At 62.6% G+C, this 98,960-nt stretch carries 98 protein-coding genes, 1 tRNA gene and 2 pseudogenes; 52 read left to right on the forward strand and 49 right to left on the reverse strand.

Going from position 1 to position 98,960, the window contains the following annotated elements; genetic code table 11:
• Positions 1-103 precede the first annotated feature (103 nt).
• Entirely contained in the window at positions 104-775 is a 672-nt protein-coding gene (locus NKH89_RS28745; RefSeq protein ID WP_352910778.1) for a TetR/AcrR family transcriptional regulator, read from the forward strand.
• Positions 776-796: 21 nt separating this feature from the next.
• Here the strand turns inward: NKH89_RS28745 and yihA are convergent, their stop codons facing one another.
• From yihA to rpmH, 5 genes are all read right to left on the reverse strand, one after another.
• Entirely contained in the window at positions 797-1,435 is a 639-nt protein-coding gene (gene yihA, locus NKH89_RS28750; protein WP_352495110.1) for a ribosome biogenesis GTP-binding protein YihA/YsxC, read from the reverse strand.
• Positions 1,436-1,452: 17 nt separating this feature from the next.
• A complete protein-coding gene (locus tag NKH89_RS28755) occupies positions 1,453-2,091 on the reverse strand; it encodes a CatB-related O-acetyltransferase (RefSeq protein WP_352452996.1) in 639 nt (212 codons plus the stop codon).
• 144 nt (positions 2,092-2,235) lie between these two features.
• Positions 2,236-4,059 (reverse strand): membrane protein insertase YidC, encoded by a 1,824-nt coding sequence (gene yidC, locus NKH89_RS28760; RefSeq protein ID WP_352910780.1) that lies wholly within the window; start codon positions 4,057-4,059, stop codon positions 2,236-2,238.
• 13 nt (positions 4,060-4,072) lie between these two features.
• Positions 4,073-4,426 carry a ribonuclease P protein component gene (rnpA, locus tag NKH89_RS28765; RefSeq protein ID WP_352495027.1) on the reverse strand — a complete coding sequence of 118 codons (354 nt, stop codon included), beginning with the start codon at positions 4,424-4,426 and terminating at the stop codon, positions 4,073-4,075.
• 23 nt (positions 4,427-4,449) lie between these two features.
• Positions 4,450-4,584, reverse strand: coding sequence for a 50S ribosomal protein L34 (gene rpmH / locus NKH89_RS28770; RefSeq protein ID WP_008833937.1), 135 nt, complete (start codon positions 4,582-4,584; stop codon positions 4,450-4,452).
• 335 nt (positions 4,585-4,919) lie between these two features.
• Here rpmH and NKH89_RS28775 point away from each other — a divergent pair, with 335 nt between their 5' ends.
• The 4 genes from NKH89_RS28775 to NKH89_RS28790 all read left to right on the forward strand — a co-directional run bounded on the left by NKH89_RS28775 (position 4,920) and on the right by NKH89_RS28790 (position 9,274).
• Complete coding sequence (locus NKH89_RS28775; RefSeq protein ID WP_352495026.1) at positions 4,920-6,407, forward strand: ATP-binding protein; 1,488 nt, start codon at positions 4,920-4,922, stop codon at positions 6,405-6,407.
• A gap of 325 nt (positions 6,408-6,732) precedes the next feature.
• Positions 6,733-6,809: transfer RNA gene (locus NKH89_RS28780), tRNA-Arg, on the forward strand.
• 529 nt (positions 6,810-7,338) lie between these two features.
• Entirely contained in the window at positions 7,339-8,028 is a 690-nt protein-coding gene (locus NKH89_RS28785) for an ankyrin repeat domain-containing protein (RefSeq protein ID WP_352910784.1), read from the forward strand.
• A gap of 931 nt (positions 8,029-8,959) precedes the next feature.
• The gene (locus tag NKH89_RS28790) at positions 8,960-9,274 is read left to right on the forward strand and encodes an antibiotic biosynthesis monooxygenase family protein (RefSeq protein ID WP_352484312.1); all 315 of its coding nucleotides are present in this window, start codon (positions 8,960-8,962) and stop codon (positions 9,272-9,274) included.
• A 46-nt stretch (positions 9,275-9,320) separates the two neighbouring features.
• On the opposite strand, the gene NKH89_RS28795 is transcribed toward NKH89_RS28790, so the two are convergent.
• Together NKH89_RS28795 and NKH89_RS28800 are read right to left on the reverse strand one after the other, a co-directional pair.
• A complete protein-coding gene (locus NKH89_RS28795) occupies positions 9,321-10,463 on the reverse strand; it encodes an alpha-hydroxy acid oxidase (protein WP_352495024.1) in 1,143 nt (380 codons plus the stop codon).
• 78 nt (positions 10,464-10,541) lie between these two features.
• Positions 10,542-11,648 carry a LacI family DNA-binding transcriptional regulator gene (locus NKH89_RS28800; RefSeq protein ID WP_031193752.1) on the reverse strand — a complete coding sequence of 369 codons (1,107 nt, stop codon included), beginning with the start codon at positions 11,646-11,648 and terminating at the stop codon, positions 10,542-10,544.
• A gap of 453 nt (positions 11,649-12,101) precedes the next feature.
• Between NKH89_RS28800 and NKH89_RS28805 the strand changes: the two genes are divergently transcribed.
• The 4 genes from NKH89_RS28805 to NKH89_RS28820 all read left to right on the forward strand — a co-directional run bounded on the left by NKH89_RS28805 (position 12,102) and on the right by NKH89_RS28820 (position 16,423).
• Positions 12,102-13,064 carry a sugar-binding protein gene (locus tag NKH89_RS28805; protein WP_352484310.1) on the forward strand — a complete coding sequence of 321 codons (963 nt, stop codon included), beginning with the start codon at positions 12,102-12,104 and terminating at the stop codon, positions 13,062-13,064.
• Positions 13,065-13,177: 113 nt separating this feature from the next.
• Positions 13,178-14,722: a sugar ABC transporter ATP-binding protein gene (locus NKH89_RS28810; RefSeq protein ID WP_023718225.1), complete on the forward strand. Its 1,545-nt coding sequence runs from the start codon at positions 13,178-13,180 to the stop codon at positions 14,720-14,722.
• Positions 14,723-14,745: 23 nt separating this feature from the next.
• Complete coding sequence (locus NKH89_RS28815) at positions 14,746-15,741, forward strand: ABC transporter permease (RefSeq protein WP_023677502.1); 996 nt, start codon at positions 14,746-14,748, stop codon at positions 15,739-15,741.
• 151 nt (positions 15,742-15,892) lie between these two features.
• On the forward strand, positions 15,893-16,423 hold the full coding sequence (locus NKH89_RS28820; RefSeq protein WP_023718227.1) for a DUF2231 domain-containing protein: 531 nt from the start codon (positions 15,893-15,895) through the stop codon (positions 16,421-16,423).
• A gap of 90 nt (positions 16,424-16,513) precedes the next feature.
• Here NKH89_RS28820 and phnN read toward each other — a convergent pair whose 3' ends face one another.
• The 9 genes and pseudogenes from phnN to NKH89_RS28865 form a co-directional block, all read right to left on the reverse strand.
• On the reverse strand, positions 16,514-17,143 hold the full coding sequence (gene phnN / locus NKH89_RS28825; RefSeq protein ID WP_023718228.1) for a phosphonate metabolism protein/1,5-bisphosphokinase (PRPP-forming) PhnN: 630 nt from the start codon (positions 17,141-17,143) through the stop codon (positions 16,514-16,516).
• Entirely contained in the window at positions 17,140-18,279 is a 1,140-nt protein-coding gene (locus NKH89_RS28830) for an alpha-D-ribose 1-methylphosphonate 5-triphosphate diphosphatase (RefSeq protein WP_352495023.1), read from the reverse strand. The genes phnN and NKH89_RS28830 overlap by 4 nt, the downstream gene beginning before the upstream one ends.
• Positions 18,280-18,359: 80 nt before the next feature.
• Positions 18,360-19,064 carry a DUF1045 domain-containing protein gene (locus NKH89_RS28835; protein ID WP_352495022.1) on the reverse strand — a complete coding sequence of 235 codons (705 nt, stop codon included), beginning with the start codon at positions 19,062-19,064 and terminating at the stop codon, positions 18,360-18,362.
• A gap of 151 nt (positions 19,065-19,215) precedes the next feature.
• Complete coding sequence (gene iolB / locus NKH89_RS28840) at positions 19,216-20,025, reverse strand: 5-deoxy-glucuronate isomerase (RefSeq protein ID WP_352495021.1); 810 nt, start codon at positions 20,023-20,025, stop codon at positions 19,216-19,218.
• 2 nt (positions 20,026-20,027) lie between these two features.
• A complete protein-coding gene (locus tag NKH89_RS28845) occupies positions 20,028-20,246 on the reverse strand; it encodes a DUF3329 domain-containing protein (protein ID WP_023718232.1) in 219 nt (72 codons plus the stop codon).
• 42 nt (positions 20,247-20,288) lie between these two features.
• A complete protein-coding gene (iolE, locus tag NKH89_RS28850) occupies positions 20,289-21,206 on the reverse strand; it encodes a myo-inosose-2 dehydratase (RefSeq protein WP_023718233.1) in 918 nt (305 codons plus the stop codon).
• 46 nt (positions 21,207-21,252) lie between these two features.
• Positions 21,253-23,097, reverse strand: a complete 1,845-nt coding sequence (iolD, locus tag NKH89_RS28855; RefSeq protein WP_352884838.1) for a 3D-(3,5/4)-trihydroxycyclohexane-1,2-dione acylhydrolase (decyclizing) — start codon at positions 23,095-23,097, stop codon at positions 21,253-21,255.
• A 35-nt stretch (positions 23,098-23,132) separates the two neighbouring features.
• Positions 23,133-25,067, reverse strand: a complete 1,935-nt coding sequence (locus tag NKH89_RS28860) for a bifunctional 5-dehydro-2-deoxygluconokinase/5-dehydro-2-deoxyphosphogluconate aldolase (protein WP_352716528.1) — start codon at positions 25,065-25,067, stop codon at positions 23,133-23,135.
• Positions 25,068-25,268: 201 nt separating this feature from the next.
• Positions 25,269-25,996: pseudogene (locus NKH89_RS28865) on the reverse strand (SDR family NAD(P)-dependent oxidoreductase).
• 137 nt (positions 25,997-26,133) lie between these two features.
• On the opposite strand from NKH89_RS28865, the gene NKH89_RS28870 reads away from it, so the two are divergent.
• The gene (locus NKH89_RS28870) at positions 26,134-27,027 is read left to right on the forward strand and encodes an AraC family transcriptional regulator (protein ID WP_352858114.1); all 894 of its coding nucleotides are present in this window, start codon (positions 26,134-26,136) and stop codon (positions 27,025-27,027) included.
• Here the strand turns inward: NKH89_RS28870 and NKH89_RS28875 are convergent.
• A complete protein-coding gene (locus NKH89_RS28875) occupies positions 27,024-27,869 on the reverse strand; it encodes a MurR/RpiR family transcriptional regulator (RefSeq protein WP_352484502.1) in 846 nt (281 codons plus the stop codon). The two genes, NKH89_RS28870 and NKH89_RS28875, sit on opposite strands and share 4 nt — an antisense overlap.
• Positions 27,870-28,022: 153 nt before the next feature.
• Between NKH89_RS28875 and NKH89_RS28880 the strand changes: the two genes are divergently transcribed.
• Positions 28,023-29,132 carry a Gfo/Idh/MocA family protein gene (locus tag NKH89_RS28880; protein ID WP_023718239.1) on the forward strand — a complete coding sequence of 370 codons (1,110 nt, stop codon included), beginning with the start codon at positions 28,023-28,025 and terminating at the stop codon, positions 29,130-29,132.
• A gap of 209 nt (positions 29,133-29,341) precedes the next feature.
• Here the strand turns inward: NKH89_RS28880 and NKH89_RS28885 are convergent, their stop codons facing one another.
• From NKH89_RS28885 to NKH89_RS28925, 9 genes are all read right to left on the reverse strand, one after another.
• Positions 29,342-30,433 carry a 3-deoxy-7-phosphoheptulonate synthase gene (locus NKH89_RS28885; protein WP_352591241.1) on the reverse strand — a complete coding sequence of 364 codons (1,092 nt, stop codon included), beginning with the start codon at positions 30,431-30,433 and terminating at the stop codon, positions 29,342-29,344.
• A 247-nt stretch (positions 30,434-30,680) separates the two neighbouring features.
• A complete protein-coding gene (locus tag NKH89_RS28890) occupies positions 30,681-31,103 on the reverse strand; it encodes a type II toxin-antitoxin system VapC family toxin (RefSeq protein ID WP_352591239.1) in 423 nt (140 codons plus the stop codon).
• Positions 31,100-31,366 (reverse strand): type II toxin-antitoxin system Phd/YefM family antitoxin, encoded by a 267-nt coding sequence (locus tag NKH89_RS28895; protein ID WP_023718242.1) that lies wholly within the window; start codon positions 31,364-31,366, stop codon positions 31,100-31,102. Before NKH89_RS28895 ends, NKH89_RS28890 begins: the two co-directional genes overlap by 4 nt.
• 203 nt (positions 31,367-31,569) lie before the next feature.
• Positions 31,570-32,364 (reverse strand): SDR family oxidoreductase, encoded by a 795-nt coding sequence (locus NKH89_RS28900; protein ID WP_023718243.1) that lies wholly within the window; start codon positions 32,362-32,364, stop codon positions 31,570-31,572.
• A gap of 23 nt (positions 32,365-32,387) precedes the next feature.
• Positions 32,388-33,386, reverse strand: coding sequence for an inositol 2-dehydrogenase (gene iolG, locus NKH89_RS28905; protein WP_023718244.1), 999 nt, complete (start codon positions 33,384-33,386; stop codon positions 32,388-32,390).
• A 66-nt stretch (positions 33,387-33,452) separates the two neighbouring features.
• Positions 33,453-34,220, reverse strand: coding sequence for an ATP-binding cassette domain-containing protein (locus NKH89_RS28910; protein ID WP_254815918.1), 768 nt, complete (start codon positions 34,218-34,220; stop codon positions 33,453-33,455).
• A 2-nt stretch (positions 34,221-34,222) separates the two neighbouring features.
• Complete coding sequence (locus NKH89_RS28915; RefSeq protein ID WP_352495260.1) at positions 34,223-35,299, reverse strand: ABC transporter permease; 1,077 nt, start codon at positions 35,297-35,299, stop codon at positions 34,223-34,225.
• 114 nt (positions 35,300-35,413) lie between these two features.
• Positions 35,414-36,355 (reverse strand): sugar ABC transporter substrate-binding protein, encoded by a 942-nt coding sequence (locus tag NKH89_RS28920; RefSeq protein WP_023718247.1) that lies wholly within the window; start codon positions 36,353-36,355, stop codon positions 35,414-35,416.
• 309 nt (positions 36,356-36,664) lie between these two features.
• Positions 36,665-37,696: a LacI family DNA-binding transcriptional regulator gene (locus NKH89_RS28925; RefSeq protein WP_023718248.1), complete on the reverse strand. Its 1,032-nt coding sequence runs from the start codon at positions 37,694-37,696 to the stop codon at positions 36,665-36,667.
• Between the two features lie 135 nt (positions 37,697-37,831).
• Between NKH89_RS28925 and NKH89_RS28930 the strand changes: the two genes are divergently transcribed.
• The 4 genes from NKH89_RS28930 (at position 37,832) to NKH89_RS28945 (ending at position 41,147) form a co-directional block, all read left to right on the forward strand.
• Positions 37,832-38,962 carry a fatty acid desaturase family protein gene (locus tag NKH89_RS28930; protein ID WP_051409640.1) on the forward strand — a complete coding sequence of 377 codons (1,131 nt, stop codon included), beginning with the start codon at positions 37,832-37,834 and terminating at the stop codon, positions 38,960-38,962.
• Positions 38,963-39,002: 40 nt separating this feature from the next.
• Positions 39,003-39,317 (forward strand): MocE family 2Fe-2S type ferredoxin, encoded by a 315-nt coding sequence (locus tag NKH89_RS28935; RefSeq protein WP_023718250.1) that lies wholly within the window; start codon positions 39,003-39,005, stop codon positions 39,315-39,317.
• 2 nt (positions 39,318-39,319) lie between these two features.
• Entirely contained in the window at positions 39,320-40,549 is a 1,230-nt protein-coding gene (locus tag NKH89_RS28940) for an NAD(P)/FAD-dependent oxidoreductase (protein WP_023718251.1), read from the forward strand.
• Positions 40,550-40,970: 421 nt separating this feature from the next.
• Positions 40,971-41,147, forward strand: a complete 177-nt coding sequence (locus NKH89_RS28945; RefSeq protein WP_352536444.1) for a YjiS-like domain-containing protein — start codon at positions 40,971-40,973, stop codon at positions 41,145-41,147.
• Positions 41,148-41,460: 313 nt separating this feature from the next.
• Here the strand turns inward: NKH89_RS28945 and NKH89_RS28950 are convergent, their stop codons facing one another.
• The 3 genes and pseudogenes from NKH89_RS28950 to NKH89_RS28960 form a co-directional block, all read right to left on the reverse strand.
• Complete coding sequence (locus tag NKH89_RS28950; RefSeq protein ID WP_352495258.1) at positions 41,461-42,108, reverse strand: DUF1579 family protein; 648 nt, start codon at positions 42,106-42,108, stop codon at positions 41,461-41,463.
• 112 nt (positions 42,109-42,220) lie between these two features.
• A complete protein-coding gene (locus tag NKH89_RS28955; protein ID WP_352495257.1) occupies positions 42,221-42,964 on the reverse strand; it encodes an SDR family oxidoreductase in 744 nt (247 codons plus the stop codon).
• Positions 42,961-43,215, reverse strand: a pseudogene (locus tag NKH89_RS28960) (putative quinol monooxygenase); the annotation flags it as partial. The gene NKH89_RS28955 and the pseudogene NKH89_RS28960, both read right to left, overlap by 4 nt.
• A 35-nt stretch (positions 43,216-43,250) precedes the next feature.
• On the opposite strand from NKH89_RS28960, the gene NKH89_RS28965 reads away from it, so the two are divergent.
• Positions 43,251-43,556 carry a hypothetical protein gene (locus NKH89_RS28965; RefSeq protein WP_352910798.1) on the forward strand — a complete coding sequence of 102 codons (306 nt, stop codon included), beginning with the start codon at positions 43,251-43,253 and terminating at the stop codon, positions 43,554-43,556.
• Here NKH89_RS28965 and NKH89_RS28970 read toward each other — a convergent pair.
• The 7 genes from NKH89_RS28970 to hslV form a co-directional block, all read right to left on the reverse strand.
• On the reverse strand, positions 43,513-43,773 hold the full coding sequence (locus NKH89_RS28970) for a helix-turn-helix domain-containing protein (protein ID WP_352910789.1): 261 nt from the start codon (positions 43,771-43,773) through the stop codon (positions 43,513-43,515). The two genes, NKH89_RS28965 and NKH89_RS28970, sit on opposite strands and share 44 nt — an antisense overlap.
• Positions 43,658-44,524 carry a cupin domain-containing protein gene (locus tag NKH89_RS28975; protein ID WP_352910791.1) on the reverse strand — a complete coding sequence of 289 codons (867 nt, stop codon included), beginning with the start codon at positions 44,522-44,524 and terminating at the stop codon, positions 43,658-43,660. Before NKH89_RS28975 ends, NKH89_RS28970 begins: the two co-directional genes overlap by 116 nt.
• A 321-nt stretch (positions 44,525-44,845) precedes the next feature.
• Positions 44,846-45,805 (reverse strand): DUF1402 family protein, encoded by a 960-nt coding sequence (locus tag NKH89_RS28980; protein WP_023718256.1) that lies wholly within the window; start codon positions 45,803-45,805, stop codon positions 44,846-44,848.
• A 184-nt stretch (positions 45,806-45,989) separates the two neighbouring features.
• The gene (gene hslU / locus NKH89_RS28985) at positions 45,990-47,303 is read right to left on the reverse strand and encodes an ATP-dependent protease ATPase subunit HslU (protein ID WP_023718257.1); all 1,314 of its coding nucleotides are present in this window, start codon (positions 47,301-47,303) and stop codon (positions 45,990-45,992) included.
• A 4-nt stretch (positions 47,304-47,307) separates the two neighbouring features.
• Positions 47,308-47,904, reverse strand: a complete 597-nt coding sequence (locus tag NKH89_RS28990) for a DUF2585 domain-containing protein (protein WP_023718258.1) — start codon at positions 47,902-47,904, stop codon at positions 47,308-47,310.
• 4 nt (positions 47,905-47,908) lie between these two features.
• Complete coding sequence (locus NKH89_RS28995) at positions 47,909-48,451, reverse strand: GNAT family N-acetyltransferase (protein ID WP_352495253.1); 543 nt, start codon at positions 48,449-48,451, stop codon at positions 47,909-47,911.
• Positions 48,441-48,992: an ATP-dependent protease subunit HslV gene (gene hslV, locus NKH89_RS29000; protein ID WP_023718260.1), complete on the reverse strand. Its 552-nt coding sequence runs from the start codon at positions 48,990-48,992 to the stop codon at positions 48,441-48,443. Before hslV ends, NKH89_RS28995 begins: the two co-directional genes overlap by 11 nt.
• A gap of 225 nt (positions 48,993-49,217) precedes the next feature.
• Between hslV and hisB the strand changes: the two genes are divergently transcribed.
• The 15 genes from hisB to NKH89_RS29075 all read left to right on the forward strand — a co-directional run bounded on the left by hisB (position 49,218) and on the right by NKH89_RS29075 (position 61,246).
• Positions 49,218-49,817, forward strand: a complete 600-nt coding sequence (gene hisB, locus NKH89_RS29005; RefSeq protein ID WP_023718261.1) for an imidazoleglycerol-phosphate dehydratase HisB — start codon at positions 49,218-49,220, stop codon at positions 49,815-49,817.
• Positions 49,818-49,821: 4 nt separating this feature from the next.
• Entirely contained in the window at positions 49,822-50,295 is a 474-nt protein-coding gene (locus NKH89_RS29010; RefSeq protein ID WP_352484489.1) for a DUF2628 domain-containing protein, read from the forward strand.
• A gap of 1 nt (position 50,296) precedes the next feature.
• A complete protein-coding gene (gene hisH / locus NKH89_RS29015) occupies positions 50,297-50,947 on the forward strand; it encodes an imidazole glycerol phosphate synthase subunit HisH (protein ID WP_352484488.1) in 651 nt (216 codons plus the stop codon).
• A 3-nt stretch (positions 50,948-50,950) separates the two neighbouring features.
• A complete protein-coding gene (locus NKH89_RS29020; protein ID WP_352484487.1) occupies positions 50,951-51,241 on the forward strand; it encodes a DUF1330 domain-containing protein in 291 nt (96 codons plus the stop codon).
• A 2-nt stretch (positions 51,242-51,243) separates the two neighbouring features.
• Positions 51,244-51,993, forward strand: a complete 750-nt coding sequence (gene hisA, locus NKH89_RS29025; protein ID WP_023718265.1) for a 1-(5-phosphoribosyl)-5-[(5-phosphoribosylamino)methylideneamino]imidazole-4-carboxamide isomerase — start codon at positions 51,244-51,246, stop codon at positions 51,991-51,993.
• A complete protein-coding gene (locus tag NKH89_RS29030) occupies positions 51,990-52,826 on the forward strand; it encodes an arginase family protein (RefSeq protein WP_352495251.1) in 837 nt (278 codons plus the stop codon). Before hisA ends, NKH89_RS29030 begins: the two co-directional genes overlap by 4 nt.
• Positions 52,823-53,617 carry an imidazole glycerol phosphate synthase subunit HisF gene (hisF, locus tag NKH89_RS29035; RefSeq protein WP_023718267.1) on the forward strand — a complete coding sequence of 265 codons (795 nt, stop codon included), beginning with the start codon at positions 52,823-52,825 and terminating at the stop codon, positions 53,615-53,617. Before NKH89_RS29030 ends, hisF begins: the two co-directional genes overlap by 4 nt.
• A 36-nt stretch (positions 53,618-53,653) precedes the next feature.
• Positions 53,654-53,980 (forward strand): phosphoribosyl-ATP diphosphatase, encoded by a 327-nt coding sequence (locus NKH89_RS29040; protein ID WP_254815934.1) that lies wholly within the window; start codon positions 53,654-53,656, stop codon positions 53,978-53,980.
• A gap of 18 nt (positions 53,981-53,998) precedes the next feature.
• Positions 53,999-54,958, forward strand: a complete 960-nt coding sequence (gene coaA, locus NKH89_RS29045; RefSeq protein WP_023718269.1) for a type I pantothenate kinase — start codon at positions 53,999-54,001, stop codon at positions 54,956-54,958.
• Between the two features lie 76 nt (positions 54,959-55,034).
• Positions 55,035-56,042 (forward strand): glycosyltransferase family 2 protein, encoded by a 1,008-nt coding sequence (locus NKH89_RS29050; protein ID WP_031193759.1) that lies wholly within the window; start codon positions 55,035-55,037, stop codon positions 56,040-56,042.
• Complete coding sequence (locus NKH89_RS29055; protein ID WP_023718271.1) at positions 56,042-56,812, forward strand: class I SAM-dependent methyltransferase; 771 nt, start codon at positions 56,042-56,044, stop codon at positions 56,810-56,812. Before NKH89_RS29050 ends, NKH89_RS29055 begins: the two co-directional genes overlap by 1 nt.
• Before the next feature lie 7 nt (positions 56,813-56,819).
• Positions 56,820-57,215 carry a GtrA family protein gene (locus NKH89_RS29060; protein ID WP_023718272.1) on the forward strand — a complete coding sequence of 132 codons (396 nt, stop codon included), beginning with the start codon at positions 56,820-56,822 and terminating at the stop codon, positions 57,213-57,215.
• Positions 57,216-57,288: 73 nt separating this feature from the next.
• Positions 57,289-58,779: a hypothetical protein gene (locus NKH89_RS29065; protein ID WP_023718273.1), complete on the forward strand. Its 1,491-nt coding sequence runs from the start codon at positions 57,289-57,291 to the stop codon at positions 58,777-58,779.
• Between the two features lie 91 nt (positions 58,780-58,870).
• A complete protein-coding gene (locus NKH89_RS29070) occupies positions 58,871-60,469 on the forward strand; it encodes a hypothetical protein (protein WP_023718274.1) in 1,599 nt (532 codons plus the stop codon).
• Between the two features lie 75 nt (positions 60,470-60,544).
• Positions 60,545-61,246, forward strand: coding sequence for a hypothetical protein (locus NKH89_RS29075; protein ID WP_352484484.1), 702 nt, complete (start codon positions 60,545-60,547; stop codon positions 61,244-61,246).
• Here NKH89_RS29075 and NKH89_RS29080 read toward each other — a convergent pair.
• From NKH89_RS29080 to NKH89_RS29090, 3 genes are all read right to left on the reverse strand, one after another.
• On the reverse strand, positions 61,209-61,826 hold the full coding sequence (locus NKH89_RS29080) for an alpha-ketoglutarate-dependent dioxygenase AlkB (RefSeq protein ID WP_352484500.1): 618 nt from the start codon (positions 61,824-61,826) through the stop codon (positions 61,209-61,211). The two genes, NKH89_RS29075 and NKH89_RS29080, sit on opposite strands and share 38 nt — an antisense overlap.
• Before the next feature lie 131 nt (positions 61,827-61,957).
• Positions 61,958-62,395 carry an alternative ribosome rescue aminoacyl-tRNA hydrolase ArfB gene (gene arfB / locus NKH89_RS29085; RefSeq protein WP_023718277.1) on the reverse strand — a complete coding sequence of 146 codons (438 nt, stop codon included), beginning with the start codon at positions 62,393-62,395 and terminating at the stop codon, positions 61,958-61,960.
• 69 nt (positions 62,396-62,464) lie between these two features.
• Positions 62,465-64,075, reverse strand: a complete 1,611-nt coding sequence (locus tag NKH89_RS29090) for a phosphoenolpyruvate carboxykinase (RefSeq protein ID WP_352484483.1) — start codon at positions 64,073-64,075, stop codon at positions 62,465-62,467.
• A 342-nt stretch (positions 64,076-64,417) separates the two neighbouring features.
• Between NKH89_RS29090 and NKH89_RS29095 the strand changes: the two genes are divergently transcribed.
• From NKH89_RS29095 to NKH89_RS29155, 13 genes are all read left to right on the forward strand, one after another.
• On the forward strand, positions 64,418-65,119 hold the full coding sequence (locus NKH89_RS29095) for a response regulator transcription factor (protein WP_023677547.1): 702 nt from the start codon (positions 64,418-64,420) through the stop codon (positions 65,117-65,119).
• Between the two features lie 22 nt (positions 65,120-65,141).
• Positions 65,142-66,926: a sensor histidine kinase gene (locus NKH89_RS29100; protein WP_352484482.1), complete on the forward strand. Its 1,785-nt coding sequence runs from the start codon at positions 65,142-65,144 to the stop codon at positions 66,924-66,926.
• Positions 66,927-66,957: 31 nt separating this feature from the next.
• On the forward strand, positions 66,958-67,404 hold the full coding sequence (locus tag NKH89_RS29105) for an HPr kinase/phosphorylase (RefSeq protein ID WP_352516065.1): 447 nt from the start codon (positions 66,958-66,960) through the stop codon (positions 67,402-67,404).
• A gap of 164 nt (positions 67,405-67,568) precedes the next feature.
• Positions 67,569-67,970 carry a PTS sugar transporter subunit IIA gene (locus NKH89_RS29110; RefSeq protein WP_023718280.1) on the forward strand — a complete coding sequence of 134 codons (402 nt, stop codon included), beginning with the start codon at positions 67,569-67,571 and terminating at the stop codon, positions 67,968-67,970.
• Positions 67,967-68,263, forward strand: a complete 297-nt coding sequence (locus NKH89_RS29115) for an HPr family phosphocarrier protein (protein ID WP_023718281.1) — start codon at positions 67,967-67,969, stop codon at positions 68,261-68,263. The genes NKH89_RS29110 and NKH89_RS29115 overlap by 4 nt, the downstream gene beginning before the upstream one ends.
• 168 nt (positions 68,264-68,431) lie before the next feature.
• Complete coding sequence (gene ahcY / locus NKH89_RS29120; RefSeq protein ID WP_352495247.1) at positions 68,432-69,832, forward strand: adenosylhomocysteinase; 1,401 nt, start codon at positions 68,432-68,434, stop codon at positions 69,830-69,832.
• Between the two features lie 188 nt (positions 69,833-70,020).
• Positions 70,021-72,582, forward strand: coding sequence for a sensor histidine kinase (locus NKH89_RS29125; RefSeq protein ID WP_352484479.1), 2,562 nt, complete (start codon positions 70,021-70,023; stop codon positions 72,580-72,582).
• 8 nt (positions 72,583-72,590) lie between these two features.
• Positions 72,591-74,102, forward strand: a complete 1,512-nt coding sequence (gene tsaE / locus NKH89_RS29130; protein WP_352495246.1) for a tRNA (adenosine(37)-N6)-threonylcarbamoyltransferase complex ATPase subunit type 1 TsaE — start codon at positions 72,591-72,593, stop codon at positions 74,100-74,102.
• 50 nt (positions 74,103-74,152) lie between these two features.
• Positions 74,153-74,896, forward strand: a complete 744-nt coding sequence (locus NKH89_RS29135) for a nucleotidyltransferase family protein (protein ID WP_352516067.1) — start codon at positions 74,153-74,155, stop codon at positions 74,894-74,896.
• Positions 74,893-78,030, forward strand: coding sequence for a double-strand break repair protein AddB (gene addB, locus NKH89_RS29140; protein WP_352495244.1), 3,138 nt, complete (start codon positions 74,893-74,895; stop codon positions 78,028-78,030). Before NKH89_RS29135 ends, addB begins: the two co-directional genes overlap by 4 nt.
• Complete coding sequence (addA, locus tag NKH89_RS29145; protein WP_352495243.1) at positions 78,027-81,539, forward strand: double-strand break repair helicase AddA; 3,513 nt, start codon at positions 78,027-78,029, stop codon at positions 81,537-81,539. The genes addB and addA overlap by 4 nt, the downstream gene beginning before the upstream one ends.
• 73 nt (positions 81,540-81,612) lie before the next feature.
• The gene (gene trxA, locus NKH89_RS29150) at positions 81,613-81,936 is read left to right on the forward strand and encodes a thioredoxin (protein WP_023677558.1); all 324 of its coding nucleotides are present in this window, start codon (positions 81,613-81,615) and stop codon (positions 81,934-81,936) included.
• A 133-nt stretch (positions 81,937-82,069) separates the two neighbouring features.
• Positions 82,070-82,351 carry a cupin domain-containing protein gene (locus NKH89_RS29155; RefSeq protein ID WP_023718287.1) on the forward strand — a complete coding sequence of 94 codons (282 nt, stop codon included), beginning with the start codon at positions 82,070-82,072 and terminating at the stop codon, positions 82,349-82,351.
• A gap of 46 nt (positions 82,352-82,397) precedes the next feature.
• Here NKH89_RS29155 and NKH89_RS29160 read toward each other — a convergent pair whose 3' ends face one another.
• The 6 genes from NKH89_RS29160 to NKH89_RS29185 all read right to left on the reverse strand — a co-directional run bounded on the left by NKH89_RS29160 (position 82,398) and on the right by NKH89_RS29185 (position 88,074).
• On the reverse strand, positions 82,398-82,817 hold the full coding sequence (locus tag NKH89_RS29160; RefSeq protein WP_352495242.1) for a VOC family protein: 420 nt from the start codon (positions 82,815-82,817) through the stop codon (positions 82,398-82,400).
• 61 nt (positions 82,818-82,878) lie between these two features.
• Positions 82,879-84,204: a bifunctional folylpolyglutamate synthase/dihydrofolate synthase gene (locus NKH89_RS29165; RefSeq protein WP_352495241.1), complete on the reverse strand. Its 1,326-nt coding sequence runs from the start codon at positions 84,202-84,204 to the stop codon at positions 82,879-82,881.
• Positions 84,205-84,266: 62 nt separating this feature from the next.
• Positions 84,267-85,193, reverse strand: a complete 927-nt coding sequence (accD, locus tag NKH89_RS29170) for an acetyl-CoA carboxylase, carboxyltransferase subunit beta (protein WP_023718290.1) — start codon at positions 85,191-85,193, stop codon at positions 84,267-84,269.
• Positions 85,194-85,288: 95 nt separating this feature from the next.
• A complete protein-coding gene (trpA, locus tag NKH89_RS29175) occupies positions 85,289-86,128 on the reverse strand; it encodes a tryptophan synthase subunit alpha (RefSeq protein ID WP_352495240.1) in 840 nt (279 codons plus the stop codon).
• Positions 86,129-86,130: 2 nt separating this feature from the next.
• A complete protein-coding gene (gene trpB / locus NKH89_RS29180) occupies positions 86,131-87,381 on the reverse strand; it encodes a tryptophan synthase subunit beta (protein WP_023718292.1) in 1,251 nt (416 codons plus the stop codon).
• Positions 87,382-87,414: 33 nt separating this feature from the next.
• Complete coding sequence (locus tag NKH89_RS29185) at positions 87,415-88,074, reverse strand: phosphoribosylanthranilate isomerase (protein ID WP_352495262.1); 660 nt, start codon at positions 88,072-88,074, stop codon at positions 87,415-87,417.
• A gap of 167 nt (positions 88,075-88,241) precedes the next feature.
• On the opposite strand from NKH89_RS29185, the gene NKH89_RS29190 reads away from it, so the two are divergent.
• The gene (locus NKH89_RS29190) at positions 88,242-88,460 is read left to right on the forward strand and encodes a hypothetical protein (RefSeq protein WP_352495239.1); all 219 of its coding nucleotides are present in this window, start codon (positions 88,242-88,244) and stop codon (positions 88,458-88,460) included.
• A gap of 9 nt (positions 88,461-88,469) precedes the next feature.
• On the opposite strand, the gene NKH89_RS29195 is transcribed toward NKH89_RS29190, so the two are convergent.
• The 4 genes from NKH89_RS29195 to NKH89_RS29210 form a co-directional block, all read right to left on the reverse strand.
• Positions 88,470-89,228: a M48 family metallopeptidase gene (locus NKH89_RS29195; RefSeq protein ID WP_023718295.1), complete on the reverse strand. Its 759-nt coding sequence runs from the start codon at positions 89,226-89,228 to the stop codon at positions 88,470-88,472.
• Positions 89,229-89,326: 98 nt separating this feature from the next.
• Positions 89,327-89,803, reverse strand: coding sequence for a DUF2852 domain-containing protein (locus NKH89_RS29200; RefSeq protein ID WP_352495238.1), 477 nt, complete (start codon positions 89,801-89,803; stop codon positions 89,327-89,329).
• 116 nt (positions 89,804-89,919) lie between these two features.
• The gene (locus NKH89_RS29205) at positions 89,920-91,062 is read right to left on the reverse strand and encodes a benzoate/H(+) symporter BenE family transporter (protein WP_352484470.1); all 1,143 of its coding nucleotides are present in this window, start codon (positions 91,060-91,062) and stop codon (positions 89,920-89,922) included.
• A 4-nt stretch (positions 91,063-91,066) separates the two neighbouring features.
• Complete coding sequence (locus tag NKH89_RS29210; RefSeq protein WP_352484469.1) at positions 91,067-91,837, reverse strand: alpha/beta hydrolase; 771 nt, start codon at positions 91,835-91,837, stop codon at positions 91,067-91,069.
• 214 nt (positions 91,838-92,051) lie between these two features.
• On the opposite strand from NKH89_RS29210, the gene infC reads away from it, so the two are divergent.
• From infC to NKH89_RS29245, 7 genes are all read left to right on the forward strand, one after another.
• Entirely contained in the window at positions 92,052-92,588 is a 537-nt protein-coding gene (gene infC / locus NKH89_RS29215; protein ID WP_023677573.1) for a translation initiation factor IF-3, read from the forward strand.
• Positions 92,589-92,790: 202 nt separating this feature from the next.
• Positions 92,791-93,432, forward strand: coding sequence for a methyltransferase family protein (locus tag NKH89_RS29220; RefSeq protein WP_023718299.1), 642 nt, complete (start codon positions 92,791-92,793; stop codon positions 93,430-93,432).
• 178 nt (positions 93,433-93,610) lie between these two features.
• Complete coding sequence (gene rpmI / locus NKH89_RS29225) at positions 93,611-93,814, forward strand: 50S ribosomal protein L35 (RefSeq protein WP_006201248.1); 204 nt, start codon at positions 93,611-93,613, stop codon at positions 93,812-93,814.
• A 147-nt stretch (positions 93,815-93,961) separates the two neighbouring features.
• The gene (rplT, locus tag NKH89_RS29230) at positions 93,962-94,363 is read left to right on the forward strand and encodes a 50S ribosomal protein L20 (RefSeq protein ID WP_006201247.1); all 402 of its coding nucleotides are present in this window, start codon (positions 93,962-93,964) and stop codon (positions 94,361-94,363) included.
• 96 nt (positions 94,364-94,459) lie between these two features.
• Positions 94,460-95,545, forward strand: coding sequence for a phenylalanine--tRNA ligase subunit alpha (gene pheS / locus NKH89_RS29235; RefSeq protein ID WP_023718300.1), 1,086 nt, complete (start codon positions 94,460-94,462; stop codon positions 95,543-95,545).
• 106 nt (positions 95,546-95,651) lie between these two features.
• Positions 95,652-98,060, forward strand: coding sequence for a phenylalanine--tRNA ligase subunit beta (gene pheT / locus NKH89_RS29240; protein WP_352910796.1), 2,409 nt, complete (start codon positions 95,652-95,654; stop codon positions 98,058-98,060).
• 39 nt (positions 98,061-98,099) lie between these two features.
• Positions 98,100-98,702 (forward strand): nucleotidyltransferase family protein, encoded by a 603-nt coding sequence (locus tag NKH89_RS29245; protein WP_352484467.1) that lies wholly within the window; start codon positions 98,100-98,102, stop codon positions 98,700-98,702.
• Positions 98,703-98,960 lie beyond the last annotated feature (258 nt).

Consider the following 98,960-nt stretch of genomic DNA (forward strand, 5'->3'; position numbering starts at 1 on the left):
TGGCTGGTGTGCGCGTATTTTTTTAAAACCCACCCCCCCAAGGCCCGCTTGTTTCCCTTTTGAACCCCCTTGCCCCCGCACTGGCATGCACCTGGGTTATCGGTTGTCCTGCCGGCCCCGCGGCCGGCCGGCCGGGGGGCAAGACCCGGTCAAGCGCAGCCAGATCATCGACGGTGCGCGCCGTGTCTTCATCGACAAGGGCTTCGAAGCCGCGTCGATGAACGACATCACCCGCGAGGCCGGCGTGTCCAAGGGCACCATCTATGTCTACTTCGCCAACAAGGAAGAGCTGTTCGAAGCGCTGATCGAGGAAGAGCGCGGCACGATCTTCAAGAACATGTACGAGGTGCTCGACCAGATTGGCGACCTTCGCCAGACGCTGGTGAAGTTCGGCATCGTGCTGTCCATGAAGATCACCTCGGCCAGGGTCATCCTGGCGCAGCGGACGGTGATCGGCGCGTCGGAACGGATCCCGGAGCTTGGCGCCCGGTTCTACGAACGCGGCCCGAAGCGCGGCCATGACCGGGTTGTCGTTTTCCTCAACATGGCTATCGAACGCGGCCTGCTGAAGATCGACGATGTCGAGCTTGCCGCCTATCAGTTCACCGAGCTGTGCCTGGCCGGTCTTTTCCGCCAGTGCATATTCGCCTATCGCACCAAAGCGCCAAGTGCGGCCGAGATCGAACATATCGTCAGGTCGGGCGTCGATGTGTTCCTGAAGGCCTACGGCACCGAACAGCTTGCAGAGCAGGAACGGACCTCCAGCCCCGCCTGACCAGCCGTCGGATTCCGTTGCCTATCCGCCGTTGGCGGCGAGCACGATCGCCGCACGCAATTCTTCGAGGCCTTCGCTCTTTTCCGACGACGTGGCGAGCACGAAGGGAAAGGCCGCCGGGCGTTTCTTGATCTTCTGCAGCGTTTCCTCGATCAGCCGTGGTACCCCCGCCGCCTTGATCTTGTCGGTCTTGGTCAGCACGATCTGATACGACACCGCCGCCTTGTCGAGCAGCGACAGCACCTCGTCGTCCTTGGCCTTGATGCCATGGCGGGCGTCGATCAGCACGTAGACGCGCTTCAGCGTCACCCGGCCCTTCAGGTAGTCGAACACGAGCTTCGTCCACTCGTCGACCTTTTCCTTCGGCGCCGTGGCGTAGCCATAGCCCGGCATATCGACCAGTGCCATCGGCGGCAGATCGGCGCCTTCTCCCGAAAATCCGCCCGGCACGAAATAGTTGAGCTCTTGCGTCCGGCCCGGCGTGTTGGAGGTGCGCGCCAGCCCCTTCTGGTTGACCAGCGCATTGATCAGCGACGATTTGCCGACATTGGAGCGACCGGCAAAGGCGATCTCGGGTGGACCCTCCGGCGGCAGGAATTTCATCGCCGGCACGCCGCGGATGAAAATCCAGGCTCGCGTGAACAATTCGATGCCGATCATGGTCTTGTTCAACGTGTTCAAACCGCTGCCTCCAGAAGAAAAATGTTGCTGCCACGAATGGCATCGAGATTGCGGCTGATCTTTTCCACCGGCCAGTGCCACCACGCCAGCGCCAGCAGCCGCCGGATGGTCCTGTCATCGAAGCGCATCTTCACCACCTTGGCCGGATTGCCGGCGACGATCGCATAGGCCGGCACATCGTGCGTCACCACCGACTTTGCCGCCACAATGGCGCCGTCGCCGATCTTGACGCCCGGCAGCATCACCGCTTCCATGCCGATCCAGACGTCGTTGCCGACGATTGTGTCGCCACGCACCTCCTTCGACCATGTCGCCGGGTCGAAGCCTTCCTCCCAGCCGTGGCCAAAGATGTTGAACGGATAGGTCGAAAAGCCGGACATGGCGTGATTGGCGCCGTTCATGATGAAGCGTGCGCCCTCGGCGATGGCGCAGAACTTGCCGATGACCAGCCTGTCGCCGATGAATGGATAATGATGCAGCACGCATTTTTCGGCGAATTTGTCGGGTCCGTCCGGATCGTCATAATAGGTGAAGTCGCCGATCTCGATATTCGGCGCCGTCACCAGCGGTTTCAGAAAGCCGACGCGCGTGTGCAACGGGATCGGATGCTTGATCGATGGATTGGGTCCGGTCATATCGAGCTCCGTCGAGCACCTGCCAGGCAGGTCAAAATAGCGCGATCTGTCCCGCAGTACCAATCGCTTAATCCAGGCCGGCAGCTTGTGCAAAAAGCCCCGGACGAACCGGGGCTTTCTGGTTTCGCATTATCGGAGCGCCGGCTATTCCGCCGGCGACGGTTTCTTGCGGAACAGCGCGACCAGATTGTCCCACAATTCGATCTTGGCGCCCTGCCGCTTCATGATCACGCCCTGCTGCAGGATCGACAACGTGTTGTTCCAGGCCCAGTAGATGACGAGGCCGGCCGGAAAACCCGCCATCATGAAGGTGAAGATCACAGGCATCCAGGTGAAGATTGCCGCCTGCGTCGGGTCCGGCGGCGTCGGGTTCATGCGCATCTGCAGGAACATCGTCACGCCCATGATCAGAGGCCAGACGCCGATCATCAGCATGTGCGGCAAGGTGATCGGGATCAGCCCGAACAGGTTGAAGATCGATGTCGGATCCGGCGCCGCCAGATCCTGGATCCAGCCGAAGAACGGCGCGTGCCGCATCTCGATGGTGATGTAGAGCACCTTGTAGAGCGAGAAGAACACCGGGATCTGCAACGCCACCGGCCAGCAACCGGCGAGCGGATTGATCTTCTCGGTCTTGTACAGCTCCATCATCGCCTGCTGCTGCTTCATCTTGTCGTCCGCGTATTTCTCGCGGATCTCGAGCATCTTGGGCTGCACCTTCTTCATGTTCGCCATCGACGCATAGGACTTGTTGGCGAGCGGGAAGAACAGCGCTTTGACGATGACGGTGGTGGCGAGGATCGCCAGGCCGAAATTGCCGAAGAATTTGTAAAGCGTGTCGATCAGCCAGAACATCGGCTTGGTGATGAAATAGAACCAGCCCCAGTCGATCAGCAGGTCGAACTGGCGAATATGACGGTCCTTTTCATAAGCGTTGATCGTCGAAACTTCCTTGGCGCCGGCGAATATCTCCGACTCCACGGTCGTCGATTGCCCGGGAGCGACCGTGACGGGATCGGACAGGAAATCGGACTGGTAGCTGTGCGGATGGGGCCCGCTTTTGAACTCGAAATAAGAGAATTTGGGCTGAAATTCGCGGCCGCTAGGCGGCACCAGGGTCACCGCCCAATACTTATCGGTGATGCCCAGCCAGCCGTCGGTCGACTTGCCTGGCTTGTATTCCTTTTCCGATTCGACGCTGGAGTATTTGTATTCCTGCAGGCCCTCGCTTCCGGTAACGCCGATCAGGCCCTCGTGCAGCACATAGGTGCTGGCGATGGCCGGCTTGTCGAAACGCGTAACGCGGCCATAGTTCGACAACGTCGCCGGCGCCGAGCCGCCGTTCTGAACCGTGTCGGATACGGTGAACATATATTGGGCGTCGACGGAGAAGGTGCGCTTGAAGGTCAGGCCCTTGTCGTTGGTAAAGGTCAGCGTGACCGGCGTCGCCGGTCTGAGCGTCGCCTTGCCGTCGGTCTGCCAGACCGTGTCGGGGCCGGGCAGCGTGCCCACATCCGGCGCGCCAGAAAAGCCGATCTCGGCGAAATAGCCGTTCGGCAGGGACGCCGGGTTGAGCAACGCGATCTCGGGCGAGGTCTTGTCCACCGTCTCCCTGTAATGCTTGAGCCGGAGGTCATCGAGGCGCGCACCGGTGAGGTTGATCGAACCTTCGAGGCTCGGCGTGTCGATCTTGACGCGGCTGGTCGAGGCAATCGCCTGGTCGCGGCCGGCCGGCGTCACCGCGTCGCCGCCAGGCGCGCTCGGAATGGCGCCCGGCTGCACCGGTGTTTCGCTGGCGCCCGGACTGGTGCCTTGGGCGGCCTTCTTCTGCTCCGCCACGCGCTGTTCTTCGATGCGGGCGGCCTCACGCTGCATCTCGCTGCGCGGCATCACATAGAAATATTGCCAAAGCGCCAGGATCAGCACCGACAGTGCGATGGTGATAAAGAAGTTGCGGTTGTTTTCCATCGAAGCCCTTGGCCTATCGTGTTCCACGCAATCTGCGGGAGAGTTCGGCCTTCAACTGGCCAAACGGAGTGGTAAGCACGTCTTCGCGCCCGACGATGACATAATCATTGCCGGGCGCCATGTCATCCGCGGCATGCGTGCGCACGGCCTCTCTCAGCCGCCGCCGGATGCGGTTGCGAACGACGGCATTGCCGACCTTCTTGGTGACCGTATAACCGACGCGCGGCGCCTCGCCGTCGCCGCGATCCAGAACCTCGACGAGGACAAGCCGCCCGCGGCGCTTTTCGCCACGGCGGACGGCCAGGAATTCCGCGCGCTTCAGAAGCCGCTTGGGATGGGCACCCGTTGGCTTGCCGGTTGCGGGCAACGATCTTGTCTCTCGCTTGGTGCTCAGGCGCTGAGACGCTTGCGGCCGCGGTTGCGGCGGGCTGCGACGACGCCGCGGCCACCTTTGGTTGCCATGCGGGCGCGGAAACCGTGCCTGCGTTTGCGGACGAGTTTGGACGGCTGGTAAGTACGCTTCATTTGTTTAAATACCGCGGGGTGCGGCCCTTCTTGATTCTGTCACTTTGTAACAGGAGCTTTGCCGGGCCGGTTTTGGCGCGATCGAAACCGCGCCGGGACGAATGGCCCGAGCGTGAGCGGGCTTATAGAAAGAAGGGTTTTGGAAGTCAATCCAGCCTGTCGGGCCGGCGTTGTCGGACTGGCAGGGAAGTCCTTGCGGCCCTTTGTCCGGCTTCGATCAAGGATGAATTTGGCAAAAAAGCCGCAATCGCCTAATCTTGCCCGATCAAGCGATCGTGAAGACGAGCAGTCCTTAAGACAAGCAGCCGTGATGACAGGCAGCCGTGACGACGAGCATGAGTGAAGTCCCACCAACCGACGAAAGCATCGCCCGGGCGAAGGCGGCCACCCGCAGGGTGCCGCTGGCGCGCGGCCTGTCGACGAAGCTGCTGCTGCTCACCATCGTCTTCGTGCTCTTGGCCGAAATCCTCATCTTCGTGCCCTGGATCGCCAGCTACAGGCTGAGCTGGCTGAAGGAGAGGCTGAGCACCGCCGCCGCGGTTTCCATCGTCCTGGTGCAGGGCGAACCTGCCTCGCTGTCGCGTGCCGCCCAGAACGACGTACTGATGGCGATCGGCGCCAAGGCGATCGCCGTGCGCGACGGCGGCGTCTCGCGGCTGCTGGTCGTGGCCGAAATGCCGCCGCAGGTGGACGAGCATATCGATATCGCCAATGTCGGCATGATCAAGGGCATGACCGGCGCGCTGGACACGCTGTTTTTCGGCGGCAAGAGGATGCTGCGCGTTTTCGGACCGGTCGGCGACAGCGACAAGGAGTTCGAGCTGATCATGCCCGACCACCGCCTGCGCAATGCCATGCTGATCTATTCGCGCAACGTCGCCTTCGTCTCGCTGCTGATTTCGCTGTTCACCGCCATGCTGGTCTACGCCGCGATAGACCTGATCATGATCGGCCCGATCAGGACGATGACGCGCTCGATGCTGTCCTTTTCCGAGGCGCCCGACGATCCCGGTCGCATCATTCACCCTGCCGCCCGGGCCGACGAGATCGGCGTCGCCGAACGCGAGCTGTCGCAGATGCAGGAGCGGCTGCAAAAGATGCTGACCGAGCAGAAGCACCTGGCCGATCTCGGCCTGGCCGTGTCGAAGATCAACCACGACATGCGCAACATCCTTGCCTCGGCGCAGCTGATGTCGGACCGCCTGCGCCAGGTAAAGGACCCGACTGTTCAGGCCTTCGCGCCAAAACTGCTGCGCGCGCTCGATCGCGCCGTGTCCTATTCGGAAGGCGTGCTGTCCTATGGCCGCACCCAGGAGCCGCCGCCGTCGCGTCGCAGGCTGCGGCTGCGCCAGTTGGTCGAGGACGTCCAGGGCCTGCTCGACATCGAATGCGGCATCGAATTCGTCAACGCCGTCGATCCGGTGCTCGAGGTCGACGCCGATTCCGATCAGCTGTTCCGCGTGCTCACCAATCTTAGCCGCAACGCCGTGCAGGCGATGGCGGCGGACACCGAGAGCGCCGTAGTGCGCCGCCTGACCATATCGGCCGAGCGCATCGGCAGCGTCAGCCGCATCGTCGTCACCGACACCGGCCCCGGCCTGCCGCCGAAGGCGCGCGAAAACCTGTTCGCGGCGTTTCGCGGCTCGGCCCGCAGCGGCGGCACCGGCCTTGGCCTGGCGATCGCCCATGAATTGATCCGCGCCCATGGCGGCACGGTGGAGCTGGTCGAAAGCATCGGCGGCCGCACCACATTCGCCGTCACCATTCCCGACCAGCCGGTCCGGCTCGACCAAGCCCGCAACGGCCTGCGCCGCCCGGCGTAACGAACCGTTTCGTTACGGACCGTTTCAATTCGCAAATGGTTGGTCCGGGACTAAGAGTCATCGGCTCGGCCGCCGTGCAACGGCTTGTTTCGTTACGGACCGTTCCGATTGGCAAATGACCGATCCAAGACGACGACCTATCGGCTCGGCCGCCGCGTGACGCGATCTTACCTTCGCCGGCCGGCGCATGACGGCAAAACGTGACGGCAAAACTTTTGGCCAGGATCGGCTTGCTTTTCGCAAATTCAGTCGCTAGGGAACAGCTCACATTCGCGGCCGGTCGCCAGGATCGGATCGCGGGGCTATGCAAAGCATGGCCTGTTGCGCGCCCGTAGCTCAGCTGGATAGAGCACCAGACTACGAATCTGGGGGTCAGGAGTTCGAATCTCTTCGGGCGCGCCATTTGTAATGTACATCCCAATCCACCGGCATCGATGGACCGCTTAGCCGCTCATCATTGCCATCGTGGTGGCGCTTTAGCGGTTACCGGCAAATCTGCGGGATTCCCGGCGCTGAGAAACGACTTCTCCTGGGGGATGAGCCACGGCTGGTCGGCTGATGTTTAGGACCGCCTTGCATGCAGGCGACTGCATGCGCTGCCGCCGCCCGCCACGGCGGCGGCGAACTCGATCACACGTGCGTTGCCGCTATCGAGCATTCGTACTAACCTCTGCCCTTCTTGAAATCGTGCCGGGTCCTCAGGCTTGCCTTGGGAGATGCTAATGCGCGGGTTCTTGCCTTTCATTCTGTTGGTGCTTCTACACATTCCGATTGTATCGCATGCCGCCTCCATCCACGACGCCGCCATGAAGGGCGATGTCGCCGGGATCACGGCAGCGCTCGACGCTGGTGCCGGCTTCGATGAGAGCGACGGGGGCGCGCGACACCACTCTATCTTGCGGTTAGGGGCGGGCATTTTGCGGCGGCAAAAATGCTCATTGAACGCGGTGCCGACGTCAACGCCGCCCCAACACCGGCTTTGGGTCCTGCCCTCATGCCGGCTTTGGCAAAACGCAGGATCGATTTGATCAATCTGTTGCTGGATGGGGGCGCAAATCCAAATTCGAAGCGCAGCCGCGAAAACGCTATCCACATCGCGGTGAATCTCGGTTGTTTCGACTGCGTGAAGGCACTCGTCGAGGCCGGCGCGGACGTGAATGCGAAGACAAAGGACGGCAAGACGCCGCTCCATCTGGCAAAATTCAAGAGGCAACGCGAAGTCGCTGACTATCTCATGTCGCACGGCGTCGTCTTGCCAACACCAGCTCCGATCTCGATGAAGTTGGCTACTGCCGATGTCGAGAAAGGCCGAACCTACTTCACCAGCGTGTGTGCCGGTTGCCACAATGCCGCGCCACAGGGAGCGATCAAAGCGGGACCCAACTTGTGGAGCGTCGTCGGCCGCGACAAGGCGTCCGTGGCAAAAATGCATTACTCCGACGCTTTGCTCGACTGGGAGGGTGTATGGACGTACGAGGATCTGAACAGATATCTCTTCGGACCCATGTTCACCACGCCGGGCGTTTACATGGAGACGCCTGGTGTTCCGGACGAGACCGAACGGGTCGACCTGATCGCCTACTTGCGCACACTCAGCGACAAGCCGATCCCGCTGCCCTGAACGTTAGCCCCAGGAGGGCCGCGGCCGGATTGCGCCCAACGCCGATGAGCGCTCGAATTCTGCATGGAGGTCACTTCGCTTCCCCTTGACGAATGACCGGTTGGATCCGATTTTGGCTGTTCAGGGGTGGCAAGGGACAGTTTATGGCGCGCAAGGCGGACCTTCGGCTCCGAGCGGTGATCTGAGAAATCGATAGGCGCAGCAATAACATACGAGTTCCCAGTTTCATCCTCTTCGGGCGCGCCATCAATCCAATGCACGGCCCGCCTCATGGGGCCTCTCGGGCGCGGTGAGCTCATAGCCGCCCGACTATGACCGTGACCGGCGCCGGTGGTCGGAGGGTCGCGAGGGCTGAGCGCCATCCCTGCCAAAAGAGGGGATGGTCTGCTGATGCCGACTCAGTCGGCCTGCTTGATCTCCGGACCCGGTTCAGTCGGCGGCGCTGGCGTGCAATCCTGGCCGGTGCATTCCTGCACGGGATCTTTCGCCGGCGGGAGACAGTTTTGGCCTTCACAATGAACGGGCGGCTGCACTGTTGCGGCTTTGTTGTTCGGCGGCACAGGCCGATCCTCAGCGCGAACAGCCGGCATTCCAAGGTCGATCATGGCCGTGCACAAGAGCGCAATCCGAAGCACGTTCATTTTCGCCTCCGCAACTGACAGCGAGACGCAGATTATACCTTCGAACTGCGGCCAACATCCTGTCACCCGCGAACGGCGTTAACAGCGCGTTTCATTGCCGGTCGGAAGGGCGTACCGATTGAGATCGAGCGTCGTCCTCTACCTGGCAAAATAGCGCCAGAAACGGGGCATTCGGCAGGAGGTGACTGAAGCCAACCTTCCGATTTTCCTGTACACGTGTTCGAAGGGTTTGAGTGCCTTAGGGCTTTCGCATATTCGAGCTTCTTCAGGTCTTTCACGGGGGAACGTACATGACGGCGTTCAATAGCGTCCGCTTCCAGGTCAAGCCGGGCAGTGAAGACGAATTCGTCGAACTGTTCAGCAGCGCTCCGCGCAACTTCGAGGGATTGCGAAAAATGGCTCTCATCAAATCGGGAGATGGCGCCTTCTTCTCGATTGGAGAGTGGGACACTTTCCAGCACATGGTCGATGCCAGGCCCACAATGCTCGGCAATCTTGATCGGTTCCGGCATACGTTGCAGCAGCTTGAAGGCGGATATACGGATGCTGTTTCCGGCGAGGCCGTCTTCGACACGGACGGCAGGAGCGGCGGCCGGTCGGTATAGTGTTCGCACTTCGAAAAGCTTATGCCGTGCGCCACTTCCGGCTGCCTCACCTAAACCGCACATTCCCCCTGGAAAGCTCTGCCACCGACCTGCATCCCATCAGCCGCATGTCGCGTTCGATCTCGGTTCGCATCAGGCCGAGCGCCCGTTCGACGCCGGCCTGTCCGGCCGCTGCGAGCGGGAAGAGGTAGTAGCGCCCGAGGCCGACGGCCTTGGCGCCCAGCGACAGAGCTTTCAGGACATGCGTGCCGCGCTGGACGCCGCTGTCGATGATCACGTCGATCCTGTCGCCCACCGCGTCGACGATCTCTGACAGCTGGTCGAAGGGACTGCGCGAGCCGTCCAACTGCCTGCCGCCATGATTTGACAGAACGATGCCGGTGCAGCCGATGTCGACGGCCTTTCTGGCATCGGCAACGCTCATGATCCCCTTCAGGCAAAACTGGCCGTTCCAGAAGCGGACCATGTCTTCGACGTCCTTCCAATCCAGCGACGGGTCGAGGATCTCCGTGAAATAGCGGCTGATGGAAAGCGCTCCGCCACCGAGATCGATATGGCCGTCCAACTGCGGCAGGCTGAACTTTTCGTGCGTCAAATAGTCGATGGCCCATCTCGGCTTGATCGCAAACTGCATCATGCCGCCGAGCGTAAGCCGAAAGGGGATGGAAAAGCCGGTCCGCAGGTCACGCTCGCGGTTTCCGCCGGTGACGCTGTCGACCGTCAGCATCATCACCTCGACGCCGGACGCCTTGGCGCGCTCCATCATGGCGCGGTTCAGGCCGCGATCCCTGTGGAAATAGAACTGATAGACCTGCGGCGTCCTGTGCTTGCGGACTTCCTCCAGGCTGACCGTCCCAAGCGACGAGACGCCGAACATCGTCCCGAACTTCTCCGCCGCCGCGGCGACGGCGCGCTCGCCGCTATGGTGAAACAGCCGCTGGAGAGCCGTCGGCGAACAATAGACCGGCATCGCCAGTTTCTGGCCCATGACGGTGACCGACATGTCGATCTGCCCGACACCGGCAAGCACGTTTGGGACGAGGTCGCAGTCCTCGAACGCAGCCGTGTTGCGCCGCAGCGTCGTCTCGTCGTCCGCGCCGCCATCGATATAGTCGAAGATCGGTCCTGGCAGGCGCTGTCTGGCCAGCCTGCGAAAGTCCTGAAAATTATAGCAGCTTTGCAACCTCATAGGGCTCAATCGGATCTATGCGGGGCGCGATGTCAAGCCTATGCAATTGTCGATCGCCGACTATTCCGCCGCCTCGCGTCAGCCCGCCACCGCGCCAACCGACTCCCGCTCCACCAGCGGGCATTCGAGCTTGGTGATGGGATGGCGGCCACGACCGGGAGGGGCGGGGACTTCCAGCTGCTCGATCGCCCATTGCCCCATCGCCATATGCGGCAGGATCGACGTCGTCAGCGGCGGGAACAGATGGCGCGCGATCTCCTCGTCGTCATAGCCGACCACCGAAATATCCTGGGGGATGTGCAGGCTGGCCTCCTTCAGCGCCTCGTAGCAGCCGATCGCGGTGCGGTCGTTCTGGCAGAAGATGGCGGTCGGCCGGTCTTTCAGCGCCAGTAGCTTGATGGTCGCGGCATAGCCGGCGCTCGCCGACCAATCGCCTTCGACGACCAAGGCCGGGTCGAACGGGATGTCGGCTGTCGCCAGCGCCCGGCGGTAGCCCTTCAGCCGGTCCTGCGCCGCCTGCATCCATGGCTCGCCGGTGATGGTGGCGATACGGCGATGGCCATGGCTGATCAGGTGCCGGGTCGAGCTCTGGCCGCCGGCGATCTCGCTCGGCACCACGGCGGGGAAGGCATAGTCGGCGGTGTAGCAGTTGAGCAGGATGACCGGAATGTCGAGGCCGTAGAGATACTCCGGCGCGACGATCTCGCGGGTGAAGATGGTCATGTAGATCAGCGCCGAAATGCCCTGCTTGGTCAGCGCCGCGATGGCCCGGGGCTCCATCACCTCGTCGCCCATGGTCTGCGCCACCAAAAGTACATTGCCAGCGTTCCACGAGGCTTGCCGCGCCCCTTCAATGGCGACGACCGCCTCCGGGCTGGTCGCCAATTGGTCGACGGCGAAGCCGATCACGCCATCCAGCCCGTCAAAAGCGGCAACCGGGGCTCGCAGGGCGGAAAACACCGGCGGCGCATAACTGAGGGCCCGCGCCGCCTCTATCACCCGCTCACGAGTTTGCTGCGATAGCCTGATGCCCGGCGTGTTGTTGAGGACGAACGAAACCGTCGCCTGCGAACAACCGGCGGCCCTGGCGATGTCGGTCATGGTAACGCGGCCTCTGGGGTTTTTCCCGGACGGCTTGCGCCGCCTTGTACCCTCAAGGACGGGATCGCGCAGTGGTTCGTTCATGTCATTCGTCCCTCAAATCTCGCATTTGTAAGGTAAAGCGATGCTAATAGATATAAGTGCCGTCTTAAGTGATTTAGTCGCGAATCCGACGTGACAGCGCATTGGGAGGCTCCTTTCTTGTGAGAATCCCGATTAAACTAATACTCTTTACTAATATCCGGCGGCCCTATAACGTCAATCCATCATGCTCGGACGAACATCGGACCCGCGCATGTTCGGAACGTAAGCCAGCCTAGTGGCGGACAGTTCCCGTCAACCGAAGCTCGCCTGCCGTTTCGAGGAAATGTCAGACAAATCGGACTATTTACGAACGACGAATGAGTCTCTAAAGTCGACGATCGCGGCTGGAATGGCGTCGTTCTTCGCTGCCGGAACCCTGAGGAGGAGGGCGTCCAAGCCGCGCCGGCACGTTCATCATCAGCGAAAATTACTGAGTCAAATGGGAGGTTGAATATGAAATCTGCGATACGAAATGCGTCCGTCGCCGCTGCGGCCCTGCTGCTCGGCCTGTCCGTCAGCGCAATTGCGCGTGCCGACGACAAGCCGACACTGGCCTTCGTCGTCAACGGCGCTTCCGATTTCTGGAAGGCTGCCGAAGCCGGGGTCAAGAAGGCTCAAGGCGAATTGCCCAATTACAATCTAGAACTCAAATATCCGGAGCAGTCCTCGGTCGCCATCCAGCAGCGCCTGATGGACGATCTGGTGACGGCCGGTGTTAAGGCGATCATGGTCTCGGCCGTCGACCCCAAGACGTCGACCGACGGGCTGAACAAGATCGCCTCGGAAACGGCGTTGTTCACCACCGACAGCGACGCACCGCAGACCAAGCGTGTCGCCTATATCGGCTCGTCCAATGTCGATGCCGGCAAGCAGGCGGCAGAGATTGCCAAGAAGGCGATGCCAGATGGCGGCAAATGCCTCGGCTTCGTCGGCCTGCTCGGCGCCGACAATGCCAAGGAACGCATCCAGGGCATGAAGGACGGCCTCGCCGGCACCAAGATCGAACTGGTCGACGTGCGTGGCGATGACATCGACCAGGCCCGCGCCAAGAAGAACGTCGAGGACGCGCTGGTCGCCAGCCCCGACGTCACCTGCATGGTCGGCTTCTATTCCTACAACACGCCGCGTATTTATGAGGCGCTGCGCGATGCCGGCAAGCTCGGCCAGATCACCGTCGTTGGCTTCGACGACGATCCGATCACGCTGGGCGGCGTCAAGGAAGGCACCGTCGCCGCCACCGTCGTACAGCAGCCCTTCGAATGGGCCTATCAGGGCATGAAGCTGATGGCCGCCTATCTCGAAGGCAACAAGTCGGGCGTTCCCGCCGATGGACTGATCATCATCCCGACCAAGATCATCGGCAAGGACGATGTCGACGCCTACGCCGCCAGCCTCAAGGCGATGTCTGGAAACTGAGCAAACTAGGTTGCGCCGGCTCAAGGTTCGCCTTGAGCCGGCGTTCTATTGACGGGCCTCGCGAGGCCCGTCAGTCTGAGTCCAAAACGGCTCACCGGCTGCTGTCAGGCGTGATGAATTATTCCGACCCATCCATCGTTGCATCCACGGACGCTCCGTTCCTGAGCCTCAACGGTGTGCGCAAGACCTATCCCGGCGTTGTCGCGCTGGACGGGTTCTCGATCGAGGTCAGGCCCGGCGAGGTCATCGGCCTGGTCGGCGAAAACGGCGCCGGCAAATCGACGCTGATGAAGATCCTCGGCGGCGTCACCAGGCCGGACACCGGCACCATCATTGTCGATGGCGCCGCCCATGACGGGCTGACTGTCGAGGCCAGCATCGGTTCGGGCATCGCCTTCGTCCACCAGGAACTCAACCTGTTCGAAAACCTCGACGTCGCCGCCAATATCTTCTTCGGCCGCGAACCGCTGCGCGCCGGCCCGCTCAAGCTGGTCGACCGCGCCAGGCTGCGAGCGCTGGCGGCGCCGCTGCTCAAACGCGTGGGCGCCAATTTCTCGGCCGATACGCCGGTATCGGCGCTGTCGCTGGCCCAGCAGCAAATGGTCGAGATCGCCAAGGCGCTGTCGATCAAGGCAAGGCTGGTTATCCTCGACGAGCCGACCTCGAGCCTGCCGATCGCCGAAACCGACAAGCTGCTTGGTGTCATCAAGGCGCTGAAGGCAGACGGCATCAGCGTCATTTTCATCTCACACCGCCTGCACGAGGTCGAGCGCGTCGCCGACCGCGTCGTCGTGCTCAGGGACGGCATGCTCGCCGGAACTTTGCCGAAGAGCGCCATCAATCACGACCAGATGGTCAAGCTGATGATCGGCCGCATGCTCAAGGAGAGGGAGAAGGCCGCAGAATCGGCGCGCCCGCCGGGCTCTGTCGCGCTGTCGGTCAAGGCCATTCGCACCGCCGCCTATCCCGACCGGCCCGTCGACCTCGACGTCAGGCATGGCGAGATCCTCGGCCTTGCCGGTCTCGTCGGCTCCGGTCGGACGGAGCTGGCGCGCGTGCTGTTCGGCATCGACAAGAGCTTTGGCGGCTCGTTCCAGCTTGACGGAAAAGATCTGGTTCTTGGTTCGGCCGCGGACGCAGTGGCCAACGGTATTTTCCTCGTCCCGGAAGACCGCAAGCTGACCGGCATCCTGCTCGATCTGTCGATTGCCCAGAACATCTCGCTGCCCAATCTGCCGGCGCATTCGCGGCGCTCGCTGGTCTCGGCCAGCGCCGAGGCCGCCACCGCCGAGAAACAGAAGACCGATCTGGGCATCAGGGCGCCCTCCGTGCAGACGCGTACCGGCACGCTGTCGGGCGGCAACCAGCAAAAGGTCGTGCTGGCCAAATGGCTGGCGATGAAGCCGAAGGTGATGATCCTCGACGAGCCGACACGCGGCATCGACATTGGCGCCAAGGCCGAGATCTACGGGCTGATGCGGGCGCTGGCCGATGCCGGCGTCGCCGTGCTGATGATCTCCAGCGACATGGAGGAGGTGATCGGTGTTTCCGACCGCATCGCCGTCATGCATGAAGGCCAGATCTCCGGCATTCTCGACAAGGAACGGTTCAGCCAGGAAAACGTGCTGCTGCTGGCGGTCGGCAAGCAGCCGAAATAGTTCGCCGGCATTGGGAGACGACGATGAGCAAGAAAGATCTCGGCCTGCTGATCCTGATCCTGGTGGTCGGCGCGGTGGTAGCGATCATCAACCCGCGCTTCCTGCTGCCGATCAATCTCGCCAACACCTCGAACCTGATCGGGCTGTTCGGCATCCTGTCGATCGGCCAGGCTTTCGTCATCATCACCGGCGGCATCGAATTGTCGGTCGGCTCGGTGGTTGCGCTGCTCGGTGTGCTGTTCATCGATTTCATCGCCACGCGCGGCATGGCCTGGCCGGTCGCCCTGCCGCTGATCCTGGTGCTCGGCGGCATCATCGGGCTGGCGCATGGCTGGCTGATCACCCGGCTCAAATTGCAGCCTTTCGTGGTGACCTTGTGCGGCCTGCTGATCTATCGCGGCGTGGCGCGCTTCTATACCGCCGACGGCACCGCCGGCTTTGCCTTCGGACAGAACTTCCCGGAACTCGAGTTCCTGACGGCGGGGCGGTCCTGGGGCGTGCCGAACAGTTTCATCGCGCTGATCGTCATCGCCGTCGTCATGTGGGTGGTGCTGCACCGTTCGGTGTTCGGGCGATATCTCTACGCCATCGGCAAGAACGAGGAAGCGGCGAAATATTCCGGCATCCGCACCGGCCGCATCGTCATGGCCGCCTATGTCATCTGCGGCGTGCTGACGGCGCTGTCGGCTATCTATTTCGCCATGTACACACGCTCGATCTCGCCGGCGAGCCACGGCCAGTTCTACGAGCTCTACGCCATCGCGGCAGCGGTGCTCGGCGGCTTCTCGCTGCGCGGCGGCGAAGGCTCGCTGATCGGCGTCCTGCTCGGCACGGTGCTGCTGCAGGAGTTGCAGAACCTCGTCAACCTGCTCGGTATCCCGTCCTCGCTCAACTTCGCCGTGATGGGCGGGGTGATCCTCATCGGCGTTCTGGTCGACCAGCAATGGGGCGTGTTCAGGGCGCGGCGGCGGATGCTGGAAGCCACCCGCAAGGGCGTGGCGGGTGCTGCCGCGGAATGACGCAAAAATAGCTGGATGAAATACGCCGACTGCCATTGGCAGGCATGAAAAGGTCAGCCTGAGCTTCGCGACAGCAGTTCAGGTTAATCTCTATTTGGAACGAAACCCGTATCTGAGCGTTTATTTAAGCTTTGCTACGCGGAGGCGTCCCATGCCCATGAATCCAGTAAGTACCGCAAAGATAGGAACTCACCCCCTCCACCCGATGCTGATACCTTTTCCTGTCGCGTTTCTTGTCGGTGCCTTTGTCACCGACCTGGTTTTCTGGGGGACTGCCGACGCCTTCTGGGCACGGGCATCGATGTGGCTGATCGGGGCAGCTATCGTAATGGCGCTTCTCGCTGCGACAGCTGGTTTTATCGACTTCCTCAACGAGCCGCGCATTCGCGCCTTGTCCGACGCCTGGTACCACATGCTGGGCAACTTGACCGCGGTCGTTGTGGCTCTGATCAATTTCTACCTTCGCTATGCTCAAGGCGCCGAGGCCGCGGTCCGACCGTGGGGCGCGCTGTTGTCGTTCATAGTGGTCTGCATACTGCTGTTCACCGGCTGGAAGGGCTGGGAGATGGTCTATCGGCATCACGTTGCAGTTCTGGATACACCGGCGGATGCACCAGCGAAGCCTTCGACAACCACTAGCACGGATACTCATCACGCTGGTCGGGATCGGCACGCCGCATGAGGCCATGATCCCGAACAGTGGATACCGGTTTCCAAAAAGATATGGGTTAGACAAGTAGCGCCCATCCCGAATGCATCGGATGGGCGCGCCTTAGATGAGGCCCGACATGTCGGAGAAGGCCATGGCCTTGCGCAGCACCTCGGTGAAGCGCTCGCCGGCGGCTTCACGAGGGCCGCTATTGTCGATGGAGGTGACGCCCGGTCCGGACAGCGCCACATTGGCGCTGCGCGCCAGCCGTGCCAGCACTTCGCCGCGCGACTCGCGCCCGCGCAAGGCCAGCCGCTCGGCCAGGATCTCCGGTGCAGCCGTGATCTCGACGATAGCCAGATTGGCGTAGCGGTCCCGCAGCGTCGGGATGATCGCGCGCGAGACGTTGGCGATCGCGACACGGCCGTTGGAGACTGACCAGTCGACTTCGGCCGGGATGCCATAGCGCAGGCCATGCGCCTCCCAGGAAATCGCGAAGGCGCCATCCGCTTCGGCCTCGACGAAGGCAGCGTCGGCTAGCGTATCGTGATCCTCGGTGGCCGCATCGCTCGGCCGGGTGATCACCCGGCGAACGAACTCCAGTCGGCTCTCGTCGGCAAACATGGCGCGCGCATAGCCGATCACCGTGTCCTTGCCGGCACCGCTCGGTCCGACGACGGCGACGAAGACGCCGTCGCGGATTGGAAATCCCGCGGCGGACAATTCACGCTCGACCGATGCCGACACCATCATGCGACCCGCCGTCCCTGCCGCCACACCGTGCGGACAACCGGGACGTGATCGTCGACGCGCACGCGAACCAGATCGGCGCGCCGGCCGGGCTCGATGACACCGCGATCGGTGAGGCCGACAGCCTCGGCCGGGTTCTTCGACACCATCGCCACTGCCTGAGGCAACGAGATGCCCTCGACCACGTCGCCGAGGAAAAAGGCCGACTGGATCAGGCTGAACGGAATGTAGTCCGATGACAGGATATCGAGCAGGCCGTCGCCGGCCAGTGTGCGGGCCGAGACATTGCCCGAATGCGAAGCGCCGCGCATGACGTTCGGCGCGCCCATCAAAACGCCGAGCCCTGCCTCTTTCGAAGCCCGAGCCGCCTCCTCGGTGGTCGGGAACTCGGCGACACGGACGCCTTGCTCGATCGCTTCATCGACATGGCTGACGGTTGCGTCGTCATGGCTGGCGAGCACGATACCGCGCTCTTTGCAGGCAGCGGCGATGAAGCTGCGGTTCGGGCTCGAGTTCTTCGCCGATTCCGCCATCCGCTTTTCGCAGAATTTCTGGAAATCGCGATCGGTCAGCTTCAGCTTGCGCTGGTAGTAATACGCATAGGTTTCGAGATCGACGAATTGCCGCTGTCCCGGCGCGTGGTCCATCAGCGACGCCAGCCTGACCCGCTCGTCGCCGTCGAAATTGGCGAAGGCTGTGAGGCAGTCCGGCGCCGAAACCTCGCAGCGCAGATGGATGAAATGGTCGGCCCTGAGCCGGTCCTGCTGGACGCTGTCCTCAATCGCCTCGGCCAGCTTGCGTATGTCGGCCGCTGTCAGGTCGGCGTCCTCGTCCATGCCGACGCGCAAGGCGTCGAGCACGGTGGTGATGCCGGCGGTTGCCACCTGCGCGTCATGGGCGAGCACCGCGGCGATCGGGTTCCAGCGCACTTTCGGCCGTGGCGCGTAATGGCCTTCGAGATGGTCGGTGTGGAGCTCGACCAGCCCAGGGATGATGAAGTCGCCGCCCATGTCCTTGCCGCTGCGGCCAGCGCCGGGAGCAATGTCGGCGATCACGCCGTCGCGCAGCACGATCGACCCTTCGACGATCTGGTCGGCAAGCACGATGCGGGCGTTGTCAAGAACGGTCTCGGCGGTCATTTCAGGCAGTCCTCGGAGCATTTTGCAGCCAACTGAAAATGGATTGGCGTCGCACAATGCGGTTAAAGCAAATAGTCATCTCAGGCAGTTCTTCTGGCCGGGCGCCCGAGCGCGTGATGGGACAGCACCATGAACGGCGCACCCGGCTCAGTTTCGACAAACAGCGTCAGCGCGTCCACCGGCACCGGCCGTTGCAGCACGTCCGCAAACAGGCTGTCGATTGCTCGGCGAAGACGAGGGCTTTCCTGTGACGACACCCGGCCGGACAGGGTCATATGGAAACGAAACGTCTCGAAGACATAGGGGTAGCCCCATTGGCAGAGATTGCGGAACTCATCGGGCTTCAGCGAGTCGGGGCTGCGGCGTTCAATCTGCGCGTCTGTCAGCGGCGCGCGAAAGCGGTCGAAGCCGCGCACCACATCATCGGCGAAACGGTTGAGCCCCGGCAGCGGTGCTTCCGGCACGAGCGCGAAAAAGCTGTCGATTTGGCTGACGACGAGACGCGGGACCGTCACCACCGGCGTCGCCTCGGCAAAATCGTCGAGTGCGGCGCGAAGCGAGGCCTCCGTCTCGTTTGAAGCCAGCCGGAAGGGCGCCTTCAGCGTCGCATGAAAGCCGTAGCGGCGCGCCGAGGCGGTATGGAAGGCAACTTCCGCTGCCGACAACTCGCCCACCGCCTCGACCGGCCTCGTGGCGGCACCGAAGGGATCACGGCCGAGCCAATTGGCGGCGATCCGCGCCAGCGGTTCGTCCTGCAGGGGGGTGAAATAGATCGCGTAGCGCATCGAAGTTCCTCGTCAGCCCCGCTGCCATAGGCGATTTGCATGACGAAATGACGAAGCTTTGCAGCGTTTTCGGTAACAAACGACACAGCCTGGTCATTAGCCGACGATTTTTTCGGCTTGGACCAGCGGTTGAGAAGCGAAGGGGAAACGGTCAGGCCATCAGCCATTCGTGCTCGGGCGCGTTGTGGAATTTCCACGTCCGCTTCGGTCCGGCCATGACGTTGAGATAATAGAGATCATAGCCGTGGCAGGCGGCGCAGGGGTGATAACCCTTGGGTACCAGCACGACGTCGCCGTCCTCGATCGCCATCGCCTCGTCGAGCGAACGAGAGCCGTTCTGGTCGGCATCGGTGTAGACGCGCTGGAAAGCAAAGCCCTGCGGCGGATTGAGGCGGTGGTAATAGGTCTCTTCGAGATAGGATTCGGCCGGCAGATTGTCCTGGTCGTGCTTGTGCGGCGGATAGCTCGATGTGTGGCCGCCGGGCGTGATGACCTCGACCACCAGCAGGGAATCGGCCGGCTCGCCCTCCGGCAGGACGTTGGTGACGTAGCGCGTGTTGGTGCCTTTGCCGCGGGTCTCCTGGCCGAGATCCTTCGGCGCAATGATGCGGACCGGCAGACCGCCGCCAAGCGCCGGCGCCGAGCACACGGCGAGTTCGAGATCGGTATCGGCGCTCACCGACCACTCCGAGCCCTGCGGCACATAGACCGACCACGGCTTGCCCTCGAACGGCGACATGCGTTCGCCCAGGAGCCCGAGATCCTTGCCGCCGGCCTTGACCTTGCCCTTGCCGGTGACGAATACCAGACAGACCTCACGATCCGCGGTTTGCCCGGAAGCGGTGTCGCCGGGCCTCAGCCGATGCAGATCGAAGCCGACATAGGTCCAGCCGGCGTTTTGCGGCGTCACATGGGCTATGCGGCCGTGGCCCTTATTGGCTTTGACGAGCAGCTTCGACATGGTCATTCCTTCGGTTTGGCGTTTGCCGATGGCTTGTCTTCGTCGGCCGGTTTGTAGAGGTAGAAAAACTGCCAGACCGCATAGCCGGCGAAGCCGAGCGCGATCACGCCCCAGAACGGCGTGCCGGTAGCGAATTCGATCACCGACCAGACCAGGCAGACCGCGACAATGGCGACGCGCCGCCACAAAGGCCGGAAAAACGGGTGCTCGGAGTCTTTCATCGGATAAACGCCGGCATCGGGTCAGCCCTTCCTCGCGAACTCTCAAGCATTGGGAAAGCCCAGTGTCTCAACCGTATAGCCGGCCGCCGTCATCACCCGCATCAATTCCTTGTAGCCGACCTGTGCCATCTTGAGTGGCGGGTTCTTCTTCGGATCCTGCTCGGCCTCGACCACGAACCAGCCTTCATAGCCGTGGTTGGCGAGCCTCTGGACGATGGCGCCAAAATCCAGCGATCCATCTCCCGGCACGGTGAAGGCACCAAGTGCTACCGCGTCGAGGAAGGATTGCTTGTTGCGATCCAGCTTTTGGATCACCTGCATGCGTACGTCCTTGACATGCACGTGGTTGATGCGCCGGTGGTGGTTGTCTATCGCGCGCAGCACATCGCCGCCGGCAAAGGCCAGGTGACCGGCATCGAGCAGCAGCGGAATGCCCTCTCCCGAATAGCGCATGAAAGCGTCGAGCTCCGGCTCGGTCTCGATCACCGCCGCCATATGATGATGGTAGGAGAGCGGCATGCCTTGCCCGGCACACCATTCGCCGAACTCGGTTAGCCGCCTAGCGTAGGCTTTCATCTCATCGTCCGACAGCCTCGGCTTGATGGCAAGCGGTTTCGAGCGGTCGCCCTGGATGGAACGGCCGACTTCACCATAGACGATGCAGGGCGCATTCACCGCCTTGAACAGGTCGATCATCGGCTGGATACGAACCTTGTTCTTCGCCATGTCTTCGTCGACCAGCGTCCCGGAGAACCAGCCGCCGCACAGCGTCACGTCGGCCTCTTTCAGGATCGGCAGCATGATCTCCGGATCGTTGGGAAAGCGGCGGCCCATTTCCATGCCGGTAAAGCCAGCCGAGCGCGACTGGCGCAGGCACTCCTCCAGCGACACATCATCGCTGAGTTCGGCAAGATCGTCGTTCCACCATGCAATCGGGGACATGCCCAGTTTGGCTTTCAAGTCGTCACTCCAATTTCTGACATTCGAGGCGGCGTTGGCGGGCGCGTTAAAACCGCCGCCCGCTCAGCGCTTCCTCATATTTCTTGCGCGCCGCGTTCACTTGCGGCCGTGCCGAGACTTCCGGCACTGCGACATCCCACCAGCTTCCACCGGCCTCGGTCGAAGCCAGCGGGTCGGTGTCGATGACCAGCACGGTCGTTCGCGTATTCTTCTTCGCTTGCGCCAGGGCCGTTTCCAGCCCGGCGATCGACGCCACTTTTTCGGCAATCGCACCCATGCTTGCAGCATGCGCGGCGAAGTCGATCTCGGGCAAGGTCTCGTGACGAGCGTCCTTCAGCAAATTGTTGAAGTTGGCGCCGCCGGTCGCCATCTGCAGCCGGTTGATGCAGCCATAGCCGCGGTTGTCGAGCAGCACGATGGTCAGCTTGAGGCCGAGCATCACCGACGTAGCGACCTCGGAATTGAGCATCAGGTAGGAGCCGTCGCCGATCATCACCACAACCTCCTCGTCGGGCTTGGCCATCTTGACGCCAAGCCCGCCGGCGATTTCGTAGCCCATGGTCGAGAAGCCGTATTCGGCATGATAGGAGCCGGGCGCGCCCGCCTGCCATAGCTTGTGCAATTCGCCGGGCAAGCCGCCGGCGGCATGGAGCAGTACCACGCCGGAGCCCATGGCGCGCTGTACGGCGCCGATCACCTGCGCGTCGGACGGATAGGCGGCATTGGTCGACGCCGTCACCTTGCCGGCATCCGCCTGCCAGTCCTTCTTGCCGCTGATCGCATTGTCGGTCCAGCCAGAAGGAGCTTTCCAGCCTTTCAGCGCCGCACCGAGTTCGGCGAGCCCTTCAGCCGCATCGGCGACCAGCGGCAGCGCCTGGTGCTTTCCGGCATCGAAAGGCTGGACGTTGAGCCCGATCATGGTCTTGCCGGAATTCTTGAACAACGCCCAGGAGCCAGTGGTGAAATCCTGCAGCCTGGTGCCGACGGCAAGCACGACGTCGGCCTCTTCGGCCAGCCTGTTGGCAGCCGAAGTGCCGGTAACGCCGACCGCCGCCATGTTCAGCGGATGATCGTCGGGCAGCGAGGATTTGCCGCCTTGCGTCTCGCACACCGGAATGCCAGCGTCTTGCGCCAGCTTCGCCAATTCATCCGACGCTTGCGAATAGAGCACGCCACCGCCGGCAATCACCAATGGCTTCTTCGCGCTCTTCAGCGCCGCCACTGCAGCTGCTAACTCTTGGCGGTCCGGGCGCGCTCGCCGCTGGGTCCAGAGCCGCTCGGCAAAGAAACTCTCGGGATAATCATAGGCCTCGGCCTGCACGTCCTGGCACAGCGCCAGCGTTACCGGGCCACACTCAGCCGGATCGGTCAGCACCTGCATGGCGCGGTTGAGCGCCGGCATGATCTGCTCCGGCCGGGTGATGCGGTCGAAATAGCGCGACACCGGCCGGAGGCAGTCATTGACCGTCGCCGTACCGTCGGAAAAATCCTCGGCTTGCTGCAGGACGGGATCGGGAATGCGATTGGCGAAGACGTCGCCGGGCAGAAACAGGACAGGCAACCTGTTTACATGCGCAAGTGCTGCCGCCGTCACCATATTCAGCGCGCCAGGGCCGATCGAACTGGTCGCCGCCATGAAGCGGCGGCGGAAATTGGCCTTGGCATAGGCGATCGCCGCATGCGCCATCGCTTGCTCGTTATGGGCACGGAACGTCGGCAATTCGTCGCGGACCTGGTAGAGCGCCTCGCCGACGCCGGCGACATTGCCGTGGCCGAAGATTGCCCAGACGCCGCCGAAGATCGGCACTTTCTTGCCGTCGATCTCGGCCATCTGTTGGGCAAGAAAGCGGGTCAGCGCCTGCGCCATCGTCAGGCGGATTGTCTTGGTCATGTCGTTTTCCTCCGCAGTCCTTATGCCGCGCCTTCTTATGCTGCTTTGCGGCCGCGCACGGCAAGCCATGCCTCGGTCAGCCTCTCGAAGCGCGACGCCATGTCGGCAACCGCCTCATCGTCCGACATCTTGCCGGCAAGCCATTGTTCGGCCGCGTTGATGAAGATGGTACGGCCGACAGCGAAACCCTTGACGATGGGCGCCTTGGCGGTGGCGGCGAAGGCCGCTTCCAATTCGTCCTGCGGTGCTTCCAAACCCAGCAGTACAATCCCGCGGCACCACGGATCGTTCTTCAGGATCACCGCCTCGATCTTTGCCCATGCGCCGGTCGATGCCTGCGGTTCGAGCTTCCACCAGTCGGGCTTGATGCCGAGTGCGTAGAGTTCCTCAAGCGCCCGCGGGATGGTCATGTCGTCGAGCTTGCCGTGCTTGCCGGCGATGATCTCGACCAGAAGTTCTCTCCCCACTTTCCGCGCGGCCTCGAACAAAGCGCGCAGTTTCTGCTGCTGTTCGCTCTTCAGCGCCGCGGGATCGTCGGGATGATAGAAGCACAGGCATTTGATGCAGTGGTCGACCGGCCATTCGGTCAGTTGCGAGCCTATGTCTTGCGAGAACTCGAAGCGAAGCGGCCGCGAACCCGGCAACTCGACCGGCCGGCCGAGCCAGGCGAAGGAATGGTGGGCGAATTCGAACATCGCCTCGCGCCCGTATTTTTCGTCGAGCAGCATGCCATAGCCGCCGCGGCCAGCCGCGACCTTTGCCGCAGCCTTGACCGTCAGCACCTTGAAAGCCGGGATTCGCGACGGATCGGCGCCGGCCTTTGCCGCGACGTCCTCCAGCTGGACGCGGTGGTCGCAGGCGAACGCCATCAGAGAGGGGATGTCGCGCCGGCGCGTGGTCGCCCAATGGATGTGGTTGATCGCCTCGTCCTTGCGCAGCGCCAGATGCTTGCTGCCGTTTTTCAGGAAGAACTGCAATTCCTCGAAAGTCGGGTATTCAGGTGCGCAGAGCAGCCGCGATACGGCAAAGGCGCCGCAGGCATTGGCCCAGGTCGCGGCCGTCGCCAGGCTTTCCTCGCCGAGCCAGCCGCGCAGGAAGCCCGACATGAAAGCGTCGCCGGCGCCGAGCACATTGTAGACCTCGATCGGAAACCCCTTGCCGACGATACCGTCCTCGAGATCGTCGCTGATCGGCCCGTCATAGACGATGCAGCCCATGGCACCGCGCTTCAGCACTATGGTCGCCGTCGACAGCGAGCGGATGGTTTTCAGCGCGCTCAGGCAATCGTCTGCGCCGGAGGCGATCATGATCTCCTCTTCGGTGCCGACGATGAGATCGCAGTCGGGCAGCACCGTCTTCAACTGCGCCGAGACGCGGTCGGATTTCACATAGCGCTCGAAGCCTTCGGCATGGCCGGCGAGGCCCCACAGGTTAGGGCGGTAGTCGATGTCGAACACCACCTTGCCGCCCTTGGCCTTCATGACACGGATCGCCTTGCGTTGCGCGGCGTCGCTGTTGGGCCGTGAAAAATGCGTGCCGGTGACGACGACCGCGCGTGCTGAAGCAATGAAGGCCTCATCGATATCGTCTTCCGAAAGCGCCATGTCGGCGCAATCGCTGCGATAGAAGATCATCGGCGAGACGCCCTCATCCTCGACCGACAGCAGCACCAGGGCGGTCAGCCGCTCCGGATCGGTCTTGAGGCCTTGGACCGAAACGCCCTCGCGGGTCAGCTGCTCGCGGATGAAGCGGCCCATCTGCTCATTGCCGACGCGGGTGAGCAACGCCGAGCGCAGGCCGAGCCTGGCAGTGCCGACCGCGATATTGGCTGGACAGCCGCCGACCGACTTGGCAAGCGAAGTAATGTCCTCGAGGCGCGAGCCGATCTGCTGGCCATAGAGATCGACGGAAGCGCGGCCGATCGTGATGATGTCGAGCGGCGCATGTCTCGCTTCCACGGCTTCGCCCATTCGAACCTCCCATCGGCTTTGTTGTCTTGGGTAACACGCGCGAGCGGCAGCGTGGCGCCGGTAATATGAAATAATAATTCCAATCCATAGTCAATATGGAACGAGCATTCCCAAGGCCGAAAAGTGCTCTGCAAAGGCCGGCGCGGTGAGAAACTTTGAAGTCAGACGAACGTCAAGCGTCTGCCGCTGAAACCAGCTGATTTACCAAGGAAGCGGGCCGTCATCGTTGAAGTACCCGGCGGTCGGGCCATTGGCGTCCAGGGTCGCCAGGTGAATGACGATCTCGGCTGCCTGCTGCACCGTGCGCTGACCTTTATACCCGTTGAGATCGGTGGCGGTATAGCCGGGCGCCGCGGCGTTGACCTTGATGCCCTGGAGCGCGAGCTCCCTGGCGAAGCCCACGGTGATGGCGTTCAAGGCTGTCTTGGAGCTGCCGTAGCCCATCATATTGACGGCGTGATTCGCGGTGGCGGGATCGAGCGCCCGGCCGATGGACCCGGTGGAGCTGCTCACCATCACGATACGGGCAGCAGGTGCTGCCAGCAGCAGCGGCAGGAATGCCTGTGTCACGCGGATCGGGCCGAAGACATTGACGTCGTAGGTGGCCTGGATGTCGGCGATCCGCTGCTGGCTCGGCGGCAGGTCGTAATTGATGGCGACGCCGGCGTGTTCACCAGCACGTCAAGGCAGGGGCTGGCCTGCCCGAGCGCCTTGGCTGCCGCCTTCACACTGTCATCCCTCGTGACGTCCAGCTCAAGCCACTCTGCGTCGAGGCCTTCCGCGCACAATGCCTGCGCCGCCGCCATGCCGCGTTCGGCGCTCCTGGCGCCGAGCCAGACCTTGAAGCCCATGGTCGCCAGTCGCCGGGCGATTTCGCGGCCTATACCCTTGTTGGCGCCGGTCACCAGCGCGGTCTTCGAAGTCGTCATTTCGGTGTCTCCATTTTTCTTGTGGAAGACCCACAAATGGCGCGAGGCAGCGGGCGCCGCGCGCCGGAAATTCTCAGGCTCTTGCCTAATCCTCTCACGCTGTTGCGCGGCCAGCGTGAATGCGCGATGCTGGCGCAATGAACGAGGCGCTGCAGGAGTTGATCGAGATCGCCGGCCGCCATGCGCGCGGGCGACGAACAAGAACGGCGGTTCCCCGCGTTTCGATCGGCTGCAGCGAAGTCGCCACGGCACCATTGCCGGGTGTGTGGGGGTCGGGGATCTTATTCGTATTGCAGGGCGCAAAGACGGTCCTGATCGGCTCCCGGGCTCTTCGTTACAAGCCGGCCAGCTATTTCATCTACACTGTCGAGACGCCCACTATCAGCCAGATAGTCGAAGCGAGCGCGGCGTGTCCTTATCTGGCCATTGGCTTGACCCTTGACCTGAAAGCCGTCGCCGCGCTCCTCGTCGAGCACGCGCCAGCCCTCGGTGGCGACAGTTTCTTCTCCACCACTCCCGTTGATGACGATCTGCTCGACGCGTTGCGTCGAATGATGCGGTTGCTTGACCGGCCAGCGGAGATTCCCGTGCTCGCGACCATGCTCGAGCGGGAGATGCTGTTTCGGCTCCTGCAAGGCCCCCAGGGCGGAAAGCTTCGTGAACTTGCGCGCGCCGATGGCCATCTGTCCCGGATCGGCAGGGCGATCGCCTGGATCCGTTCGCACCCCCATCAGCCGGTCCGGGTCGGCGATCTTGCCGAGATCGCCCATATGAGCAGTGCTGCGTTTTATCGTCACTTCAAGGCGGCGACGGCCATGAGCCCAATCCAGTATCAAAAGCAAATCCGCTTGCTGGAAGCCCGCCATCTGCTGATTGCTCAGCCGGGCAACGTGGCGCGTGTCGCCTTCGCTGTCGGCTATGAGAGTGCTTCCCAGTTCAGCCGGGAGTATGCCCGCCAGTTCGGGTCGCCGCCTGCCCGCGACGCAGCGCGGCTTTTGGCAGAAGGCGAAACGGCAATAGAGGTGATCTAGGCCTTGCGCTTGCGGCCGCTATCGCGCCGCTTCTCGCCGACGGCAACGGTCAGCGCCATGGCCAAAGCCATCGTCGCCGACAGCGAGCGGAAGCCGGCGAAATCGGCCTCGGCGACCTCGAACCAGACCCTGGCGAATTGGGCGAGCGGCGAAAAAGAGCTGTCGGTGATCGCCACGATCGGCACGCCTTGCTCCGAAATGACGCGCGCCTCCTCGATGGTGGCAGGGGCATAGGGCGAAAAGCTGATGGCGATGACGGCATCCCTTGGAGAGGCAAAGCCGATCATCTCCGCGTTCAGGCCGGCGGCCGATTCGATCAGCTGGTTGCGGATCTTGAGCTTGCCCAACGCATAGGCGATATAGGAGGCGACCGGGTAGGAGCGCCGCTTGGCCAGCACATAAATGGTTTCCGCCTTGGCCAGAACGGCGATTGCGTCTTCGAAATGGTCTTCATTCAGCGTGCGCGAAATGTCGTTGAGCGAGGTGCTGGCTGCGGCGACGAAACCGTCGAAAATCGCCCGGTGGCCGGCGCCTTCCTCGGCCTTGGCGCGCAATGCCGCCAGCCTTTCATCGTAGGACGAGTTGCGCTCGCGCAGGCGCTCGCGAAACACCAGCTGCAGGCTGGTGAAACCGTCAAAGCCAAGCTGCTGGGCAAAGCGGATCAGGGTCGAAGGCTGAACACCGGCGGAGGCGGCGATGCTGGCAGCGGTGCCGAAGGCGATATCGTCGGGGTTGTCGAGCGCATAGGCGGCGATCTGGGCGATACGTTTCGGCAGGCTCTGACGCCGCTCCAGGATCGTCGCCCGCAGCGTTTCGAAATCGCGCGGCACCCGTTCGTCCATCGTCGCTCCGCCCAGGCTCATCGTCGGTTCCCTCTGTGCCCCATCATAGCGGACCTGTGCAAGAACACCATAAAAAATGAGACAAGCGTTCCATTTGCAAACAAAATGGACTAATTCATCCACACAAAATTTTGCACACAGGGAGGCAAGCGGATGGTCGGGGTAGGTCTTATCGGCACGGGCTTCATGGGCAAGTGCCACGCCATTGCCTGGAACGCGGTCGGCACCGTCTTTCCCGATGTCGACAAGCCAAGGCTGGTCCATCTGGGCGAGGTCAACGAGGACCTTGCCAAACGCCGTGCCAGCGAATTCGGCTTCGCCAAGGCCTCCGGCGACTGGCGCGCAGTCGTCGACGATCCCGACGTCGATGTCATCTCGTTGACTACGCCGAACCAGTTCCACCCGGAAATGGCCATCGCCATCCTCGAAGCCGGCAAGCATCTGTGGTGTGAAAAACCGATGGCGCCAAGTTTTGCGGAGGCGCAAGCGATGGCTGCGGCCGCGCGGAAATCCGGCAAGGTTGCCGCGCTGGGCTATAACTATATTCAGAACCCGGCGATCCGCCATATCGGCGCGCTGCTCGACGAGAAGATCATCGGCGAGGTCAACCATCTGCGTATCGAGATGGACGAGGACTTCATGGCCGATCCGGAGGCGCTGTTCTTCTGGAAGCACGAGGCGGCGTCCGGTTACGGCGCGCTCGACGATTTCGCCGTGCATCCGCTGTCGCTCATAGCGGTACTGTTCGGCCGCGTCGCCCGAGTCATGTGCGACATGGCCAGGCCCTATGCCGAACGCCGCGTCGCCTCGGGCGGGCGCCGCGCCGTCGAGACCTATGACATCGCCAGCATCCTGATGCATCTCGAAAACGGCATTGCCGGCACGTTGCTGGTCAACCGTTCGGCCTGGGGCCGCAAGGGCCGGATCGCCATCCAGATTTTTGGTTCGAAGGGCTCGATCCTGTACGACCAGGAGCGGATGAACGAGTTCCAGCTCTATCTGACAGCCGACCGACCGACGGAGCAAGGCTATCGGACAGTCCTGGTTGCCCCGCACCACAGGCCTTACGACGCCTTCCTGCCGGCGCCCGGCCACGGCCTTGGCTTTAATGACCTCAAGATCATCGAATGCCGGGAACTGTTGACGCGGCTTGCCGGCAAGCCGGCGCGGATCATCGACTTCGACGAAGGCCTGGAGATCGAGCGCACGGTGCACGCGATGGCGCGCTCGTTCGCGGAACAGCGCTGGATCGCTGTGCGGTAGTAAGCCCGGCGCTGGCTTCCCCTTCTCCCCTTGAGGGTGAAGGTGGCCGAGCGAAGCTCGGTCGGATGAGGGGTGTTGGAGTCGCTACAGCGAAGAAATAAGCGCTTAAAATCCCTCAATATTTTACGCCGAGTTTCTTCCAGCACCCTCATCCGGCTCGGCGCTGCGTGCCGATCCACCTTCTCCCACAAGGGGAGAAGGAGAAGTGCTCAGGCGGCGCCTGAACGGCTTGATATCATGCTTCGGCGCACCGACCGGCGCCGCTCGACGGCGTCGGCAAGGCCGTGAAGCACCGTCTCGGTGGCTGCCCAGTCGATGCAGCCATCGGTGATGCTCTGGCCATAGACGAGCGGCTTGCCCGGCACGACGTCCTGCCGGCCGGCGACGAGGTTGCTCTCGATCATGACGCCGATGATGCGCTCGTCGCCTGCCGCGACCTGGCCAGCCACGTCAGCCGCCACCCCTGGCTGGTTTTCCGGCTTCTTGCTGCTGTTGGCGTGGCTGACATCGATCATCAGCCGCGGCGCCACGCCGATCCGGCCGAGTTCCGCGCAGGCAGCCGCGACGCTTGTTGCGTCATAATTGGGCTGAATGCCGCCGCGCAGGATGACGTGGCAGTCCTCGTTGCCGGTGGTCGTCGCGATGGCGCTGCGTCCGCCCTTCGTCACCGCCATGAAATGATGCGGTTGGGCGGCCGATTTCACCGCCTCGGCGGCGATCCGCAGATTGCCGTCAGTGCCGTTCTTGAAGCCGACCGGGCAGGACAGGCCCGATGCCAGTTCGCGATGGATCTGGCTCTCGGTCGTGCGCGCGCCGATCGCGCCCCAGGCGACGAGGTCGGCGATATATTGCGGGGTGGCCATGTCGAGGAATTCGATCGCCGCCGGCAGGCCGAGATTGTTGACGGCGGCGAGCACGTTGCGGGCCATCCGCAGCCCCTTGTCGATGTTGAAGCTGCCGTCCAGGTCGGGATCGTTGATCAGGCCCTTCCAGCCGACCGTCGTGCGCGGCTTCTCGAAATACACCCGCATCACGATCTCCAGCCGGTCCGACAGGCTCTCTCGCAGCGATGCCAAGCGGCTGGCATAGTCTACGGCAGCGGCCGGGTCGTGGATCGAACAGGGGCCGACGACGACCACCAGCCGGTCGTCGGTGCCGGTCAGCACGGCATGGATAGCATTGCGTGACGCGGCAACGGTCCGCGTCGCCGTCAGTGTGCGCGGTATCTCCCGCATCACCTCGTCCGGCGTACTCAATTCCCTTATTTCCTTGACCCGAAGATCGTCTGTGGTGGTCAACACGGCTTTCTGCTCCTGATTGGGAGACCTGCCGGCTGAAACAAAAAAGCCGCCAGGTCTGGCGGCTGTTCGGATCTTGCTGCTGCAATCTTCAGATCGAGCGCAATCCTCCCGCCGCCAGCGAGCTGCTAAAGTACCAATAGGTGGCGGTCAGGTTGATCATGAGGCTCATATAGTCGAAGCCGAGGCGATTGTCACGTGTCTGATGATGCTACTGACGTAGTGGCCCAGCATGCAGCGCCGAGCGGGTTCATGCAGTCCAGGGATCGACGAGTTCAATTCCGAAGTCTTCGAAATCCTTCGTGTTACGCGTTGCCAAGGTGAGTTCCTGCGCAATCGCCGTGGCTGCAATCAGGCCGTCCATCGACGACAGACCGCGACCGCGGCGCTTCGCAAGGCCCATCAGGTCGCCCCACGCCAAGGCAACCGGTTCGTCCACCGGAAGAACTCTCTGCTCGAAGCGCTGCGGCAGGTCCCGTGCGAGCCATTCGGCCAGTGCCTCGCGTTTCCGGCCCTCGTCCATGAGGGCGACGCCGCGCCGGATCTCCGCGATCGACACGACGCTAATGAATGAGCGGTCCTCATCAAGCCCGCCCAGCCAGTCCAGAACGCGCACATCCGGCGCCGGCCTTGTCACCTCGGACAGGACATTCGTATCGAGCAGAAGCCTCACAGCGGCAGATCACGCGGTTCGTCGCGCTGGCGCTCAAGGTTGAGATCGGCGCCGCGCAGCGGCGACTCCAGCAGGAACTCCGCAAGCGTACCCTTGCGCGCGGTCTTCCGCTGCCATTCCTCGGCCGAGACGACAACCACGCTTGGCTTACCGTTTCTGGTGATCGTCTGCGGCGAAGATTGCGCGCGCTCGATAACCTCCGAGAGCCGGGCCTTTGCCCCAGCGACCGTCCAGTTAGTATCCTCTCTGGGCGCAGACGGCATTTCGACCTCCCATGACCATTCTGACTATCTTGACTATCTTGACTATATGGGAATGGCGATACGGCGGCAACAGGGAAGGAGAGGGTTTCAGAGCCCGTGTGCCTGAGTGAGGTCGATCGGAACCGATTATGCCGGCTTTGATATTTTGGGCATCTCGGCCACTTATGGCAAACTGCTTCTGACGCAAGGCTACACGGCTGATCCTATTCCGGTGACGCCCCCGCGATGCTCTGGTCGTAGTCGACCAGCGACCCAGTCATGACGCCGGACTGCGGGCTGATCATATAGCTGATCAATCGGGCAAGTTGCGCCGGCTTCACCAATTGGCCCATCGGCTGCGCGGCCTCGGCTTTTTCAAGCCAGTCGTCCGGCGCGTCATGCCATTTCTTCTGCACGATTGCCTCGCCCTCGGTGTCCATCCAGCCGGGCAGCACCGCGTTGCAGCGGATGCGATTGCCGCGATGGGCATTGGCGACATTCTTGGTCAGCGTCGCCAGCGCTCCCTTGCTCGATGAATAGGGCGCCAGGAACGACTGGCCGCAATGCGCCGACATCGACAGTACGTTGACGATCGAGCCCGGTGCCTGGCGCGCCAGCAGATGCGCCACCACGCCCTGCATCAGAAAAAACGGGCCGCGCACATTGGTCTGGAATATCTGGTCGAATAGATCCTCAGAGGTCTCGACCAGTGAGCCGCGAGCCGAGGTGGCGGCGGCGTTGACCAGCGCGTTGACGGTGCCGCAATGGCCAATCGCCGTTTCGACCGCACGCTTGCAGTCGGCGACTTTGGCGACATCGGCGCTGATGAAGATGGCATCGACGCCTGCCCCCTTGAGGATGGCGACAGCCTTGTCGCCCTTCTCCTTCGAGCGGCCGATCAGCGCTAGCGCCCGGCAGCCCTCATCGGCCAGCGCTTCGGCGACGGCAAAGCCGATGCCTTGTGCGCCGCCGGTGACGATGGCGCGTGTTTCGGAATTGCGACCGGCTGAACCGTTCATCGCCTTGCTCCTGTGCTTGATAGTCAGATTGTTTTGTCGAGGCGGACGGTCTTGCCTTCCTTGGCCGATTTCAGCGCCGCATCTGCCAGCCTGAGCGCCACCAGCCCGTCCTTGCCGCTCGGCGCCGCCTTCTTGCCTGACGTCGCTGCCGCGATGAAGGCAGCGATCTCGTTGGCATAAGCGTCGAGATAACGAGTCATGAAGAAATCGTGCAGCGGCGGCCGCGTATAGCCTTTCTCATTGGCGAGTTCGATCGACACCGGCCGCTGGTTCTCGGCCGCAATCATGCCTTTCGAGCCATGCACCTCGATGCGTTGGTCGTAGCCATAGGTGGCTCGGCGCGAGTTGGAGATGACGCATTGCTTGCCGGAGGCAGTTTCGAGGATGACGCTGACGCTGTCGAAGTCGCCGGCCTCGCCGATCTTTTTGTCGACCAGCACCGAAGCGTGCGCGCTGACCGCCACCGGCTCCTCGCCGAGCAGGAAGCGCGCCATGTCGAAATCATGGATGGTCATGTCGCGGAAGATGCCGCCCGAGCGGCCGATATAGTCGAGCGGCGGTGGACCGGGATCGCGCGAGGTGATGGTCACCATTTCGACTGTGCCAATCGCACCGTCGTCGATCGCCTTGCGCACGGCGGCAAAATGCGGATCGAAGCGGCGGTTGAAGCCGACCATCAGGGTGGCGCCGGCCTTGTCGACGACGGCCAGGCATTGTTCCACCCTGCCGGCGTCGAGATCGATCGGCTTCTCGCAGAAGATCGCCTTGCCCGCCCTGGCGAAGCGTTCGATCAGATCGGCATGGGTGTCGGTCGGCGTGCAGATGACGACCGCATCGATATCGCTGGCAGTTTCGATGGCATCGATGCTGCGCACTTCGGCGCCATAGGCAGAGGCCAAATCGGTCGCCGCCTTCTCGAAGGCGTCGGCAACCGCAACCAGCCTGGCCTGCGGGTTGGAGCCCACCGCACGGGCGTGGACCTTGCCGATACGGCCGGCACCGAGAAGAGCAAAGCGAAGCATGAAGAATTTCCTTTGAGAATGGTTGGAAAGAGAAGGCGTGTCAGCCCCCGTAACACGACGTTGGCCTTACGCCGCAAGTTCCGCCTGCCCGGTCTTGGCGCCGGTGATGTAGGAGACGATATCGTTGCCATCGGTATCTTGCTTGCGCAAATTGGCGACGATGCGGCCGCGCCGGAAAACGACGATGCGGTCGACCAGATCGAACACCTGACGCATGTTGTGAGAGATCAGGATCAGCGGCTCGCCATTTTCCTTCAGCGTGCGGATGATGTTTTCGACCTGCATCGTCTCCTGCACGCCGAGCGCCGCCGTCGGCTCATCCATGATGATGAGCTTGGAAGCAAAGGTCGCGGTTCTGGCAATCGCCACGCACTGGCGCTGGCCGCCCGACATGTGGCGGATGGTGTTGGAAAGGTTGGGGATCTTGACCGCTGTGCGGACCAGGGCTGCTTCGGTCGCCTTGCGCATGAACTTGCGGTCGAGGATCGAGAAGGGCCCAAGATTGAACAGCACTCTTTCACGGCCGAGGAACAGGTTCGACGGCACGTCGAGGTCGTCGGCGAGCGCTAGGTTCTGGAACACCGTCTCGATGCCCGCCTCGCGGGCTTCGATCGGCCCGGCGAAATTCACTTCCTTGCCGTCGAACCACATCCTGCCGCTGGTTCGCTGCTCGACGCCGGTGATCTGGCGCACGAAGGTCGATTTGCCGGCACCGTTGTCGCCCATGATGGCGACATGCTCGCCCTTGCGCAGCTCGAAGTTGGCACCCTCCAGCGCATGGACGCCGCCATAATACTTGGTCAGGTTTTCGGTTTTCAGGACGATGTCCGACATGATCAAGCCCTCATTGCCCGCAGGCGTTGGCGCCACTGGTCGAGAACGACTGCGCCGACGATGATCACGCCCTTGACCATCTCCTGATAATAGGCGTCGAGGCGCAAAAAGGTGAAGCCGGAGATGATGACGCCGAAGATCAGCGAGCCGATCACCGTCCCGATAATCGAGCCGCGGCCGCCCGACAGCGACACGCCACCGATGACCGCCATGGCGATCGCATCGAGCTCGTACATCACACCCATGCCGGCCTGGGCAGTGAGATTCTTCGAGCTCAACACCACGGCGGCGAGCGCGGCAAGGATGCCGGCAATGACGTAGACGAGGATCTTGTGGTTGGCGATGTTGATGCCGGACATGCGCGCGGCATCCTCATTGGAGCCGATTGCATAACAGTGCTTGCCATATTTGGTGTAGCTCAGGATCAGCTGGAACAGCACCGCCAGCGAAATGAAAATGATGACCGGCATCAGCCCCTTGCCGATGGCGGCGAAACTCTCGGTCGGAAACGAGATCGGCTGCCCCTTCGACCACCATTTGGCGATGCCGCGCGCGGTGACCATCATGCCAAGCGTGGCGATGAACGGCGGGATGCGCGTGTAGGCGATCAAGGCACCGTTGACCAGGCCGGCCAGCAGGCCGCAGCCGATTGCGACGAGCACCGGCACGATCACCGGCAGGTCGGTCCAGCCCTGGGCAATGAACATCGCCTTGGGGTTCGGGTTGCCGTTGACCGTCGCCACTTGGGCGAAGCTCATGGCTATCATCGCCGTGGCGCCGACGATCGAACCCGAGGACAGGTCGATGCCGCCGGTAATGATCACCTGCGTCACGCCGATGGCAATGATACCGACGATCGACACCTGCAGGATGATGATCTGCAGGCGCGCTTCGTTGAAGATCGCATCGATATTGTCGCGGGTATTGAACAGGAAGCTGTCGCCCAGGAAAACCCGGCCGATCAGCTCGAAAGCGCCGACCAGGATGACGAGCGCCAGGAAGACGTTGAATTCGGCCGGCCATGCGCGCCGCTTCGCATCATAGCTGAGCCCGCCGACGCCGTGAGATGTCTGTGCCAATCGTGCTTCCTCCGTCAGCCACGGTCTCCACCCGGCGCTGTTCAGGCCGAGGGGGAAAAAGCGGAGCGGCGCTGTCTTACTTTGGCGCGCCGCTCCGTATCGGACAGGTCCGCCTCAGTTCTTCTTCAGGAACTTGTCGATATTTGCCGGCGTGACCAGCTGGAACGGGATGTAGACCTTGTGCTCGACCTTCTCGCCCTTCGCTAGCTTGAGCGCAGCATCAAGCGCGCCAGCGCCCTGGCCGGCTGCGTCCTGGAACACCGTCGCATCGAGGTCGCCCGCCTGCATCGCCGCTAGCGCGTCCTGGGTAGCGTCGACGCCGCCGACGACAACCGACTTCATGTCGATATTGGCGGCCTTCATCGCCTGGATAGCGCCGATGGCGCTCTCGTCATTGTTGGCGATGACGCCGTCGAACGGCTTGCCGGTCGACAGCCAGTTGGTCATCAGGTTCTGCGCTTCTTCGCGCTTCCAGTTCGACGTCTGCTTGTCGATGATCTTGATGAAGCTGCAATCCGGCGTGGCAATCACATCATCGATGTCCTTGGTGCGCTGCACCGCGGCCTGGTTCGACAGCTCGCCCATGATCACATAGACATTGGCCTCTTTCTTGCCGGCTTCCTTGAACAGGCGGCAGACCTCCTTGGTCTCGAGCGTGCCAGAATCGGCTTCGTTCGAGGCGACGAAAGCCTGGTTTTCCGGCAGCGTGTCGACGTTGACCGGCTCGCGATTGACATAGACCAGCGGAATTTTGGCAGCGGCGGCTGCGTCCGACATCGCTTGGGTGGCCGAGGTGTCGACCGGGTTGACGATGATTGCGTCGACGCCCGAGGCGGCGAAGTTCTTGATCTGGTCGAGCTGCTTGGCGACGTCGTTCTGCGCGTCTTCCACCTGCAGCTCGACGCCGTCCATGCCCTTGGCCTGCTCGATCATGCCGTTGCGCAGCACGGTGAGAAAATTGTCGTCGAACAACGCCATCGACACGCCGATCTTGGCAGCAAAGGCGGACGAACTCATTAGCGCCGCGAACGCGACGCCCAAAAGCAGTTTTTTCATTTTATTTCTCCTCCACATTGGTGTCCGGCTGCACCGATCTACCCGGAATCCCCGATCTCGCAGGGAATTCTCTCCCGATTGCCATTTTAGTTCCGGAAGGCATTTGCCTGAAACAGATCTTCCGGAACGAAAGAACCAAAATGCTCAGTTGGTGAAATATTTATTCCATTTCGCGTGGGCGTCAAGCGAGATTTCGCCATGAGGAATGGATTTTCGGCATTTCGAGCTCTTTTAGACGAACGCTCAGGCAAGCCGGGCCTGAAAGCGTTCTGATAGATTACATCATGTCTGCCGCCAATGACCGCGACGTCAGATGTTTTCCGGCAGATAAATGTCGAAGGGCAGAAAGGTCTGACCCGGCGCATTCGCGGCGCCGGTCTCGATGGCATGCGCCATCAGCCCGACAAGCTCGCGGCAAAGCGCTGCCAGAGGCGTCGAGATCACCATCGTCAGGAAATTATCCGCCAGCGCCGCGCGGGAGTCAGGCGTGATCTCGTTGCAGACGACCGCTGGCATCTCTGCCGGCTTTGCCTCCCTCAGCGCCGAGATCGCGCCTTCCATGCCGCCACCGGCGACATAGCAGCCGGCAAGATCGGGGTGGCGGGCCAGAAGCTCGATCATTGCATCATGCGTGATCTGGTTCGCTTCCAGATTGACCAACGTCTCAAGGAGAGTGAATTCCGGCGCTTGCTCGCGAAAAAAGGAGCGAAAACCGATCTCGCGAAGCTCGTGGCCGTGGAAGCGATGGCTGCCGACGAAGAGGGCGACCTTGCCAGGTCTCTTCGCGGCCTTCGAGATCATCCAGGCAGCGGTGCGGCCAACCTTGCGATTGTCGAGGCCGACATAGCCCTCGCGAATGCCGGACGCAAAGTCGGAAAGCAGGGAGAACACCGGTACGCCGTTGGCTTTGAGCGCCTCGACGGCCACCGTCAGCGTCGGGTGATCAGGCCCGACCAAGGCGACGGCCCTGGATTTGGCTGCCAGCTTGCGCATCCGCTCGACGATCTCATCCGGCGCCAGCGAATCGGCGAAGTCGATGGTCGCCACGCCTCGAAAGCGCGGCGACTGCGATACTGCCAGTTCAAGTTCGCGGGCAAATTCGCTGTAGAAGACGTCTTCCCGCCGCAACAGCAGAAATCCGAGGCGATACTCCGGCAATTCATGGCGCATCCGCTGCTTGATCAATCCGGCCGCGTGATAGCCGATGCTGGTCGCGGCGTCATAGACGCGGCGCGCGGTTTCCTCGCGCACCGGCAAGCGGTTGTTCAGCACCCGGTCGACGGTGGCAACGCTGACCCCCGAAATGCGTGCCAGGTCGGTGATCGTCGGCCGTTTCGCCATCGCTGCCTCGCTCCAACTATCCGACTCTTTTAAACCATTCTGATGGAAAATGATAGAAACTATCTTTGTGATATTGAGTCTATCAGCGCTCGGCGTTATTTTGAACACTGACCGAATATGATCGAGGCCTCCGCCATGGTGGATATTGGACTCCAAACCGGGAACACAACCTCAGCAGCAGCGTCCCAACGCGACTACAGCCTGGTCGGCCGCGACGCGAAGCTTGCCGTCGAGAGCGGGCTGGCGGCGGCCGAGTGGTATCACACCGACGTGCCGCGCAAGCAGATGAAGGAGCTGATGCAGCGCTCCGACGGCCCGGCGATCCGCGATACCATCATCTGGCTCGGCGCCATGATCCTCAGCGGCGCGGGCGCCGCCTTGTTCTGGGGCAGCTGGTGGTGCGTGCCGTTCTTCTTCGTCTATGGCGTCCTCTACGGTTCCTCCACCGATTCACGCTGGCACGAATGCGGCCACGGCACCGCCTTCAGGACGCAGTGGATGAACGACGTGGTCTATCAGATCGCCTGCTTCATGATCATGCGCAACCCGGTGACCTGGCGCTGGAGCCACACGCGCCACCATACCGATACCATCATCGTCGGCCGCGATCCGGAGATCTCGGTCATGCGCCCGCCCGATCTGCTGCGCGTCGTGCTCAATTTCGTCGGCATTCTCGATGCCTGGCATGCGATGAGCGACATGCTGCGCAATGCGGCCGGCATCATCAGTCCGGCCGAAAGAACCTTCATTCCCGACCAGGAGCAGCCGAAGGCAATCCGCATTGCTCGCATCTGGACGGCGATCTATGCCGCGACGGTCGCGCTGGCGCTTCTTACCGGCTCGTTCCTGCCGCTGATGCTGGTCGGGCTGCCCAGGCTTTACGGTGCCTGGCATCATGTCATGGTCGGCCTGCTGCAGCATGGCGGCCTGGCTGAAAACGTCACCGATCACCGGCTGAACAGCCGCACCGTCTACATGAACCCGATAAGCCGTTTCATCTACTGGAACATGAACTACCACGTCGAGCATCACATGTTCCCCATGGTGCCCTACCATGCGCTGCCCAGGCTGCATGAGCTGATCAAGCACGATCTGCCGGCGCCGACACCGTCCATCCTGGCCGGCTATCGCGAGATGATACCGGCTTTCCTGCGCCAGCTGCGCAATGAGGATTATTTCATCAAGCGCGAACTGCCGCCGACGGCGAGGCCCTATCGCGAGGATTTCCACAACGATAACGCTGCTGTTGCGGTGGCTGCTGAATGACAAGCCTACGCCGGGGCACCAAGAATCGGGGAAGGCGCAAATGAGCGACTGGGTCGAGGCTTGTGACGCCGAGGACATCGACGAGGAGGATGTGATGCGGTTCGACCATGGCGGTCGCACCTTCGCCATCTACCGCAGCCCCGAGGACGGGTATTTCGCCACCGACGGGCTTTGCACGCATGAGAAGGTGCATCTGGCCGACGGGCTGGTGATGGACGATATCATCGAATGCCCGAAGCATAATGGCCGCTTCAATTACAAGACTGGGGCTGCCAGGGGCGCGCCGGTCTGCGTCGATCTCAGGACCTATCCGGTCAAAGTCGACGCCGGCAAAGTCCTTGTCCGGATCGGTTGATGATGACGAAGGGAATGGTCATCATTGGCGCCGGCGAATGCGGCGGGCGCGCCGCCCTTGCGCTGCGCGAGCTCGGCTATGATGGCCCGGTGACGTTGGTCGGCGACGAGCCGCATCTGCCCTATGAGCGGCCACCGCTGTCGAAAGACGCGATGGTCGCCGACGCGCCCCTGATCAAGGCGATCGCCAGTGAGGCGGTCCTGGCCGAAAGATCGATCAGGCATATCCATTCGGTTCAGGCGATGGCGATCGACCGCGTGGCGCATGTCGTGCGCCTGTCGGACGGCTCGGTCCTGGCCTACGACAAGCTCCTGCTGGCGACAGGGTCGCTGCCGCGCAAGCTGCCGATTCCGGGCCTTGGCGGGCGCTGCGTCTATCTGCGGACCTTCAACGACGCACTGGCCATTCGCGCTCATCTCAGCGCCGGAAATCGCGTCGCCATCATCGGCGGCGGCTTCATCGGTCTCGAGCTCGCCACGGCGGCACGCAGGCTCGGCGCCACTGTTGCCGTTATCGAGGCGCAGCCGCGCATTCTGATGCGCGGAGTGCCGGCCGAGATCGCGCAGGTTATCCATCAGGCGCATGAAGCCGAAGGCGTAAAAATCCTGTGCGGCGAGGGCATCGACGCCATTGCCGATGACGGCGCCGAAGTGCGCATCGTGCTTGCCGGTGGACACGACATTGTCGCCGATCTTGCCGTGATCGGCATCGGCGCCGTGCCGGTGACCGGACTTGCCGCGGAGGCAGGGCTGACGATTGACAATGGTATCGCCGTCGACGCCGAGCTTCGCACCAGCGACCCCGACATCTTTGCCGCCGGCGATTGCTGCTCGTTTCCGCTCGCCATCTATGGCGGCCGGCGAGTGCGGCTGGAAGCCTGGCGCAATGCGCAGGAGCAGGGCGCGCTTGCGGCCAGGAACATGCTTGGCGCCGGCGAGGCCCACGCGGCGGTGCCATGGTTCTGGTCGGATCAGTACGGCCTGACCTTGCAGATCGCCGGCCTGTCGGACGAAGGCCGCAGCATTGTGCGTCGCGAGCTCGGCGACGGCGCCTTCATCCTGTTCCATCTCGCCGAGGACGGCAGGCTGGTTGCGGCAAGTGGCATCGGCCCCGGCAACGCGGTCGCCCGCGACATAAGGCTGGCCGAGATGCTGATCGCGAAAAGGGCAAAGCCGGCGCCGGAAGCGCTAGGCTCGCAAACGATCAAGCTGAAGTCGCTGCTGGCGACATGAGCCAGCGCGGGTTCCAGAGCCATTTGAAAGAACTTGCGGAGCGCTTGCCGTTCTGGTGGTGACAATCCTGCACCTGATGGCGGGAGACGACCCTGAGCGGTCGTTCCTGCCCGCGATGGAAACGTCTCATGAGGGTTGGAACGGGGTCGTTCGCGCGACTTTGCGCCGAAAGGTTGCCATGAGGCGAATGATCCGATCTCGATCCCAGATGTCAGCTAAGCGCTTGCCGTCACGGCCGAGACGACCCCTTCCAGCCAACCGAGTTTCAGATGTAACCGAATTTCCTCCTTCTGAAATCGCAGCGCGACCCTCTCTCCTCAGTAGACGGGCTGACCACAGCCCGCCGCCCTGCCCGTATACGGCCGGGGCTCTGTGAAAAGAGGCTATCATGACGCCTCCAGTCCAGTGTGTTCTCCGTGTTATGCACCTGGTCATCGCCCGATCCCTTAGGGCCGCAGCGCAACGGCGTGAGCTGGCTCAACTTAGCGACCGCCAGCTACGCGATGCCGGAATCGATCCCGCATTGGCAGGCCGTGGCAAGGCGGCCGCCGTCGATAGAACCAGCCTGCTTCGACTGCCGACCCTGTCGTCCGGCTGAGCGAGTTGATAGAGGAGCTAGCGATGGCCGGTCTCTGCACCGCGATCGGCGCAGAAGTCGGAGAGGTGTGCCTGCTCGGGGCAATGTTCGCTGGACTGATCCTCATCTCAGCTCCGAGAACGCGCTTCGTTCAGAGTCCGATCTCTGACTTGCCGGGCGCTCAGCGTCCGGTCGTCTTTCAAAGCAGTTCCAGGCGCCGAACTGGACGCTTTGAGATCGTCGGAACTGAACTCGACCTTCCCGGCATATCCCGGCCGAGCGATGGAACCCGCGCAAGCTACTTACAACGTCCGAGCCACCCTTGAGCGATCGCTCACGCCTTCAGTCGCGTATAGACGGCGCGCGTTGCCAGTGTTTCTTGCTGTCCGGGACGCGTGAAATAGAGCTCAATGATGTGGCGATCGTTGTTCTCGATTTTGATTACAGTGCGCATGCCGACCTGCTTGCCGACTGTTTCTTCGCCCGCCACGCCCTGGTCGGTAAAGGTGCCGGACATGCTGATCGGCCTTTGATCCCCCGAATTAGGGACGCCTTTAAAATACATCATGGTTGTGTTGACAGGATCGATCGTGACCCACTCGTAACGTCCGTCCATGATGCTGTAGCCGAGCCATCCTTTGCGCCAGACCGGCGCTCCATCCAGCGTTCCCTCCATTATGTCTTCGATGTAACGGCCGCCCGCCAACCACTGACGATGGCTAATGAGATCGTCCGTCACGAGCGGCGGCTGATCGGGGCTACGGCCGAGTGTGCCGTAGAAGCTCATCTGGACGCGCCAGGTGCCGATCATTGGCGCCAGGACCTCATGCCCCGGGCCCGGCAATCCACGGCGAAGCCAATTCGGCAACTCCGACTGGGTCGGGGGCTCGGCTGCAGCCGAGCTGCCTTGAGCCAATGCGCCGAAAGGAATGGGGAGGACGAACGCAACGACGAATAGGGCAACGTGTAGTGTCTTGATCATACTTTATCTCCAGCTCATCGCTCGCCCGGGAATTGCTATGACGCGCTCAGTTGGGGCAATCGTTGCGAATTTTGTCGGGTGAACTCGTGGATACTCATCTCATACCTCTCCGTCATTCGATGCTGACCAGCGTTTCACCACCGGAAACTTCGATAACGGCGCCGGTCACGAAGTCATTGGCCATCAGGAAAAGTGCGGCCTTGCCGATATCGTCGATTTTTCCGACGCGTCCTGCCGGGAAGCGCTGACGCACCAGCGCGAAAAACGCCGCGCGCTTCGCCTGCGGCATGCCGGCCCACATTTCGCTGTCTATGACGCCTGGTCGGATTGTGTTGACGCGGATCGGACCGAGTTCGAGCGCAAGGGCTCGCGTCAGCGCCTCCAGACCAGCAAAGGCGACCATCATCATCGATGCGCCCATGCGAGGCTTGGTCACCAAGCCACCGGTCGTGAATGTGATCGAACCACCTTTCGGCATCCTAGGCGCTGCGTGCCGCGCGCAAGACCAACTGCCCAAGAGCTTGCCGTGCAGAACGGCCTGCGCGTTGGCCATCGTCTGGGAGAGGAAGGGACCTCCCGGACTCGGCGGGGTCGCGGTGATGAGAAGGTGGTCGAGCGTCCCTAGTGTTTCGAACATTTGCTCGACCGCTGTATCATCGGTCATGTCCAGCGACTGGAACGTGATCGAACCGTGGACCCTTTGCTCTGCAACCATTCTCGCTGAAGGGCGCCGCCCGAGCGCAATGACGTCGGCGCCTGCTTGACAGGCTGCGCGGGCCGCACCCATGCCCATGCCGCTTGTCCCGCCGACGATCACGACACGCTGATTCGAAAGAGACTGCTCGTCACCGTTCATCCTGGATCTCTGCCGCTGGCATACGGACTCAGCATCTCCAGCCACTGCGTCTCCATGTCGCCCGGTTCGAGCTCACCAGCATCTACGACGAAGCTCTGGACATAGGCTTCGCCGAAGTGGCTCTTGAGTGCATCGATACTGCGCCAGACCTCGTAGATAACGATGAGATCGGGGTCGGTCCGATCTCGATGGATGTGGAATTGAAGACAGCTGGCTTCCGATCTCGTCGCTTGGAGATCTTTAAGCATACGGGCGACAAGCGCGGAGCCTTGGCGGGAGTGGCGCGATGCTTAGCGATAACGCAATAGGGCGTGTCTTCGCCAGCGGTTGGTCGAGGAAGATCAGGCAACGTCAGCGCCATGTGGTACTCCTGCCGGAACGGCCGACCGAAGTGGTTGCGGCCATTGAAATTGGCAGATGCTGGTATGGCGTTGCTATGGCAGAAACGACTGAATATTTGACCGTTTGTCGCGCGTATTTTCCGTATTACACGCGGTCGCAACAGGAGCGTATCTGCGGCTGGTCGAAACAGCCTCGCATGAACCCGATCAGGATTCTGTTCCGCTCACACGCAGCCCTGAATCTCGGATAGCGCCGGGTGAGACACCCATGAAGCGTTTGAACGCCCTGCTGAAGGACGCATCGGACTCATATCCCAACTCCGATGCGATCTGTGACTGCGACATATATCCGTTACGCAACCAGGATGCCGCCAGCCGAAGCCTCCATTGCAGGAGATAGCGGGCGGGGGATACCGACAACAGGCTCTTGAACCGCTGCGAGAACCTCGATCGCGACAGCCCGGACAATGCAGCCAGGCGATCGACTGGCCAGTCTTCCCCAGGGGAGCGATGGATTCTTGCAAGCGCCGACCCGATTTGTGGATCCTGCACGGCCGCCAGCCAACCAGTCAGATCGTCGGAACATGTCTCGACCCGAGGTTCTGATTACTTGCGTCATGACAATATCGGCAAGGCGCGCCATTATCGTTGCCGAGCCGATTCTTTGCCCTTCAGCCTCGCGCGCCATCATCGCAATGAGGCTTGGTAGGTCAGTATCGCCATGCTCGGCATGCCGGATGTGCATCACAGAAGGTAGCAGTTCCAGCAGCGGATTTGCTGTCGGGCCCTCAAAGCCGATCGTACAGCATGCGATCAACGATCGCGCGCCGCCGCCGCCAGACTTCAACTCGTAAGTTCCGTTCCCGATCAACGCTGGTTTGACATCGGCGAGCGGCAAGGTTCGCCGTTTTGGCCGATCGGACATAGTGTGCTCTGTTCCGTGGGGAAGAAGAAGCACATCGCCGTTTTCGAGCAGCAGCGGCGGCAAGCCCTTGGCTTGTATCCAGCAATGACCCTCGAGCATCGCATGAAAACGTACACCCTCCCTGAACGGCACGGCGATGCCCCAGGGCGCCGTCAACTCGCTGCGGCCATATCTCGCATGGGCAAGGCGTAGATCGCGCAGCACCTCGCTCAACAAATCATTCTCGGCCGGCTGGTAGCCCATCGTTGCACGCCCTAAACCGGGCCGATCAATGGACCTAAGCGGATCACTCATCTGCACTCCTTTGCCCCAACTTCGCATACGCTTATGCATCCCGTTACCTCTCTTAGTAGGCAACCGAACGGAGACCTATTACGGATCCAGATTCCGCAAGAGATCTGACAATGGAAATGGGATTCTGCTGGCGGCGTTCGCTTAGGGATGCGCCGGACTTTTTTCAACAATATCCACCCCTTGCTGCCCATCAGATCGCGCGCGCGACAAAGCTGTTCCCCAGCCGGGGGCGATCCCTTGAAAGGATCGACGGGTTCGAAGCCACAGAGTTCAAGCAGATAGGCGATTTCCTGGCGCAGGCTCCACCGCAGACCTTCACCGCTAAAACAGCGCCTTCAGCTCCGGCAGCTTGTCGTTGACTAGCCAGCCATAGTAATTTTCCTCAGGCAGCTTTTCCGGCTCGCCCGCAGCGCGGCGCTTGTCGTTCTCGGCCTTCAGCGCATAGGCACGCTGTTCCGGATTGCCGACATTGTAGAGCGTCGACGTGATGCCGGGATTGCCTGAGATGTCGAAGCCGGCAATGCTTTTATAGGCGTCGATCGACTTCCGGATCGTTGCCGCGACATAAGGCAGGGTCAGGTCAGGATCCATGATGGTCTTGTAGACCGCGTTCGGGTCGCCGACGTCGAGCTCCGGCAGGCCGGAAACCTTGTGCACGAGATCGCTCATCTGCAGTGCCGTCAGCGGATTGAGCTGGCCAAGACCAAAAGTCTGGCCGGCATAATAGGGCTGGAAGAAAGTCGCGCCGAAGCGGTCGTTGGGAAAGCTCTCGCCGTTGACGGTCTTGCCGCGGAACGACCGGTTCCACACCTGCTCGCGGCATTCCCAGAGTTCGTAACTGTCCGATTTGCCCGCGCACTTGGCAAATTGCGGCCGTTGCACGAAATCGGTGATGTCTTCGCCTTCATAGGCGAAGGAGAGTTTGCTCGACAGATACGAGATCGCCTTGACGTAGTAGGTCTGCAGCCGGTCGTAGGCATCGACATTGTAGGTGTGCTCGCCGACGATGGCGCCGACGATATGCATCGGGTCGATGCCATAGGCCGCGGCTGCCTGCATGATCTTGCCACGCAGCTCGGCATCGTTCTGGAGCAGCGCAAACACTTTGCGGTATTTCGCCTGGAAGGTGGTGTTGGTCGCCTGGGTGCGCCGGCTGGATGCGCCCGGTATGTCGGGCTGCTCGGTGTTGCGGTTGCCGGGCGGCACCATGGTTGCCGCTTGCGCGGCGAACATGGCTGCCGCCAGCGTCAGCCCGAGAATGACGAGGATCAGTTTTTTCATGCGCCGCCGCCCAAATAGTCGCCGGGCAAACTAGGTAATGCTCCAACGGGAGTCGAGAGACGCCTGCACCCGACGGGACGAAAGCTCGCCGGATGCTTCCATTTGGCCACACATCGGAAATGCCGGGCTGAATTTGGCGGAGACCGGGAGCAATTCCCCGGCCTCTTTGAGGATGAAGCGTCTCCTACAGGATGAAACGCGACAAATCCGTGTTTCTGGAGAGGTCGCCGACATGCTTCTCCACATAGGCGGCATCGACGGTCACGGAGGTGCCGTTGCGGTCCGGTGCGTCATAGGAGATCTCGTCCAGCACCCGTTCCATCACCGTCTGCAGCCGCCTGGCGCCGATGTTCTCGACGCTGGCGTTGAGGTCAACAGCGATGCCGGCCAACGAGTCGATCGCGTCATCGGTGAAGACCAGGTCGACTCCCTCGGTCTTCATCAGTGCGATATACTGCTTGATCAGGCTGGCTTCGGTCTCGGTGAGGATGCGGACGAAATCGTCCTTCTCCAGCGCCCGCAGCTCGACACGGATCGGCAGGCGGCCCTGCAATTCCGGCAGCAAGTCGGATGGCTTGGCGACGTGGAACGCACCTGAAGCGATGAACAGGATGTGGTCGGTCTTCACCGGTCCGTATTTGGTCGCAACCGTGGTGCCTTCGACCAGCGGCAGCAGGTCGCGCTGCACGCCCTCGCGCGAAACACCGGCACCGATGCCGCCTTCGCGCGAGGCGATCTTGTCGATCTCGTCGAGGAAGACAATGCCGTCATTCTCGGTCGATTCGAGTGCCCTGCGCACCACCTCGTCCTGGTCGAGCAACTTGTCGGACTCGTCGCTGATCAACAGCCCGTAGGACTCTTTAACGGTCGTCTTGCGCATCTTGGTTTTCTTGCCGCCCATCGCTTTCGACAGCATGTCGTTGATGTTGAGCACGCCGATATTGGCGCCCGGCATGCCGGGGATCTCGAAGCCGGGCATGCCGCCATTGCCGGTATCGGCCACTTCGATCTCGATCTCCTTGTCGTCAAGCTCGCCGTCGCGCAGCTTCTTGCGGAAACTGTCACGGGTGGCCGGACTCGCCGTCTTGCCGACGAGCGCTTCAAGCACCCTTTCCTCGGCGTTGATGTGGGCACGCGCCTCGACGTCCTCACGCATCTTCTCGCGCACCAGCCCGATGGCGATCTCGACCAGATCGCGGATGATCTGCTCGACATCGCGGCCGACATAGCCGACCTCCGTAAACTTGGTGGCTTCGACCTTGACGAAAGGCGCACCGGCAAGGCGCGCCAAGCGGCGAGAAATCTCGGTCTTGCCGACACCGGTCGGGCCGATCATCAGGATGTTCTTCGGCATCACCTCTTCGCGCATCTGGCCCTCGAGCTGCTGGCGGCGCCAGCGGTTGCGCAAGGCAATCGCCACGGCACGCTTGGCGTCTTTCTGGCCGATGATGAAGCGGTCGAGTTCCGAAACGATTTCGCGGGGAGAGAAGGTGCTCATGTCACTAAATTCCACTTTGCCACTGCCGAATGGACTCGAACGGATGCAGCAGCATGATCACGTTGAGTGTCAGATTGTCCCGGATGAGATAGCCGACACCGAATTCGAAGATGAGGGCGAGGGTTACGATCACCCATATAGGAAGCCTTCGCGCCATGACAAACCCCAGCACCATGGCCAGCGTGTCCGACACCGAATTGATGACGCTGTCGCCATAATAGTCGAGCGAGATCGTGCCGGCGCGATAGCGATCGATGATGAAAGGGCTGTTCTCGAGCAGCTCCCAGCCGCCCTCTATCACCACCGCAAAGGCCAGCCTGAGCCCGATCGGCGAGCGCGGGAAAAGAAACCACGCCAGCGCATAGAACAGGAAGCCGTGAATGATGTGCGAGAAGCTGTACCAGTCGGAGATATGCTGGGAATTCTCGGAGCTCTGCACGATGCCGTGCCACAGCTTGACGTAGCCGCAGGTGCAAATCGGCGTCCGCCCCATGCCGTAGAGGACCCCTGCCTGGAATATGACCAGACCGAGAACCAACAGAAGCCCCATTCGCCAACTGTCTTCGTAGGCCGAGACGGTTTTGTCGCTGGATACGCTCATGCTGCTATTGCCCCTCTTCTGCGTCACCCTGTTCGGCATCACCCTCTGGGGCATCAATCGCCATCAGCACGGCATCGCCATATTCCGACTTCCTGCGATCGATAGCCCTGAAACCGGCTTTTTCATAGGCACGGATAGCCCGTGCATTGGCCGGGTCCGGGTCGATGATGACGCGCGGCGCACCTTCCTCGAAAAGCTGCTCGACGAACTGCCGGACGATCGCCGAGCCGTGGCCGGTCCCGACAAGCTCCGGCACGCCGATCGACAGATCGATGCCGAGCGTGCCGAACGGCTGGTCGCTATAGGGATGACCGTCCTCCAGATGCGGATCGTAGCTCTGCAAATAGCCGATGGGTTTGCCGTCGAGCTCGATAATCAGCGGCTCGACCGAAATGCTGTCGATATGCTCGCGGATCTCCGCGATCTCGGTCTCTGGGTCGTTCCACCATTCGGTGACATGCGGCTCGGCAAGCCAGCCGGCGATCATCGGCAGGTCCCTCTCGGTCACCGGCCGAAAACCGTAGCGGAGGCTCCGCTCAGGCGGCATCGAGGGTTTCGACGACGAAGCTGTTGTTGGTGTAGACGCAAATGTCGGACGCGATCTGCATCGCCTTGCGGGCGATCTCCTCGGCGTCCTTATCGGTATCCATCAGGGCGCGGGCCGCGGCCAGCGCGTAGTTGCCGCCGGAGCCGATGGCCATCACGCCAAATTCGGGCTCCAGCACGTCGCCGGTGCCGGTCAGCGCCAGCGACACCGACCTGTCGGCCACCAGCATCATTGCTTCCAGCCGGCGCAAATAGCGGTCGGTGCGCCAGTCCTTGGCGAGCTCGACGCAGGCGCGTGTCAGCTGGTCGGGATATTGTTCGAGCTTGGCTTCGAGCCGCTCCAGCAGCGTGAAGGCATCGGCGGTGGCGCCGGCGAAGCCGGCAATGACGTTGCCGCCCTTGCCGATGCGGCGCACCTTCTTGGCGTTGCCCTTCATGATGGTCTGGCCGAGGCTGACCTGGCCGTCGCCGGCGATCACCACTTTGCCGCCCTTGCGCACGGTTAGGATGGTCGTGGCATGCATGGTCAGTTCATTAGACATTTTCTGCTCCGGTCAGCACCGATCCCATCAAGGCGATTGGCGCGTTACGAGTGACTTGATCGGCCATATGTATGCATAGGCCAGACGATTGCAAACCGGCCATCCACCGGGCCGGATAGTGCTCCGCAGCGGTAACTGGCAATCGCCGGATCATGCTGCTAGAAGGCTTTCGTTTTCAGGCATGTGAACGCCTGAATCGTGCAAATCTGAGACAAGGATGAGGTCATGGTGCCCCGTTCCGCCGAGATAAGCCGCAAGACCAAGGAAACCGACATCTCCGTGTCGGTTCAGGTCGACGGCTCGGGCAAATCCGACATTTCGACGGGCGTCGGCTTCTTCGACCATATGCTGGACCAGTTATCGCGCCATTCGCTGATCGACATGACGGTGAAGGCCAAGGGCGACCTGCACATAGACGACCACCACACGGTCGAGGATACTGGTATCGCGCTTGGGCAGGCGCTGGCCAAGGCATTGGGCGAGCGGCGCGGCATCATGCGCTATGCTTCGATCGATCTCGCCATGGACGAGACGCTGACGCGGGCGGCGATCGACGTCTCCGGCCGGCCTTTTCTGGTCTGGAATGTTTCGTTCTCATCGCCGAAGATCGGTACGTTCGACACCGAGCTGGTGCGCGAATTCTTCCACGCGCTGGCGCAGAATGCCGGCATCACGCTGCATGTCACCAATCATTACGGCGCCAACAACCACCACATTGCCGAGACCTGCTTCAAGGCCGTGGCGCGTGCGCTGCGTTCGGCGCTCGAGCGCGACCCGCGCCAGCCGGACGCGGTTCCCTCCACCAAGGGATCCCTGAAAGGGTAGCGCCATGGCCATCTATGTCGCGATGGAACCGCCAGGCCGCAGCGAAAGGGTGGACACCACCTTTGTCCGTGACGGCTTTGCCTGGCTCGGCTTCCTATTGCCGCCGCTGTGGCTGGCCTGGCACCGGCTGTGGGTCGAGGCGGCATTGGCCTTTGTCGCCATGGGCCTGCTTTCGATGCTGGGCGAAAGCCTGGGCCTGGAAAGCGCAGGCTCGCTTTTGTCCCTCCTTGTCATGCTCTTTGTCGGACTGGAAGGGCAGGCCCTGCGGATCGCAGCACTGCGCCGCCGTGGCTGGCGTGAATGGGGTGTCGTCGAGGCCGACAGGCTCGACGATGCCGACATTCGCTACGCGTTGGAAACCGATGCGGATTCGAATGCACGGTCCCCCGCACAGCGCATCGTCCCGGACGCAGCACTTGCCCGGCCGACGCCGATGGGCATGGCACTGGGGCTGACCCATATTCCGGGAAAGCGCTGAGATGCGGGTCGCGATCATCGATTACGGGTCGGGCAATCTGCGCTCGGCCACCAAGGCCTTCGAGCGTGCCGCTCATGAAGCCGGCATTGCCGCCGCGATTGAACTCACAGCCGATGCCGAGCGGGTCAGGACCGCCGACCGCATCGTCCTGCCCGGCGTTGGCGCCTATGCCGATTGCGCCGCTGGACTGCGCGCTGTGGCCGGCATGTGGGAAGCGGTCGAGGAGGTCGCGATCGTCAAGGGACGGCCGTTCCTAGGCATCTGCGTCGGCATGCAGCTGATGTCGGAGCGAGGCTTGGAGAAAACGGTTACGAAAGGGTTTGGCTGGATCGCCGGCGACGTCAAGGAGATCACGCCGGCCGATCCGACACTGAAGATCCCGCAGATCGGCTGGAACACGATTGACCTGAAGCGCAAGCATCCGCTGTTTTCCGGCATTGCGACGGGCGGGAAGGGGCTGCACGCCTACTTCGTCCACTCCTACCATCTCGATGCACGGAAGGAGGACGAGGTGCTGGCGGTCGCCGACTACGGTGGCCCGGTGACGGCCGCTGTCGCCCGCGGCAATCTCGCCGGAACGCAATTCCACCCCGAGAAGAGCCAGGCGCTCGGCCTCGCTTTGATCACCAACTTCCTGCAATGGAGGCCCTAGGTCATGAGCAAGAAGGGCTATTGGATGGCGATGGTCGATGTCCGCGACCCCGAGGTCTACAAGCAGTACATCGAGGCCAATGCCGCGGCTTTTGCGAAATACGGCGCGAAGTTTCCCGTGCGCGCCGGACGGTATACCAGCCCGGAAGGGCCGACAGGCAATCGCCACGTGCTGGTGGAATTCGAATCCTACGAGACGGCGATCGCCTGCTACGGCTCGCCTGAATACCAGGAGGCCTTGAAGTACAGGCTCGCCGGCTCGACCGGCCACTTTGTCATCGTCGAAGGCGCCTGAAGGTGATCCTGTTTCCGGCGATAGACCTCAAGGACGGCAAATGCGTGCGCCTCAAGCATGGCGACATGGCGACCGCGACGGTCTACAATGACGATCCCGCCGCTCAGGCGCGCGCCTTCGAAGAGCAGGGCTTCGAATGGCTGCACGTCGTCGACCTCAACGGCGCCTTCAAGGGCCAGAGCGTCAACAGCGCGGCAGTCGGCGCCATCCTCAAGGCGACGAACAACCCGGTGCAGCTCGGCGGCGGCATCCGCACTCTGGCGCAGATCGAGGACTGGCTCGACCGTGGGCTGGCCCGCGTCATTCTTGGCACTGTGGCGGTGCGCGATCCGGATCTGGTCAGGCAGGCTTGCAAGGCATTCCCGGGCAAGATCGCCGTCGGCATCGACGCCAAGGGCGGCAAGGTCGCGGTCGAAGGCTGGGCGGAGGCCTCGAGCCTCGGCGTCATCGAACTGGCGAGGAAATTCGAGGGCGCCGGCGTTGCTGCCATCATCTACACCGACATTGATCGAGACGGGGTGCTGACCGGCATCAACTGGGACGCCACCATCGATCTCGCCGAGGCGGTTTCGATCCCGGTCATCGCCTCGGGCGGGCTCGCCTCGATCGCCGACATTGTGCGCATGACCATGCCCGATGCGCGGAAGCTCGAAGGCGCGATCTCCGGCCGCGCGCTCTACGACGGCCGCATCGACCCGGCCGAGGCACTGGCGATCCTGCGTGGCAAACCGATGGCAGGGGCGTCATCATGAAAGTCTCGATTATCCTCGCCCCCTATGACAGCGGGCACCATCATGAAGGGTGCGGCCAGGGGCCGGACGCCATCATCGGCGGTGGGCTCGTCGAAGCTCTGACCGTGGCCGGCCATGACGTCGCCGTCGAAGATATCGGCAAGGTGGGAGACGAGCAGGGGCGCGAAATCGCAACCGGCTTCGCCGTCTGCAACGCCGTCGCGGCCAAGGTCGGCCTCGCCCGCGACGGAGGAGGCTTCCCCATTGTCCTTGCTGGAAATTGCCTGACCGCCGCCGGTGCGGTTGCCGGTGAAGACGCGGATTCGATTATCTGGATCGATCAGCATGGCGATCTCAACACGCCAGAGACGTCCGCCTACGGCTTTCTCGACGGCATGGCGCTGGCGGCGACACTCGGGCTCTGCTGGCGTCCGATGGCGGCAGCAATTCCGGGATTCCGGCCGATGGACCCGGCGCACTGCATGCTGGTCGATGCCCGCGACCTCGATCCCGACGAAAAGCGCCTGCTGGAAACTTTGCCGATCGTGCGCGCCGAATGTGCCGGTGCGCTCGATATGGTGGGAAAGCTCACAGCGGCAGGGGCTGTTCGGGGACATCTGCATCTGGACCTGGATGTCCTCGATCCGGATGTGCTGCAGGTGAACCGCTACACGCATCCGGGCGGTCCGAGTCCGGAACAGCTGCGGCAGCTTGCCTGCGGGCTGGCCAGATCCATCCCGATCGTGGGCGTGACGCTCTCGGCCTACGATCCGGCCTTTGATTCCCAGTCCGAGGTTCCGTCCGTCGTCGGCCAGCTGCTTGTCGACCTTCTTGCGGCGATCGAGAGGATCTGATGCTGAAAGCCCGCGTCATCCCCTGTCTCGACGTCAAGAACGGTCGCGTCGTCAAGGGCGTCAATTTCGTCGACCTGGTCGATGCCGGCGATCCCGTCGAAGCGGCAAAAGCCTATGACGCGGCCGGCGCCGACGAGCTCTGCTTTCTCGACATCACTGCCTCGTCGGAAAACCGCGAGACCATCTTCGATGTCATTACCCGAACGGCCGAACAATGTTTCATGCCGCTGACTGTCGGTGGTGGCGTCCGCCAGGTCGCCGACATCAGAAAGCTGCTTCTGGCCGGCGCCGACAAGGTGTCGATCAATACGGCGGCGGTGAAAACCCCAAATTTTGTCGCCGAGGCTGCCGACAAGTTTGGCAACCAGTGCATCGTCGTCGCCATCGACGCCAAGAAAGTGTCCGCTGCGGGCGAGGCTGATCGCTGGGAGATCTTCACCCATGGCGGCCGCGAGAAGACCGGCATCGATGCCGTCGAGTTCGCTCGGCGGATCGTCGATCTCGGCGCCGGCGAGATCCTGTTGACGTCGATGGACCGCGACGGCACCAAGGCCGGCTACGACATAGCGCTTACCCGCGCGGTCGCCGACGCCGTACGCGTGCCGGTCATCGCTTCCGGTGGCGTCGGCACGCTCGATCACATGGTCGAAGGCATTCGCGACGGCCATGCGGGCGCGGTGCTGGCAGCCTCGATCTTCCATTTCGGCACCTACAGCATCGCCGAAGCCAAGATGCATATGGCTCAGGCCGGACTGCCGATGCGGCTGGACTCGCCGGGTAATCGGTCCTAGAGCCTTTCCGGCTAAGAAGAGGCTGTAAACGCCGTTATGACCGAGTTCTCACTCTCCGATCTGGAGAAGATCATTGGCGAACGCGCACGTTCCGGCGATCCGGATTCGTGGACGGCCAAGCTCTTTCAGCGCGGCATGAGCAAGGCAGCGCAGAAACTCGGCGAAGAGGCGGTCGAAACGGTGATCGCAGCCGTCAGCGCCGACCGGGACGCGCTTGTTTCGGAAAGCGCCGATCTCATCTATCATTGGCTTGTCGTTCTCGGCATAGCGGACATTCCGCTGAGCGATGTGCTCAACGAGCTTGAACGCCGCACCGGTCGTTCGGGCATCGCCGAAAAGGCGTCTCGGCTGGACCGGGGCTGATCGCTGCGGAGGAACTCGATGGACCAGCTCGCTCCTACCGAGAAGTATTCACCCTATCGGTTCTTCTCGGCGGAGCAATGGTCGCGGTTCCGCGCCGATACGCCGATGACGCTCACCGAGGACGAGGTCCGTCGTCTGCGGTCGCTGAACGATCCGGTCGATCTCCACGAGGTCGAGCGCATCTACCTTTCGATGTCGCGGCTGTTGTCGGCCCATGTCGAAGCCAGTCAACTCCTGTTCAGGCAACGCCAGGTTTTTTTCAACGCGCTGGACGTGGCCAAGACACCGTTCATCATCGGCATTGCCGGTTCCGTGGCGGTTGGCAAATCGACCACGGCGCGCGTGCTAAAGGAGCTGCTGGCGCGCTGGCCGTCGAGTCCCAAGGTCGATCTGGTCACCACCGACGGTTTCCTGCTGCCGAACGAAGTCCTGCGCCGCAACAATCTGATGGAGCGCAAGGGCTTTCCCGACAGCTACGACGTCGGCGCGCTGCTGCGTTTCCTGTCCGGCATCAAATCGGCGCAGCGCAACGTCCGCGCGCCGGTCTATTCGCACCTGACCTATGACGTTATCCCGGGCGAGTTCCAGACCATCGACAGGCCGGACATCCTGATCTTCGAGGGCATCAATGTCCTGCAACCTGGCAAGCTGCCGAAGGACGGCAAGATCGTGCCTTTCCTGTCAGATTTCTTCGACTTCGCCATCTATATCGATGCCGAGGAGGCGCTTATCCATCACTGGTATATCGCCCGCTTCATGCGGCTGCGCGAAACCGCCTTCCGCGACCCAGCCTCCTTCTTCCACCGCTATTCGCAACTTTCCGAGGATGCGGCCCGCGCCATCGCCGAGGGCCTGTGGACCAACATCAACCTGAAGAACTTGCGCGAGAATATATTGCCGACCCGCGCCCGCGCCGATCTCATCCTGCGCAAGGGCGCCAATCATCTGGTCGAGGAAGTGGCGCTCCGAAAACTGTGAAATCCCGATTCATTCCTTAAAGTCATCTTAACCCCGTCTTCCTATTGTCAGGCCTGATCTGCGGGCTCGGCAAACAATGAATGCGCCATTCCTAAATATTGATCGGCCGGCAGCGGACCGCGTCGCACATCCGGGCAGCGGCGCCGCCACGATTGCCCTGATCGTGCCGGTCCACAATGAGGAAGGCGCGATTGCCCCGTTCCTGAAGGCGGTGTGCGAAAGCACCGCTCCGCTGAAGGACAATGGCGTTGCCCTCGAGTTCATCTTCGTCAACGACGGCAGCAGCGATACGACGCTCGAAAAGCTGATCGAAGCCCAACAAGCAGACCCTCGCATCCACATAATCGACCTTTCACGCAATTTCGGCAAGGAAGCCGCGATGACCGCGGGCCTCGACAGCTGCGATGCCGATGCCGCGATCCCGATGGACGTCGATATGCAGGATCCGCCGCATGTCATCCCCTTGCTTGTGGAAAAGTGGCGCGAGGGGTTCGAGGTTGTTCTTGCCAAGCGAGCCAACCGGTCGAGCGACAGCTTTCTCAAGCAGCGCTCCGCCTCGATGTTCTACCGCGTTCACAACTGGATCGCGCAGCAGAAGATCCCGCACGATGTCGGCGACTTCCGTTTGATCGACCGTCAGGTCATCCAGGCGCTGCGGTCTTTGCCCGAACGCCGTCGTTTCATGAAGGGCCTGTTCGCCTGGGTCGGGTTCCGCACCGCAAGCGTCGAATATGTCCGCGATCAGCGGATCGCCGGCCAGTCGAAATTCTCCGGCTGGAAGCTGTGGAACTTCGCGCTCGAAGGCATCACCAGCTTCTCCACCGCTCCGCTTGAAATCTGGACCTATGTCGGCGCGACGATTTCCGCGCTGTCGTTCCTCTACGGCCTGCTGATCGTCGCCAAGACAATGATCTTTGGCGTTGATGTGCCCGGCTACGCCTCGCTGCTGGTCAGCGTTCTTTTTCTTGGCGGCATCCAGTTGCTCGGCATCGGCATCATCGGACAATACCTCGGCAGGGTCTACGCCGAGATCAAGCAGCGTCCGATCTACATTGTGCGCCGCAAATATGAGGGAATGAGCTAATGGAGCTCGACGCCTACCGACAGATGGCCGCCACCGAAGACGAGCATTGGTGGTTCTGCGGGCGTCGCGCCATCGCAGAGGCGGTCATTCGCAGCATCGACCTGCCCGAAAAGGCGCGCATCGTCGAGATCGGCGCCGGCACCGGCGGCAACATCCGGATGCTGGAGCAGTTCGGCACCGTGACGGCAGTCGAGATGAGCGATCTCGCACGCAGGATTGCCTGGGAAAAGACCGGCCGCGACTTCCTTGCCGGACATCTGCCGGACAACATTCCTGTCACGCCGCAAAGCTGCGACCTGGTTTGCCTGTTCGACGTGCTGGAACATGTCGCCGAAGACGAGGCATCGCTTGCCGCGATCCGCCAGATGCTGAAACCAGCCGGCAGCGTCATCCTTACGGTGCCCGCACACCAATGGTTGTGGAGCACGCATGATGTGGGGCTGCATCATATGCGGCGCTATTCACGCAATCTGCTGCGTGAACGAATTGAAAGGGCTGGTTTCAGGATTGACCGGCTGAGCTACACAAATGCCGCACTCTTTCCTGTAGCGGCACTGGCACGGCTGGTGGATAGGTTGCGCAAGCCCGCCTTGCCAGCCGGCCATGCAACGCCGTCGAAACCACTGAATGCGGCGATGAAGGCAGTGTTTTCGGCGGAAGGCCGCATCATACCAAATGCAAGCCTGCCCTTCGGTGTTTCGCTGCTGGCGGTATTCCGCAAGGACGACGCCGTCGAAACCGGTCGCCTCGACGAGAAATTGGCAGCTTGACCGCGCAATGGGCACCGGTTCGTATCGTCGACTATCGCGCTTTGCGCTAATTGGCATTGCGTCGACGCTGATCTATGCCGTTTGTGCTCTCCTGCTGTCGCGTGGGCAGGCGACGGCGGCCCTGCCGGCGGCGCTCACATCGTTTGCGGCCTACGCCGTTGCCGCGCTGTTTTCTTACACCGGGCATAAATATTTCACCTTCACCTCGGGCGGCAGCCACGCGATGGAACTGCCCCGCTTTCTCCTGCTCACCGCTTCCGGCCTCGCTGTCGCAATCGCCCTGCCGGGGCTTTTGACCCAGATGCTCGGCGTCCCTGCCGCAGTCCCGATCCTGCTTACCTGCATTGCCGTGCCGGTCATCAACTATGTCGTCCTCGGACGCTGGGTGTTTCGTGGTCTCTAGCGCGCGATCCCTTAGTGAACTGCTGCCCGGTGCCAACCGTTTCTCGCCGTTTGCGGGCGTGGCGGGCGCCCCGTTGCTGCTGGCCTGCCTGGTCGTCATATACGCCGTCTGGCTGACAACAATTGCGATACCGACCAATGTCGACGTGTCATGGCTTCTGGTCGTCTGTGATCGGCTGCTTGGCGGAGAGCGGCTCAACACCGACATCATGGAGACCAACCCACCTTTCTCGATCTGGCTCTACATGCCGTTCATGCTCCTGGAAAAGCTCACCGGCATACGTGCGGAATTCTGGCTGACGCTTGGTGTCGTTTGCCTGAGCCTGGCCAGTCTTTTCGTTTCTGTCCGCATTCTCGCGCGCGATGAACCGGTTTACCGGCAGCCCCATGCGTTCTGGGCAGCAGCGGCGGCCCTGGGCTGGGTTCTCTGTTTCATGCCGGATCAATTCGGCCAACGCGAGCACTTCGCGTTGATTGCCATTCTGCCTTGGGTGGCGTTGCAATGCACACGTCAGCGGAACCCGGATTTCAGCGCCGGCTCGCGCCTGGAGCACATGGTCGCGGGCTTCGGCGCGGCGATCGTGGTCATGGTCAAGCCGCCCTATTTTGCGCTGGCCTTCATGTTGCCGTCACTCTGTCTTGCGGTTGAAAGGCGGTCGCTGAAACCGCTCTTCGTCGTGGAGAACCTGCTTGGCGCTACGATCGTGGCCGCCTATGTCGCGTCCATCGCGCTCTTCGACCGTGCTTATTTAAGCGAAGTCCTGCCCTTGGTCAGCGAGGTCTATCTTCCGTTGAGGGCCTCTACCGCCGATATGCTGGCGAACTGGCCGAAAGTGGTGCTGCTTCTGGCCGCCGCTACCGTGCTTGCGGCCGGCGGCCTGAGGCAGACGAACTGGGACGTCAGGATTCCGCTTCTGACCGCACTGGGGTTCATTCCGGCCTTCATCGTCATGGGCAAGGGTTGGCCCAATCACGCCCTGGCGATGGTCGTTGTTGCAACACTTGCATTTGGCATCCAGCTTCTGCGGTTCGGCACATTCCGCAGTGCAGGGTTCATTCGCAAGGCCGCCCTGATCTTCGGCTGCGTGCTGGTGCTGCAACTAGCGGTCAGGGCACAGTACGCGGCGCTGACGACGGACAACGGCCCGATCGGGCGCTCTGTCGCCGCGATCCGCGCAACGGTCGAAACCCCGACCATCATGTCGATCGCCGACCGGATGCAGGTTGCCCATCCCCTCGCCAGGCTGGTCGACGGCAGGTTCATATCACGCCATCCGAGCGCCTGGGCGGTCTCCAACGCTGACACGCTCGCCCGCGCCACCGGCGATCTCGAACGGAGACGGGAACTTGAAAGCATCCGCGATCGGGTGATCGGCGAATACGCCGCCGAGATATCAGCGAAGAAGCCCGATGTCGTGCTGTCAGGCTCGCCCGCGCGGACAGCCCTGATGCTGCAGGACAAGCGGATCGGAGCCGCCTTGGCCGACTATCGTCTGCTGCACCACGAGCCGGAAATCACTGTCTATCTGCGTTACACGGCGCCTGCGCCGCTCCAAACCAATTGAGCAGAGGCTCCCGGAAGACCATGGCACGGCTGGATCCAATCGCTCCGCTGGACGACGTATGGCTCGAGCTCGAGAGCCTCGGTGCAACATCATGAGCGTCTCGAACGACATTGACGGCTTGAGCCGGTGGCGCGGCCGGAATATCGCGGCGGCGCTGCTTCCTAGCCGCAATGTCCTGGCCATTGCCGCAGTCACCGTGTTCTCCATCGTCTGGCAGCGGCGTTGGGGGACTGTTCCCGATACTAGCTGGCTGATCACGGTATGCGAGCGGATGCTCTCCGGTGAGCGGCTTTACTCGCAGATCCACGAGACCAACCCTCCATTCAGCGTATGGCTCTATCTGCCGCCAGTGGCTGTGGCCAGATTGCTGGGCGCCGCCCCGGAAATCCTGGTTGAGGCCTGGACATACCTTGCCGTGCTTATCGGACTTTCGCTCTCGGGCGTGATCGTCAAGCGCGGGGGTTTCACCGAAACTGCATCACTGTTTGCACTGGGGCCAGCGTTTTGCGCAATGCTGGTGATCTTCCCCGGCAACGCCTTCAGCGAGCGAGAGCATATCGGCATGGCGCTTTTCATGCCGCTGCTTGCGCTTCACGCCTGGCGTGCGCGCAGAGATGCAGCCGCCCAACCAGGCCCGGGGATCGCCGTACTCGCCGGCCTGTCGGGCAGCATTTTGCTGCTGGTCAAGCCCTACTATGCGATCATGGTGTTGGCGCCAGCGCTGGTCGTTGCAGTGCGCCGGCGCAGCCTGAAATCGATCTTCGCCCTGGAACACTGGGTCATTGGCGGCATCTGCATTGTCTATCTCGGCGCGGTCACGCTGATCCATCCGGAATTCCTGCGCGACATCTATCCCCTCTTGGCGGATGTTTATGGAAAGCTCGGCATCTTTTGGCCCATCGTGATCGGCCACGGTTTCGCGTGGTGTTTCCTCGTCTTCCTGATTTGGTGGCTGTGGCCGGCCGGGCGGTTTCCAGAGCTGGCGGCGGTAGCGCTGGCTGCATCGATCGCCGGCATGTTTCCCCTGTTCTACCAAGCGAAAGGCTGGTCTTATCATGCCTATCCCGCGATCTTTTGCGCCGTGGCAGCCATTTTGTGCCTGCTGGCAGTGCCCAGGATCGTGCGGCAGCCGTCGAAGCTGTTGGCGTTCGTGACGGCGCCTTCGCGAGCTTGGGCACTGGCGGGGGTGGCAATCGCTTTCTTGCCATACTGGAGCACCCAGAAACCGGGGCCGGCGCTGGTTGCCGCCATTCGCGCCGCGACCGATCGGCCTACTATTGCGTTGATCAGTTCGGATATGTCCTCGGGACATCCGTTGACCCGCATGATCGATGGGCAGTTCGTTTCGACCCATGTCAGCGATTGGCTCGGAGTGTTCGCGCTTTCCCTGTCCCGGCAGGCAGCCCTTTCCGGTGATACCGCTGAAGCCACGCGTTACCAGGCCATCATGGCGCGTTACGTCGAAAGCAAACGCAAAGAATTCGCGCGTCTGCGCCCGGATATCATTGTCTTCAAGAAAAACAACGCGATGTGGACAAGCCAACTGACAGAGCGTTTTGGCTTTGACGCCATCCTGGCGCACTACCGCATTCTCGTCGAGGACGAGACCGAGCGCATCTATCTGCGCGACGATTATGTCCGGTCGGGCGACCGGCCACCCGAATTGAGCAAGGCCTCGGAAAAACCATGACGCGGCTGGTGGTCGTGGCCGGTCGGCCATTTCCCAGAGCTGGCTGCCGTAGCGCTGGCAGCATCTATTGCCGGCTTGTTCCCGCTGTTCTACCAGGACAAAGGCTGGACGTATCATGCCTACCCATCGATTTTTTACGCTGTAGCGGCTAGTCTTTGCTTGCTGGCCTTGCCGAGAAGCGAGCGGCAATCGGCAGGGCTGCTCTCCCGCCTGGCGGCTCCCCCGCGAGCCTTGGTGTCGCTGGCGATTGTGGCTGCCTTCTTACCGAACTGGGGCACTCAGAAGCCAGGCGCGGTGTTGGTCGCCGTGATACGCGCCGCGACCGATCGACCAAACGTCGCCTTGATCAGTCCAGATATAGACACTGGACATCCACTAAGCCGCATGATCGGCGGCCAGTTCGTTTCGGCCGATCCCAATGACTGGCTTGGAGCGTTTGCAATGGCTCTGTCCCGGCAAGCCACGCTTTCGCGTGACGTCGCCCAAGCCACGCATTACGAGATGATCATGGAGCGTTACGCTGAAAGCAAACGCCAAGAATTTGAGCGTCTGCGCCCTGATATTATTATCTCTACGAAAGTTATCAGGAAAGATGATGGCCCTTGGACAAGCCAACTGATGGAGCGTTTTGGCTTTGACGCGATCCTGGCGCACTATCGCATTCTCGTCGAGGACGAGACCGAGCGCATCTATCTGCGCGACGATTATGTCCGGCCGGGCGACCGGCCACCCGAACAGCCTATTTCGGCATCGTCACCCGACGCAGCGTCAGATTGATGCGGCCGCCGTTCTTGAGCAATGCCGAGGTCGAGGGGTAGATGCGGTCAACGCCGTGAAAGCAGAGGCGGCCTTCGCCGCCGAGCACGACGACGTCGCCGCTCTTCAATCTGAACGATTTGGTGGCGCCGTCGCGCATGGTCTGGCCGACCCGGAACAGGCAATCGTCGCCGAGTGAGGCCGAGACGACAGGCGCGGAGAAATCGCTCTCGTCGCGATCCTGGTGAAGACCCATCTTGGCATCCTGGGAATAGAAATTGACCAGGCAGGCCTCCGGCGGGTGCGCATAGGCAGATACGTCCCGCCACAGTTCGAGCAGCATCTCCGGGATCGGCGGCCATGGCCTTCCGGTCACCGGGTGAGTCGGCTGGTAGCGATAGCCGTGCTCCTTGTCGGTGACCCAGCCCAGCGGGCCGCAATTGGTCATGCGCACGCTCATCTCCTTGCCGGTACGCGGCATCGCCGGCACGAACAGCGGGGCTTCCTGCACGACCTCCCTGATATCTTCCACCAGCACTTCCTGCATGGCGCGCGACAGGTAACCAGGCATATGGCGGACGCCTTTGGGCAGCACGAGCATCGGGTCGCTTGATCCGTTGGTCTGGAAAATCAGAATGCCACCGTCAAACGAAAACGGCGACCCGAAAGCCGCCTCCGGCAGTGGCTGCACATTTCACACCGGCGATCTGGGATCCGAAGCCGATTCGGCTGTCAGTCATCCTCGACCCGGCCACGCATTTTCTTGATCGAGCCGCGCCCGGCTTTGCTCTTCAGCCGTCTTTCGACCGCGCCCTTGGACGGCCTTGTCTTCTTGCGCGGCGGTGGCGGCGGTTCGGCGGCCTTGGCGACCAGTGCCGTCAGCCGCGCCCGGGCGTCCGCCCGGTTCTGCTCCTGCGTGCGGAAGCGTCCGGCTTCGATGACGATGACGCCGTCCTTGGTGGCGCGCTGGCCGGCAAGCTTGATGGTCCGTTCGCGCACACGCTCCGACAGGCCCGGTGCATTGGCAGCATCGAAGCGCAATTGCACCGCCGTCGCCACCTTGTTGACGTTCTGGCCGCCCGGGCCGGACGAACGGATGAAGTCCTCGTGCAGGTCACCCGGATTAATCACCGCATCGTCGGTGATGATGATTTTTTCGTCGGCGTTCATGCCGCAGTCATGGCGCGGCAGGCGAAAAAAGAAAAGGCCCGATCGAAGCCGGGCCTTGAAGCGCGACGGCTATTCAGCCGCTACCTGCATGCGTGGTGCAGCGCCGAGCACGGTTGCGTCGACATGGGCCTCGAACTTTTCGAAATTGTCGACGAACATGCCAACCAGCCTTGCCGCCTGCCGGTCATAGGCGGGCTTGTCGATCCAGGTCGATCTCGGGTCGAGAATGGCGCGGTCGACGCCGGTAACCGTCACCGGCACGTCGAAACCGAAATTGGCGTCGGTCCGGAAGTCGGCCGCTTTCAGCGAGCCGTCGAGTGCTGCCGCAAGCAGCGCCCGCGTTGCCTTGATCGGCATCCGCTTGCCGGTGCCGTAAGCGCCGCCGGTCCAGCCGGTGTTGACCAGCCAGCAATCGACGCCGTGGCGGGCGATGAGCTCGCGCAGCAGATTGCCGTATTCCGACGGATGCCGCGGCATGAACGGTGCGCCGAAGCATGTCGAAAATGTCGCTTCGGGTTCAGTAACGCCTTTCTCGGTCCCCGCCACCTTGGCGGTATAGCCGGAGAGGAAATGGTACATCGCCTGCGCCGGGGTCAGCCGCGCGATCGGCGGCATCACGCCGAACGCGTCGGCGGTCAGCATGATGATATTCTTCGGGTGGTTGGCGCGCCCCGTCTTGCTGGCGTTCGGAATGAAGTGGAGCGGGTAGGCGCAGCGTGTGTTTTCGGTCAGCCCGCCATCGTCGAAATCCGGCACGCGACCGGCGTCGAGCGCGACATTCTCCAGCACCGTGCCGAAGCGCTGGGTGGTGGCGAAGATCTCCGGCTCGGCTTCGGCCGAAAGCTTGATCGTCTTGGCATAGCAGCCGCCTTCGAAATTGAAGATGCCGTGCGGTCCCCAGCCATGCTCGTCATCGCCGACCAGCGTGCGCGACGGGTCGGCCGACAACGTCGTCTTGCCGGTCCCGGAAAGGCCGAAGAAGACGGCCGCGTCGCCGGCGAGTCCTTCATTGGCAGAGCAATGCATCGGCATCACGCCTTTTGCCGGCAGCAGATAGTTGAGCACGGTGAATACCGACTTCTTCATCTCGCCGGCATAGGAGGTACCGCCGATCAACACGATCATGCGCGAAAGATCGACGGCGATCACCGTTTCGCCGCGCGTGCCGTGGCGGGCGGGATCGGCGCGGAACGACGGCAGGTCGATGATCGTCAAATCGGGCACGAAATGCTCGAGTTCGGCGGCTGCCGGCCGGATGAGCAGATTGCGGATGAACAAGGAGTGCCAGGCAAGCTCCGTGATCACCCGGGTCGGCAGCTTCAGCTCCTCGTCGGCGCCGCCGACCAGGTCCTGCACATAAAGGTCCTTTCCAGCCGCATGGGCGCGAAAATCGGCAAGCAGCGTATCGAACTGCCCCGGCGAAATCGCTTTGTTGTTGTCCCACCATACATGCGGCGCGGTGCTTTCGTCGCGCACCACGAATTTGTCCCTGGGCGAGCGGCCGGTGTGCTGCCCGGTTTCGGCGGCAAGCGCGCCATGCGCGGTGAGTCGGGCCTCGCCACGGCGGATTGCCTCCTCGTAGAGCGCGGCCGCGCCGAAATTATAGCGCACCACGCCCGTGGTTCTCAGGCCGATCCGATCGATTGTACATGCAGGATTGCGTTTGCCGGCTTCCGACATGGGTGTCCCTTCTTCGATTTACCGCGTCTTTACCGGCGAATTCCGGAACCCCCATTGCAGGAGCTAAAAACGTCAAAACCAGAAAAGGCGAATGATATCAAATCATTAATCGATTTAAATATTTTGAAAGTTGTTTAAATCGTTTATATGTGCAAAAACACTGATGGTTGCCCAAAGGATTGGCGATGTTCACTCGTCCAATCCATATCGAGGTACAATTGTGGCCGCCGGCATGCCGCGCGTGACAGCGGATAGAGCCTATGCCACATTTTGTACCTAATTTGTCCTGCAAAAGCCCCTTCTCGACGAAAGAAGGGACAGCTCATGAGGGAGCCGCTTGAAATGGCAACAATCGCGCTTGTCGACGACGATCGCAACATTCTGACTTCGGTTTCGATCGCCCTCGAATCCGAGGGTTATCGGGTTGAAACCTACACGGATGGGGCGTCGGCGCTGGAGGGACTGGCGGCGCGCCCGCCGAACCTCGCCATCCTCGACATCAAGATGCCGCGCATGGACGGCATGGAGCTGCTGCGCCGGATGCGCCAGAAATCCGACCTGCCGGTGATCTTCCTGACCTCCAAGGACGACGAGATCGATGAACTGTTCGGCCTCAAGATGGGCGCCGACGACTTCATTCGCAAACCCTTCTCGCAGCGTCTTCTGGTCGAGCGCGTCCGCGCCGTGCTGCGCCGCGCCAGTACCCGCGAGGCGGCCGCCAAGGCGCCCAACCAGCAGGCTCGGTCGCTTGAGCGCGGCCAGCTTGTCATGGACCAGGAGCGCCACACCTGCACCTGGAAGGGCGAGCCGGTGACGCTTACCGTCACCGAGTTCCTCATCCTGCATTCGCTGGCCCAGCGTCCAGGCGTCGTAAAAAGCCGTGATGCGCTGATGGATTCGGCTTATGATGAGCAGGTCTATGTCGATGACCGCACCATCGACAGTCACATCAAGCGGCTGCGCAAAAAGTTCAAGGCCGTCGATGATGACTTCGAAATGATCGAAACCCTTTACGGAGTCGGATATCGGTTCCGCGAAGCTTGAGTCGAGCGGGAGCTGCTATTCGATGGCAGTGGAAGTAGAGCGAGTGAGACGATCGGGCGCCGCCAGGCGCCCGCCGCGGATTCTGCCCGCCTTCGTGTCGAAAATCACGGTGCCGATGCGCCGGTTTCTCGGCCATCACATCTTTTCCAGCCTGACGCGGCGTATTCTCTTTCTCAATCTTGCCGGCCTGGCCGTCCTGGTCACCGGCATTCTCTACCTCAACACCTTTCGAGACGGGCTGATCGACGCCCGTGTCGAGAGCCTGATGACCCAGGGCGAGATCATTGCCGGCGCGATTGCTGCATCGGCGACGGTCGAGACCGATTCGATCAGCATCGATCCGGAAAAGCTGCTTGAGTTGCAGGCTGGCGAAAGCCTCGGCCCGGGCTCCGATCAGCTCGACAATCTCGATTTCCCGATCAATCCGGAGCGCGTGGCGCCGGTGCTCAGGCGGTTGATCTCGCCGACGCGCACGCGCGCCCGCATTTACGACCGCGACGCCAACCTGCTGCTCGATTCCCGCCATCTCTATTCGCGCGGTCAGATCCTTCGCTACGATCTGCCGCCGGTCGAAGAGGAGCAGCCGGATCTTCTGGAGCGCATCCAGAAATTCGTCTTCGATTTCTTCCGCAATAAGCAGCTGCCCGTCTATCGCGAGCAGCCGGGCGGCAACGGTGCTGCGTTTCCCGAAGTGGTCAAGGCGCTTACCGGCAGTCCGTCGACGATCGTGCGGATCTCGGAGCAGGGCGAGCAGATCGTTTCCGTGGCGGTGCCGATCCAGCGCTTCCGTGCCGTTCTCGGCGTACTGATGCTGTCGACCGAAGGTGGCGACATCGACAAGATCGTCGCGGCCGAGCGCAAGGCGATCCTGCGCGTGTTCGGCATCGCCGCGCTGGTTACCGCTATCCTGTCGATGCTGCTGGCCTCCACCATCGCCAACCCGCTGCGCCGGCTTTCCGCGGCGGCGGTCAGGGTTCGCCGCGGTGTCAAGAACCGCGAGGAAATTCCCGACTTCTCCGACCGCCAGGACGAGATCGGCAATTTGTCGATCGCCGTGCGCGACATGACCAATGCGCTCTACGCCCGCATTGAGGCGATCGAAAGTTTTGCCGCGGATGTCTCGCATGAATTGAAGAACCCACTCACCTCGCTGCGCAGCGCGGTGGAGACATTGCCGCTGGCCAAGAACGACAATTCGCGCAGCCGGCTGATGGATATCATCCAGCACGATGTGAGGCGCCTGGACCGCCTGATCACCGATATTTCCGATGCCTCCCGTCTCGATGCCGAACTGGCGCGGGAAGACGCGGGAACTGTCGACCTGAAGAAGTTCATCACCGATCTGGTCGCCGTCTCGCGCGAGGCCACACGCAACAAGAAGGCGGTCGAGATCGAATTCAAGGTCGCCAAACTGCCGCAGGGCGTGAAAGGCTACTTCGTCGTCGGCCATGATCTGAGGATCGGCCAGGTGATCACCAACCTGATCGAGAATGCCCGCTCGTTCGTTCCCGAAGAACGTGGCCACATCACCATATCGCTGGCGCGCGCCGGCAAGTTCAACATCGTCACCGTCGACGACAATGGCCCCGGCATCCGGGCCGACAACATCGATCGCATTTTCGAGCGGTTCTATACCGACCGGCCGGCCGGCGAGGCGTTCGGCCAGAACTCGGGCCTTGGCCTGTCGATATCCCGGCAGATCGTCGAAGCCCATGGCGGCACGTTGAGCGCCGAGAACATCCCGGGCACCAAGCCTGGCGAGATCAAGGGCGCCCGCTTCGTGGTGACGCTGCCGGCCGAAGGCTGACGGATGAATTCCAATCACGCCTGGTCCTATTGTGCAGCCTGAAAACATTCACGGCACCGCCATCCTGATAGGTGATTGCGGCATTCTCATCACCGGACCGTCCGGCTTGGGCAAGACGACGCTGGCGCTCGCCTTGATCGATCATTGCAGCCAGCGCGGGCTGTTTTCGCGGCTGATCGGCGATGACCAGCTCTTTGCTGCCGATTGCGAGGGGCGGCTGGTCTGCCGCGCACCAGTCAGCATAGCCGGCCTCGTCGAGGTGCCGGGATTCGGCCCCAAGCCGATACCATTCGAGCCAAGCTGCGTGATCGACCTCATTATCCGGCTGGTGCCAGCCGGCAAAATGGCCCGCTTCCAGGAAGACTGCAGCGAACTCGTTTTCGGCGTACCAGTGCCGCGCATCGATCTTGCCGGGCGCAATGTCGCGGCGGCCTTGCCGGCAGTGATGTCGCGCCTGTCGATTGCGCCTTTCCTGTGATCCGATTTGGATTTTTTGCTGCAATGCGTCAAATTGGTCTGGGCCGGCGCAATTTTGGGCTTGTCAACGGGCCTTGCGTCGACAAGATAGCGCTCCCGCCACCTGGAACGGTCGGCGAGCATAAAATGCGCCTGTGAAGCGGCGATGACGGGAGCCACCAAAGAATGATCGGACTCGTGCTTGTAACGCACGGTCAACTGGCCGCCGAGTTCCGCAATGCCGTGGAACATGTCGTAGGGCCACAAGACAATTTCGAGACCGTGGCGATCGGTGCCGACGATGATATGGAACAACGCCGCCGCGACATTATCGACGCAGTCGGCCGCGTCGATACCGGATCAGGCGTCATCGTTTTGACCGACATGTTCGGCGGCACGCCCTCCAACCTCGCCATTTCCGTGATGGAATCCGGCCGCATCGAGGTCATTGCCGGCATGAACCTGCCGATGCTGATCAAGCTGTCCAGCGTTCGCAAAGGCGACAACATGGCGGCCGCGCTGGATGAGGCGCAGGCTGCCGGCCGCAAATACATCAACGTCGCCAGTCAGCTCCTGAGCAGCAAATGAGCGCGCTGTTGCCGGAAAAGGACAAGATCGTTCGCGACTTTCCGATCGTCAACCAGCGCGGCCTGCACGCGCGCGCCTCGGCCAAGTTCGTTCAAATTGCCAGCGGCTTCAATGCCACGGTCCAGGTCGAGAAGGACGGCGTCAAGGTCGGCGGCACCTCGATCATGGGCCTGATGATGCTGGCGGCGAGCCCCGGCTATTCGATCCGCGTCACCGCCAGCGGCCCGCAGGCCGAAGAGGTCATCGATGCGCTGGAGCAACTGGTTGCTTCCCGTTTTGGCGAGGAATGCTGACGGCGCTCTCTCGTGTTGGTTGCCGCTGAAGACATGCACGGATAAAGATTTCTTTATATCCCATTGTCGTCCGACTCCCGATCTGCTAGTCAGGCCGGCAACTCGCGCCCTCCCACACGCCTTCGGGGCGGGGCGCGTCCCGCAATCAATTCGCATCGGAGCACTGCCATGACGGGTAGCAAGGATTATGTGGTCGCCGACATCGCGCTTGCCGGCTGGGGCCGCAAGGAGATCGAGATCGCCGAAACCGAAATGCCGGGCCTGATGGCCTGCCGCGAGGAATTCGGCGACAAGAAGCCGCTCAGGGGCGCGCGCATCACCGGCTCGCTGCACATGACCATCCAGACCGCGGTGCTGATCGAAACGCTTAAGGCGCTCGGCGCCGATATCCGCTGGGCTTCCTGCAACATCTTCTCGACCCAGGACCACGCTGCCGCGGCCATTGCCGAGGCCGGAATTCCGGTGTTTGCCGTCAAGGGCGAGACGCTGGAGGATTATTGGGTCTACACCGACAAGATCTTCCAGTGGGCCGATGGCGGCACCTCCAACATGATCCTCGACGACGGTGGCGATGCCACCATGTACATCCTGATCGGCGCCCGCGCCGAGGCCGGCGAGGATGTGCTGTCCAATCCGGGCAGCGAAGAGGAAGAGATCCTGTTTGCCCAGATCAAGAAACGCATGCAGGCATCGCCCGGCTTCTTCACCAAGCAGAAGGAAGCGATCCGCGGCGTCACCGAAGAGACGACGACCGGCGTCAACCGGCTCTATCAGTTGCAGAAAAAAGGCCTGCTGCCGTTCCCGGCGATCAACGTCAATGATTCCGTCACCAAGTCGAAATTCGACAACAAATATGGCTGCAAGGAATCGCTTGTCGACGGCATTCGCCGCGGCACCGACACGATGATGGCCGGCAAGGTCGCGGTCGTCTGCGGCTATGGCGACGTCGGCAAGGGCTCGTCGGCTTCGCTCAAGGGTGCCGGTGCCCGCGTCAAGGTCACCGAGGTCGATCCGATCTGCGCGCTGCAGGCAGCGATGGACGGTTTCGAGGTGGTCACGCTCGAAGACGCGGCACCGACGGCAGACATCGTCATCACCACCACCGGCAACAAGGACGTCGTTACCCTCGACCACATGCGCCTGATGAAGGACATGGTGATCGTCGGCAACATCGGTCACTTCGACAACGAGATCCAGGTGGCGTCGCTGCGCAACCTGAAATGGACCAACATCAAGCCGCAGGTCGATATGATCACCTTCCCGGACGGCAAGCGGATGATCCTTTTGTCGGAAGGCCGTCTGCTCAACCTCGGCAACGCCACCGGCCACCCGAGCTTCGTCATGTCGGCGTCCTTCACCAACCAGGTGTTGGCCCAGATTGAGCTGTACACCAAGCCCGGTCAGTACGAGAACCAGGTCTATGTCCTGCCGAAGCATCTCGACGAAAAGGTCGCGCGCCTGCATCTCGATAAGCTCGGTGCCCGCCTGACCGAACTGTCCGGCGAACAGGCCGCCTATATCGGCGTCACCCCGCAGGGACCGTTCAAGCCGGAACACTACCGCTATTAACCACGGCGAAACTTGCCACTAGATATTGAAGCCGGGCGATTGACTTTTCGCCCGGCTTTATTTTTGCGCTGATTGATTCTTCACGCCGATTCGCGCAAGCGCTATGGTGCTGATTCGCGGTCCGGGGACGAGGCCCGGGCGCACGCATCAGGGCGGTCTTGCATTCAGGCGGCGAAGAGGACCAAGACATGCCGGGGGATAACCCGCCTTGCGCGGGACAGGCCGTTTCCGGCGGCCATAACGATTCGATCACGGGCTCCGCTGCCAGAGGCGGCAGCCTTTTATGCCGTGCCGGCAGCCGTGTCGGGGTGCTGCTTGCTTCTTCCGCGCTGGTTGGTCCGCTGCTTGGCTTTGCCGCACATGCCCAAACCCGCGTGGCGCAAAAGGCCGGGCTGTCGGTCAGCACGGTCGAGGTCATGCAACTCGCCATGTTTGTCGGCGTCATGGGGGCGGCATTGCTGTCGGCCATCTTTCTGATCCGCGAAAGGGCGCGCACCGCGGCGGAAAATGCCGAGCTCAGGACCCGCATCGCCGACGTCAATGCCGCGCTGCAGCGCTCCGAGGCGCTGCTCCATTCCCGCGACCAGCGCGTGGTCGTATGGGCCGCCGAAAACAAGAAACCCGAGCTTGTCGGAACATTGCCGATCGAGAGCGGCGCGCCGGAGGACCGGGCGGCCTTCCTGGCTTTCGGCCGCTGGCTGATGCCGCGTTCGGCGGCCGCGTTGGAACATGCCGTGGCGGCGCTGCGGGACAAGGCAAAGCCCTTCGATCTGGTCATCGAATCGCAGGCCGGCCAGCCGCTCGAGGTTCACGGCCGCAAGAGTGCGGCGCATGTATTGGTTCGCTTCGTCTCGCTTTCGGAGACACAGCGAAGCCAGGCCAGGCTGAAGATCGAGAACCAGCGCTTGGCCGCCGACCATGAGACGCTGATCGGACTTCTCGATGCGCTCAAGATGCCGTCATGGCTACGCACCGTCGACGGGCGGCTGAAATGGGTCAACCGGGCCTATGCCGAAGCGGTCGAGGCCGAGAATGCCGAATCGGCGGTTCGTGACAGCAAGGAATTCCTCGGCGGCCAGGCGCGCGACACGATTGCTGCGCAGCACAAGTCGCACCCCGTCTTCGAACAGACGCTCTCCACTGTGATCGAAGGCGACCGCCGTATGTTTGCCGTGACCGACTTTGCCGGGGCGGATGGTTCGGCTGGTCTTGCCTGCGACATCAGCGCCATCGAGGCCATTCGCGCCGAGTATGAGCGGACCGTGCAGAGCCACGCCGATACGCTCGATCAGCTCAACACTGCCGTGGCGATTTTCGATACCGACGAGAAATTGCGGTTTTTCAATCAGGCGTTCCAGAAACTATGGGGCCTCGACAGCGGCTTCCTGCACAGCGCGCCGGACAACGCCTTGCTGCTCGACCGCCTGCGCAGCGAAGGCAAGATTGCCGAGCAGCCCGAATGGCGGCGCTGGAAAGAGAGCTTGCTCGGCGCTTATCGCGCGGTTGAATCGCAGGAGCATTGGTGGCATCTGCCGGACGGCAAGACCATTCGCGTCGTCGCCAACCCGCAGCCCAAGGGCGGCGTCACCTGGGTGTTCGAGAACCTGACCGAGAAGATGGACCTTGAAAGCCGCTACCAGACCGCCGTCCGGGTTCAGGGCGAGACGCTCGACAACCTTGCCGAAGGCGTCGCTGTATTCGGTCCCGACGGCAGGCTGAGATTGTCCAACCCGGCCTTCGCAGCACTGTGGGGGCTGGATGCCGATGCCTCAAAACCCAACGTCCATGTCTCGACAATCCGCGACCTTTGCGACCGCCGTGCCGTCGACAGTCCGTGGGGCGGGTTCGTTGCCGCCATCACCGGCTTCGACGACGAGCGCCGCGACCGCCACGGCCAGACCGAATTGAACAACGGCACCGTTTTGCGCTACGCCGTCATCCCCTTGCCCAACGGCCAGGTGATGATGACCTTCGTCGACGTTACCGACAGCGTCAATGTCGAGCGGGCGCTGAAGGACAAGAATGAGGCGCTGCAAAAGTCCGACCAGATCAAGAACGAATTCGTGCAGCACGTCTCCTATGAGCTGCGCTCGCCACTCACCAACATCATCGGCTTTACCGAGCTTCTTTCACTGCCGTCGACTGGTCCGTTGAACCAGAAGCAACGCGAATATATCGGGCATGTCGGCTCGTCCTCCTCGGTCCTGCTCACCATCGTCAACGACATCCTCGATCTGGCGACGGTGGATGCCGGCATCATGGAACTCGACATTTCCGAAGTTCACATCGATCGAACCATTACAGCCGCCGCCGAACTGGTCGCCGACCGACTGGAGGAACATGCGATCAAGCTTAGGATCGACGCGGCGGCCGCGCCGAAAACCTTCCACGGCGACGAAATCCGCGTCCGCCAGATCCTCTACAATCTGCTCAGCAATGCCGCCAATTACGCGCCGGAGGCGAGCACCATAACGCTCGCCTGCCGCCAACTTGCCGACGGCGTGGAATTTTCCGTTCACGATGACGGTCCCGGCATGCCGCCGGACCTGCTTGACTCAGTGTTCCGGCGCTTCGAGCCGCGCACCAATGGCGGCCGCCGCCGCGGCGCCGGGCTCGGCCTGTCGATCGTCAAGAGCTTTGTCGAACTGCATGGCGGCAGCGTCCGCATCGAGACCGGCAGGGACAAGGGCACGACGGTTGTTTGCGCCTTTCCCGACACGCCGTCCGGCATCCGCGCGGCGGCCGAGTAGCGCGTTCGATGGCGGTATTGGTGCTCGAGCGTTTTCTCGCCGACGAGGCTGCGACGGCAAGGCTTGGTGAGGACCTCGCCATGTCGCTGCGCATTGGCGACGTGCTCGCTCTCAAGGGCGATCTCGGCGCCGGCAAGTCGACCTTGGCGCGGGCGCTGGTCAAGGCACTGGCCGACGATGCCGGCCTCGACGTGCCGAGCCCGACCTTTACGCTGGTCCAGAGTTACGACACGCGTGTGCCGGTCCATCATTTCGATCTCTACCGCTTGGGCGCGGCATCCGAGTTGGACGAGCTGGGTTTCGACGAGGCGCTGACGCAAGGGGCCGCACTGGTCGAATGGCCGGAACGGGCAGAGGCATATTTGCCGAAAACCTCGGTGCTGGTCGAACTTCTCCAGCAGGGCGACGGCCGATTGGCGAGACTATCGGGAGGGGGCGCCGCCTTCGAGCGCGCGGCGCGATCGCTGGCCATGCGCGATTTTCTCGGCCAGGCCGGTTGGGGCGAAGCGCAGCGGCGATATTTCATCGGTGATGCCTCGGCTCGCTCCTACGAGATCGTCACGCTCGCCGGATTTCCGCCGCGCGTGCTGATGAACTCGCCAAGGCTGGTGCTCGGACCGCCAGTCCGCGACGGCAAACCCTATGCCGAGATCGCCCACACCGCGCAATCCGTTTCGGCGTTCGTCGCCATTGACCGTGCCTTGCGGGCCGGCGGCGTCAGCGTCCCGGAAATCCATGCCCAGGATCTCGACCAGGGTTTTCTGCTGCTGGAGCATCTCGGGTCCCAAGGGTTCCTGGACAAGCGCGGCCAGCCGGTGGCCGAGCGCTACGCGGCGGCGGCCGAACTGCTTGCCATGATGCACGGCAAAACATGGCCGGCCAGCATGCAGGCCGGCCCCGGCGTCTTCCACGAGGTGCCGCCTTTCGATCGCGACGCCATGATGATCGAGGCCGAATTGCTGGTCGACTGGTATGTCTCTGCGATATCAGGCGCTCCGCCAAGCGAGGCGTTGCGCGCCGGTTATCGCAGCGAATGGAATGCGGTGCTCGATCGGCTCGAGGGGCGCGAATACACGCTAATGCTGCGCGACTTCCATTCGCCCAACCTGATCTGGCGCGGTGACCGTTCCGGTCACGATCGTCTCGGCGTCGTCGATGTCCAGGATGCGCTCATCGGTCCGTCAGCCTACGACGTCGCCTCGCTCGCCATGGACGCGCGCGTCACCATTTCACCTGAAATCGAAAAGCACACGCTCGCCGCCTATATCGCCGCGCGACGCGACGCCGGCGTCTTCGATGAAGACGAATTCCGCGAAACCTATGCAATCATGGCTGCACAGCGCAATTCCAAGATCCTCGGCATTTTCGTGCGGCTCGAAAAACGCGACAGCAAGCCTTATTATCTGAAGCATCTGCCGCGCATCCGCGATTATCTTCGCCGGGCGCTGGCGCATCCGGCGCTGGCCGGGCTGCAGGATTTCTACATCGCCCACGGCTTGCTGGAGGAACGCTCGATTTGAAGGCTAAGGATTTGGGCCTGAAAGCGTCGGGACCGATGCCGACGACCGCCATGGTGCTTGCCGCCGGGCTCGGCAAGCGCATGCGGCCGATCACCGAGACCATGCCGAAGCCGCTGGTCAAGGTCGCCGGCAAGACATTGCTCGACTGGGGGCTGGACAGCCTAGCCGAAGCCGGTGTCGCCAAGGCCGTCGTCAACGTCCATTACCTGCCGCAACAGATCGTGGACCATGTAGCCCGCCGCAGTGCGCCGAGAATCGTCATCTCGGATGAGAGCAGCGGCCTGCTCGACTCTGCCGGCGGCATCGTCAAGGCATTGCCCAGGTTAGGGGCACCCTTCTATGTGCTCAACGCCGACACCTTCTGGATCGACAGCGGCGTTTCCAATCTCAGGCGACTTGCCCTTGCATGGGAGGGCGCGACAATGGACATTCTGCTGATGCTTGCGGATCTCCAGTCGGCAACCGGACATAGCGGCGGCACCGATTTCCTGATGGCGCCGGACGGCGCGTTGCGGCGTGCGAACAACGATCCGGCCGGCCTGATCTATGCCGGCGCCGCAATCGTCCATCCGCGCATCTTCAAGGACGCGCCGGCCGGCCCGCTGTCGCTCAACGCCTATTTCCATGCGGCAATCGCCGCCGGCCGCCTGTTCGGCATGACGATGCGTGGCCATTGGATCACTGTCGGCACACCCGACGCGATCCCGCGGGCGGAAGCAGTGGTCGCTGCCGCGCTTGCCGGCACGCCCGATGCTCTTGCTGAGGCACCCGGCGCTCTTGCCGAGTCGAAATGAGCGGCTCCCGCCGCGTTTTCTCGATCCCGCCCGGAGCGCCGTTCCTGCCGACGCTAGCCGAGGCGCTGCTTGCAGGGCGCCTGGTTCCCGGCTTTGCCTATGATGGCGATCCGCTGGTGCTGGCCGATCTCACCATCTACGTGCCGACGCGCCGTGCAGCGCGGGCGCTCCGCGGCGTCTTCGTCGATGCTCTCTCGCGCTCGGGAAGCCGTTCGGCGATCCTGCCGGTCATCCGCCCACTTGGTGAGTTTGATGAAGATGAAGCCGCCTTCGAGACGGAAGCGTCGGCCGTCATCGACTTTGCGCCGCCGATCGCCGCGGTCGAGCGTCTTCTGCTGCTTGCGCCGCTGGTGCGGGCGTGGAAACGCCGCCTGCCCGCACATGTCGCGGCATTGTTCGACGAGGAGATCGTCATCCCGGCCTCCGCCGCCGACGCCATCTGGCTGGCGCGCGACCTTGCACGGCTGATGGATGAGATCGAGACGGAAGGCACGGATTGGGCGAGGCTCGCCGACCTCGTAACCGGCAACCTTGCAGGCTGGTGGCAGGTGACGCTCGATTTCCTGACCATCGTGACTGAGAACTGGCCGAAGCTGCTCGAGGAACGCCGTCGCTCCAATCCGGCAGCGCATCGCAATGCCCTGATAAGGCTGGAAGCGGCGCGGCTGAAGCGCAATCCACCCGCCGGGCCGGTGATCGCCGCCGGCTCTACCGGCTCCATCCCCGCCACGGCCGAGCTGCTTGCCGTAATCGCCGGTCTGCCCAATGGCGCTGTTGTGCTGCCCGGCCTCGACCGGACGCTGGACGAGCCGTCCTTTGCCGCCGTCAGTGCACCTGGTGCGCGGCCGGCTGTGCTTGGCCATCCGCAATACGGCCTGGCAAAGTTGATCGGCAAGATCGGGGTGCTTCGGGCCGATGTCGGGGAGCTTGCTGTTGCGCCGCGGCCACTTGCGCTGCGCGCCGCACTTGTCGGCGAGGCGCTGCGGCCGGCGGAGACCACCGAGCTCTGGGCCGAGACGCGCGCGCGCTTCACCGCTGGCGATAGTGCCGAGGCCTTCGCTGGTGTGACGCTTCTCGAGGCCGCCAGCGAACGCGACGAAGCCGTGGCGATCGCCGTTGCGCTCAAACAGGCCGTCGAACGGCCCGGCCAGCGCGCCGCACTGGTCACCGGCGACCGCGCGCTGGCGCGACGCGTCTCGGTCGAGCTGTTGCGCTTCGGCGTCGCCGCCGACGATTCCGGCGGCACGCCGCTCATCAACACGCCAGCCGCCAGCCTGCTCCGGCTGGCGCTTCAGGCGGCGTTCCGCCCGGGCGATCCGGTCGCCCTGCTGTCACTGCTCAAGCATCCCTTGCTTGGCCTCGGCCTGGAGCGGGCAAGCGTCCGCCATGCGGCCGAAATCGTCGAACTCGTGGCGCTGCGCGGCGGCACCGGTCGCCCGGACGTCGCGTCGCTGCCGCAACTCTTCGGTGCCCGGCTTGCCGAATTCGACGACGGCGGCAATCGCCGCCCGCCTTTCTGGCGATCGCGCCTCTCGGTCAGGCGCATCGAACAGGCGCGCGATCTGCTGATCCGGCTAACGGCTGCGCTGGCGCCGCTGGTTGCCTTTCGCGGCGAGGAGAATGCCGATCTTGCCACGCTTGTGCGCGCCAGTGTCGGCGTGCTCGAAAGCCTCGGCCGCGCTGCTGACGGAAGCCTCAGCGAACTCTATGCCGGCGATGCCGGTGAAAAGCTTGCCGAGCTCTTGCGCGGTCTGGTCGCGGCCTCGGTGTCGTTCTCCTTCGCCGCGGACGAATGGCCCGATGTGATGGAGGCGCTGATTGCGCCCGAAATGGTCAAGCCGGCGCAGGGCACCGACAGGAGCATCGCCATCTGGGGCGTGCTGGAAGCGCGGCTTCAGGATATCGACACGCTGGTCGTCGGCGGACTCAACGAAGGCGTGTGGCCGCGCAAGCCGGAGAGTGACCGCTTTATGTCGCGGCTGATGAAGACCGGCATCGATCTTGAACCGCCGGAGCGGCGCATCGGCCTTGCCGCCCATGATTTCCAGATGGCCATGGGCGCCAAAAAAGTGGTGCTGGCTCGCTCCGCCCGTTCCGGCGACGCTCCGTCGGTGCCGTCGCGCTGGCTGCAGCGTATCCTTACCTTCGTCGGCGAGGACCATGCTGTGGCACTTCGCCGGCGCGGCGATGAACTGCTTGCCTGGGCGCGTGCGCTTGATGCCGGCGAAAAGCAGGACTTTGCGCCGAGGCCGCAGCCGAAACCGCCGCTCGCCCTGCGGCCGCACCACTTCTCGGTCACCGAGATCGAGACGCTACGTCGCGACCCGTATGCGGTCTATGCCAGAAGGATACTCGGCCTGATGCCACTCGATCCGGTCGTTCGTGATCCGGGCGCTGCCGAGCGCGGCACGCTGTTTCACGCCATTCTGCACCTCTTCTCAGCGAGGGTGGCCGACCCGCGCGCGCCCGAGGCGCTGGACGGGCTCATCGCCGCCGGCCGGTCCTGCTTTGCCGATGCTGCCCTGCCCGCCGATGTCGAGGCGGTGTGGTGGCCGCGCTTCGAAAAGCTTGCCGCCGGCATTATCGAATGGGAGCGCGGCCGGGCCGCCGCCGTGGTACGGCGGCACGCCGAGGAACGCGCCGAAAAGACCGGCGTCGGCCGATCCGGCGTGACCCTGTCCGGCTATGCCGATCGCATCGATCTGCTGGCCGGCGGCATGGCCGACATCCTCGATTACAAGACCGGCTCCTCGCCATCCAAAGCGCAGGCGCACACGCTGCTCGCGCCGCAACTGGCGCTGGAGGGCGCGCTGCTGCGTCGCGGCGCCTTCAAGGAGCTTGGCGCATGCGAGCCGTCGCAATTGGCCTTCGTGCGGCTGAAGCCGAACGGAGAGGTGTTCGAGGAATCGATCCTCGAATACAACCGCAAGCCGCGAACCGCCGCCGATCTCGCCGAAGAGGCTTGGGCGCGGCTGGAAAAACTGCTGATCCACTACGCCGACCCGGCGACCGGCTATCTGTCGCGGGCGCTGCCGTTCCGCGAAGGTGAGACCGACGGCGACTACGACCATCTCGCCCGCGTGCTGGAATGGTCCGCCGGCGGCGACGCCGACGAGGAGGGAGGGGAGGCGTGAAGAAGGCCTATCCCATCCCGAGCGACACCGCCGCCAGCCAAGCGAGCGCCTCCGACCCGCATAACTCCGCATGGGTGTCGGCAAACGCCGGATCGGGCAAGACCCATGTGCTCGCCCAGCGCGTCATCCGGCTTTTGCTGCGCGGCACCGATCCGTCCAAGATCCTGTGCTTGACCTATACGCGCGCCGCCGCCGCCAACATGTCGAACCGGGTGTTTTCGACCCTGTCGCAATGGACGGCGCTTGGTGATGCCGAGCTCTCGACACGGATAGAGGCGCTGGACAGCCGCCAGCCCGACCGCGAAACCATGCGCCGGGCGCGGCGGCTGTTTGCCGAGGCGCTGGAAACACCGGGCGGGCTGAAGATCCAGACCATTCACGCCTTCTGCGAATCGGTGCTGCATCAGTTCCCGCTGGAAGCCAACATCCCGGCGCATTTCGAAATGCTTGATCCGCAAATGGAGGCTTCGCTGTTTGCCGCCGCCCGCCGCGACATGATCTCCGGCGGTGTTGCAGGCGATGCGGCACTGGCCGAAGCTTTTGCCACCGTGCTGGAGCGCGGCGGCGAACATGGGCTCGACGCATTGCTGGCCGAAATCGTGCGCAAGCGCGACGGTCTGCGCGCCTTCATCGCCATGGCCGGCGGCAATGGTTTTCAGGCGCTGTTCGACGAGTTCCAATTCCGAGCCGGCCAGACCGCCGAAGGCATAGCCGACTCGGTCTGGCCGCTGCCCGGCTTCCTGCCGGATTATCTCGTCACCTTTTCACGGGCGGCCGAGGCCGCCGATGCACGCATCGTGCTGAACAATCTGCTGCCATACGCCCGTCTTGCCTTCGCCGAGCAGGATCCGGTCCGACGCCTGAATCTGCTTGCCAAGGCTCTCCTGAGGGCCGATGGCGAGCCTTATGATCCGGCAAAGACGTTCAAGAAGGCGCTGCTCGACCGGCTGCCCGATCTTGCCGAACGTTATCTCGTGGCGGTCGACGCCATTCTCGAAATCTCCGACCGCCTGGCCTTGTTCAGGATGTTGGAAGGCACGCGTGCCGCGCTGACCATCGCCGACTGGCTGATCGCCCGCTACGAGCAATTGAAGCGCGCCCGCGGCTTCCTCGACTTCAACGACCTGATCACCCGCACTGTCAATCTATTGGCGCGGCCCGACGCCGGCCCATGGGTGCAATACAAGCTCGACCAGGGCATCGACCACATCCTCCTCGACGAGGCGCAGGACACCAGTCCCAACCAGTGGGACGTGGTCAAGCGGCTGGCGGAGGAGTTCTTTGCCGGGCTCGGCGCCCGCGACGCCGTCCACCGCACCATCTTTGCGGTCGGTGACGAAAAGCAGTCGATCTATTCCTTTCAGGGGGCCGCCCCGGATTCCTTTGCTGACAGCCGGCTTTTGTTTGCCGGCAAAGTTAGAAGCGCCGCCGCCGCCTTCGCCGATCTCAAGCTGACCTGGTCGTTCCGCTCGACCGACGACGTGCTTGCGGCGGTGGATCGTGTCTTTGCCGACCCGAACGTGCGGCGCGGCATCAGCCACGATCCCGATCCGCTCGACCACAAGGCGATCCGCACCGATGCGCCGGGTTATGTCGAGGTCTGGCCGTCGATCGGCGCCGATGTCGTCGACGAACCAGACGATTGGACGCAAGCGGTCGACCATGCCCATGCGCCGGCAGTACGCGTCGCTGAAAACGTCGCGGCAACCATTGCCGGCTGGATCGGCGGCGGCGAGACTATCGAAGGCCGCGGCAAGAAACTGCGGCCCGGCGACGTGCTGGTGCTGGTGCGCAAGCGCGATCGCTTCGTCCATGCGCTGACGCGGGCGCTGAAGCGCCGCGACATTCCGGTGGCCGGCGCCGACCGGCTCAGCCTGCCCGGCCACATCGCGGTGAAGGACCTGATCGCACTCGGCCATTTTCTCATCCAGCCGCAGGACGATCTGTCGCTGGCCGCCGTGCTGCGCAGCCCGATCTTCGATGTCTCGGAAGAGCAGCTTTTCGCGCTTGCTGCCGAGAGGCCGTCGGGCGTCTCGCTGTTCGCCTCGCTGCGCCGGCATGCCGGCGAAAGCGAGGCGTTGGCCGCCGTCGTCAGCCGGCTCGACACATGGTCGAACGAAGTCGCATTCAAGCCGGTGTTCGAATTTTACGCCGGAGCTCTCGCCCGCGACGGCCTGCGCAAGAAGATGATCGCGCGGCTCGGTCCGGAGGCCGGCGACATCCTCGACGAATTCCTGAATTTCTGCCTGGCCGAGGAGCGGACCGGCCTGCCGGGACTGGAATCCTTCCTGTCGACATTGGAAAACGCCGGCCCCGAGATCAAGCGCGAAATGGACCAGACCCGCGACGAGGTTCGCGTCATGACCGTGCATGCCGCCAAGGGCCTGGAAGCGCCGGTGGTATTCCTGGTCGATGGCGGCTCCGCGCCGTTCAGCGACCAGCACCTGCCGAGATTGATGCCGTTCGAAGGGTCGGGCGACTGCTGGGAGGGCAAGGGCTATCTCTGGCGGTCGGCCAGCGATGTCGCCAATGGATTTTCACGCGCCGCATCGGCCCGCGCCCGCGAGCTCGCCGACGACGAATACCGCCGGCTGCTCTATGTCGGCATGACTCGCGCCGAGGATCGGCTGATCGTCTGCGGCTACCATGGCAAGCGGGCGCAGAATACCGGCACCTGGCATTCGGTCGTCAGCCGCGCGCTGGTCGGCGCCGCTGAAAGCGCGGAACGCCGGCATCCCGCCACTGGCGAGACCGTGCATCGTTTCCAGGTGACGAAGCTGCCGCCCATGCCACTGGCGGCAGTGGATGAGGCACGGCAGGCGGAACGCTTTGCGCCACTGCCGGAAACCCTGTTCCAGCCTTTGCCGCCTTTCGAGGAACTGCCGCGGCCGCTCTCGCCGTCCGGCGCCTCGGTGCTGATCGACGAGGCGCGGCAAGCGGTGGCCGACACGCGTTCGCCGGTATTGGATGCCGACGCCGAGCCCGGCTTTGCCGTGATTCGCGGGTTGGCGCTGCACAAATTGCTGCAGATGCTGCCCGGCATCGCCGAGGGAAAACGCCAGGATGCCGCCGAGCGCTATTTGGCGCGCGCCGGAGCTCAATGGCCTGAAGACGAGCGCGACAAAGCCTTGGCTGGCGTTTCCAGAATTCTTGCCGACAGCCGCTTCGCGCCGCTGTTTGCACCAAACTCGCGCGCTGAAGTCGCCATCATGGGCAGCCTGGAGGTGAGGGGCAAACTGCGCTCGATCTCCGGCAAGATCGACCGGCTGGCGGTAGCGCCGGACAAGGTGTCGATCGTCGACTACAAGACCAACCGGCCTGCGCCGGCGACGCTCGCCGAAGTGCCGCAAGCCTATGTTCTGCAACTCGCACTTTATCGCGCGCTGCTTCAGCCGCTCTATCCGGGACGCGAGGTCTCGGCGGCGCTGCTGTTCACCGAGGCGCCGCGGCTGATCGAACTGCCGGCGGCCGCAATGGACGACGCGCTTGCTAGACTCACGGGAGCGTGACACAACACTTGCTTGAAGACGGACACGATCACCACCACATTTGGTGCGACGAACAAATCGAAAGGATCTCAGCATGGCCACCGTCAAGGTCGACAAGAGCAATTTCCAGGCCGACGTGCTCAACGCCAAGGAGCCGGTCGTGGTCGATTTCTGGGCGGAATGGTGCGGCCCGTGCAAGATGATCGCCCCGGCGCTTGAGGATATCGCCATCGAACTCGGTAGCAAGATAAAGATCGCCAAGCTCAACATCGACGAGAATCCTGAGCTGGCTGCGCAGTTCGGCGTGCGCTCGATCCCGACACTGATGATCTTCAAGGGCGGCGAAGTCGCCGATATGAAGGTCGGTGCTGCGCCGAAAACGGCATTGTCGCACTGGATCAACGGCAGTCTCGCCTGATCCGATCAAAGTTTTGCAGAAAAGCCCGGCCTCGTGCCGGGCTTTCTTTTTGCTGGCGTCATTGGTGGGCCGCTCTGGCACTCGCGGCTTGCCGCCCCGTATTCTTCTCTTCTGAATACAAAGGAGAAGCGATATGACCGGATCCGCCAAGGCCACCGTCTTCATCGACAATGAGCGCGTCATCGTCACCGAATACCGCTTCGCCCCGGGCGACAACACCGGCTGGCACCGCCATGGCCACGACTATGTGATCGTGCCGTTGACCGACGGCAAGGTGAAGCTCCTGACCAAGGATGGCGAATCCTTCGCCGAAATGAAGAAGGGCGCGCCCTATTTCCGCAACGAGGGCGTCGAACATGACGTCATCAGCGCGAACGACGGCGAATTCGCCTTTATCGAGGTCGAGCTGAAGTAATCCACCAAGCATCGGCTGCGCCGCCACATTGTCCGGCGACGCGCGATCACCAATCCGCGATACGATCGCCGCCGACGAATTGTGCGCTTTTCTCAGTGTATTCGAACAGTTCGATCTTCACGCCGTTGGGGTCGCGGATCCAAGCCTGGTAGGTGTCATCGCACGCGCGTTTCTTTGAGGTGACATCAACCCCCTTTGACCTCAGGTGGGGGATCGCGGCGTCGATGTTTTCCACTTCGAGGCAGAAGTGGTTGATCTGGTTCAAGTCGCTATAGCTCGCGCCGTCTTTCTGGAACACCTCGACATGGCTACGGCTGCCGCAATTGAGATAGAAGCCGAAAATCTTGCCGTCGCGCAGGAAATTGAACTGCGTATCCATGCCGAGGACGTCCCGATAGAAGCTTCGCGTCTTCTCTAGGTCATTCGCGAAAATGCAAACGTGAGCGAGCTGCTTTACCTTGATCATGACTGGCTCCTCGCGGTGATCTGATGAGTCTGGCGTTATCGTGGCATGGGGGAGGCACGCCTCAAACCGGCGGCGTGCCGTTTTCGGCCAATACCGCACCGGCCAGGTAAAGCGATCCGCCGATCAGGATGCGCGGCGGCGGTCCGTCCCATGTATCGCGCAGCAGCATCAGTGCATTGGCGACGGAACTGACGGGTTCGGCCGACAGGCCGGCCTCGATGGCGCGCGTCGCCAGTTCGTCGTTCGGCACGCCGGCGTCGCTCGTGCTCACCGGCACGGTGTAGACATGCCGCACCAGCCCTTTGAAGGCGCGGAAATAGCCGCTCTGGTCCTTGGTGTTGATCATGCCCGAGATCAGGAACAGCGGCCGCGGGTTCTTTTCCTCCTGCTCGGCCAGCGCCTCGGCGACGACCACGCCGGCGCCGGGATTATGGCCGCCGTCGAGCCAGATGTCGGCGCCCTTCGGCGCCAGTTCGGTCAGCCGGCCCAGCGGCAGCTTTTGCATGCGGCCCGGCCAGGCGACATTCGCCATCGCCTTCTCGGCAGCGCGGTGGCTGATCTCGAAGCCCGCCGCTTTGACCGCCGCGATCGCCGCTGCCGCATTGGCGAATTGGTGGCGCCCCGGCAGGCGCGGCGGCGCCAGGTCCATCAATCCGTCTTCGTCCTGATAGACCATGCGCCCGTTTTCCTCATAGGCAAGGAAATCCTGGCCATAGACGAAGGCGGGGCAGTCGAGCCGTTCGGCGGTTTCGATGAGCACCTGCTGCGCCGTCTCGCTTTCCTGCGCGCCGATGACGACCGGGCATCCACGCTTGATGATGCCGGCCTTTTCGGCGGCGATCAGTTCAACGCGGTCGCCGAGATAGGCTTCGTGGTCGAGCGAGACCGGCATGATCACCGACACGGCCGGCTCGGCGATGACATTGGTTGCGTCGAATCGGCCGCCAAGGCCGACCTCGAGGATGACGGCATCGGCCGGATATTCGGAAAACAGCACGAAGGTGACTGCGGTGAGGATTTCGAACACGGTGATCTTCTGGCCTTGATTGGCCTTGGCGACGCGGGCGATGGCTTCGGCGAAGACCTTGTCGTCCACCAGCCTGCCGCCGCCATCGGCGGCCAGTCGGTAGCGCTCATGCCAGTTCACCAGATGTGGCGATGTGTGGACATGGACGCGGTAGCCGGCGGCTTCGAGCAGCGCCCGTGAAAAGGCGGCACAGGAGCCCTTGCCGTTGGTGCCGGCGATGTGGATGACCGGCGGCAGCTGGTCCTGCGGGTTGCCGAGGCGCTCGAGTAGCCGCGAAATGCGGTCAAGCGAAAGGTCGAAGCCCTTCGGGTGAAGCGCCATCAGGCTTTCGATTTCGCGGTCGGCGGCAAGCGTGGTCATGAAGGAATCCTAAGCGTGCGCACAACGGCACACAACAGCCGCCCGCGCCGCATGATGTCGTGTCAGGCTTGCGGCCTGGCCTCGACCGGGATCACCGACGGCGGCAGGATTTCCGGCTCCTGCGATTTTTGCTCTTCCGGCAGCTTGAGCAGCATTCTCAGCAGCCGCGCAATCGTCTGGCGCATCTCCAGCCGTGACACCACCATGTCGACCATGCCGTGTTCCATCAGATATTCGGCGCGCTGGAAGCCGTCGGGCAGCTTTTCCCTGATGGTCTGCTCGATGACGCGCGGGCCGGCAAAGCCGATCAGGGCGCCGGGCTCCGCAATGTGCACGTCACCCAGCATGGCGTAGGAGGCGGTGACGCCGCCGGTCGTCGGGTTGGTCAGGACGACGATGTAGGGAAGGCCGGCCTCCTTCAGTCTGTCGACGCCGACCGTGGTCCGCGGCAACTGCATCAGCGACAGGATGCCTTCCTGCATACGGGCGCCGCCGGAGGCCGCAAACAGGATCAGCGGCCGCTTGCGCTGCAGGGCGACCTCAAAGCCATGCACGATGGCGTCACCGGCCGCCATGCCGAGCGAGCCGCCCATGAAGGCAAAATCCTGCACCGTCACCACCACCGGCAGGCCTTCGACGGTACCCAGCGCATTGATGATGGCGTCTTCCATGCCGGTCTTGGCCTTGGCATCCTTCAGCCGGTCTACATAGCGCTTCTCGTCGCGGAACTTGAGTGGATCCTGCACCACCTTGGGGTTTTCCAGCGTTTCGTATTTGCCGTCGTCGAGGAAGAACTTCAGCCGTTCCTTGGCCGATATCTTCATATGGTGGCCGGAGGACGGGATGACGAACTGGTTCTGCTCCAGATCCTTGTGGAACACCATTTCGCCGGTCTCGGGATCCTTGATCCACAGGTTTTCCGGCATGTCGGTGCGGCGGCCGAGCATCGAATTGATCTTCGGGCGGACGTAATTGGTGATCCAGTTCATCGCTTCGGCTCCTGTCCTTACGAAGAGTTAGACCATGATCCCGAAAAGTGGAAACCGGTTTTCGGCAAAGATCATGGTCAACCAGATGATCAAGACTATTCGGCGGCAGCAAGGCGAGCCGCGCGAACCCCTTGCGACAGCCCGCTGACCAGCGTGGCGACAGCTTCTGCCGGATCGGCGGTCTTTTCGCCCTTCGGCCCGAGCACGTTGGCGACCGCATTGACGATCGCCGTGCCGACGACGACGCCGTCGGCCGAGGCACCGATGGTGCGCGCCTGCTCGGCGGTCTTGACGCCGAAGCCGACGCAGACGGGCAGGTCGGTATGGCTCTTGATGCGCTTGACCGCTGCCGCCACCTTGCCGGTGTCGGCCAGCGCCGAGCCGGTAATGCCGGTCATCGAGACATAGTAGACGAAGCCCGACGTGTTCTGCAGCACCTTGCGCAGGCGCTTGTCGTCGGTGGTCGGGGTCGCCAGCCGGATGAAGTTGATGCCGGCCTTGAGTGCCGGGATGCAAAGCTCCTCGTCCATCTCCGGTGGCAGGTCGACGACGATCAGCCCGTCTATGCCGCTGGCCAGCGCGTCGCTCAGGAAGCGCTTGACGCCGTAGATGTAGATCGGATTGTAGTAGCCCATCAAGACAATCGGCGTTTCATTGTCGCCGGCGCGGAATTCCGAGGCCATCTTCAGCGTCTTGACCAGTGTCTGGCCGCCCTTCAGCGCCCGCAGGCCGGCCGCCTGGATCGCCGGGCCGTCGGCCATTGGATCAGAAAACGGCATGCCGAGCTCGATGATGTCGCTGCCGGCGCCAGGCAGCGCCTTCATGATCGACAGCGACGTGTCGTAGTCGGGGTCGCCGCCCATGAAATAGGTGACGAGTGCCGGTCGGCCTTCGGCCTTCAGCGTCGCCATGCGGCGGTCGATACGGGTGGTCATGATCAGATCTCCATGCCCAGCATATTGGCCACCGTATGCACGTCCTTGTCGCCGCGGCCGGACAGATTGACGATGACGATCTGGTCCTTGTCCATATCAGGCACGATCTTCACCGCCTGCGCGATAGCGTGGGCGGATTCCAGCGCCGGAATGATGCCCTCGACGCGCGTCGTCAGCTGAAACGCCTCGAGCGCCTCGTCGTCGAGGATCGGCACATAGTCGACGCGGCCGGAATCGCGCAGCCACGAGTGCTCCGGCCCGACGCCGGGATAGTCGAGCCCGGCCGAGATCGAGTGGCCGTCCATGATCTGGCCGTCGGCGTTCTGCAGGAGGTAGGTACGGTTGCCATGCAGCACGCCGGGCGCGCCGGCACTCATCGAAGCGCAATGCTCGATGCCATCGAGGCCGCGGCCGCCGGCTTCGACGCCGATGATGCGAACCTCTTTGTCGTCGAGGAAGGGATGGAACAGGCCGATGGCGTTGGAACCGCCGCCGACACAAGCGATGATGGTGTCCGGCAGCCGGCCTTCCTGCTCGAGGATCTGGGCGCGCGCCTCGGTGCCGATCACCGATTGGAAGTCGCGCACCAGCTCTGGATAGGGGTGGGGGCCGGCGGCGGTGCCGATCAGGTAATAGGTGTCCTCGACATTGGTCACCCAGTCGCGCAACGCCTCGTTCATGGCGTCCTTCAGCGTGCCGTGGCCGGCGGTCACCGGCCGCACTTCCGCGCCCAGAAGCTTCATGCGAAAGACGTTGGGGCTTTGCCGGGCGACATCGGTCGCGCCCATATAGACGATACAGGGAAGCCCAAAGCGCGCCGCCACTGTAGCGGAAGCGACGCCATGCTGGCCGGCTCCGGTCTCGGCGATGATCCTCGTCTTGCCCATGCGCTTGGCGAGCAGGATCTGGCCGAGGCAGTTGTTGATCTTGTGCGAGCCGGTGTGGTTCAGATCCTCGCGCTTGAAATAGACCTTTGCGCCCCCGCCGAGGCCCTTCGCTGCGGAAACCTCGCGAAGATGCCTGGTCAAGCCTTCGGCGAAATAGAGCTTCGACGGCCGCCCGGCGTAATGCGTCGAGAGATCGGTCAGTTCGGCCTTGAAGTCCGGATCGTTCTTGACCTCGTTCCAGTGCCGCTCCAGCTCAAGGATCAGCGGCATCAGCGTTTCGGCAACGAAACGACCGCCAAAAATGCCGAACATGCCCTGCTCGTCGGGGCCGGTGCGGAAGGAATTCGGTATCGCCGGCTTATCCATCGCCGATCTCCTGGTCTGTGGTTTGAAGCGTGGTCAGGCGGCGCGGTTGTCGCGTGCTGCCCCGACGGCCCGGAAAAATTGTTCGATCAGCGCCGGTTCCTTGACGCCCGGCGCGCTTTCCACGCCCGAGGAAAGATCTATTCCGCGCGGGTTCGCCAGCCGAAGGGCGTCGCCGATATTGCCGGCATTGAGCCCACCGGAAAGCATGTAATCGACGCCGGCGTCAAGGCCGGCCAGAATGCGCCAGTCGAAGGCAAGACCGTTGCCGCCCGGCAGTTCCGAACCCTTAGGCGGCTTGGCATCGAACAGAAAGCGGTCGGCAATGCCGATGAAGGGTTTAACCCACTCGAGATCGGCAGCCTCGCTGACCGGCAGTGCCTTCATCACCGGCAAGCCGTAGCGCGCCTTCACCTCAGCCACCCGGTCGGGCGTTTCGGCGCCGTGAAGCTGCAGCATGTCGGGCTGCATTTTTTCGACGATCTCGTCCAGGAACGCGTCGCTGGCGTCGACCGTCACCGCAACCGCCTTGGTCTTGCCGCGCGCCGCTTCGCGCAGGCGGCCGGCTTCCACCGGCTCGACATAGCGCGGGCTTTTGGCAAAGAAATTGAAGCCGACATGGCTGGCGCCGCCGGCCAATGCCGCGGCCAGTGCCTTGTCAGTCTTCAATCCGCATATCTTGATGTCCAGCGCCATGGCGCGGGATTGGCACGAAACGACCAAAGAGTCGAGAAAAAGCATCCTGTTTGCCGCCGGCGCGGAACGCGCTACCTTGCTAATGTAAGAGCGGAACGCGCCACCTTGCTAATATAAGAGCGCAACGCGCTACCTTGCTCAGGCACAAAGGCGGGAGAACAAAGACCATGCCGGAAAAGACCGTCGCGGAACTCAGGCAAAAGCTGGCGCAGGCCCATGAGGTCATCGCTCATTTGATGGACAAGGCAGCCTTCAACGGCGCGGAGGCGCATCGGGCGCTGGCTTATTTCAGCAACGATGGCTTCGAGAAGAATTTCCTGCCCTGGCCGCGCCATGTCGACGAGGGATTGCGGCCGGAGGAGTTGAACGCCGCCAACGACGATTGAATCGGACAACTACTCGAACGTGATCGCCTGCAGCGCGCCGCCATTGCGCTTGAGCCAATCCTTGCAGCGCTCGGTGTCCGGGCACAGCTGCTCGCATAATTTCCAGAATTTCGGGCCGTGGTTCATCTCCTTGAGATGCGCCACCTCGTGCGCCACGAGGTAGTTTATCACCGGCCGCGGCGCCATCATGATGCGCCAGGAAAACGACAGATTGCCGTCCGACGTGCAGGACCCCCAGCGGCTCGACGTATCCTTGAAGCGGATCGCCTTGGCGCGCTTGCCGACCGCAGCACTGTGCTTGGTCACCAGCGCCTCGATCTCGCGCTTGGCTTCGCGCTTGAGGAAATCGGCGATGCGGCGCGGCAGATGCAGGCGCTCACCATGCACGATCATCAGCGGACCGCGCTCGTCGCGCGACAGCGTGACTGTACCGCGTTTCGACGGTTCATGGACGATGCGATGCGGCACACCGCGCACCGGTATCTTGATGCCGGGCCGCACCTGCGGCCGGTTGGGCACCTTGGCCAGCCTTTGCTCCAGCCAGTCCTGATGACGGTCGAGGAATCTTTCCACCTCGCCGCGCCGCAGCCCCGGCGGCACGGTGATGCGCAGGCCGCGGCCGCCGGAATCGATGCGCAGCGTCAGGCGCCGCGCCCTGTCGTTCTCGACGATCTTGAGCGGCAGCGTGCGGCCGGCAACGCAATGCTCGCGCTCCACGACGGGCGTGGGCTTGGGTTTCGTCGGGGTGCGAAAGAAGCCGAAGGACATTCCGGGACGATACGTGATTCGAGGGAAACGACTAGAACAAAAAAGAAACGGCGCCGCTGACGCGACGCCGTTGGATTATCTATCTGGGCACGGGACCCTTACTCGTCGAGCAGGCCTGGCGTGGACTTGCCGGTGGTTTTGTTGTTCGTCGTCGACCCGGTCGTGGGAGACGTCGACTTGTTGCGGTTGGCCATGAAACGATCGAACTCTTCCTGGTCCTTGGCGCGGCGCAATTCGCGGGCATATTCGTCGAACTCGCTCAGCATCTCGTCGAGCTTGCGGCGTTCCTCGGCAAGCCGCTCGAGTTCCTTTTCGCGCCAGTCGTCGAAAGCGACGTTGCCGGTGCGGGCGGAGCCATGCCCCCAGCGCGCGGCCTTGTCGGAACCGCGGCGGCAGCCGGCGAAGATGCCGTCGGTGGCGCGGTTGACGTCGCGCTTGAAGCCGTCGAGCCGGTCGCCCCAGATGATGTAGGCGAGCATGGCGAAGCCGAGCGGCCAGAACACCATGAACCCGATCACCATCAGCGCGATGGTCGCCGGCGTCCAGGCCGGACGGATCAATGCAGATGTGTTCATTTCTCCCAATCCTTCAGTTGGAGACAGCCAAATCCGGCTGCGTGGAATCGAAATGGGATGGAGAAAACGGCGATTCAAGACAGCAACCGCCAAAACCGGACAAGCGGCTGAAATGATTATCGCTTTTTGAGCATTTCAAGGAAAAGCACGACCAATCCGGCGATCAGGCCCCAGAACGCCGCGCCGACGCCGAACAGCGTCAGCCCTGATGCGGTGACGGCGAAGGTGACGGTAGCGGCCATCCGCTCGTCCTCGTCTTTCAAGGCGATCGACAGCGCATTGGCGAGCGGTGCCATCAGCGCCAGGCCGGCGACCAGCGCGATCAGGCTCTGCGGCAATACGGCGAAGATCGCCACCAGCGAGGCGCCGAACAGGGCAAAGACAAGATAGGCCAGCGCGTAGAACGGGCCGGTCTTCCAGCGCTCGGCCGGATCAGGATGCACGTCGGGTCCGGTGCAGATCGCCGCCGAGATCGCCGCCAGATTGGTCGTCGAGGCGCCGAACGGCGCCGTCAGCAGCGAAAACAGGCCGGTGACGCCGATCAGCGGCCCGGGTTCGGGATGATAGCCGGCTGCCCTCAGCACGGCGAGGCCGGATAGGTTCTGCGAGGCCATGGTGACCAGATAGAGCGGCAATGCCAGGCCGATGATCGAAGCGGCGGTGAACTGCGGCATTACCAGCGTCAAGCTCGAGAGTTCCGGTGCCGGCAGACCGCCGACCCGGTCGGTAAGAAAGGCCGCGAGACCGCCGCCGATCAGCACCAACAGCACCGACAGCGCCGGGTTGAACAGGCGGATGACGAAGAAGACCGCAACCAGCGGCAGGATCAGCCAGGGGTCGACGGGCACGGTCTTCACCGCATTGATGGCGAAGGTTACGACGATGCCGGCCAGCATTCCGGACGCGACCGAAGCCGGTATTCTGGCGATCAGCTTGGTCAATGGCCCGAACAGGCCGGTGGCGACCAGCAGGACCCCGGTGACGATGAAGGCGCCAACCGCCTCGCCCATCGAAAAGCCGGTCGATGCGGCGATCAGCGCGACGCCCGGGGTCGACCATGCGGTGATGACCGGCATTTTCGTGCGCCACGACAGCCACAGGCTCTCGATGGCCATCGCCAGGCAGAGTGCCGTCACCCAGCTTGCGGTCTCGACCTGCGTTGCGCCGACCGCCTTGGCGGCGGCAATGACGATGGCCAGCGTACCGCCGAAGCCGACGATCGCCGCCACAAAGGCGGACACCGGAATGGAAATGCGCATGTCTCTATCCCGCCTGCCGCACCATCGCGTCCACCGCCCGCACCAGCATATCGAGATCCTGAGGTCGCGACAGGCGGTGGTCGCCGTCCGGAATGAGCGACAGCGTGACGTCGTCGGCCGGCAGCAGGCCGACCAGCTTGAGCGCATGGCTCGACGGCACGTCGGGATCGGCCAGGCCTTGCAGGATATGGACCGGACAGTGCGTGTCGACCGGCCCGGTCATCACCCGGTTGCTGCGGCCGTCCTCGATCAGAGCGCGCGTGTAGATGTAAGGCTCGGCTGAATAATCCGACGGCTCTTCGAAAAAACCCTTTTTCCTGAGGTCGCGCTTCTGCGCTCCGGTCAGCACCGGCTCCACCAGTTCGAACGTGAAATCGGGCGCCGGGGCCAGCAGCACAAGGCCGGCGACGCTGTTCTCGCCCGCCTTACGCAATTCCTGCACCATGCGCAGCGCGATCCACGCGCCCATCGACGAACCAACCAGGATTTGCCTGCCCTGGGTGAAGCGGCGGAAAACCGCCAGGCTCTCGCCTAGCCATTTCGAGATGGTGCCGTCGGCAAAGGCGCCACCCGATTCGCCATGGCCGGAATAATCGTGGCGCAGGAAGGCCCGGCTTTCTTTGCGCGTCCATTCCGACAGGGTTTCGGCCTTGGTGCCCAGCATGTCGGATTTGTAGCCGCCAAGCCAGACGATGCCGGGCTCGGCACCTGCCGCATGCCTGACGGCGATGCTCGTCCCGTCGACGTCTAGGAAGATCGGGGTGGTGGTGCTCATGGTGTATTCCCTCGCGCCGGTCTTTTGGCACAAGCGGGGGTTCAACGAAAAGTGCTCTGTTACTTTCTTCGCTTGGTGCAGAGGAGCATTCATCGAGCAGGTGATTTCCTGAGAATGCTGTGCTATTGACTCCGGCCGCGCGCTCACCACATTGCGCGTTCGCAATTCTGAACTGAAGAACCCCTTAACGAAACGGCTCAAGGAGACCACGACCATTCGCAGACCTTTCAAAGCAGCGGCGCCCACCAAGGAAGGCCCGCGCTCCAACCGTGATATCCGGGTTCCCCGGGTCCAGCTAATCGACGCCGAAGGCCAGAACCGGGGCGATGTCTCCATCAACGACGCATTGCTGCTCGCCGAAGAGGCTGGGCTCGATCTGGTCGAGATATCGCCCAATGCAGTGCCGCCCGTCGTAAAGATCCTCGATCTCGGGAAGCTGAAATACGCCAACCAGAAGAAGGCGGCCGAGGCGCGCAAGAACCAGAAGGTCATCGAGATCAAGGAGATCAAGATGCGCCCGAACATCGACAGCCACGACTATGAGACCAAGATGAAGGCCGTCCGGCGCTTTTTCGAGGAAGGCGATAAGGTCAAGCTGACATTGCGCTTCCGCGGTCGCGAGATGGCGCACATGGAACTCGGCATGCAGCTTCTGAATAAGGTTCGCGAGGAAGTGGCGCCCATCGCCAAGGTCGAAGCCGAACCGAAGCTCGAAGGCCGCCAGATGATGATGGTGCTGGCGCCCCGCTAAAGCGCGTTGCGCTTTAGTTCTGTTTTGTGCATGTCGTTGTCCCAAAACCGCTGCGCACTTTTGGGCGACATGCATTAAATCCGCCTGAATCATGTTGCAAGGCGTCCCGGCGATCGGCGGGGCGCCTGTTTTCTTGGCCAGACGCTGCGATCGCCGGCGAGAGCAACGACGCTCTGGTTCCCTCGACGATCGGATTCCCGACATGGTCAATGAAGTCAGATACGCGCAAGTTAAGCACGGGCTTGGCAGCTACCAGCATATGCGCAGGATGGTACTTGCCGTTCTCATCATGGTGATGTTCGCGGCGCTGCTGTTCGGCCAGTCGGTTTTCCCTCCCGATACGCCAGTGCATGAAACGATCGAAATGGTCGGCGTCGTGCTGATCTTTCTCGGCATCGTCGGGCGCTTGTGGTCGACGCTTTACATCGGCGGACGCAAATCCTCCGAAGTGGTGACCGGCGGACCCTATTCGATCACGCGCAACCCACTCTACCTTTTCTCCACTTTAGCTGCCGCTGGTGTCGGCGCACAGATCGGCTCCATCGCGGCCACGATCGGCTTTGGAGCGCTCTGCGCGGGTGCCTTTTACATCGTTATCCTGCGCGAGGAGAAATTCCTCAAGGAGGTTCTCGGCGCGCCATACCAGGCCTATCTGGCGAAAGTGCCGCGCTTCTTCCCGAAACTGTCACTGTATCAGGAAGGCGACACCGGCAGCTTCAAGCCGCGCCTGCTGCGAACCACGTTACTGGACGGGCTGGTGTTCCTCCTTGCCTTGCCGGCTTTCGAACTGATCGACGGCGCCCAGCAGTCGGGCATATTACCGGTGCTGTTCCGTTTCCCCTGAGCACTACAAGGTTGCTGAGCGCTGGGTGTTGCGCGCGCCCTCGCTTTGACGTATATGACCGCGTTCCAAAAAAACCGCCCGGCAGGGCATGCCGTGGCGGTTTCATTTGCTTTTCGGGCTTTGGTCGGCCTGAAGCGAACAAAAAGCGCATTGGTGCGCATATAAACGGAGTAGCAAAATGCCCAAGATGAAGACCAAATCGGCCGCCAAGAAGCGGTTCAAGATCACAGGTACGGGTAAAGTTCTGTCGGCTGCGGCCGGCAAGCGTCACGGCATGATCAAGCGTTCCAACAAGTTCATTCGAAATGCCCGCGGCACGATGGTTCTGGCTGAACCGGATGGCAAGAAGGTCATCAAGAATTTTCTGCCGAACGGCCTCTAGGGCATGATGCCAAAAAGTTGCAAACTTTTTGGAAAACATCATGCGCCAAATAAGGGCATTCGGTCTGGACACGCATTTGTTTTACGCAATTCCGAACGGAAAACCGCTAGGCACTTTTCCTGGAATTGCTTTTAAGGAGATCATGACATGGCACGCGTAAAGAGAGGCGTCACCTCGCACGCCAAGCACAAGAAGGTCCTGAAAGCCGCCAAGGGTTTTTACGGCCGCCGCAAGAACACCATTCGCATCGCCAAGCAGGCGGTGGAAAAGTCGCTGCAGTACGCCTATCGCGACCGCAAGAATCGCAAGCGTTCGTTCCGCGCGCTGTGGATCCAGCGCATCAATGCGGCGACGCATGAGCATGGCTTGACCTATGGCCGTTTCATCGACGGTCTCAACAAGGCCGGCATCGAGATCGATCGCAAGATCCTGTCGGACATGGCCATCCACGAGCCGCAGGCTTTTGCCGCACTCGTGGCCAAGGCTAAGGTCGCGCTCGAATACCTCAAGAACACCACGCCGAACGCTTTTGAAAGCGCTGTCGCTTAAGACCAGCGCTTCCCAAGCTATTCGACACTTGATTTGGGAAACCCGCGCTGGCAGGGCTGGCGCGGGTTTTTCTTTGCTTCCAATCGGGTCTGGAACATGAGTGACATGGAAACTCTCGAAAATTCCCTGATGGCCGAGATCGCCTCTGCCGCCGACGAGCAAGCAATCGAGGCGGTGCGTGTCTCTGCCCTCGGCAAGAAGGGTTCGGTCTCCGAGATACTGAAGACACTCGGCTCGATGAGCGCCGAGGAGCGCCAGGTCAAAGGCCCGGCAATCAACGGCCTCAAGAACCGCGTCACCGAGGCACTTTCGGCCCGTCGCGCCGAGCTGAAAGATGTGGCGATCACGGCACGGCTTGCCGCCGAGAAGGTCGACGTCACCTTGCCGGTGCGACAATCGCCGGCCGAGCGCGGCCGCATCCATCCGATCAGCCAGGTTATCGACGAGATCGCGGCGATCTTCGGCGATCTCGGCTTTGCCATCGCCGAAGGTCCCGACATCGAGACCGACTATTACAATTTCACCTCGCTGAACTTCCCGGAAGGCCACCCGGCGCGCGAGATGCACGACACCTTCTTCTTCCAGCCGGACGAGCAGGGCGAACGCAAGCTTTTGCGCACCCACACCTCGCCGGTGCAGATCCGCACCATGGAGATGCAGAAGCCGCCGATCCGCATCGTCATTCCTGGCAAGACCTACCGGCAGGATTCCGATGCCACCCACTCACCGATGTTCCATCAGGTCGAGGGATTGGTGATCGACAAATCGGCCAACGTCGCCAACATGAAGTGGGTACTGGAGGAGTTCTGCAAGGCCTTCTTCGAGGTGCCGAGCGTCAAGATGCGCTTCCGGCCGTCCTTCTTCCCGTTCACCGAGCCCAGCCTCGAGGTCGATATCCAGTGCGACCGTTCGCGGCCTGGCGAGGTGCGCTTCGGTGAAGGCTCAGACTGGCTGGAGATCCTAGGCTGCGGCATGGTCCACCCCAACGTGCTCCGCTACGGCGGCCTCGATCCCGACGAATACCAGGGCTTCGCCTGGGGCATGGGCATCGACCGCATCGCCATGCTGAAATACGGCATGCCCGACCTGCGCGCCTTCTTCGACGCCGATGTGCGCTGGCTGTCGCATTACGGTTTTAGGCCGCTCGACATGCCGACGCTGTTTGGCGGGCTAAGCGCGTGACAACCGGGCCGCAGCAAATCCGCGGGCAGCTAGCCTTCCTGCACATGTCCGACGCGCGGCCGCATAGCTTCAAGCCCAGCGTGCCCAGACCAGACGGAACACAGTCATGAAACTTACCCTCTCCTGGCTCAAGGATCATCTCGAGACCGATGCCTCGCTGGCGGAAATCGTCGAACGTCTCACCTCGATCGGCCTCGAGGTCGAGCATGTCGACGACCGGGCGAGCTTGAAACCTTTCGTCATCGCCAAGGTGCTGACGGCAGTCCAGCATCCCAACGCCGACCGGCTGCGCGTGCTGACCGTCGACACCGGCGACGGCAGGGCGCCGGTGCAGGTTGTCTGCGGCGCGCCGAACGCCCGCGCGGGCCTGATCGGCGCCTTTGCAGCACCCGGCACCTATATTCCCGGCATCCACGTGACGCTGACCGTCGGCAAGATCCGCGGCGTCGAAAGCCACGGCATGATGTGCTCCGAGCGCGAGCTCGAACTGTCCGAGGAGCATGACGGCATCATCGACCTGCCGGCCGATGCGCCGGTCGGCACCAGTTTCGCCGCCTATGCCCATCTCGACGATCCGCTGATCGAAATCAATCTGACGCCGAACCGGCCGGATGCGACCAGCGTTTATGGCATCGCCCGCGATCTGGCGGCGAGCGGGCTCGGCACGCTGAAGAGCGCGCCGATAGAGCCGATCCCCGGCAAGGGCGAGACGCCGGTCAAGGTGACGATCGAAGCGCCGGAGCTCTGTCCCGGCTTTGCGCTGCGCCTGGTGCGCGGCGTCAAGAACGGACCGTCGCCGAAATGGTTGCAGCAAAGGCTTCTCGCCATCGGCTTGAGGCCGATCAGTGCGCTGGTCGACATCACCAATTATGTCACCTTCGATCGCGGCCGGCCGCTGCATGTCTTCGACGCTGCGAAGGTCACCGGCAATCTCACCGTGCGCCGGGCACGCGACGGCGAAAAGGTGCTGGCGCTCGACGGCCGCGAATACACGCTGACGCCGGAGATGTGCGTCATCGCCGACCAGGATGGTATCGAGTCGATCGCCGGCATCATGGGTGGCGAGCATTCCGGCTGCGACGAGAACACCACCGACGTGCTGATCGAGTCGGCACTTTGGGACCCGATCGCCACCGCCCGCACCGGCCGCACGCTCGGCATCATCACCGATGCACGCTACCGCTTCGAGCGTGGCGTCGACCCGGAAATGATGATTCCCGGTGTGGAGCTGGCGACGAGGCTGGTGCTCGATTTCTGCGGCGGTACGCCGACGCAAACCGAAGTCGTCGGCTATGCCGGCCATCGGCCGAAGATCGTCTCGTTCCCATTGTCGGACGTGAAGCGGCTGACCGGCATCGAAGTGCCGCGCTCGACGAGCCTCGACATTCTTGCCCGCCTCGGCTTCAAGCCGGAGGGCACGGGCGATGTCGTCAATGTGGCGGTCCCGTCCTGGCGGCCGGATGTCGACGGCAAGGCCGACCTGGTCGAGGAGGTCATGCGCATCCACGGCGTCGACAATATCGCGCCGCAGCCGCTCGGCAGCCACGACGCGGTCAACGCCAAGATCCTGACTGTGCTGCAGATCCGCACCCGCGCCGCCAAGCGGGCACTTGCCGTGCGCGGCATGATGGAGGCCGTCACCTGGTCGTTCATTCCGGCAAAACACGCCGATTTGTTCGGCGGCGGCCAGCAGGCGCTGAAGCTTGCCAACCCGATCGCCGCCGATATGTCGGACATGCGGCCGTCGCTGCTGCCGGGCCTGATCGCAGCCGCGCAGCGCAACGCCGCCAAGGGCATCGGCGATGTCGCGCTGTTCGAAGTGTCGGGCACTTACGAGGGCGACGGCGCCGACCAGCAGCGGCGTGTTGCCGCCGGCGTTCGGCGCGGCACCGCCAAGCTCGAGGGCTCCGGCCGTCATTGGGCCGGCAACGCCGGCGCCGTCGGCGTCTTCGACGCCAAAGCCGATGCGATCGCAGCACTCGAAGCCTGCGGCGCGCCAGTCGAGCGGCTGCAGATCGAGGCCGGCAGCCCGGCCTGGTATCACCCCGGCCGCTCCGGCACGATCAAGCTCGGGCCGAAGGTAATCCTTGGCACGTTCGGCGAGTTCCACCCGAAGACGCTGGAGGGGCTTGACGTCTCCGGTCCGCTTTGCGGGTTTGAGGTGTTCATCGATGCCGTGCCCGAGCCGAAGGCCAAGCCGACGCGGACAAAGCCGAGGCTCGATCTGTCCGCCTTCCAGGCGGTCAAGCGCGATTTCGCCTTCGTCGTCGACAAGGCGGTCGAAGCCGGCACACTCGTTCGCGCCGCCCTTGCCGCAGACCGGAAGCTGATTTCCGGCGTCTCGGTGTTCGATGTTTTCGAGGGTGCAGCGCTCGGCGCGGCGAAGAAGTCGATCGCCATCGAAGTTTCGATCCAGCCGGTCGAAAAGACGCTGACCGACGAGGATTTCGAGGCGCTGGCCAAGCGCATCGTCGAGAATGTCGGCAAACAGACCGGCGGCGTGCTGCGCGGCTGAGGGATTGCGGACGCATGGCGAATCGCCCTCCAAAGGGCGATGAACCATTTGCGCTATTCAGGGCTGCCCTTCGAGGAACAGCGTGCAGCCTTTCTCGATATCGTCTCGGCCGATCCGCTGGTCGGCGAGACGCTGTCGCGGGTACGGGCGCTCGACCTCCCCGACTGGCTGGTCGTGTCCGGCGCGCTTTACAACAGCGTCTGGAATCATCTGACGGCGAAGCCTTCGGGATATGGCATTCGTGATGTCGATCTGTTCTATTTCGATGAGAGCGATCTGTCTTACGAGGCCGAGGACACGGTCATCCGCCGGGCGGCGAAGCAGTTCGAAGGACTGACGCTGCCGGTCGAAGTGCGCAACCAGGCGCGGGTGCATCTGTGGTTTGAGGCGCGCTTTGGCGGTTCCTATCCCAGACTGTCGTCGTCCGCCGAGGCGCTGTCCTATTTCGCTTCGAAAACCCATGCGGTCGGCGTTAGATTCGGCACCGATGGGCAACTCGCGCTCGTGGCGCCGTTCGGGCTCGACGACATCTTCTCGTTTCGCGTTACCCCGAACCGTGCACTAGATAATCAGCAGACGCACGAGATGAAGGGCGCGCGTGCGAGGGAGAACTGGCCGGAGATCAGTGTCGTGCCTTGGTAGGAAATGTCGGCGGGACAGCACCCCCCTCTGTCCTGCCGGACATCTCCCCCTCAAGGGGGGAGATCGGCAGCTTCGGCGATCCGCTCGCTCCTGCAACGTCCGTGATTGGCGAAAGCCGAGGTGACGTCCAATCTCCCCCTTGAGGGGGAGATGTCCGGCAGGACAGAGGGGGGTGCCTCGCGCCAATATCTCGCAATTATTTGCATTGCGGTGCGACCGAAAACGGGGCGCCGAAACGCCCCGTTCGATTACGCCGTC

It is taken from the genome of Mesorhizobium sp. M0923 (assembly GCF_040319365.1).
In the GTDB taxonomy this organism is placed as follows: domain Bacteria; phylum Pseudomonadota; class Alphaproteobacteria; order Rhizobiales; family Rhizobiaceae; genus Mesorhizobium.

Excerpts from the sequence above, each read along its gene's own strand:
- yihA (WP_352495110.1), bottom strand. The coding sequence starts at position 1,435 with ATGATCGGCATCGAATTGTTCACGCGAGCCTGGATTTTCATCCGCGGC.
- NKH89_RS28755 (WP_352452996.1), bottom strand. The coding sequence starts at position 2,091 with ATGACCGGACCCAATCCATCGATCAAGCATCCGATCCCGTTGCACACG.
- yidC (WP_352910780.1), bottom strand. The coding sequence starts at position 4,059 with ATGGAAAACAACCGCAACTTCTTTATCACCATCGCACTGTCGGTGCTG.
- rpmH (WP_008833937.1), bottom strand. The coding sequence starts at position 4,584 with ATGAAGCGTACTTACCAGCCGTCCAAACTCGTCCGCAAACGCAGGCAC.
- NKH89_RS28775 (WP_352495026.1), top strand. The coding sequence starts at position 4,920 with ATGAGTGAAGTCCCACCAACCGACGAAAGCATCGCCCGGGCGAAGGCG.
- NKH89_RS28785 (WP_352910784.1), top strand. The coding sequence starts at position 7,339 with ATGCTCATTGAACGCGGTGCCGACGTCAACGCCGCCCCAACACCGGCT.
- NKH89_RS28790 (WP_352484312.1), top strand. The coding sequence starts at position 8,960 with ATGACGGCGTTCAATAGCGTCCGCTTCCAGGTCAAGCCGGGCAGTGAA.
- NKH89_RS28795 (WP_352495024.1), bottom strand. The coding sequence starts at position 10,463 with ATGAGGTTGCAAAGCTGCTATAATTTTCAGGACTTTCGCAGGCTGGCC.
- NKH89_RS28800 (WP_031193752.1), bottom strand. The coding sequence starts at position 11,648 with ATGAACGAACCACTGCGCGATCCCGTCCTTGAGGGTACAAGGCGGCGC.
- NKH89_RS28805 (WP_352484310.1), top strand. The coding sequence starts at position 12,102 with ATGAAATCTGCGATACGAAATGCGTCCGTCGCCGCTGCGGCCCTGCTG.
- NKH89_RS28810 (WP_023718225.1), top strand. The coding sequence starts at position 13,178 with ATGAATTATTCCGACCCATCCATCGTTGCATCCACGGACGCTCCGTTC.
- NKH89_RS28815 (WP_023677502.1), top strand. The coding sequence starts at position 14,746 with ATGAGCAAGAAAGATCTCGGCCTGCTGATCCTGATCCTGGTGGTCGGC.
- NKH89_RS28820 (WP_023718227.1), top strand. The coding sequence starts at position 15,893 with ATGCCCATGAATCCAGTAAGTACCGCAAAGATAGGAACTCACCCCCTC.
- phnN (WP_023718228.1), bottom strand. The coding sequence starts at position 17,143 with ATGATGGTGTCGGCATCGGTCGAGCGTGAATTGTCCGCCGCGGGATTT.
- NKH89_RS28830 (WP_352495023.1), bottom strand. The coding sequence starts at position 18,279 with ATGACCGCCGAGACCGTTCTTGACAACGCCCGCATCGTGCTTGCCGAC.
- NKH89_RS28835 (WP_352495022.1), bottom strand. The coding sequence starts at position 19,064 with ATGCGCTACGCGATCTATTTCACCCCCCTGCAGGACGAACCGCTGGCG.
- iolB (WP_352495021.1), bottom strand. The coding sequence starts at position 20,025 with ATGTCGAAGCTGCTCGTCAAAGCCAATAAGGGCCACGGCCGCATAGCC.
- NKH89_RS28845 (WP_023718232.1), bottom strand. The coding sequence starts at position 20,246 with ATGAAAGACTCCGAGCACCCGTTTTTCCGGCCTTTGTGGCGGCGCGTC.
- iolD (WP_352884838.1), bottom strand. The coding sequence starts at position 23,097 with ATGACCAAGACAATCCGCCTGACGATGGCGCAGGCGCTGACCCGCTTT.
- NKH89_RS28860 (WP_352716528.1), bottom strand. The coding sequence starts at position 25,067 with ATGGGCGAAGCCGTGGAAGCGAGACATGCGCCGCTCGACATCATCACG.
- NKH89_RS28870 (WP_352858114.1), top strand. The coding sequence starts at position 26,134 with ATGAACGAGGCGCTGCAGGAGTTGATCGAGATCGCCGGCCGCCATGCG.
- NKH89_RS28875 (WP_352484502.1), bottom strand. The coding sequence starts at position 27,869 with ATGGACGAACGGGTGCCGCGCGATTTCGAAACGCTGCGGGCGACGATC.
- NKH89_RS28880 (WP_023718239.1), top strand. The coding sequence starts at position 28,023 with ATGGTCGGGGTAGGTCTTATCGGCACGGGCTTCATGGGCAAGTGCCAC.
- NKH89_RS28895 (WP_023718242.1), bottom strand. The coding sequence starts at position 31,366 with ATGCCGTCTGCGCCCAGAGAGGATACTAACTGGACGGTCGCTGGGGCA.
- NKH89_RS28900 (WP_023718243.1), bottom strand. The coding sequence starts at position 32,364 with ATGAACGGTTCAGCCGGTCGCAATTCCGAAACACGCGCCATCGTCACC.
- iolG (WP_023718244.1), bottom strand. The coding sequence starts at position 33,386 with ATGCTTCGCTTTGCTCTTCTCGGTGCCGGCCGTATCGGCAAGGTCCAC.
- NKH89_RS28910 (WP_254815918.1), bottom strand. The coding sequence starts at position 34,220 with ATGTCGGACATCGTCCTGAAAACCGAAAACCTGACCAAGTATTATGGC.
- NKH89_RS28920 (WP_023718247.1), bottom strand. The coding sequence starts at position 36,355 with ATGAAAAAACTGCTTTTGGGCGTCGCGTTCGCGGCGCTAATGAGTTCG.
- NKH89_RS28925 (WP_023718248.1), bottom strand. The coding sequence starts at position 37,696 with ATGGCGAAACGGCCGACGATCACCGACCTGGCACGCATTTCGGGGGTC.
- NKH89_RS28930 (WP_051409640.1), top strand. The coding sequence starts at position 37,832 with ATGGTGGATATTGGACTCCAAACCGGGAACACAACCTCAGCAGCAGCG.
- NKH89_RS28935 (WP_023718250.1), top strand. The coding sequence starts at position 39,003 with ATGAGCGACTGGGTCGAGGCTTGTGACGCCGAGGACATCGACGAGGAG.
- NKH89_RS28940 (WP_023718251.1), top strand. The coding sequence starts at position 39,320 with ATGACGAAGGGAATGGTCATCATTGGCGCCGGCGAATGCGGCGGGCGC.
- NKH89_RS28945 (WP_352536444.1), top strand. The coding sequence starts at position 40,971 with ATGCACCTGGTCATCGCCCGATCCCTTAGGGCCGCAGCGCAACGGCGT.
- NKH89_RS28950 (WP_352495258.1), bottom strand. The coding sequence starts at position 42,108 with ATGATCAAGACACTACACGTTGCCCTATTCGTCGTTGCGTTCGTCCTC.
- NKH89_RS28955 (WP_352495257.1), bottom strand. The coding sequence starts at position 42,964 with ATGAACGGTGACGAGCAGTCTCTTTCGAATCAGCGTGTCGTGATCGTC.
- NKH89_RS28965 (WP_352910798.1), top strand. The coding sequence starts at position 43,251 with ATGCTTAGCGATAACGCAATAGGGCGTGTCTTCGCCAGCGGTTGGTCG.
- NKH89_RS28975 (WP_352910791.1), bottom strand. The coding sequence starts at position 44,524 with ATGAGTGATCCGCTTAGGTCCATTGATCGGCCCGGTTTAGGGCGTGCA.
- NKH89_RS28980 (WP_023718256.1), bottom strand. The coding sequence starts at position 45,805 with ATGAAAAAACTGATCCTCGTCATTCTCGGGCTGACGCTGGCGGCAGCC.
- hslU (WP_023718257.1), bottom strand. The coding sequence starts at position 47,303 with ATGAGCACCTTCTCTCCCCGCGAAATCGTTTCGGAACTCGACCGCTTC.
- NKH89_RS28990 (WP_023718258.1), bottom strand. The coding sequence starts at position 47,904 with ATGAGCGTATCCAGCGACAAAACCGTCTCGGCCTACGAAGACAGTTGG.
- NKH89_RS28995 (WP_352495253.1), bottom strand. The coding sequence starts at position 48,451 with ATGCCGCCTGAGCGGAGCCTCCGCTACGGTTTTCGGCCGGTGACCGAG.
- hslV (WP_023718260.1), bottom strand. The coding sequence starts at position 48,992 with ATGTCTAATGAACTGACCATGCATGCCACGACCATCCTAACCGTGCGC.
- hisB (WP_023718261.1), top strand. The coding sequence starts at position 49,218 with ATGGTGCCCCGTTCCGCCGAGATAAGCCGCAAGACCAAGGAAACCGAC.
- NKH89_RS29010 (WP_352484489.1), top strand. The coding sequence starts at position 49,822 with ATGGCCATCTATGTCGCGATGGAACCGCCAGGCCGCAGCGAAAGGGTG.
- hisH (WP_352484488.1), top strand. The coding sequence starts at position 50,297 with ATGCGGGTCGCGATCATCGATTACGGGTCGGGCAATCTGCGCTCGGCC.
- NKH89_RS29020 (WP_352484487.1), top strand. The coding sequence starts at position 50,951 with ATGAGCAAGAAGGGCTATTGGATGGCGATGGTCGATGTCCGCGACCCC.
- NKH89_RS29030 (WP_352495251.1), top strand. The coding sequence starts at position 51,990 with ATGAAAGTCTCGATTATCCTCGCCCCCTATGACAGCGGGCACCATCAT.
- NKH89_RS29040 (WP_254815934.1), top strand. The coding sequence starts at position 53,654 with ATGACCGAGTTCTCACTCTCCGATCTGGAGAAGATCATTGGCGAACGC.
- coaA (WP_023718269.1), top strand. The coding sequence starts at position 53,999 with ATGGACCAGCTCGCTCCTACCGAGAAGTATTCACCCTATCGGTTCTTC.
- NKH89_RS29050 (WP_031193759.1), top strand. The coding sequence starts at position 55,035 with ATGAATGCGCCATTCCTAAATATTGATCGGCCGGCAGCGGACCGCGTC.
- NKH89_RS29055 (WP_023718271.1), top strand. The coding sequence starts at position 56,042 with ATGGAGCTCGACGCCTACCGACAGATGGCCGCCACCGAAGACGAGCAT.
- NKH89_RS29060 (WP_023718272.1), top strand. The coding sequence starts at position 56,820 with ATGGGCACCGGTTCGTATCGTCGACTATCGCGCTTTGCGCTAATTGGC.
- NKH89_RS29070 (WP_023718274.1), top strand. The coding sequence starts at position 58,871 with ATGAGCGTCTCGAACGACATTGACGGCTTGAGCCGGTGGCGCGGCCGG.
- NKH89_RS29080 (WP_352484500.1), bottom strand. The coding sequence starts at position 61,826 with ATGCTCGTGCTGCCCAAAGGCGTCCGCCATATGCCTGGTTACCTGTCG.
- arfB (WP_023718277.1), bottom strand. The coding sequence starts at position 62,395 with ATGAACGCCGACGAAAAAATCATCATCACCGACGATGCGGTGATTAAT.
- NKH89_RS29090 (WP_352484483.1), bottom strand. The coding sequence starts at position 64,075 with ATGTCGGAAGCCGGCAAACGCAATCCTGCATGTACAATCGATCGGATC.
- NKH89_RS29095 (WP_023677547.1), top strand. The coding sequence starts at position 64,418 with ATGGCAACAATCGCGCTTGTCGACGACGATCGCAACATTCTGACTTCG.
- NKH89_RS29100 (WP_352484482.1), top strand. The coding sequence starts at position 65,142 with ATGGCAGTGGAAGTAGAGCGAGTGAGACGATCGGGCGCCGCCAGGCGC.
- NKH89_RS29110 (WP_023718280.1), top strand. The coding sequence starts at position 67,569 with ATGATCGGACTCGTGCTTGTAACGCACGGTCAACTGGCCGCCGAGTTC.
- NKH89_RS29115 (WP_023718281.1), top strand. The coding sequence starts at position 67,967 with ATGAGCGCGCTGTTGCCGGAAAAGGACAAGATCGTTCGCGACTTTCCG.
- ahcY (WP_352495247.1), top strand. The coding sequence starts at position 68,432 with ATGACGGGTAGCAAGGATTATGTGGTCGCCGACATCGCGCTTGCCGGC.
- NKH89_RS29125 (WP_352484479.1), top strand. The coding sequence starts at position 70,021 with ATGCCGGGGGATAACCCGCCTTGCGCGGGACAGGCCGTTTCCGGCGGC.
- tsaE (WP_352495246.1), top strand. The coding sequence starts at position 72,591 with ATGGCGGTATTGGTGCTCGAGCGTTTTCTCGCCGACGAGGCTGCGACG.
- NKH89_RS29135 (WP_352516067.1), top strand. The coding sequence starts at position 74,153 with ATGGTGCTTGCCGCCGGGCTCGGCAAGCGCATGCGGCCGATCACCGAG.
- addB (WP_352495244.1), top strand. The coding sequence starts at position 74,893 with ATGAGCGGCTCCCGCCGCGTTTTCTCGATCCCGCCCGGAGCGCCGTTC.
- trxA (WP_023677558.1), top strand. The coding sequence starts at position 81,613 with ATGGCCACCGTCAAGGTCGACAAGAGCAATTTCCAGGCCGACGTGCTC.
- NKH89_RS29155 (WP_023718287.1), top strand. The coding sequence starts at position 82,070 with ATGACCGGATCCGCCAAGGCCACCGTCTTCATCGACAATGAGCGCGTC.
- NKH89_RS29160 (WP_352495242.1), bottom strand. The coding sequence starts at position 82,817 with ATGATCAAGGTAAAGCAGCTCGCTCACGTTTGCATTTTCGCGAATGAC.
- NKH89_RS29165 (WP_352495241.1), bottom strand. The coding sequence starts at position 84,204 with ATGACCACGCTTGCCGCCGACCGCGAAATCGAAAGCCTGATGGCGCTT.
- accD (WP_023718290.1), bottom strand. The coding sequence starts at position 85,193 with ATGAACTGGATCACCAATTACGTCCGCCCGAAGATCAATTCGATGCTC.
- trpA (WP_352495240.1), bottom strand. The coding sequence starts at position 86,128 with ATGACCACCCGTATCGACCGCCGCATGGCGACGCTGAAGGCCGAAGGC.
- trpB (WP_023718292.1), bottom strand. The coding sequence starts at position 87,381 with ATGGATAAGCCGGCGATACCGAATTCCTTCCGCACCGGCCCCGACGAG.
- NKH89_RS29185 (WP_352495262.1), bottom strand. The coding sequence starts at position 88,074 with ATGGCGCTGGACATCAAGATATGCGGATTGAAGACTGACAAGGCACTG.
- NKH89_RS29190 (WP_352495239.1), top strand. The coding sequence starts at position 88,242 with ATGCCGGAAAAGACCGTCGCGGAACTCAGGCAAAAGCTGGCGCAGGCC.
- NKH89_RS29195 (WP_023718295.1), bottom strand. The coding sequence starts at position 89,228 with ATGTCCTTCGGCTTCTTTCGCACCCCGACGAAACCCAAGCCCACGCCC.
- NKH89_RS29200 (WP_352495238.1), bottom strand. The coding sequence starts at position 89,803 with ATGAACACATCTGCATTGATCCGTCCGGCCTGGACGCCGGCGACCATC.
- NKH89_RS29205 (WP_352484470.1), bottom strand. The coding sequence starts at position 91,062 with ATGCGCATTTCCATTCCGGTGTCCGCCTTTGTGGCGGCGATCGTCGGC.
- NKH89_RS29210 (WP_352484469.1), bottom strand. The coding sequence starts at position 91,837 with ATGAGCACCACCACCCCGATCTTCCTAGACGTCGACGGGACGAGCATC.
- NKH89_RS29220 (WP_023718299.1), top strand. The coding sequence starts at position 92,791 with ATGGTCAATGAAGTCAGATACGCGCAAGTTAAGCACGGGCTTGGCAGC.
- rpmI (WP_006201248.1), top strand. The coding sequence starts at position 93,611 with ATGCCCAAGATGAAGACCAAATCGGCCGCCAAGAAGCGGTTCAAGATC.
- rplT (WP_006201247.1), top strand. The coding sequence starts at position 93,962 with ATGGCACGCGTAAAGAGAGGCGTCACCTCGCACGCCAAGCACAAGAAG.
- pheS (WP_023718300.1), top strand. The coding sequence starts at position 94,460 with ATGAGTGACATGGAAACTCTCGAAAATTCCCTGATGGCCGAGATCGCC.
- pheT (WP_352910796.1), top strand. The coding sequence starts at position 95,652 with ATGAAACTTACCCTCTCCTGGCTCAAGGATCATCTCGAGACCGATGCC.
- NKH89_RS29245 (WP_352484467.1), top strand. The coding sequence starts at position 98,100 with ATGAACCATTTGCGCTATTCAGGGCTGCCCTTCGAGGAACAGCGTGCA.